Origin of the sequence: Methylotenera versatilis 7, from assembly GCF_000799165.1 — a bacterium.
GTDB classification, from domain to species: Bacteria; Pseudomonadota; Gammaproteobacteria; order Burkholderiales; family Methylophilaceae; genus Methylotenera_A; species Methylotenera_A versatilis_A.
In genome coordinates this window covers 1,153,432-1,268,774 of record NZ_JUGF01000002.1, presented here as the reverse complement: position 1 = coordinate 1,268,774, position 115,343 = coordinate 1,153,432, and the positions used below count along the sequence as shown (strand labels likewise).

Below are 115,343 nucleotides of genomic sequence, written 5' to 3'. Positions count from 1 at the left end.
CGGTGATAATGTTGATGCTGTGTGAGGGGAAATATGCCTTAGTCATATGCTTTAAAAACAATTAATAAAGTAATCAAAATCTAATTAAATTTAAGTGAACATAATAATGCATTCAAAATTAATCACTCTTTGTCTAAGCTGCGTACTCGCGCTATTGGTAAGCGGCTGTGCCACAACCAATAAAGACCCGTTAGAGGGCATTAATCGCGGTATTTATAAATTTAACGACGTTGCTGACCGGGCAGTCATCAAACCAGTTGCGACTGCTTATAAAACCATTACACCGTCTCCGATACGTAAAGGTTTCAACAACTTCTTCAACAATCTAGGTTCAATTACAACGGTTTTAAACGATTTACTGCAATTTAAATTTGCGAACGCATTTACAGATGCGGGCCGATTTGTCATCAACACCACCTTTGGTTTAGCGGGCTTTATCGATGTTGCCAGCATGGATAATATTCCTAACCATAAAGAAGATTTTGGTCAAACATTAGGTTACTGGGGTGTTGGCAATGGTGCGTATTTAGTTCTGCCAATTTTAGGCCCAAGTACCTTGCGCGATGCAACAGGGTTTGCGATTGACAGAGTGACAACTGATCCAATCACATACACCCACAATATAGGCGAAGTGCGTTTGCACAATCAGCTACGTACCGCACAGTTAATTGATGCGAGAGCACAGCTTTTAGACGCGGGCGACCTTGTAGATAACGCCTCGCTTGATCCATATTCATTTCTGCGTGATGCCTATTTACAAAGTAGAGCGAACTTGATTGCAGATGGCGCTGCTAACACAAAAGCAACGGATGATGGCTTTGAACCAGCGGATGAAGATGAAATTAAGTAAAGCTAATGAGTAAAATTGGTTAACTTTACCAACTGATAAAAAGCTAAGTAATAAAAAAGCCCTGCAAATGCAGGGCTTTTTTATTGCACAAATCACTTAAGCGAAATCACCCTGCTGCTACAGTCATTTGCTCAATCAGAATAGAACCAGTCAATTTTGAGCTATTCTTAATCACATCCGTGCCAATTGCCGTAATTTGATTCAACATGTCCTTCATATTTCCTGCAATCGTAATTTCCTCTACTGGATAAACAATCACGCCATTTTCCACCCAAAAGCCTGCCGCACCACGCGAGTAATCACCTGTCACCATATTGAGGCCATGCCCAAGCACTTCTGTTACCAATAAGCCGGTATTCATTAACTTTAATAATTCAGCAAAATCCTGCCCGGTGGACCGCACAATCAAATTGTGACTGCCACCGGCATTGCCTGTGGTTTGCATACCTAATTTTCGGGCAGAATAGCTGGATAAGACATAACCTTGCAGAACACCATTCTCAATTAATTGACGTGATTTAGTCGCGACACCTTCATTATCAAATGGACTGCTCGCAACACCTTTGCTCAAATGCGGATCCTCGAGGATATTTAGCAGTGGCGAGGCAATTTGTTTACCCAAACTATCTAATAGAAAAGAAGACTTTCGATACAAACTACCGCCAGAAATCGCACCGATCAATGAAGAGATCAATCCTGATGCAAGTGGTGCCTCAAATAAAACAGGGTATTGCCCTGTTTGAATCGCACGCGCACCTAAACGCCTGATACTGCGCTCGCCTGCCAGCTTTCCGACTGATTGCGCAGAGTCCATATCCAATTGATCACGCGCGCTGGTATACCAGTAATCGCGCTGCATATTATCGCCCTCGCCTGCAATAACAGAGCAGCTTATGCTGTGTCGCGAGCTTGCATAGCCACCTACAAAACCATGGCTATTGGCATAAGCAAAAACACTTTCGCTATTGGATACACCCGCACCTTCTGAATTTGTAATACGATTTTTGTCTACTTCTAAAGCGGCTGCCTCACAAGCTTTAGCAATTTCCACGGCCTCTTCTACACTTACATTCCATGGATGATATAAATTTAAATCCGGTATGTCTGTGGCCATTAGACTGGCATCAGCCAGCCCACAAAACGCATCTTTTGCGGTATATTTTGCAATATTACAAGCCGCTTCCACACTATCTTTTAATGCCTGTGGACTTAAATCCGAGCTGCTGGCATGACCTTTTTGTTGACCGAAATAAACGGTAATCGACATACCTTTGTCGCGATTGTATTCAATGTTTTCCGTCTCGCCTAAACGAACCGATACATTTTGACCCGTACCAAAACTTACATCAGTTTCTGCGGATGATGCGCCAGCTTGTTTGGCTATCTTGAGTACATCCTGGGTGATTTGTTTTAAATGCGCTAAGTCCATTGTCGGGTTTGATTAATTCAATTGGCTAAAACTGGTATCATACCGTAGCTAATACTAAAGCTGCTATATTAAAACAGTAGCAACTTACCCATACAAACAAGCCCACACAACCAAGTGAATACCGTGACTGAAAAAGAACCATTAATAGAGCCTATCAGCAAAACAAAACTTAAAGCTGAAGCGGATGCGCAACAAGCGATTGGCAAAAAATTAATTAATTTGTCCAAAGATAAATTAATTAAACTGGATCTGCCAGAAGCTTTGTTTGATGCCGTCATGGAAGCAAAACGCCTTACTGCCAACGGCGCAGTACGCCGCCAGCTACAATATATAGGCCGATTAATGCGTGATGTAGATAACGCACCAATTGTTGAGCAATTATCCGCGTGGGAAGGAAAGAACACGCAAGAAAATGCACGTTTCCACACAATGGAGCGTTGGCGCGCCCGTTTGATTGCAGAGCCCAACGCATTGAGCGAGTTCTTAACCAAATTTCCACAAGCAGATATTCAACAGATACGCACGTTAATACGCAATGCCCAGCGCGAAGCGACGGCAGAAAAGCCGCCAAAAAGTAGTCGCGAATTATTTAAGTTGATTCGTGAGATCAGTGAGGTGTCCGAAGCAAACAAATCCGACGAAAGTGATCAGACGACTTGAATGCACATGCACTAAACATGCTTGCAGCAGTTATTTTTGCATGTGCGCTGTTGCATACTTTCTCAACCAAACACTTTGAAACACTGGCAAATCGCCATCCAAACCATGCTGGATTATTTCACCTGTTAGGCGAAGTAGAAGTCGTTTTCGGCTTTTGGGCATTTATATTAATTGGCTTGCTGGCGACATTTGCAGGTAATAATTACGCTATTAACTACGTTGAATCACGCCATTACACCGAACCACTATTTGTGTTTGTTATTATGGTGGTCGCTGCCTCAAGGCCTTTGCTTGACGTGGTGCGCACGCTGGTGAAGTCTATCGCCAATTTAATTCCTATCAACAATCTACTCGCCCAAGTCTGGCTAAGCTTAGCGGTTGTGCCATTGCTAGGTTCATTCATTACAGAACCTGCGGCAATGACACTAGCTGCATTAATGCTGGCACCGCAAGTTTTTAAGCAAGGCATGCCAGAGTGGCTAAAATACGCCGCGCTTGGCGTATTATTCGTCAACATTTCAATTGGCGGTACATTAACCTCATACGCCGCACCACCCGTTTTAATGGTCGCCAGTGCGTGGCAATGGGATTCTGCTTTTATGGCAAGCACATTCGGCTGGCGCGCTGCGACTGCGGTTTTCATTAATGCCACTGCCATCAGTTATTTATTGCGCAAGCATTTAAGCGTCATATCAACTTCAAACGAAACGAGAAAAGAGCTCAAAACGCCCATTACAGTCAGCTTGATCCATGTAGCTTTTCTAGTCGCTGTAGTTATTTTCGCGCATCACCCAGTGATATTTTTTGGTTTATTTTTATTGTTTCTCGGCTTTACGCAAGCCTATGAACGTTATCAATCTCCCCTATTATTAAAAGAAGGTTTGCTGGTCGGCTTCTTTTTGGCAGGGCTTGTCGTATTGGGCGGCATGCAGCAATGGTGGCTGCAACCGATCATTTCAGGCCTAGAGCCCATACAATTATTCTTTGGCGCAACAGCACTCACTGCAATTACCGATAATGCAGCGCTGACCTATTTAGGCTCACTAATTACTGGCATGTCAGACGAAGCTAAATATATGTTGATGGCAGGCGCGGTGGCGGGTGGCGGACTGACCGTGATTGCGAATGCGCCCAATCCAGCCGGCGTTGCGCTTTTAAAACAAGGCTTCAATGACCAATCGATTGGTGCAGGACAATTATTGGCTGGCGCATTGGCACCAACTTGTGTTGCATTAATGATGTTTTTAATTTAGCTGCATGCTTCATTAATCAACATCTTTAGTCTGATTTTCAGCCTCTTTTTTAGGCGGTAGCAAAAACTCTTCAGGATGTTGATTCAATCTTGATAACACCTTTACAAACAGTAATCGCCATTGTGCAAAATTGACTTTTCGTGACTTCATCGCAACGTACAAGGCCAATCCAAAACTTACCGCCAGATTCGTGGTGGCTATCAGATAAATACCCAGCCCTGCCATTAAAAACATATTCAGGGTGAAGTTAAAGTCTAACGTAAACGCTGAAAACCCGACGAATGCCGAAGCAAATGTGACGTGTCGAATATCGATTGGCAGCCCCAGCAACACACCCAAGCCCGACATCCCGCCAAGCAAGCAACCAAAATAAAAATTGCCGGCAAGTGCGCCTAAATTGTTTTCAATGTAGTTTGCGAAACGGTTCAATCTAGCCGGCCCAAGTAATTTCTGTAACCATTTAAGCGCAGCCAAGCGTTGCGGTATTTTGTTATAGATAGCCAAATTATCATGGTAACCCGCAATTAGGCCCGATAAAAACAAACAAACGCCAGCCACCCCTGCATACAAAACTGCACCACTTTTGCTGGGATCGTTATCGGTTAATAATTGACGCGCCTTTTCAACATCGACAAAATAATGGCCAGTAAACTGAAAAATCAGCCAGGAAATCAAGATACTTAAAGGTAACACCACCATCACATTACCTAAAATCGCAATCGTCTGACTGCTCATGGTTTGCGAAATGGTTTTGACTAACTTATCCAGGTCTTTCGTTTTTCCATCACTGCTACCAATGCTGCCAGCAATAGCCGCCGCGGTCATTGCCGGCTGTTTAGTCGCAACCGTAAAATGCAGGGTATGAATCAACACAAAGCCCAGACCATAATTGAGACTGAATAAAATCGCTTCTGTCAGCGGCGCAAAATGCTGTTTACCGATGAGTATTTTTAGCACGGCCATAATCGCAATGATAAAGCCTGCGCCAGCCGCAGAACGCATTAACTTAAAATATTCGCTACGTGTGGTGGTGATGTAATGCTCGCCTGCTCTGCTGGCGTTCTCAGTGACTCTTAATGCAAGCAACTCTACATTTTCGCGCAGATGTTGCCTGATATCATTTTTATGGCATTCAGCATAAACCAAGTCTTTAAATAGACGCAGCGCTTCAATCTTCACGGTGGTTTTATTCTTAATACCCACAATAATGCTAAAAATTGTTTCCAACCGATCCAACTGTTGCGTCATTCTCTGTAACAAAAACGTCAATCGAATACTGGTACCGTTTTGTGAGCTATTCTTACGAGTCTTTGTAATCACCTGCCGACACTGATCCAACATGATTAATACGTGGCTGACATCTGTTTCAGTCGCATTCTCCGCATTTACAACGGCGGTAATTTCTTCATTCTGGATAATAAAAGGTGAAGTATGTTTTTCTAAATCCTCATGATTTTTAACTAGCTCGGGCTCTAAGCCTGAGGAAGACAGTCGATAAGAGAGTATCTGCGATGCCTTTAGCAACTCATGATAGATTGCCTCAACAATCACAGGCTCGGCATCTTCAAAATGCAAGACATCTATCAATTGCAGCCAAATTTCGTCTGGCAATGCCAAAACCCATTGCTCATCATTGGCTTGTGTAAAAATCAGTGCAAAAATATCCTTTAGATACCGTTTATCAATCGCTTCTGGCAAAACTCGATGACTGACACGTCGATTTAGCTCTGAGAAAAAACCGCTGCTTGGCTGAATCCCAGAGTCTGCGAAGATAGAAATTGGCCGATAAACCTGAATAAGCTTTAAAACAGCATATTGCAAGCAATCTGCATACGCTTTGTTGTCTCTTAAAATATCGCAAAGTTCTTGAAGAGAGTGCATCGCATTTTTGATTTTGTGCAAGCCGCTTGGGCGCACCGCAGCTACAATTTCTGCTAATAATTGGATTGGATCCAGCTTACCTTCAAGGCGAATCTTGACTAAATGAGTTTGTAGAGTCTTTTGAATAATACTGTAATGAGACATGCTGAAGTTGCTACGAAAGCAGCGTTAATAATGAGACAAGCCAATTTAATCACGTGACGCGCGATAGCGCCACATGAGATTGAACTCAAAGCTAAATTAAGGTTGATTTATCGCGACTTGCACTGTGGCTGTTTGGCCGGCACGCTCATACACTACCGGCACGGTTTGGCCTTGATATTTTTTCACAGCAAGCACCAGTTGTTCAGGTTTTTCTAAAACTGCATCACCTAACCTAATCAACACATCTCCACGTTGCAAATTCGCCTTGGCAGCGGCTGACTCTTTAATCACGGCGATTACTTTCAAGCCCTCCTCCTCCAGAGCTTTTTCATCTTCTTGCGATTGCTTTTTCGCAAGTTTAATCACATGTACCCCCAACAAAGGCGCTGGCAATTTCGCCCAGTAACTGGCGTAATAGTTATAGTTGGCTGGTTCTGTTTCTAAATCTTTTTCAGTCAGTTCCTTACCTACTTTGGCGGCCTCTTTAATTAATTGCAATTTAGAGCTAGCCTTTTTGGCAGATCCATACTTGCTGTAAACCAGCACAGTATCTGCCTTTAAAGTTTTAGCATGCTGCAAGGCTTGCTCTGCTGGCACATCGCCTGCCGTAAACCCGGATGTACCCATCAAGTCATAGCCATTTTCCAGCATGCTGATATCATCGTCTTCTTTGCGATTACCCGCATACATTTTGGTATCCGGATTAGCTTGCAGTGAAGCCAAGTTGCCACTATTCTGCGCTTGATAGTTTTTTGCATACCAGTTTTCTGCGGGGCTTACATTTTGCACATGAGTGTTGCTTTCAGCAGCGGTTAACTGTGTTGCAAGCAACAAGATTCCCAAACTTAACAAGCTAGCCAACATAAATTTTGGCGAAATACCTTTTTTTACCTGTGCACTTTTAATCTCTACACGGTTATTGGCAGAATTTTTAATCATGGATTGATGGCGAGCAGGCTGCATGTATTAATCCTTATACGTTGAAAATGTTATGATTAGCACGTTAAAACAACGACACATCAATACAGACACACTAATGATAGAACAATTCATTAAAATCGGCTTAATTTCCATTTCAGACCGCGCAAGCAGTGGTGTGTATGCGGATAAAGGTATCCCCAGTCTGCAGGAATGGTTAGAAAAAACCGTCATTACACCGATTAAATTTGAAACACGCTTAATCGCTGATGAGCAGGACGAAATTGAAGAAACGCTGATTGATTTGGTGGATTATCAATCCTGTCATCTGATTTTCACCACAGGCGGTACAGGGCCAGCCCTGCGTGATGTGACACCAGAAGCTACACTGAAAATCGCAGATAAAGTGATGCCTGGCTTTGGCGAGCAAATGCGCCAAATCAGCCTTAATTTTGTACCAACCGCGATTCTTTCCAGACAGGTCGCGGTCATCCGCAAACAATGTTTGATTGTTAACCTGCCAGGCCAACCTAAAGCTATCGCACAAACACTTGAAGGCCTGAAAAGTGAAGCAGGTGAAGTTAAAGTGCACGGCATTTTTGCAGCCATACCTTATTGCTTAGATCTACTGGACACAGATGACTCACCTATGCCTTATTTAGAAACCAATACATCTATCGTACAGGCGTTTCGACCAAAATCAGCCATTAAGCCATCCTGAAATTAAACTAGCATAGACATGTCAAAATTTAACTCTAGAATTAACCTCAATTTAATCACAATTTTTTTGTTTTGGGCTTGCATCATCGCCAGCTCTTTTGTCATGCTAATTGATTTGACACCTAAAACCGGCGGCTGGCCTTATTGGGACAAAGTACAGCACATTGTTGGATTTAGCATACTCACTACGTTAGGCTGTTTTGCCTATATGCAAAAAAAGACTTGGATTTGCGCAGGCTTAGTCACTTATGGCGCATTAATTGAATATTTTCAAAGCGCTTTAACGGTCAGCCGCACGGCAAGTTTTGGTGATTGGTTAGCCGATATTTTCGGTGTCGCTATGGGAATTGCCGTGTGTGTAATGATTAAAAATCTGCGTGCAAAAAACGCTGCCGTTTTAACCTCGAACGCTATTTAAATATGTCGTCAGAATTTAATTTAATCGCTCAGTACTTCACTCGACCTACAGCACAAACGGATTTGGGCATCGGCGACGACGCGGCTTTAATTTCTATTACACAGGGTATGCAACTCGCTATTTCAGCCGATACACTGGTAGCAGGCACTCACTTTTTTGCTGATTGCGACCCGTATCAATTAGGATGGAAGTCACTAGCCGTAAATATATCTGACATAGCAGCGATGGGTGCGCAACCCAAATGGGCGACCTTGGCAATTGCCTTGCCTGACATGGACGGCACTTGGTTAAAATCATTTAGTCAGGGCTTTTTTGCTTGTGCGGATCAATTTGATATCGATCTAATTGGCGGCGACACCACGCGTGGGCCTCTCAATATTAGCGTGCAAATCATGGGTGAAGTGCCTTTTGGTAAAGCCATCAAACGTAGTGGCGCGAAAATAGATGAAGATATTTGGGTCAGCGGCAACCTTGGCAGTGCGGCGATAGGTTTAGCGCATTTGCAGAATAAAACACACGTTTTAGGCGGTGCCCTACCTGCCTGCTTAAACGCATTGCATATGCCAATGCCGCGCTTGGCATTGGGACTGGTACTACGCGATATTGCCACAAGCTGTATCGATATTTCAGATGGGCTGTTGGCTGATTTAGGGCACATACTGCATGCTTCAATGCTTGGCGCAACCGTTGATTTGGCAAAAATCCCTTGTATTGATTATTTAAAACAAGATTTACAGAGCCCGCAAATTCAACAAGCTATTCTGGCAGGCGGTGATGATTACGAGCTTTGCTTTACTGCGCCCAAAAGCAAACGTGCTGAAATTCACATGCTCAGCAATCAGTTAAGCCTGATGTTGACTTTAATTGGCGAAACGCAAGCAAATCTAGGCATTAATGTGATGCATAACACACAGAAATTGAACATCGACTACAAAGGATTTGACCATTTTGGTTAAGAAAAATTTAAACCACCAGAGCTCAGCCAGCCCCAATCCAGCAACTTTCAAGTTGTTAATCGCGCATCCAGCGCACTTTCTAAGTTTAGGTTTTGGTAGTGGTTTAGCCAAAAAAGCACCTGGTACTTTTGGCACGCTTGCTGGCTTGCCAATATTCTGGCTCATTTCCAGCTACGCATTAACCACGCAACTCGTCATCATTAGCGGCTTGTTTTTAATCGGTATTTACGCTTGCACCAAAACAGGCAAAGCCTTAGGCGTGGCAGATCACGGTGCGATTGTTTGGGACGAAATCGTTGCCATCATGTTAGTGCTTGCCTTTACGCCATCGCATTGGTTTTGGTGGTTAATCGCATTTGCCCTATTCCGTTTATTTGATATTTGGAAACCATTTCCCATTCGCCAGTTTGATGCAAAACTCAAAAATGGCTTCGGTGTGATGTTTGACGACTTGCTGGCCAGCATTTATGCAATTGTGGCTTTAAAAAGTTTGCTATGGATAAAAGTCTATGCATAACAATGCGCTTTTATCTGAAAGCCAGTTTTTAACACAGGCGCATGAATTAGCTAAAGAGTTGGGAGCGCTGCTAACAACTCGCCATTTGATGCTCACCTTGGCAGAGTCTTGTACAGGCGGTATGGTTGCAGAAACGATTACCAGCGTGGCAGGCAGTTCTGCATGGTTCGATTGTGGTTTTGTTACCTACAGCAATCAATCTAAAATCAACCTGCTAGGTGTATTAAGTAAAACATTACAAGAGCATGGTGCCGTGAGCGAAGAAACGGCAAAAGTAATGGCTCTCGGTTGCTTAAACCGGGTTACGCTTAATAACCATAACAGCAAGCCGAACCACACCCATATTGCTGGCAGCATCACCGGCATTGCAGGCCCAGATGGCGGAACTGCAGAAAAACCCGTTGGCACTGTCTGCTTTGCATGGACAGACTTAGAGCTATCCGCAAAAAATCAAATTCAAATACAAGCCCAAACCAAAATTTTCAGCGGAAATCGCCAACAAGTTCGCCAACAGGCAACAATTTACCTGCTGGAAAGTCTCATTAAAAATTTACGTTAAGTGGAAAATGATCTGCCACTTAAGGTAAAACTGGATCAAATTTTAACAATGGTTTAGCGATGCCCGCGTCTATCCTGATCCCTATGTCCACGGTTATTCCAGCCTTTATTGCCGTAATGGCGATGCCCATTGTCATAATACTGATAACCAAACGATGCACGTGGCGTATAGTAATAAGGGCTAGGGTAAACAACTCTTGGTGCGGCGTAATATACATGTGGCGCATAAACAACGGGCGGTGCAGAATAATACCTAACAGGTGGTGGCGCATAATACCCATGATCATGACCATAGCCGCCAACATTAATGCCAATACTGAATGAATCACGCGCTGAAGCCGTTGATACGGCAGCGGCACTCATGGCTAATACAACCAATAATGAACGTAATATTTTCATATTTCCTCCAATTAAAACAACTCTCCCTTCATTAAAAACGCACTCCCGTTTAGAAAGTTGACAATATGTGCTGCCAATTATTATTTTTTGCCTATAAATACCTTGGCATAATCCCCAGTTAAGCTTACGTTTAAGCGCAAATTATGAAATAATTAGCAGTTAATTAAGTCCCTCAAAATAAAGGCAAAACCACATGGATGACAACAAAAGCAAAGCACTCGCCGCCGCACTTTCACAAATTGAAAAACAATTTGGCAAAGGCTCAATTATGCGTATGGGCGATGCCGATATTGGTGAAGACATTCAAGCTGTTTCCACTGGTTCGCTTGGCTTAGATATCGCATTAGGCATAGGCGGTTTGCCACGCGGCCGTGTAATTGAAATTTATGGCCCGGAATCTTCAGGCAAAACAACTTTAACATTATCGGTAATTGCAGAAATGCAAAAACTAGGTGGTGTCGCCGCATTTATTGATGCGGAACATGCGCTAGACCCGCAATATGCAGCTAAGTTAGGCGTTAATGTGCCTGATTTACTGATTTCACAACCAGATACCGGTGAACAAGCACTGGAAATCGTGGATATGTTAGTGCGTTCAGGTTCTGTAGATATTGTGGTGGTCGACTCGGTTGCGGCTTTAACACCACGCGCTGAAATTGAAGGCGAAATGGGTGACTCACACATGGGTTTACAAGCGCGACTAATGTCGCAAGCCTTGCGTAAACTTACGGGTAATATCAAACGCACCAACACGATGGTGATTTTTATTAACCAGATCCGTATGAAAATCGGCGTGATGTTTGGCAACCCGGAAACGACCACTGGCGGCAACGCACTTAAGTTCTACGCCTCTGTGCGCTTGGATATTCGCCGTACTGGCGCGATTAAAAAAGGTGATGAAGTCACCGGTAGTGAAACCCGCGTAAAAGTGATTAAAAACAAAGTCGCGCCGCCATTTAAACAAGCGGAATTCGACATTATGTACGGCGAAGGTATTTCGCGTTTAGGCGAAGTGATTGAGTTAGGTTCTAACCTGAAGTTTGTGGAAAAAGCCGGCGCTTGGTATAGCTACAATGGTGAAAAAATCGGCCAGGGTAAAGAAAATGCCAAAGAGTATCTGCGCGAACACCCGGAAATGGCTGCCGAAATTGAAGCAAAAATTCGTGCCAATGCTAAACAATTAGCAGACGGCATGACAGCACCTAGAACTGAAGACGACTAACTGTTTATTCAGCTCAAAAAGCATCATTTTTAGGCTGAATAATATGTTTAAAAAATCTAGTGCCCCTGAAAAACCATTGCGTCAACGCGCACTGGAATATTTAGGCAAGCGAGAATATTCATATAAAGAGTTAGGACAGAAACTTAAGTCCTACTTAGATGAAAACGAAGACGCGGATAGTATTACTGCCATTTTGGATGATTTTAAAACACGCGGCTGGTTAAGTGACGCGCGCTTTACCGAACAAATGGTGCATGCGCGCAGAGCGAAATTTGGCAGTAGTAAAATCGTGCATGAATTACGCGAAAAAGGCATTGAAAGCACGTTGATTGAAGGTGCGATTGAGCAATTAAAAGAAACGGAATTAGCAAGTGCCAAAGAAATTTGGCAAAAAAAATATAAAAATGCACCTGCCAATCGGGATGAATGGGCAAAACAAGCCCGTTTTTTACAAAGCCGCGGCTTTGGCTTTGACACTATTAAAAAAGTACTGAATTTACAAACAGATGACGATTAAATTAAGCAACCCTATCCCTGGCAAAGCGCCTAGCTCAAACGAAATCCGCCAAGCATTTTTAGATTTTTTTGCTTCCAAAGGCCACGAAATCGTTGCATCTAGCTCATTGGTGCCGCACGGCGACCCTACCCTGCTATTTACCAATGCTGGCATGAACCAGTTCAAAGATGTATTTTTAGGCTTTGATAAACGTAATTACACCCGCGCAACTTCATCTCAGAAATGTGTACGCGCAGGTGGCAAACATAATGACTTGGAAAACGTCGGTTACACCGCACGTCACCACACGTTTTTTGAAATGCTGGGCAACTTCAGTTTTGGCGACTATTTCAAAGTGGAAGCCATCAGCTACGCATGGGAGTTATTAACCGACGTTTTTAAGTTACCTAAAGACAAACTCACCGTCACTGTTTACGCTGACGATGATGAAGCTTACGACATCTGGCACAAAACAATTGGCGTTCCTGCAGAACGCATTATCCGCATTGGCGATAACAAAGGCTCACGTTACGCATCCGACAACTTCTGGATGATGGGCGACACTGGACCTTGCGGCCCGTGTACAGAGATTTTCTACGACCACGGTGAACACCATTTTGGCGGCCCACCTGGCAGTCCTGATGAAGACGGCGACCGCTTCATTGAAATCTGGAATAACGTATTTATGCAATTTAACCGCGATGAAGCGGGCGTGATGCATAAACTGCCTAAGCCAAGTGTCGATACCGGCATGGGTTTAGAGCGCATTTCAGCTGTATTGCAACATGTTCATGCCAATTATGAAATTGACCTTTTCACCACCTTAATCGCCGCCGCCGCACGCGAAACTAAAACGAATGACTTAACCAGTCCAAGCCTAAAAGTATTGGCTGACCATATTCGCGCCTGCTCATTCTTGATTGCAGATGGCGTTATTCCAGGCAATGAAGGCCGTGGCTATGTGTTGCGCCGCATTATCCGTCGCGCAATTCGTCATGGCTACAAACTTGGCGCCCGCAAATCGTTTTTCCATAAAATGGTTGTAGATTTGGTCGCTGAAATGGGCTTGGCTTATCCTGAGCTGATTGCAAATCAAGCACGTATTACTGACATGCTTAAGCTGGAGGAAGACCGCTTCTTTGAGACTATTGAAAATGGCATGACGATTTTAGAGACTGAGTTAGCGGCAACTAAAGGTATTTTCAATGGCGAAACCGCCTTTAAACTGCATGACACTTATGGTTTTCCATTAGATTTAACCGCCGATATTTGCCGCGAACGTAATGTTTCAGTAGATACCGAAGCATTTAATGCCGCCATGGCGCGTCAAAAAGAGCAAGCGCGCTCAGCTGGCAAATTCAGAATGGCAGCTAATCTTGAATATTCAGGCAATAGCACCGAATTTAAAGGCTATGATTCACTAGACTCAAGCGCCACAGTTTTGGCACTTTATAAAGACAGTATTGCGGTGCAGTCTTTAAACGAAGGTGAGCAAGGCGTTGTCGTATTAGATACCACACCGTTTTACGCTGAATCTGGCGGCCAAATTGGCGACAATGGTCTATTAAAAAGTGAAAATGGTATTTTTGCAGTAGAAGATACACAAAAAATCCAGGCCGCGGTTTTTGGACATCATGGCATCTTAAAAACTGGCACCTTGAATGTTGGTGATACACTAAAAGCCAGCGTGGATATGGCATCGCGTGCCGACACGATGCGCAACCACTCTGCCACACACTTAATGCACAAAGCTTTGCGCGAGGTGCTGGGCGAGCATGTACAACAAAAAGGTAGCTTGGTTGATGCTGATAAAACGCGTTTTGACTTTGTACACAATGCACCAATGACCGATGTTGAAATCGCCAAAGTGGAAGCCATTGTAAATGCTGAGATTTTAAGCAATGCCGCCACGCAAGCACGGGTGATGGATATTGAATCTGCACAAAAAACCGGTGCAATGATGCTGTTTGGCGAAAAATATGGCGATGAAGTCCGCGTATTAGATATTGGTTCAAGCCGTGAGTTATGTGGCGGTACACACGTGCAAAGAACGGGCGATATTGGATTATTTAAAATAATCGGCGAAAGCGGTGTTGCCTCTGGTGTACGCCGCGTTGAAGCGACTACTGGCAATGGCGCATTAAAATTAATTAACGCACAGCAAGCGTTAATTTTCCAACTGGCAAGTGAGTTAAAAGTACCAACGTCTGAAGTCGCCAATAAAGTAGCGCAATTATCTGATCATGCAAAATCATTAGAAAAAGAATTAGCACGCTTAAAATCAAAATTGGCCAGTAGTCAGGGTGATGATTTAAGTGCTCAAGCGCTGGATGTTGCAGGTATTAAAGTGTTGTCAGCTATGTTAGAAGGCGCAGACGCGAACGCCTTGCGTGAAACGATGGATAAACTAAAAGACAAGTTAAAATCTGCTGCGATTGTTTTGGCTAGCGTAAATGACGGCAAAGTGAGTGTGGCAGCGGGCATCACACCAGATATAATTGCCAGAATTAAAGCCGGTGATTTGGTGAATTTTGTTGCCAATCAAGTAGGCGGCAAAGGCGGCGGCAAACCGGACATGGCGATGGCGGGTGGTACAGATGCAAGCCAGTTACCAAAAGCGCTGGCAAGCGTAAAAGATTGGATTACTAGCAAGTTAATATAACTCAGTAAATGAATATAAAACTTTGATAAAACTTAAGAGTTAAAAATGGCATTAATTGTACAAAAATACGGCGGTACTTCTGTTGCGAATCCTGAGCGGATCCGCAATGTTGCAAGGCGTGTCGCGCGCTACAAATCCATGGGTCACCAAGTCGTTGTGGTCGTTTCAGCAATGTCTGGCGAAACCAACCGCTTAATTGGCCTGGCCAAAGAAATCATGGCAGACCCTAGCCCGCGAGAACTAGACATGATGGTTTCAACAGGCGAGCAAGTCACCATCAGCATGACTGCTTTAGCGTTGATAGACTTAGGCATTAAAGCCAAAAGCTACACCGGTGCGCAAGTAAAAATACTGACGGATAATGCGCACACCAAGGCACGTATTTTAAGCATCGATCAACACAACCTAAAAGCAGACCTGGATGCAGGTTATGTTTGTGTAGTAGCAGGATTTCAAGGTGTTGATGAAAAAGGCAATATCACAACACTTGGCCGTGGTGGGTCAGACACTACAGGCGTAGCACTTGCTGCCGCGCTTGGTGCTGATGAATGCCAGATATACACAGATGTAGATGGCGTTTATACAACCGATCCACGCGTTGTACCTGAAGCGCGCCGTTTAAAATCGATCACATTTGAAGAGATGCTTGAACTGGCATCCCAAGGCAGCAAAGTACTGCAAATACGCTCTGTAGAATTTGCAGGTAAATATAAAGTTAAGTTACGTGTGCTATCCAGTTTTGAAGATGAAGGCGATGGCACTCTTATAACGTTTGAAGAAGATAGCAAGGACGACAACATGGAAAACCCAATTATCTCAGGCATTGCGTTTAATCGCGACGAAGCCAAAATTACTGTGCTGGGTGTGCCAGACAAACCAGGCATTGCCTATCAAATTTTAGGCCCGATTGCTGACGCCAATATCGATGTTGACATGATTATTCAAAACACGGGCGCAGACGGTACAACTGACTTTACCTTTACCGTACATAAAAATGAGATGAATAAAGCTTTGGCTATTTTGCGCGACAAAGTACAAGGCCATATCAATGCTCGCGAAATCAGCGGCGATGACCGTATCGCCAAAGTATCGGTTGTCGGTGTGGGCATGCGCTCACACGTTGGTATCGCTAGCCAAATGTTCCGCACACTTGCTGAAGAAGGCATCAACATTCAAATGATTTCAACCAGCGAAATCAAAATTGCAGTGGTGATTGATGAAAAATATATGGAACTAGCTGTACGTGTATTACACAAAGCATTTGAATTAGAAAGCGCCTAAAAATAAACAATCGGCAATTAACCGTTATACAAGCCGACTTTTAATTGATTTTTAAGACATTTTCCAGTAATATCGCGGCCTTAATTCAGTAAGATGTAATTAGGTGGATTTTAATAAACGGAGAGCTGGCCGAGTGGTCGAAGGCACTTCCCTGCTAAGGAAGCATACGGGCTTAAATCTGTATCGAGGGTTCGAATCCCTCGCTCTCCGCCACTATTAAAATTTCCATAAAATTGCTCTTTCTCCTTTAAGAAACAAGCGCTATCGCGTATAATGCGTTTCTTGATAATTTGAATTAAATCAAATGCGCCCGTAGCTCAGCTGGATAGAGTACTTGGCTACGAACCAAGGGGTCAGGAGTTCGAATCTCTTCGGGCGCACCATAAAATGCAAAGGGCTGATTCCAAACGGAATTAGCCCTTTGTCCATTCAAGAACTGTCATTGATTTTCATAATATTTACTACATACTGTTCGATAGAAATAACTAACTATATTCGTTTAGCCATTTTCAAGGCGACCTTCTCGATAGTCGTCAATGGCCTGTAAAATCTGCTCCTGAGTATTCATCACGAATGGGCCATATTGCACAATCGACTCATTGAGCGGGCGGCCAGCTATTAGCAGTACGCGTGCTGGGGTATCTGCACTCAAAACAACGCCATCGCGGTCAGTGGCATTCTTCAGAATAGCCATGCGCTGCTGCGGCACCTGTCTATCGCCAATCCGTATTTCGCCACGGTAAACATAAATAAATGCGTTGAACACCGATGGCAGCCCCTGTGCGAAACTTGCACCTGCCGGCAGATGCAGATCGAGATACAACGGCTCAGTGGTTTCGCGCTGCATGGCTCCGGCAACACCGTGACTAGTGCCGGCAATCACACGTACAGTTACTCCCGCAGGCGTAGTGAATTCCGGAATACTCTCACTTTGAATGTCGCGGTACCACGGCATGTGCATCTTATCTTTCGCACTAAGATTCAACCATAGCTGAAATCCTTCCATGCGACCCTCTTCCTGCTCAGGCAACTCTGAATGTACCACACCCCGCCCGGCGGTCATCCACTGTACGCCGCCTTGCTGTAGCAAACCTTCGTGGCCTGCACTGTCTCGATGGCGCATGCGACCAGCCAGCATATAGCTTATGGTTTCAAATCCACGATGTGGATGGTCAGGGAAACCACCGATGTAATCTTCAGGCTTGTCTGTGCCGAACGCATCGAGCATCAGGAAAGGATCAAGGCGACGCTGCAGTGGATGCGTTAACACCCTTGTCAATTTGACACCAGCGCCGTCGGAAGTAACTTGTCCTGCTACCAACTGTTCTACTGAACGTGAGTTTGTGACATTTTCCTGCTGAAATATTGAAGTGATATTGTTACTTGCCATGATAAACCTCCTTATTCCTATCGAAGACCTAGGTGTTATGCCAGTACAGCTTCTTCAATCTGTTGCTGCGCTGATTCCAGCGCAGTCTGTTCTGCTTCCGGTCCCATTGCCAACCCTTCGGCATACATGAATTGCACGTCAGTCATACCGAGAAAGCCAAATAATGTTTTAAGGTATGGTGTTTGAGTATCGGTCGGTGTATTGCGATAGAGTCCACCTCTTGTCAAAACGACATATACTTTTTTGCCCTTGAGCAACCCTTCAGGCCCTTGTTCTGTATAACGGAATGTCACTTGGGCACGTGAGATGGCGTCAATCCAGCTTTTTAATTGGGCAGGCACGCCAAAGTTATACATTGGCACACCTAACACCACGACATCCGCTAACTGAATTTCCGCGATTAGTGCATCATCTAAAGCCACACGAGCTGCTTGCTCAGGAGTACGCTGTTCTGCAGGAGTAAACAAAGCCTGTAATGCTGTTTCATCCAGCATAGGATGAGGCGTACGACCAAGATCGCGCACAGTAACTTCAGCTTGCGATTGTGTTGCTCTCAAACGCTCGATTAACGCATTAGCCAACTTGGTGGAATGAGAGCCTTCAGTACGGGCACTTGAATTAATTTGTAGAATCTTCATGGTGATATCCTTTTCGGTTGTGATTACGATGTTCACACTGTATATGTTCCAAAATTAATGCATAAGTCATTAAAATGGATATAATTATTCCATTAATGGAACAGAGATATTTATGAAGCTAGAACCAAATGATCTACTACTTTTTGCTAGAGTAGTGGACGAAGGTAGTTTCAGCCGTGCGGCGGAGTACCTGAAAATGCCAAAATCGACACTGTCGCGCCGCATGGCTGCACTGGAATCTCAGTTAGGCGAGCGACTATTGTTACGCACCACACGCAAGCTTACCGTCACTGATTTTGGTAATGCAGTGCTATCACACGCCCACCAAGTTACAGCAGAAGTAGAGGCAGCACTTGCGCTTACCGAACACAGGCAAGCCGAGCCAAGTGGCCGCCTACGTATATCGATGCCAGGGGATTTTGCCAACAATGTTCTAGGTGCATTAATGGCAGAATTTATTGCTAAGTATCCGGCCATTTCGCTCGAAGTGGATATTTCTCCACGTCGGGTAGACTTGATTGGTGAAAATTTCGACTTGGCGATTCGCATGGGTGACTTATCCGATGATGTTTCGTTGGTAGCGCGACGCTTGGCTGCGCTTTCGGTAGGAATGTACGCTTCACCAGACTATCTGCAGCGCCGCGGCGCACCATCCGAGCCAGAGGCGTTGATGGAGCATGACGCATTGCATCTACTTACCCGCAACGGCGAACCCATGCCTTGGCTTATGAAACGTGCTGAAGAACGTTGGCAAGGCATACCGCCCGGACGCGCCACCGCAAATTCGCCAGCATTACTGATTAACCTAGCGCTATCAGGCATAGGCATCGCAATCATGACAGATTACTTTGCCGAACCGCATGTGAGAAGCGGTGAATTAGTCCAGGTGCTGGGAGACTGGGATTTACCCACCGTCACAGCTTGGGTTGTTTTCCCTAGCCGCCGATTGATGCCCGCCCGCACGCGCGTTTTTTTGGATGCGCTTGAAGCTAAATTCTCAGTTGCGAAGTGTTCACAGATTAAAACGCAAATCGAACAAGCCAAACGCGAGCAATTAAACAGTGACTCGAATCGATAACAATTATTGAATGGCAACAATCTCTTTGCCATTCCCAATCAGCACTTCCTGCCAAACGGTTAGCTACTTATCAGGACTGTTATCAAAAAAATCATTGCTTAGCTTGAAATGGGTGCACTGTTTCTTTGTACTCTTTCAGAACAGTGTCAACTCTTGGCTCCTGTGCAACAGCATTCTTGATTGCCTGCTTAGTAGCTTGATAATTCCACTCTTGCACGCGTTTGTCATCATCGGCTTTGCGGTCAATAAATACACCCACACAAATAAAGACATTCTCCGCTTCATCTTTGGGAATTGTGCCATCAGCCACACTGTCCATTACGGCCATGGATACACCGCGTTGTGCTGGACCAAACATCTGTAAAGCCTGCTTGCCATTTTTAATGGTCACTTTATTAAACATCACAGTAGCTGGCTTAGTCATCATATTAGGTGCTGTGATTGCCAGTAAGCCATTTGCACCATCTTTCTGATCAGTCAGTGCACGGCAGAAAGCCTGTTCAGCATAGCTTCCGCGCGGCCCCATGATAAGGTCTATGTGGGCGACATTCAGTAAATCCAAACCGTGGCCATCTGCTCTATCTTCGATAACGAGTGCTTCTCCTACTAGTACACGGTCAATAACTGCCATTTTTGTTCTCCTTTTTGAAAGTTAGATCCAAAATTGAATTATATTTTGCCGTATTAGTGAGACATTTTGCTTGCATAAAAGTGCAGATTTTTTGTGCTTGCTATTGAAGTAAATGAGGCCTCATCCCCAATGTAAGCAAGGCGCTATATAAGATTTTATTTCTTTTGAAAATGACTACAGAAGTCATACAAAACGCAAACTTTTTTTGTGGAAAATTGTCGTATTTATAACGTAGATAGTGTTTTATGTGACGCGCGTCTTCATTCTTTGCTAATAAAATATTCACGCTGGAAGTGCTGCAGAAGAGTGATGTTCCTGTGACGATGGAAGATGCTGGTCAACAGGCGGAAACCAAGGAATATCAGTTGAAAAACTCATACTTCTCGGTAAAAAATGCCTGAAAACACAATTAAGCAAGGAGACTGAAATGGCTAAAGTACTTTGTGTACTATACGATGATCCGGTCACTGGCTATCCGCAATCCTATGCACGTGACAGTGTACCGATAATTAAAACTTACCCCGGTGGCCAGACACTCCCCACCCCGAGGTCTATCGACTTCAAAGCAGGGCAGTTGCTAGGCAGTGTATCTGGCGAACTGGGGCTGCGCAAATTCCTTGAATCTCTTGGGCATCAATTGGTAGTGACATCTGACAAAGATGGGCCTAACTCTCGATTAGAAAAAGAACTAGCCGACACTGACATCATCATCTCACAGCCTTTCTGGCCAGCCTATTTAACAGAAGAGCGCTTTGCCAAGGCACCAAAGCTCAAACTGGCGATTACTGCAGGTATCGGCTCTGACCATATTGACCTGCAGGCCGCCATCAAGCACGGCGTCACAGTTGCTGAGGTGAGTTACAGTAATAGCATCAGCGTTTCTGAACACGTAGTGATGATGATTTTAAGTTTGGTGCGCAACTATATCCCTTCGTATCAATGGGTGATTAAAGGTGGTTGGAATATTGCCGATTGTGTGCAACGCTCTTATGACCTTGAAGGGATGGATGTTGGCACAGTGGCAGCTGGTCGCATTGGTTTAGCGGTGCTCAGAAGACTAAAAGCGTTTGATGTGAAATTACATTACACCGACAGATATCGCTTATCGCCAGAGATTGAAAAAGAACTTAATCTGACCTTCCACACGGATGTTGAATCTATGGTTAAGGTATGTGATGTAGTCACCATCAACTGCCCGCTACACCCAGAAACCGAGCATATGTTCGATGACAGGATGATCGCCAAAATGAAGCGTGGCGCCTATATCATTAACACTGCGCGTGGCAAAATTTGTGACCGTGATGCAATCGCACGAGCGCTGGAAAGTGGGCAGTTAGCGGGTTATGCTGGCGATGTGTGGTTCCCACAACCTGCACCACAGAATCATATCTGGCGTACTATGCCGCACCATGGCATGACTCCGCATGTTTCCGGCACTAGCTTAAGCGCACAAGCACGCTATGCAGCAGGTACGCGTGAGATTTTGGAATGCTGGTTTGAAGGTCGCCCGATACGTGAAGAATACCTGATTGTAGATAAAGGACACTTGGCTGGCGCTGGTGCGCATTCTTACAGCACAGGAAACGCGACTAGTGGCTGGGAAGAGGCAACAAAATTCAGAACAGGTACTAGATAACAAACAAGGCTGAGGTCATAAAACCTCAGCCTTGTTTAAATTACAAGCCTAGCAGTTTAGGTAAATCTGCTATTGAGTCAATAATTAAATCCGGCTTAACGGTAGATGCCTCCGTATAATTTTGTCGGTATTTACCAGTTTTAACCAAAATGCCTTTTAAACCAACCTGTTGCCCACCTCCAACGTCCACATCAATGTCATCGCCGATGATTGCAACTTCGGAAGACTTTAGCGCCATATCATTTAAAGCGATTTGAAAGAAATCTGGAGAAGGCTTACCGATAATCATCGCTTTAATGCCACTCGCGTATTCCAACGCATAGACAAAGCCACCTATATCCATTTGCAAACCATGTTCTGTTTGCCAGAGCCGATTTTTATGGATAGCGATAAGTTTTGCTCCTTGCATCAGGTCATTGAAAACTTCATTTAATAAAGTGTAAGTCCATTTATCTCCAATATCGCCTATCACGATGTGACTCACCTGCTTGTCAGGCCGTATAAACTCTTTAAAGTCCTGCATTACATTTTCTGCCAATAACAAACGGCAAACGGGATGCTGCTGACGTTTCAAATAAAGATAAGTGGCTTGAGGCGCGCTGATAATTTGATTAGCAGGAATTGAAAAACCTAATGCATTAATCTTTTGCGCTAACGATCGCAATGACAGCGTACTGGTGTTGGTGACAAACCTACATTGTATGCCGCTAGTCTGAATTTTTGCCACCGCTTCAATAGCGCCTTCGACAGCATGCGGTCCAATATACAGCACGCCATCTAAATCGAACAAAACACCTTTTGTAGAAGACAATGTGTTCATATCAGCTTACCTCCGAGCTAGGTTGGGCTTAGATACATGAAATCCTCATTTACCTTAATAAATACTAGCACTTCTTATGCTGGTATTGCATTATTACATCCCTGAATAAAATCAGAACTATGCAAAGCTATAGATATACGTCAATGCCCTACAAAAAATGTACTCTGTCTAGAAACTTAAAATTTAGTTTGTTGAGCCAATAAACTTCTTAAGGCATAATCCCTTGCATTAAAGCGCAGCCTAATAACTTTTTTGCCGTTTTGGCATTACGTAAATAGATAATAATGAATAACAATATAAGCGGTTTTGACAAACAATCCACCATACAATCAAAACTCACAAGTCAGCTATTTTCGGTAGGCAGAGCATCGCTGGTGACCAGCATACTTCTGGCTTTGCTGCTTGCTTATATACAGCGGAATGTAATCAGCTATACAATAATTTATCCATGGCTTTCTCTCATTATCTTTTTCTCGCTCGCGCGTGCAGCGCTCATTGCGACTTATTTACGTTCCAATGTAAATAAAGCAACTGACAGTCAAAGCTGGCTGAAAAGGTATCGTTTATTAATTTTCATTGTTGGCGCTTTGTGGGGCGCGTCTGGCGTCTTACTTTTTCCCGCTGACTCACCTCAACACCAATTATTTTTAATCTTTATGCTTGCTGGTTTAACCGCTGGTGGCATTATCGCGTTTTCGGCGGACTTAGTTTGCGCGGTTTCCTTTGCGGTATTGATTATAGTGCCAACGATGGTTCGACTATTTGTTGCCGGAGATAGCATCTCAATGGCAATGTCGGTTGCTGTCTTGTTATATTTTGGATTTATGCTAGCAAGCACGTGGCATATTAACCGCAATATGCGCGAAAATATTTCTTTGCATGTTGAAGCCGCTGCTCGCGAAGAGGTAGTGAGGGCAAGCGAAGAGCGATTTCGTTTGCTTCTGAACCATTCGCCAGTGGGCATCTTTCATTACGATACAAACTTCACCATCACATTTTGTAACAAGCGCTTCGCTGACCTTCTGCAAAATTCAGTCGACAATATTGCCGGAATTGATTTGAAATCTCTCAAGGATCAATCAGTTTTCTCCGCGCTAGAAAAAGCGCTGTTAGGTGAAGTTGGCCATTATGAAGGTCGTTATAGTGCAACTTATAGCGACGCCAATATATGGGTATCGCTGATTTGCGCACCTTCACTGGATAGCAACGAAAATGTCGTAGGTGGTATTGCCATCATTCAGGATATCAGTGAACGCAAGAAAGCAGAATATATCATTGAAAATCTGGCGTTCTATGACTCTCTTACACAGTTACCCAATAGGCAGCTTTTACTTGATCGGCTCAAACAGGCATTAGCGGCCAGCGCGCATAGCGATAGATATGGCGCATTGCTGTTTCTCGATCTTGATAACTTTAAAATACTGAATGATTCCCATGGTCATGACGCGGGTGACTCACTATTACGCCAAGCCGCAGCTCGCTTGACAACCTGTCTGCTTGAAGATGATACCGTTGCACGTTTAGGCGGTGATGAGTTCGTGGTATTAATTGAAGACTTGAGTAGCCAAGACACTATGGCCGCAACACAGGCAGAGATTATTGGCGAAAAGATTTTAGCTGCCCTACAACAACCTTACCAACTTGGTGAAAAAGAGTATCAAAATACCGCAAGTATTGGTGTAGTACTTTTTAACGGGCATAGTCAAGCTGTGGAAGAATTATTGAAACATGCGGATATTGCCATGTATCAAGCCAAAAAAGCTGGGCGCAACACGCTGCGTTTTTTTGATCCACAGATGCAAGATGCAGTAAATAACCGCGTTGACATAGAACACGAACTACGAAAAGCACTTGAAAATCAGCAATTTAAACTGTTTTATCAAATCCAAGTAGACCGCTCTCATCACATACTAGGCGCTGAAACGCTCATTCGCTGGGAGCATCCTGAGCGCGGCTTTATATCACCTGCTGAGTTTATCCCACTTGCCGAAGAGACAGGCTTAATTTTACCTATCGGTCAATGGGTTATAGAAACTGCTTGTAGTCAGCTGAAAACATGGCAACAAAACGCAAAAACACGTGATTTAACACTTTCAGTGAATGTAAGCGCTAAGCAGTTTCACCAGGCTGAATTTGTAACGCACTTGAAAGATGTGATTAAACGCCACGCTATTAATCCATTACAACTTAAAATCGAGCTCACAGAAAGCTTTTTGCTTGAAAACATTGACGAGACTATCGCAATCATGAGTGCTCTAAATAAGATCGGCATTCAGTTTTCGTTGGATGACTTTGGTACCGGCTATTCATGCTTGCAATACCTTAAACGACTACCTTTAGTTCAGTTAAAAATCGATCAATCGTTTGTACGCGATTTAGTCGCCGATAGTAGTGACAGAGCGATTGTACGTACCATTATTTGCATGGCAAAAAGCCTGGATTTGAATGTCATTGCTGAGGGTGTAGAAACAGAAGAACAACTACAACTGCTATTAAATAAGGGCTGTGAACACTTTCAGGGTTACTTGTTTAGCCAACCAATACCAATTTCACAACTGAATGAATTGTTAGAAAATGGCTTAGCCACTTCCATTTAGACTTTATAGAACCTACGAATATCGAACCCGTAAAACCGACTGTCACATTTTAAATTCTTCTAATAAAAAGTCGACGAAGGTAGTCAACTTTCGCACTGATTGTCCTTCCCTAGGATAAACAGCATGAATAGGCCTGGTCGGCGGGATATCACTCTTCAGTATTTCAATCAAACTACCCTGCTTCAAATCCTCTGCAAGCAAATCCTTAGGCATCATAATAATCCCCAGCCCTTTCAGTGCGGCAACACGCAAAGCTTGAACATTGTTAGATTCAAATCTTGGAGCTTGACCTTTTTTTGAACTAAGCTCTTTGGCAACATGCTTCCAGCCACTTGGGCTTCGCCAATTGGTGAAACCTAAACATTGATGATTAAGTAAATCAGATGGGGCTTTTGGTGTTCCGTATTGATTAAGATATTCAGGCGAAGCACAGATGGTGATATCAAAATCACTTATCTTTCTGGCTATCAACGATGAGTCCGCCAACTCACCGATACGAATGGCAACATCGTAGCCCTCATCGACTATATCGACAAATCTATCCGTCAGGGATAATTCAATCGTCACATTCTTATGTTTATTCAGATAATCGGCCACCACTGGAGCAAGGCTAATTGCGCCGAACCAAAGTGAAGCTGTAACCCGCAACTTGCCTCGGGCTGACAGACCCATCTCCTCGGCACCAGATTCAGCCAGCTTGATTGAGCCAAGAATCTCTTTGCAACTGTCATAATATTTTTGACCGGCTTCTGTCAAATGGTGCCTTCTTGTGGTTCGCGCAAGCAAGCTTATCCCTAACCGTAACTCAAGCTCCTGAATGTGCTTAGTCACCATGGGCGTAGACATTTTGAAGTGATTAGCCGCAGCGGTAAAACTTCCCAGATCAACAACCCCAACGAAGATTTCCATACCCAATAAACGATCAAGCATTATTAACTCTTAATTAATAGTTATTTAAATGATAGGTTATTTATCATCATAGATAAAGAGTAGACAATTACCATCGTTATTTCATATATCAATTACAGGAGATCATCATGAAAGTATTAGTCGTAGGCGCATCAGGTACTATCGGTAAATTAGTCGTAAAAGAGTTAGGCACAAATCACGAAATCATTGAAGTAGGTAAAACAAAAGGCCAATATCAAGTAGATATTACTGACGAAAACAGTGTTAAAGCATTATTTGAGAAAGTTGGTAAAGTCGACGCCATCGTATCTGTAGCGGGTAATGCACATTTTGGTTTATTAGGTGAGATGACAGCGGAGCAGTTCAAAATTGGCCTGCATGACAAGCTGCTTGGGCAAGTCAATCTTGCTTTAGTTGGTCAACATTATCTCAACGATGGCGGGTCTATTACACTCACAAGTGGCAGCTTAAGCCATGATCCGATTGTTTATGGTGCAAATGCATCAACAGTTAATGCAGCCATTGATGGCTTCATCCGCGGCGCAGCGATTGAGCTTAACAACGGCAAACGCATCAACTCTGTCAGTCCAACCATGCTTAAAGAATCACTAGATGTGTATGGCGCCTATTTCTCAGGCACTGACCCTGCACCAGGCGAAAAAGTCGCTTTGGCTTTCCGTAAAAGTATTGACGGACGTCAGACTGGTCAGACCTATCGCATCTGGTAATGTCTGAATCATCACAACCTTGCTAAACATAGTTATCTAACAGGGAAAACAGGGAGCTAACCCGTTATCGCGGCAAAAAAATTGAAGCGCTCAAGTTGAGTTATCTATACCCAGGTGAGGCCATGCAAAGGCCTCACCTGTATAAATTTAATTTAGGTATTCGTCAGCATTAATGCTCAGAAAAATGATTTTTCACCTGATAGTTGAATAAGCCTCAATGTATATAAATTGCCGATAAATAATTGCACCCATACGAATAATTCTGGTATAAAATGAAATTTATGAAATAAATGAAAAATTTGAAATATATTCATTTGTCAGATAAGGTTAATGTTTTTATCAAAAACTACTGAATACTTGCATAGCTTTGATGAGCCCAAGGATTTAGTTCGGGAGAGATAAATGTATGTTAATAACTGGTTAATTGTAGTGAGTATCGCAACTATATGGATTTCAGTCGGATACCTGCTCGGCAGCAGATTAGGCAGATTTATGAAGGATGATACATATTAAGGTGTTGGCATACGGCTATACACACAGCCACGCCAATCACAACGCCTTCCATCACTAAACTAGCAAGAGCTATGCTTTCAATAACGCTCACAAAATGAAAATGGGCACGTCTTGAGCTTTTTTTGCAAATGCTATCAACTCGGCGACTAGCACTGCTAGCATGTTTTATTCGATACTCTCTGCGCCTGATTTTCCGCAGAAAAGACACCTCATAGAATTACCCGTCAGCGAATAAAAACGATTAGCCTCATCTCCCGAAAAACCAAGATCCACCTATTTTTTACCAAGTATCTCTTCACAAAGTGATACTACTTTTTCTGGTAAAAAAGGTTTAACCAAGTAGTGACTAGCGCCAGATTGCAAGCCTGCTTTACGATCCTCATCAGAATCAGCGCCTGTTAAAAAGATAATTGGAATATTTTCAGACCAGCTTGTCGACTTGAGCATCTCGCATAGTATGAATCCATTTATCTCGCCCGGCATCATGACATCCAATAAAATCAAGTCAGGCTCAACCCTTTCAATTAAATGCAAACCCATTTGCGCATCGCCAGCTTCAAAAATTTCATAGTCGTTGATCTCAAGCGTCATTCTTAAGAGTAGCCTTATTTCTGGCTGGTCTTCTACAATCACGATTTTAGATCGCTGGCTAGATGGTTTCGTCTCAGTTGGTTTCATCGTTGAATCCTTTATTACTTTATGTCATTCATATAAAAAACAGCGTTTTAATAAAGTGCATTAAACTGCATCCCAGCAAGGCAAGTTGCACACCTTACGCTTTGGGCAGCAAGCAGGTGACCGTAGTACCGATGTTTAACTCCGATTCCACTTCAATTTTCCCATTATGCAGCTCAATAATCTCTTTCACGATACGCATGCCCAAACCTGTACCTGGAATTCCACTAGTACTTGCAGACCTGAAAAATGGCTCAAACAACTTGTTAAGGTCACTACGCGTCATGCCAATACCCGCATCTAATATACAAAACCCAACATAATCATGACCTTCAAGCGTACTTTCAAGAATGGTGATTTTGATGACTTTATCTGGAAAAGAGTATTTATGCGCATTGGTTAGTAAATTCAGAAGTACCTGTATGAGTTTGTCGAAGTTTCCAGTAATGGGCAGTGCCTTGTCAGGATGCTGGAATTCAACCACACGCTTATCCGTAATAATTTTAAATTCTTGCAGAGCTGTATCTATTAGGCTCGCAACATCTATCGTTTCAGTAATGAAAGATAGCTTTCCTATTGCCTCAATACGCGCCAAATCAAGTAGATCATTAATCAACTTTGTCATGCGTGTTGCCTGCCTGAAAATATTTTCAAGTATTTCTTTACTTTGTGCAGGGTTAAAATCTCTCTTAATCAGAAGGTTAGAAAAGCCAAATATACTGGCCATAGGCGTTCTTAATTCATGCGCTGCTGTAGATAAGAACTGACCTTTCATCCGACTTAACTCATATTCATGTGTGATATCTTGAAAGTAATTAATTACGCGTGGCGACAAGCTATCACTATCAAAAACTTGTTTTATCGTTCTTCTAATTGTAGTAATGGCTCCAGCATTGCTATCTGGCTGCACGATTTTTATAATCGAAACACTACTACTATCTTTCGTTGCAGAATCTTCGAACCGCTCAGAGATGTCGGCAATTAACACCTCGAACTGATCTATGGCAATGCACTCAAGCTGAGATTGTTTGAGGCCTGTCATGGTTAAAAATGCTGTATTAACCCGACTTACCTTACCACCTTCATCAAATGATACAAACCCATCGACGCTTAAATCAAAAATGCTATTTAACTCGACCGTTAATTGTGACGAACGAATCTGAGCTTGTTTTTGTACGGTAATATCTCGCCCAATAGCAATGAAATTCAAGATACTGTCTTCATCGCCAAAAAGCGGCCTGATATCCATATCAATCCATTTGGCTTCACCGCCGATATTAAGCAAAATTTCTTTTTGATAGCTACTCTGATTGAGCAATGTCTCTCTAATCACCTGAAATTGATCAGGTGACTCTGTGAGCAACTGGCTCAGATTACAACCGATTACAGCCTCTTGCGTTAACCCCGAATTTTCTAAAAAAGCTGTATTAACCCACTCGACATTTCCTTTAGTATCGGCAACAACGACCCAATAAGAGGAACGAGAAATAATATGCGCAAGTTTGCGAGATTCAGCCTCTTGTGTTTCAAGTAATTGGCGAATCTCCGTCAACTGAGCCTCTTGCGCAATAAGCGCATCATTTAGATTAATATCTTTTTTGCTGTTAGTTTTATTGACGTGCTGAAACAGGTCATTAATCAAATCATGATTGGAGAAATCAGCAGCATCAAAGCCAAACTGATCAAGATAGGCCTCGGTATTAATAAGCGGTTTAATTAAGAAAAGTAAGGTGTCTGGACTTGATGGCAGTATTTTTGCACTAAAGTCTATTTGCGTCTTTTTGTGTCTTAAAACACAAAACTCATTTTCTAAGGAATGTAGATAGCGCCAATTTAGCAAAGACGCTGGCGTTGTAAGTGAAAAAAAATCATCCATGTATGCATTTAAGCAAATATCACTATCAAATTTAGCACCAATATTTGGCCCAAGCTGAACGATTCTAAAACGTCGATCAATAACAAAATGAAAGGGAAAAAGTAAAGCTAGATGATGTGCAGTAAGCCCGTATGACTGAGTCATTACGCACCTATTTTTTTAGCTATGATTGGCAAAATGTATGCCTCAAAAGCATCAAAATCTATTGGCTTGAAGAACACTTTGATATTAGGTGTAATAACAGCATTATCAATAAAGTCTTCTGGTGCCAGAGCGGTAATCACAATCACATCCAGCTCACTAAACTGCGGCGATTTACCAAGATGTCGCAATAGCTCAAAGCCATTTATCCCCGGCATATTCAAATCCGTCACTAGCAAGTCCGGGACTTTACTACCCAAGCTGATTAATCCATCAAAACCATTATTAACAAGATCCAGCTCCACATCATATTTCCAATCAGTGAAATAGAAACGGAATAGCTGCCTTAAGCCTTCATCATCTTCTACCAACAGAATATTAAATTTTTCATCTGAATGATTTTTAACCTCGCTAGTTTTTAGCGCTTCCTGGCGAGACAGCAGAACTGCCTCTATGGATATTACCGATACTTTCCTATGACCACCGGCTGTTTTCCACGCATTTAAAATGCCCGATTCAACCCATAACTGAATTGTTCTTAACGAAACATTCAGCATTTTTGCAGCGACTCTGGTTGTCACGAAACTATCAGAGATTGGAGCGATATCTGTACTCATGGCTGGTTGATTCCTGCAAAGTTTTCGCTATACATCATTTGTTCAATACTCTCAAAAATTGAGTTAAAGTTAAAAGTCGTATTTATCCTATAATCCAATGGCACAATATAATTATTTAATATAAAGTAAGAGTTCAATCAAATTTAGTGTAAAAGTCCTTTTAAATTTATTGAGCTTTATCGTATGCTAACACTCGAGTATCATTTTTATCAATATCATTTAAAACTACTTAATAAGAAAAGAGAATAATTATGACTAGCTTTAAAAATTTCATTAAAAATCTATTGGTCGATGAAGAGGGTGCGACTGCGATTGAGTATGCGCTGATTGTTGCAATGGTATCGATTGTAGTTGTTGCATTAATGCCAGGGGTAAAAGATGCTTTAGTGAGTATTTTCGGAAAGATTACGGTCGCACTAAATGCTGCATAAACTCTAATGCAAGAGTCGTCCACATTTGTTTTAGCAGCATGGTCACTTATTGTCATTTGCTACGATATTTGTACTAGAACCATCCCTAACTTTCTTAGCCTAGGTGCGTTATTAATAGCTTTGCTGGTGCTTGCCGTCACGGGCTTATCGGTAACGCACCAGCCAGCTTCTTCCGCATTGATAGGCTTTGTACTGGCGATGGTTCTGACAGTGCCCGGCTACCTGTTTAAGGTGCTGGGAGCTGGGGACGTTAAATTACTATCTGCCATTGGTTTGTTATGCGGCGTGAATATGATGCTCACCACTTTTGCAGTGGCCTCAATAAGTGTAGTGCTGTTTTGGCTGTTGTGGGTTAAGGCACAGAGGTTGAGTCACATACTGCCGTTTAACATCAATATTGCAGTGGCTAGAACATCAAAAGAAAAAAACATTCCATTTGGTGCTGCATTAGGAGCTGGGTTAATACTGATATTGCTGTTACCGGGACTATTCAATTTGACATAGGTTCTAAGCTTAAAATAATTAATAATAAACATTGGAAAATTTAATGCAGATTCTGGATTTTAAAAAAAACAAAATTGCAGTTAAGTTTCAACTGGGTGCGGCAGCAATTGAGTTCTCACTCGTGTTTCTGATTTTTTTCACCTTGTTTTATGCAATTGTCAGTTATTCCATCATTTTCTTATTGAAAACTTCTTTTCATCATGCCGCTAACGAAGGCGCAAGATCAGCCATATCCGTCGACCATCAAGCATTTGCGAATGATTCTGCATATCAAGATGCCCTTAGACTTAGAGTGAGTGAAACCGTAGGCAACACACTTCAATGGCTGCCAAACAAAGCACGTGACCAAGTATTAGGCACGAATAACAGCAACGTTGTTGTCACTTATGCTAATAACACTTTAACTGTACGCGTGCTTTACCCCAATTATATTGGGAATCCCCTGATACCACTGCTCACCATCCCTGGGATAGGGGCAATATATTCCACTACAGGCGATCTTCAAGGGTCGGCGGTAATGAGACTGGTGTAATTAAGACCATCTATAAATTTATAGCTTTAGATAAATGTGGTTATTTAAATTTTTTTGGTAAGCATTATCAATCACTTAAATTGTTAATGCTTGTATTGTTAACGTAGGCGAAGAGACTGTACTGATGAATACGAATCTTTTAAGAGCAATTGCCATTCTGCTATTTATTGGCGCCCTGTTTGTTGGCTGGTTTGGCTATCAGATGAGTAAATCTGAAGCCGCTGCTGTCGCGGCACCACCAAAGATAGTCAATGTTCCGCAAGTCGTAGTGAATCGTGATGCGAAGGCAGGCGAGCGATTAAATGAGTTAGATCTGCGTATTGAGCAAGTACCGCAATTTAACTCTGCTGGTTTTGCCAGTACAACGCCAGTTGTTGGCAGAGTGCTTAATCAAAACATCGCTGCCAATACAGCGGTGCTAAGTAGCAGCTTGCAGCAATTAGGTCCTGCCGCACAATTACTCAAAAGCGGCGAACGCGCAGTTGCCGTTAAAATTGATGAAGTTGCTGGTGTAGGTGGCTACATTAAGCCCGGTGATTTTGTGGATGTACTATTGTTCGCTAATGATGACCGCGACATGAAGCGCAGAAGTATCTCGCAAGTGGTCTTAAGTAATTTACGCGTCATTAGTTTTGGTGAAACCATTCAGGAAGTTAACAAGACTGATGACTCTTCTACCCAAACACCAATCTCTACCAGTTTAAATCCAGCACAATCCAAACCACAGGATAAACCCAGCAGCGCGACACGCTCAGCAGTTTTGGCGGTAAAAGAAAGTGATGCCACAAGATTAATGTTAGCGGCCAGTATCGGGCAACTACGATTGGCATTAAGAGGAGAAGAACCGCTAGCTTCATCTGCATTAGCAGACGATTCAGCCCAACTTAATCCTGTGCCGCAAGCTAATCAATATGATAGCCATTTTATTCAAAATGATGAGCTACTCAAAGCACCAACAGAAAAAGTACAAAACGCAACATCGAGCAACACCACTACCGTTAAACATAAAAAAAGCACTCAAGCTGCGCAATCATCACGTATTACTGTCCACTCTGGCGATAAAACTGAATTGGTGACGGTAAAAAATATTGCTGCGAAGGGTACAAAATGATTAAAACTACTTTCAAACCAATATTATTGCTAAGTATGGGGATTTTGAGCTCATTCCTAACTTGTGGCACAAGTATGGCTGACGAGTTGAATATTTCGATTACAAAAGACAAACAAGAGGTTTATCAGCAAGAAAAATCGCTTGACCGGGTAGCCATCGCGGATCCAGCGGTCGCAAACGTCACCATACTCAGCCCAAAATCGCTGTTGATTACCGCAAAAGCCATAGGCGCTACTCAGATTAGTATATGGGGAAATAAGCAAACAGGCGAACCGGCAACCAAGATTAATTTAACGGTTAGCCAATCTGACGCATTGGAAAAACTGGCGTTAAAAGCCTCTGGAAACAGCACACTAGACATCCAACCTGCGGGCAATACTTTACGCATTGATGGTAAAGCGGATTCTTTGGAAGCGCATAGCCAAGCAATGACAGCGCTTAAGCAGGATCCCAAAACGCCCATCGATGCAATCGAATCGAATTTTGATAATCACGTACAGATAGATATAAAAGTGGTAGAAGTGAGCCGCAAGAACGTATTAAGGTTTGGCCTCTTTCTTGGAAGAAATAATGGTGATACCCGAGCATTAGCCGTATCTTCTCCCAATACACTTTCTGGCGTTACAAGAGATTCAGGTGAGCCATTTGCATTTAATAGTACTTCAGGCTTTTTACCTGTGCTAAACGCATTTAATGTTGCCATGGGAAACAGTAAATCTGGATTTCTCGGCACGTTAAGCATTCTTGAATCCAATGGTTTTGCTTACACGCTGGCAGAGCCATCGCTTTCTGCCATTTCTGGCCAAACAGCCAATTTTCTTGCGGGGGGTGAATTCCCTGTACCGATTAGATCAGGCGGCGGTGCTGACAGCTCGGTCAGTATCCAATATAAAGAATTTGGTGTGCGCTTAATGCTGACACCAACAGTGCTTGATAATAACCGCATATTCATGAAAATATCCCCGGAAGTCAGTGAGCTTGACTTTGCTAATGCAGTGCAAACAGGCGGCGTTGCGGTTCCGGGGCTTAGAGTAAGGCGAACCGACACCTCGGTTTCGATGGCTGACGGTGAAAGCTTTGTCATCAGCGGCATGGTAAGCAGTAACGCCCTGAATAATGTGGATCAATTTCCGGGTTTAGGTAAGCTACCAATCATCGGCGCATTTTTCCAATCGAAACGATTCGATAGAGAAGATAAAGAGCTATTGATGATCGTTACGCCTCACTTGGTAAGACCTATCGCGCGCGATGCAAAACTACCGCCATTGCCGGGTCAGGGATACGCTGATTACAAACCCTCTTTTAGTGAATTTTTATTCAATAATGATGGCAAGCAAAAGCCATCTACAGGGATGTCGCAATAATGATCAAGCTAAATAACTACATTGTTATCACAAACAAAAGCAATTGCTATCGCTGGCTAAATGGCCTAAATGATAGTTTAGCCAATTTGATATTTGTTGAGCCTGATGATAAAGAGCGCATCAATAGCCTACTTGATTCAGTTGAAGTAAGTGCGGTATTAATACATCTACTATCGCAAGTTTCTAGCACTGAATTAGTGCCTGATGCTGAAGCATCATCAGGTATCAGTGCAATATTCACTCTCCTTGAGACGCAAGAAGCATCAGGTGGAATAGTTTCAAATGATGAGACTTCACAAGGATTAAACGCCGATTTGGCCATGATAGAGTCACTATTAAATAGCCGACCACAACTAACAGTGATTGGCTTGGTTGATACTATTAACCATACTTTGTTACTGCCAATTATGCGGGCAGGTGCGCGTGATCTAATTAAGATAGGCACGCCGGCTTATGAGACTTCGGCAATTATTGCCAGACATAACAAGCACACACCAGTGCTTGAGCAAACAGAAAAGCCTGCGCTGGGACACGTAACGGCACTATTAAATGCGCGCGCAGAGGATGGCACTGCATTATTAGCGATGCATCTTGCACTTGAGATGCAGGAATCCGCTCCAACATTGTTAATCGACCTTGGTGTTCCACACGCAGATATCATGCTAATGATGGGCGTTCCAGTTAAGTTTAACTTTCTTGATGTAATCAAAAACAGTAGCAGATTAGACTCAACCTTAATTCAAACTGGTTTTGCAAAACACTCATCAGGATTGACTCTGCTGCCAATGCCAGAAAATAGTGAAGAAGCTGAGCTTACGCCAACCGAAATCTATTTAGTATTGCATGCGCTTAAAAGTCATTTTAAATACATACTCATTAATCATGGCGGACTTTGCAATACGGAGTTATTGAAAGTGGTATTTTCAACCGTTAATTCGACATTATTTTTGGTTGAACAAACAGTGCCTAGTTGCAAACGCAACTATGATCTTCTGCAATCAATTCGTGAGCAAAAGATTGCAATTCCCAATCCTCAACTCATTGTCGATCGTTACAAGAAAAATGCCATTCCAAACGCAGAAAGCATTGCAAAATCACTAGAGATACCACTGCTATACAAACTACCATCATTGGGCCATTTACGTTTACTCGCCATCAATACCGGTGAATCAATGTTTGAATTTTCGCCTAAAAGCACCTATGTGAGAGCCATTAAACAAATAGCCCATCAACTATTCGGCATTGGCGAAGTGAAGGTAGAAAAAAGCGTCAAAGGCTTTATCACCAAACTACAAAATATGTTAATTGCAAGAAACTAGCTGAAAGCTGAACCATGCGACTAACTGCAAATAAAATAGAGCTAAAAAGCTCAATAGAGTATCAGGACATCAAATACCTGCTGCATAACTATCTGATTGCTGAAATCGAGTTAGATAAGTTTGATATTGCATCAGCGAGCAATCAACAAATCAGCACTTACGTCAATGCTAAAGTGATGAAATATGTCGCGGATATTGAGTATGTGGTCAATCTAAATGATTTAAACAAACTCACTTCTGAAATGATTGACGAAATATCAGGCTGGGGACCACTAGAGCAACTCATCAAGAGCGAATACATTAATGATATTTTGGTAAATGGTGCAGACCGCATATTCGTTGAGAAAAATGGTAAGTTAGAGTTAACCAATCTAAGATTTATTGATGAAGATCATGTTTTGCGGGTGATTCGTCGTATCCTGGCACCACTTGGACGTAGAGTTGATGAGTCCAGCCCTCTCGTCGATGCCCGCTTACCCGATGGCAGTCGCGTTAATATCATTATCCCTCCCCTTGCTTTAAATGGCTCGTGCCTTTCGATCAGAAAATTTCGTAAAGAACCTTTCACAGAGCATGACCTTATCGCCTTTCAAACCCTTAACCGAGAAATGATGGATTTTTTACTCAGTGCGATTGAGAGTAAAGTCAATATTTTAGTGAGTGGCGGTACAGGGGCAGGTAAAACGACTTTGTTAAACCTGTTAAGTCGCTCCATTCCAGTCAATCAACGTATTGTTACCATTGAAGATGCAGCTGAATTACAGCTAAACCATGACCATGTGATAAGACTTGAGACGCGACCGAACAATCTTGAAGGCGCTGGTGAGGTGTCAGCCCGTGACTTGGTTAGAAATGCATTACGTATGCGTCCAGACCGCATTATTCTTGGCGAAATTCGTAGTAATGAAGTGATTGATGTATTGCAAGCCATGAATACTGGGCATGAAGGTTCCATGAGTACTATTCATGCGAACAATCCGCACGATGCATTATTACGTATGGAAATGTTAGCGGGTCTTGCGGGTTTTCAAGGCGCAGAGTTAACGCTCAGGAAAATGATTGCAGCCTCGGTTGAAGTCATCATCCAAATCAGTCGATTAACCAGTGGAGAAAGAAAAATCACATCCATCATTGAAGTGGTTTGTATCCGGGATCATGAATTCGTTATCAATGAGCTATATAGTTACTCAGTTGAGCAACAGCGATTTGTAACCCACCGAGTATCGGCGATGAATCCAAAACTTAAATCACTTTTTAAGAGTAATTGACAGATTAACTATGTGGCTACTGATGCTTCCATTATTACTTTGCGTGATTTTTGTTTATTTATTAGCAAATAAGCAATCTATTGCAGATAAAAAAGTAAAAAGTCGCTTTGATGCAGCCTTGCCCGTAGAAATCAAACCATCCGATAAACACTCAAAACTCTCAGAGCTTAGTGCCTGGATCGCGAATGTCTTATCCAATTATTTTGGATTTAATTTTCAGCGCGAATGGATTGGCAGATTTTTACTACTAATTACCTTAGTTTTCATCATCGCTTATATTTTCTTTAGCCTTAAAGTCACTGCATTGATCGTGCTTGCATTTGCTGTAATTTCGCTCATTTATTTTATTTATCGCCAAAATAAGCATAAAAAACTAATGATTGCACAAATACCGCTCTTTATTGATCAGCTTATCCGCAGCTTGGGTACAGGCCGAAGCCTTGAATCAGCAATCAGGCTAGTCGCTCAAGAAACACCCACTCCACTGAGGCTATTGCTAGACAGAGTAGTAAGAGCGACAGATTTAGGAGCAGGATTTACCGAGACATTGGTTAAGGAAGCGACATTGCATCGGATTAATGAGCTTCAAATAATTGCGCTCAGTATCAAAATGAGTAATAACTATGGCAGCTCACCCAAAGAGATGCTGACCAGCGTGATGCAAATGATTAACAATCAGGATCAGGCAAGGCGTGAACTGGCTGCCATGACGGGCGAAACAAAGGTATCAGCAATAATTCTAACCTTAACGCCTATTTCAATCCTGCTATTCATGATGTTAATGAACCCTGGGTATTTAAGCATGATGACGGCTAGCTCAAGTGGCGTTACCCTATTATGGATAACGGCTGGTATGCAAGTAACGGGTGTTTTTCTGTTCTGGCGCATGTTAAAAAGTATATGAAAGTCGCCAAATTATGAATTCTCTGACGCTTATATTTATTGTGTTAATGCTAGCCAGTGCGGTGTTTTTACTCATTGATATCATGAGCATGCGTAAAAATAACAAACTATCCGATCGATTTGAAGAGGCTCTTCAAAGTCAGCAACAGACATCGAACCAATCAGAATCATGGCTTCGTAAGCGGTTAAAACCTGGCTTTGAAAATGGTGGTGAAATAAGCCAACTACTAGTTAAAGCAGGTTGGGACACACCCCATGCACGCATGCTGTTTTGGGGATTTGGCAGGATTCTACCCATCGTAGCTTCAATAACGATATATTTCCTGCTGGTCACTTTGGGAAATGACAATCAGAACGCGTTGTTAATGGGCGTATTTTCTTTTGCATCACTATTTGTTTTGGCCAATATGATTTTGCGCAGGCGCGCAGCGTTTGTTGAAAAAGCGATTGTAAAAGAGCTTGTGCCATTTTTACATATGTTACGCATGCTGTTTAATTCTGGCTTATCGCTTGAACACGCATTAATTATATTGGTTGAGCAAACGGGCAACTTATTTCCACATTTTTCAAGGCAATTGCAACGCGTGTTGTTAAATTTAAATGCCGGTCAAGATCAATCTGATGCGTTAATGAATATGGCTAAAGCACTCAATATTCAAGAAGTGACCGATACTGTTGCCATACTTGCGCAGGTGACACGCTACGGCGGAAATGTACAAGCATCGCTAGGTCAATACATTGCTCTGATTGAAACGCGTCAGTTTTCCAGCCTGCGTGAATATGTAAGTAAGCTATCGGCCAAAATGAGTATTGTGATGATTGTTTTCATGTTCCCAGCATTGCTCATTTTTATTGCCGGGCCAGGTTTTATCGGTATCTCTGATGCACTAAAAGGACAGTTATAAATGCAAACAGTCCGGGTGAACAATATTTTAGCGGTAACAACTACTACGGTTTTATTCATGCGCTTGCTAACCAGCAGATTGCTTGCATTCGCCCTGCTGACGGCAATATCGAACATTTCAATTGCTGCAGCGAATACACAGCTTTCAAAATGCGCAGAACTCGCAGCTGAAGACAATACTAATTTGAACATGGTTAGTCAGTTATTAAACGAAAAAAAGCCCTTTGCTGCACTCGCTTTTATCGACTCTTTTAATATTGATTTACCCCAGCTTGAGTTACTAAAAGCGAATAGCTTGCGCCAAATGAACAGACAAGCCGAAGCAGCGACTATTTATAATAAATTAACAACAAGTTGTGTCAGCGCCTTTGCCTATCAAGGATTAGGCTTAATCTCCAATCAACGTGGTCAACACCAAGACTCTGTTAACTATTTAAAAGCAGCCGCCAAATTAGCGCCTATAAACAGCACAATAAGAAGTGACTATGGATTTTCCTTAATGTCGATAGGTGACTTTAAATCATCACTCAATGAATATTTAACTGCTATTGAGTTAGATGGTAGAAATCAGCTTGCTAAATATAATCTTTTGGCACTTCTGTATAAGAGCAATCAAATTGACCAAGCAAATCAATTTGCAAAACGTTACAACCTTTCTGAAGTAGAAGTTAATAAGGTCAAGCAAGATCTACAAATCAAACAAGACACATCACCCAATACAGAACAACCAGCCAAGTTGCAAGATGCCGATGCAAATAATAAAGCCGCGCAAACAAGCGATGTAGAAACGCATGCTGTTACATTTGAAGATGAGAAAAAAACCAATACAGCAGTCTGTTTAGGCACATCTGACGTATGCACGGGAATACTTTCAATGGAATTAGGGAGCAAAATTTATGAATAAGAAACTTGCAATAGCAATGTCTATTTTGCTGGCAATGGCTTTCCAGCAAGCCATACAGGCCGAAGAGCTTGAGAGTGGTAATCAGGTTGCCGCGGATTCATCATCAAATAATACAAAACTATTAGACGCAAACTCAGAGCCTGCAACCCAAACATGGCTTGAGTTACAACGCTCTGGTAATCAGGCATCTCCACATGCGCAAACACTTTCTGGGCCAGTCATGCAAAATGTATATGAGCGCTATAAGGAAAGCTTCAGTCGCCCGATTCCTCAGATGACAGAACAAGATGCGCGCAAAATCAAATAGGCATTTTCAGCGCGGTGCAATTGGTATTCTAGGTGCCCTCACCTTATTATTATTGGTTATATTTACCGCACTGGTAATTGATAGTACGCGGTTATGGATGGTTAAGCGACAACTACAAACCGTTGCCGATATGAGTGCCATTGAAGCAGCTAGAGGGCTCGGCGGCTGTAGCCCCAGCTTAGGCGATGTGTTTACCAGAGCCAACCAGGCCGCGTTGGCAAATGGTTATACTGAAAATCTCGCTAACGCACCGAATATTGTAGAAATGGGTAGCGTCAGTACCGTTGCAGGACGACGTCACTTTACTGCAGACGGTTCAGCACGGGCTGTGCATGTAAAAGTGACTAAAAAAGTACCCGCCAGTTTAATTGCAAAAGGTGTTTTTGGTAACGACGTGACACTTTTCGCAGAAGCAGTGTCTTTACCTAATGCTTCCATTGCAGCCTTTAATATTGGCACCACGGCTTTAACGCTTAATACAGAAGACTCTCTCCTACTTGACGGCTTATTGAGCGGATTGCTAGGCTCAACTATCAAGTTGGACTTGGTTTCTTACCAAGGATTGGCTAACACGAATATTACCCTAGCCGATTTGATTAAAGTGGAAGGATCTGTGCTGTCTGTAGATGAGTTACTGGATACGCAATTTAGTGCGGGTCAATTGCTGACATTAGTCTCTGAGGCAGTTAAGTTACCTGAGAACGCTGTGCCCGACTTGGTTAATGTGGCTTTATCGAAATTAGTTGTAGGAGCAGCTCACAATACGCAAATCAGTTTGGGTCAGCTTCTCAATGTCAATCAAAACTCACAGGCTGAGGCGTTGAATGCCAAGCTAAACGTGCTGAACTTGGTCAATATGATTGCTAGTGTGTCTAACGGTCAGAATGCCGTGACTATCCCATTGGCAGTCAACTTGCCAGGTTTGGTCAGTGTTAATGCCATTGTAAATGTGATTGAGCCCGCACAAATGGCCATTGGCCCACCGCCCGCAGTTGAAAATGCTGAGGCTTGCACATTCGCCAAAACGGCTCAAGTAAGGGTTGGCGTTGCTGTACTTGTAAACGTGCTTGGTCTTGCTAAAGTCGACTTGGCTCTAAATGTTCAAGCGGCTAATGGAAGCGCAGCATTACGTAGCATTAAGGGAAGCAACACTACCACTGATATTGCTTTTGAAACCAATACCAGCTTGCTTACTACTTCACTGACCAATACAGCAGGATCTGGGCCTGCCAGAATCTCATTGCTCGCTGGTTTAGTACCATTGGCCGATATCGGTTTAAATATACCTCAGCCTTCATCTACGGCAAGGACTTCGATCATGCAAATAGAAAGGCCCGTAAAAGATCACCTCCCACAAACATTGACTGTCAATGGCTCTCTAAGCAACACATTTGAGCAGTTATTTTCACAACCAGGCGCCTTAAAAGTTGAGCTACTTGGTGGCGCTCTTGATCTGCTTGGCGTTTTGACTGCATTAGTTAATGAAGTTGTTAGTACTGTTGTTGCACCTTTACTTACTTCAATTAGCAAACTGCTTTTAGACCCATTACTTAAAATACTCGGCATCAGTATCGCCAATATGGATGTCACCGTAGATGATGTGATTCTGACCAACTCTGGTTCACTGGTGATATAAATGAAATAAGGGCGATGTAGCCGCAGCTAAAAAGCCGTATATTTGGTTGATTAAAGTGTGCAACAGGGTCTAACCAAAATTAGGCCAGTTGCCATCAATATGACCAATCGAGCCATATTTAAACATTTCAATTAATCGTCGGGCTGGTATATCAGGTGAGTATGCTCACCCAGCATGCTAATAATCTTTTTATGCGCGTGATCGATAAATGCCTGTGTAGCCTTACGATTACCCTTTGACTCATCAATCTCTACGATGTAGTAGGCCAACGTATCCAAATCACTTAACTTCACAGGGATTATCATTTTTTCCATATCTGCTTCACTCATGTGACCACCCTTTCCTTACACATATTGATCTAATGACATCCTAAGCCACTAGAGCACCTAATCTTCAATTACAGATATTATTATATATCCATACTATCATTTTTATCATTTTAAAAGGAATATTTGCACGAAGGCGAATTTTCCCACTGAGTGATGATGTTAATATCGGTTGAAATTCAGCAGCGTAAGGACGGCATACTCTACAAATGGCTGAACATTATGCTTGTGAAAATCGGCAGGATTTTATGACGTTAACTTTAAAGTCTGGCATCAATCGGCCAGCAAGCTAAATCGCTTCTGGATTGTCTAAAGTCTCATGCACTAGTTATCGGTTGAATGGTGTATCAGCGTAAATAAACCTATCAAACTGCATGATAGGTTTTATACATCGATGAAAAATCATTATCAAACAAAAAGTTTGTAAACGACATGGTCATGCTGATATCAAGCCCGCGAACGTAATGCCAGCAACCGACGGGTAAAAACAATATCTCTCCGGCATTTAACTCACAATCGATGATATTGACATGGCGCATCAGCGGAAATCTATCGTAATCAATGTTATCAAGATCGACCTCGCTATAGCAATGCAGGTGGTTATATACATAAGGCAGCTCGTTAGACTGAATCAATCTGACCAGTTTTTTACCATAGACCTGCGCCATAAAGTTATTAGTCAAATCGTGATGTAACGGTGTAATTGTCCCTTTAGGGCCAAACCATAAAAAACCACGCTGTGCACTATTGCCATCAAGATACTCTGGAATCTGCACGACATCATCCCAAAGCTCGCGTAACGCAGTTGCGTTATGCCCACTATTGTTAGCGGTAAGATACAAATCATTCGTTTCACCGCCATTCACAATCGTATCAACAAAATCAGCCAGCGCGATTTTCTGCTTATGTTGCTGGCTTTCAATTTCATAGCGTTGATTCTCGTTACGCTTAGCCTGCACCTCTACAATGCGCTCGCCAAAATGCGTTTTGAAATAATCGGGCGTCCATTTTTTTAGTGCAGGCCAATCATCCATCATGCCTGTAATAATCACAGGCCGATTAGTAGAATAGAAATGATAAAAGAAATCCGTGCGACTAAGTTTGTGAATACGTTGTATTTGCCCCCAGTTGGGCAATAACTTATCTAGCTTGCGGTGAATCTGCAGCGCCCATTCGCGCTTTGCCAGCCTGTTACTAAGCTGGCTGGCTGCATGTAAATATGGGCTGGCTTGCGCTAACCCAATTTCTCTTATTGCGACCATTTTACTAAACCCGTTAGCAACAAGTATCTCTTGCAGACTTTCTACTGTCGCACCTAACATTAAGTTCTGCGCAATCCATACGCGCCAGCTGTCATCAAAAACTGGTTGAATGCCTGCCTGACTACTATTTTTTTGCGGTAGATTCATTAACAATCATCTTTCATGGATATTCAAATACACACGATCAATTCAATAGTAATCCATAGTTCATGCTAAACGTCACATCATTAGGCGCATTATTCAGGCTTTTACTACTGAGTGCTTTTGCTAGTGAAAGATCCACCGTGCCACCTACGTCTGCTTTAAGGCGCAAACCCAGTGCTATCGATGTCATGCGTTCAATATTCGTGCGATCAATTGCCTCGAAATTTTGAATCGTTCGGGCTGATTCGAATAAGGCATAAGGCTGAATCGCCACCAACTTGAAATATGAAAAATCATAAAACACTGGCAACTGTTTATTCAGCTCAAGCGCTAAACCCCAGCCGGAATCTCCAGATAAAAAGCCAGGTGCAAATGCGCGGCCATATTGATACCCACCAAACTGGATACGTTCAGACAATGGCAATTGATTATCGCTATACTGTGCATTAAGCGATATAGCCGTACCTAATCCGTATGAAAAAGCATTATTTTGTGAGAGAGAAAGATTTAACTTTGTGAAATCGATATTGTCAGGATTAACCAGTTTCTGATTAAAAGCAAAATTGGTTTTAGCACTTTTTGACGCCCCTAAAATATCAAGGCCTTTGGTTAAAGTAAGCTGCAAGCGCCGACTCTGCGATGCGCTTAACGTAGAGTACGCAGCGCCTACTGACAGTGCTCTTGAATTTGTTTTTTGGGTAATGCTGCGAAATGTATCCTGACTCTGTATTTTATCTTCGTAATTTGTTGTCGATAAAGCAACGGTGCCAATTAAACTTTCATTCCGATTAATCAATATAGGATAGCTTAACGATGAGCTTAACCTTAAGGAAAAGATATCCCGAGTTAGACCAGACGGCAATTGGCCATCAGAATTCCCCTGATACATGGAGCTATTAAGCCTTAACACTAAACCTTTGCTGCCAATCATTTGCGAATAGGAAGCAGCGTAATATTCCTCATCTTGTTGCGATGCTAATGTGGAAAATGAAAACTGCTCTGCGGCTGCAGTTTGGCCGCCACCCTGTACTGTTATAACCGCACGCGCTACAGGTTTTAAAGATTCAAGATTAAGGCCTGCTGATATTAATTTTCTGCTGGCTACAATCTTTAATTCCGATGCGCCATCGCGTCTTTCTGGTAACTGTAACGACGCCTGAATAGCCAAACCAGGTACCAATGACAGCAAACTATTGCTGCGCTCCATCGTCTTTTGGGTTAACGGTTTTTCCTGCAGCATAGGCTCAACAATAGAGCGAATTTTACTTTCTGTCGGCCCAAAATCTCCCTTGAGACTGACAGTGCCAACGTAGCCCTCGATCACTAAAACAGTCACTTTGTGATGACTAAAATCTTGAGCTGGAATATAGGCAAACGATAGTGGATAACCTTTATTTGCATAAATCTTTGTGACATTACTCGCTAAATCAATCACTTCCTTTAAAGTGAGTGATTGATTTAAATAAGGCTTAAAAACGGCGTTCACTTCTTCAAATGGAATTGATTTAACTCCTTGAATATCAAAGTTTTCAACAGTCAACTTGGTTGCCAATAGCTGTTGTAATTTAGGGTCAACCGACTCCGTTGGGCGTTTGATATCAACAGGACTACTTGCAGTTGGCTTTGCCCTTTCAACTTTAGGTAAAGTATCTTCGGGGTTAGCGTTTGCATATACCTGCTGAGCAAATACAAAGCTAGATACTAAGATAACAAATTGAAAAAAAGATGTGAGGCGTTTTATCATGCGATTAACTCTTAGACTTAATATAAAAAAACCTTAACGCTGTTAAGCAGCGCTAAGGTTCGATTAGTGGTTAAGATTAATTACAATCCACCCAATAAACCTGTCACCGGCGCTAATAATCCAGTGACTGGAGCAAGGACATTACCCGCACCATTGCCGCCTAATAAGCCAGTGACTGGTGCTAATAAGTTTGTAGCTGGTGAGCTAGTACCAGCACTGCCACTAGTAAGTGGCAGTAAGCCTGTAGGTCCAATAACTGGATCTAACAGTGCTGAAGATCCACCAGCTGGTGTAGTTAATGGCAACAAACCACCTTGACCGACGATTGGGTCTAACAATCCACCAGTAACCGGAGCTAGCGCGCCTGTCACTGGAGTTAATAAACCTGTTACTGGTGCCAGTACATTCCCTGCCCCACTACCAGCTAATAGACCAGTCACTGGTGCAAGCAAGTCGCCAGCACCACTACCGCCTAATAAACCGGTTACAGGGGCAAGTAAGTCACCCGTACCATTGCCACCCAACAATCCCGTCACCGGAGCTAGTAAATCTCCCGCGCCATTGCCGCCCAATAAGCCAGTGACTGGCGCAAGTAAATCACCCGTACCATTGCCACCCAACAATCCCGTCACCGGAGCTAGCAAATCCCCCGCGCCATTGCCGCCTAACAAACCAGTCACTGGAGCAAGCAAGTCGCCTGTGCCAGCACCACCTAGTAAATCTGTTACTGGTGCTAATAAGTTAGTAACTGGTGAACTGGTGCCCGCGCTTCCACTTGTGAGTGGTAGTAAACCTGTAGGCCCAATAACCGGATCTAACAGTGCTGAAGTTCCCCCAACTGGTGTGGTTAATGGTAATAAACCACCCTGACCGACGATTGGGTCCAATAATCCACCAGTAACCGGAGCTAGTGCGCCTGTCACTGGAGTTAGCAAGCCTGTTACGGGTGCTAGTAAGTCACCGGCACCGCTACCACCTAATAATCCAGTCACTGGAGCTAGTAAATCTCCTGCGCCATTGCCGCCTAACAAGCCAGTCACTGGAGCAAGCAAGTCGCCTGTGCCAGCACCGCCCAATAATCCAGTTATTGGGGCAAGGACGTTACCCGCACCATTACCACCTAGTAATCCTGTTACTGGCGCTAACAAGTCCGTGACCGGTGAGCTGGCACCAGCAGCACTGCCACTAGTAAGTGGTAGTAAGCCTGTAGGGCCAATAACAGGGTCTAACAGTGCCGAAGTTCCGCCAGCTGGCGTAGTTAATGGCAGTAAACCACCTTGACCGACGATTGGGTCAAGCAATCCACCAGTAACCGGAGTTAGTGCGCCCGTCACTGGAGTGAGCAAGCCTGTTACTGGCGCTAACAAATCCGTAACTGGAGAATTGGTACCTGCGCTTCCACTAGTAAGTGGCAGTAAGCCTGTAGGTCCAATAACTGGATCTAATAAGGCTGATGGCCCACCAGCTGGCGTGGTTAATGGTAATAAACCACCCTGACCGACGATTGGATCTAATAATCCACCAGTAACTGGAGCTAGTGCGCCTGTCACTGGAGTTAGCAAGCCAGTAACTGGTGCCAATAAACCTGTCGCCGGAGCAAGCAAACCATCTAATGGTGAGCTAGTTCCAGTGTTTCCGCTAGTCAGTGGTAACAAGCCGTCAGGACCAATGACTGGATCTAATAACGTTTGTGAACCCCCAGCTGGAGTAGTCAGTGGCAACAAGCCATCAGGGCCAATGACTGGATCTAATAGTGCGCCTGTCGTGCCAGTAGTATTACCTGAAGTCAATGGCAACAAACCACCAGGACCAACAAGTGGATCTAATACCGTTTGTGAGCCTCCTGTAGGCGATGTTAGCGGCAACAACCCACCGGCACCAATGATTGGATCCAACAATGTTAATGGCGTTGGCGTTGGCGTTGGCGTTGGCGTTGGCGTTGGCGTTGGTGTTGGTGTTGGTGTTGGTGTTGGTGTTGGTGTTGGTGTTGGTGTTGGTGTTGGTGTTGGTGTTGGTGTTGGTGTTGGTGTTGGTGTTGGTGTTGGTGTTGGTTTAACAATCGCACCCAAGCCATCACTGTTCACACTACTGCAACCGACCACCAATAATGATGATAGAAGCAATGGAATAACTTTGTACTTTAATTTTATCGCCATGATAAAGACTCCCTTAGTAAAAACTACAATCCGTTTTAATGTCCATTAACCCCAGACACCGTTATTATCATTTTTATCATTTAATAAGGAAAGGTCAAGTTTTTTTTGTAAAAACTATATATAAAACGGGGGAAATGTCTTAATTAGCGTATTAACTAGTAAAATTCATCATAATTGATGTATCATTTTTACTATTTAGTTGAATGCATAGTGCTATCATAGCTGTATGAATTATTAAGCCGCTGTTAACTAATCAGGCTTTAAGTAGAGGTGTGAATGTTTATCGGTAAACACTACTTAGATAGCCTCCAATAAAATACTTAAATAAGGGAAACTAAATATTATGCTTACTTTTAAAAAGCTAATGCTTGCTAACAAAAAAGCTTTCAATGTCGCGTTAACTGCAACCACACTAATGAGCTTTGGTCATGCTTATGCTGCTGACGCCACCCCATTTTCTACAGAGTCCTGGTATGCAATTGGTGGTTCTGGCCTGTTTTACCCAGATGCAGATTTAGATGCAAAGGATGACACGCCAGGTGTACATTTTAGACTGGGTAAAGAAGTAACTGACAATATCGACATACAGGCCGGCCTTTCCTACAATAAAACTAAAGAAGACTCTCCATCATTTAGCGGCGGTCATTACAAACAACTAAACTTTACTGTTGATGCTTTATATTTATTGAGCAGAGATAAATTCAGACCATTCTTATTAGCCGGTATTGGCGCGGCCAACAATAAAATCAATTACGATATCGCACCAGGATTTACACCAACAGGCAAAGTAACAGGCTCCAACACTTCTTTTGCCGGCAATGTTGGTATTGGCTTTCAATACTTACTAAATGATAAATTAGGTATACAAGCAGATTTCAGAAGAATCTTCAGTGATGTAGAAGTGGGTACCAGTGAGCTAAGTCATTCAAAAGGCTCATCAGCGAACAATCAATTAAACTTCGGACTGCTGTATCGGTTTGGCGGCAAGCCTGCAATAATTGCTGCGCCAGAACCTGTAGCAGCGCCTGTTGAGAAAATAGTGGAAGTAATAAAATACGAACCAGCACCTGTTGTGCCACCACCAGCACCACTTATTTTTGAGAAACAGACATTTAACGGTAGCGCATTATTTGCACTGAACAGCGACACGTTATCTGAAACGGGCAAATACGAATTAAAAACAAAAATCGCCAACAAAATGATCGAGCACCCAGAAGTGACTAGCGTCACAATTGAAGGTCATACAGATAGATTGGGGAGCAAGCAACTAAATGACAGGCTTTCTTTATCTAGAGCAAACGCTGTTAAAGAGTACCTAGTAAATCAAGGTGTCGCCGAGAGTCGATTACGCACTATCGGAAAAGGCTCGAGTGATCCGATCGTCAATTGCCCTGGCACACGAAGCAAAAAAGTAATTGATTGCCTGCAACCTAATCGCCGCGTAGTAATTGCGATTGAAACACAAAAGCTTTTGCAAGCCGACAATCCAACTCAGTAAAGGGAAAATGTACATTAGGACAGGCGCTTCCTAATGATTGGAATACTTAGAAGTCACTCTTGGGCTTGTCCAAGAGAGGCTAAAGGTTCTTAAAATAGCGTCACCGAGAAAAGAGCTAAATTCAAAATTAAGATAACTTTAAGCACTACAGAGATTCAAAAAGAGAAAAAGCCCCGTTAACAACGGGGCTTTTTGCGCTAAGCTGAATCAGCACTGATTCAACCCAGACTTGTTGGCGGAGTGGACGGGACTCGAACCCGCGACCCCCGGCGTGACAGGCCGGTATTCTAACCAACTGAACTACCACTCCAGTTTTTTACTACTTAATTTGTATTATCTAAATAATACAAAAACTTAAACCCCTTAAAATGAATCATAAGGCGATTATGTTAGTGATGGTGGGTGCTAACGGGGTCGAACCGCTGACATTCGCCTTGTAAGGGCGACGCTCTACCAACTGAGCTAAGCACCCTGCTTAACTAACAGGACGCGCATTCTACAATATATTATGAACGTTAGACAACTTAAATTAAGTGCTTTTAAATAATAATTTTAGATAATGACTCAGTTAATTTTTGAAGCTTATAATGACTAAACTAACCATTGCTAAATTTTTTGAAATAAATCGCCAAATATTAAGTCTTAAAGAAAATTAATGAGCAACATCACTCGAGTTTCAACATCCAAATTGCCAACAGCATTTGGAGATTATTTAATCTATTTATACCAAGACCTTACAACGGCTACGGAGCACGTAGCGCTGGTAATGGGCAATGTTCACCTGCAACAGAATGTTCTCGTCAGGGTACATTCAGAGTGCTTAACGGGGGATATATTCTCTTCAAAACGCTGCGATTGTGGTGAGCAACTTAAACTCGCCCAACAGTTAATTGCTGCAGAAGGCTTGGGAGTTATTGTTTATCTACGAGACCATGAGGGCAGGGGCATTGGTTTAGCCAATAAAATTCGTGCCTATGCGCTGCAGGATGAGGGTCTGGATACTGTTGAAGCCAATCTTGCACTTGGCCTGCCTATTGATAGCCGTACATTTGATATTGCCGCAGAAATACTACACGACTTGCAGGTTAAATCCATTCGGTTAATGAGCAATAATCCAGCCAAATGCGGTGCATTAAAAACACATGGCACGTTGGTGAATAGCCTTGTGCCACTAAAAATCATCTCAAACGAATCAAACAAACATTACCTGCAAACAAAAAAAGATAAATTAGGCCACCTATTGAACGAGTAGTAGCACCTTTAAAATCAATCGATGGACGAAACCAGCAAAAAACACTGTGTAGAAAAGTTAAGCAAACAATGTCATTAATGCGCTCTCACTACTAAAGTAACAAGCTTAACTACAATCGGCCTAACAACCAGCACACATACAAATGCGACAGGCATCGCCAATGTATAGGCGCGTATGACACGCGGTAAATAATCAGCACTTAACCCGCTATTGGCAGCAACAATCACCATGCACATCAAAAATGCCATGATGCCAGCCATAAAGAACGCAAATACGTAATGTGTATAGCGCTTGGGAATTTTTATTTCCATCCGAGCCCTTATTGATTAAAACTTAAACGATTAAAAGTTAAGTCATGAATCTTAATGGTAAAACCTACGAGCCGGTAGAGTGTTAACACTATATGCATTAACAAGATAAACTATCGAATAATCATATAACTTCGATAGTGAATATGGATACATTAAGAAGTATTGAAAGTTTTGTTAAAGCAATTGAAGGTGGAAGCATTGCCGCTGCCGCTCGCATGCAAGGCATCACCCCAGCGGCAGCGAGTCAGAACATTTTAAGGCTTGAATCGTCATTAAACGCGCGCTTACTCAAGCGTACAACACGTAGTCTAGCCTTAACCGAGGCTGGCGAAATTTATTATGCCAAGGTGCGTCACATCATCAGTGATATTGAAAGCGCAAAGTCACTAGTCACTGAATTTCACGGAGAACCTCAAGGGCGATTAAAAATAGCAGCATCTGCTGCATTTGGTCGCCATGTGCTGTCTTCGATTGTTCCAACATTCACTGCGCTGCACCCCAGATTATCCATTGAACTGGTTTTGACAGACCGCAATGTTGACCATGTTAAAGAGGATATCGACATCAGCATTCGATTCAAGCAACAATTGGAGCTTGGTCTGGTTGCTAGAAAGATTGCCACTGTTCCAGTTATATATTGTGCATCACCTGCTTATATTGCACGGAAAAGTCAGCCCAATGCGCCTGAAGAATTGCAACATCATGATTGCCTGATGTTCAGAATGCCGATGAATGGACGGCTAATGAACTGGGGATTTGTGCGAGATGCCTTGCGATTTGAACCTGAGATTAAACCATTTATCATCAGCAATGACATAAACTCACTAGCTGAACTCGCCATTGGTGGCGCCGGCATTACAAGACTTGCTGAATTTATTGCAAACCCTTTAATTAGAAATGGTCAATTGGTGGCTTTATTTCAACAATCGAAAGCCAATAGCTTGCCGACACATTCCGACAGCGAACCTCTGGAGTTTTATGCTTGTTTTCGCGACCAACACGCGATGACCCTAAAAGTAAAAACATTTGTGAGTCATTTGATTGCGTCAATGCCCGCAACATGGGAAATGGTTTGATTGTATTATTGTGGCAACGGCTTTGTGCTGCCACAATTGGTACCAACCCACTTACCACTCATATTGGCCTGTTCCTTAATCGGGTTGCCTTGCACCGTTCCATTAAATACGGTTTGCCCTGTAAAGTTTTCTGTATTGGTAAAAGTGCCTTCTGCCACCCCGCTGCCATCTAATTGCGGATTTTTGCAGACGAATTCCACACGATAGCTATTGCCGTTTTGCGTTGCTTTATTGACTGTACAACCCGCTTGCTCTTGAAAAGAGCTTGGCATAATTTTTTTATTCGCCATTTCTTGCGTAATACAGGCGTTCGACTTTGCTGCGCCATTTTGAATGGCTGGCATTTCAAAACCGTATTCTTTGGCTAATTGATTAATATTTTCCATTTGATCTGGTGGAATTTGTGCTGCAAGGCTCAATAGATTAGAAGTGGTCGTCATTTCCCACAAGCCAGGTTTCATCGGAGTTTCGGCAGAATTAGCACTGACTGCCAATGAGAGTGAAGTTAAAGTAAAAACAAGTAAATAGCGACGCATTCAGTATCCTGTGCAAAAATAATGGATAACTTTGAGAAAGCCAATTATCCACTAAGTTCAGATTGTTCATTGCATGACGCGTTAAACAGCGCCTACTAACAACACAAATCAGCGAGTCATATATGATGTCGCTTTAGCAAAAAATGCCCGCAGGAGATTTTAAATGTTACAAATAACGCCACATAATAAACAGTGGTTAACGCTTATTGTGCTTTGCCTTGGCGAATTAATGATCGTGCTGGATACAACAATCGTCAATGTAGCATTGCCGTCTATACGCATCGATTTAGGTTTCAGTGAAACGTCATTGGTATGGGTGGTGAATGCGTACATGCTCACTTTCGGCGGATTTTTGCTGTTAGGCGGACGGTTAGGCGATTTTTACGGGCATCGTAAAGTATTTCTCATTGGATTAACGCTTTTTGTCCTTGCATCGCTTGCCTGTGGAATTGCGAATTCTCAAAATGTGTTAATCGTCGCCAGAGCTATACAAGGGTTAGGTGGTGCCGTGGTTTCAGCCGTCGCGTTATCGCTGATTATGGATTTATTTACAGAGCCGAATGAGCGTGCAAAAGCGATGGGCGTTTATGGTTTTGTGTGTGCAGGCGGCGGTAGTATTGGTGTATTACTTGGCGGCTTATTAACAAGCGCATTCAGCTGGCATTGGATATTTTTGGTGAACTTACCAATCGGCATTGCGGTATACGTGCTTTGCATGCAATTATTGCCGCGCGATCAAACACAAACAGACGCAACAAGTCACGATGTGGGCGGAGCATTCACAATCACCGCATCACTCATGTTGGCTGTTTATGCTATCGTCAATGGTAACGAAGCTGGCTGGACCTCTATGCAAACGATTATGCTATTGTTGCTTTCTGCGGCCTTGTTGATTGCTTTTATCTTGATTGAGCAGCGCGTCAAAACACCTTTGATTCCACTTGGTATATTTCGATTGCATAATCTTGCCATAGCCAATGTGACTGCTGTTTTATGGGCAGCGTCAATGTTTGCCTGGTTCTTTATTTCGGCCCTGTATATGCAATCGGTGCTTGGTTACAGTGCATTACAAGTAGGCTTGGCTTTTTTACCTGCCAACTTAATTATGGCAGCTTTTTCGCTGGGCATTTCAGCCAGGTTAATCATGCGTTTTGGCTTAAAAATACCGCTCGCATCTGGTCTGTTATTTGCAGCGATTGGGCTTGCGCTGTTTGCTCGCTTGCCATTAGAAGGAAATTTTACAATCGATGTATTACCAGGCATGTTGTTGCTTGGCTTGGGCGCTGGCATCGCCTTTAACCCGATGTTGCTGGCGGCGATGAACGATGTAGAGCCGAGTGACTCTGGCTTGGCTTCTGGCGTGATTAATACTTCGTTCATGATGGGCGGCGCATTAGGTTTAGCGATACTGGCGAGCTTGGCGGCAATGCACACACGCCATTTAGCAGATAATGGGATAAGCGCGGTAACCGCGCTAAATGGCGGTTATCAATTGGCGTTTGCGATTGGTGCATTATTTGCATTGGCGGGTGCAATATTAAGCCTGTTTCTGACGTCAAAAAGATAATGCTTACTTGCTACTTAATGCCGTTTTACCCATTAATATCAGAGAATCTACAAGCGTTTTGGCGGTTAAATTAAAATTAGAAAGGTTATTGAGTGGGCGTTGAATTAATTGTCGCATTTGTGGTGCTGGGCGCTTTTGTCGGCGTGATGGCAGGTTTACTTGGCATTGGCGGTGGCGGTATTTTAGTGCCTGTTTTAACCTCCATTTTCATTTACCAAGGTGTTCCAAAAGACAGTGTTGTACATCTTGCACTCGGCACTTCAATGGCTTGCATCGCTTTAACTTCATTTTCCAGCATGCGCTCGCACCATAAAAATGGCGCGGTAGTTTGGTCGCTGGCAAAAATAATGTCTATCGGCATGATTGTTGGCACATTTTCAGCCACTTTTTTAACCGCTTACTTAAGCTCAAAAGCCTTAGCCATATTTTTTGCCGTTTTTATGGCTTATGTATCCATGCAAATGTTTAAAAAAAGCAAAGCGCCGTCAAGTACGGGGGAAATTAATAAAACTGAACTAAGATTGGTCACGCTAGGCATAGGTGCAGTTTCCGCATTGGTCTCCATTGGCGGAGGCTCACTCACTGTGCCGTATTTAACTTGGCGCGGTATTGATATTAGAAGCGCAATCGGTACATCCGCAGCATTGGGTTTTTACATTTCGGTTGCTGGTACGCTGGGTTATTTAATCAATGGCATGTTAAACAACACCACAGCAGAACACACCTGGGGCTATATTTATTTGCCAGCAGTATTGCTGGTGGCGATTCCAAGTTACTTTACTGCGCCGCTGGGCGCAAAGCTCACGCAACGCTTACCGATTCAAATATTGAAAAAAATATTCGGCGTACTGCTCATGATTTTAAGCTTGAAGATGGCTTTTTCATTTATTTAACACCAAGTATTTACGACACAGGGATGATGTTTTGTTAAGGACCTATTTATCAACCGCACTTGCCGCCATATTTTGGGGCGCCAATTTTAACTTGGCAAAACCAGTCGTTGCAGAAATGGGGCCTTATATTGCAGGCGCGACTCGTTATCTTTTGGCGGCAGCCATTATGTTGATGATTGTGAAATTTAAGGGTGAGCGCATTCCTGCGCGTTATTTCAAAACCTATCTCACGCTTGGCATAGTTGGCGTGTTTGGCTTTAATTTATTTTTCTTTATGGGCATGCAAACAACTTCAGCCGTCAATGGCGCGCTGATTATGGCACTTAACCCGCTATTAACAGCCGTTATCGCTTTTTTTGTCTTAAAGGATAAGCCCAATAATCGGCAAATGCTGGCATTTCCCATTGGCATTATTGGTGTGGCCATTGTCGTACTTGGCGCAGGCGCCACTTTGCGGGTATCAACTGGCGACATTTTTATCTTTATTGCTAATTTAAGCTGGGCTTTTTATAACGTGCTGGTGCGTAAAATTATGCCTAGCGATGTCAGTAGTATCGCCAGCACCGCAGGCATCATGTCGGTTGGCGCATTAGCATTAACGCTGGTTGCGGTTATTCATGGTGATGCGTTTATTTTACCTAGCATGCATGCTGGCTCGGCATTACTTATCATGAGCATTTGCGGCGGTGTGTTGTCTTATTTATTCTGGAATGCAGGCATCGCTAAACTGGGACCCGCTAAAGCAGCTATATTTATGAATCTCGTCCCTGTCACTTCAATTGTCATCGCCACTTTTGAAGGAATTCCGCCTAATTTGGCGCAATTAATGGGGGCGCTTATTGTCATTTGTGCGGTGACTTATAGCACATCTTCTGGCAGCGCCACCGCTAAGAAAGCGCCCACGATTACGCGTGAATAAAGGCAGCTTTTGAAATACGTGGTGATTTTGCAAACCATTACAACTTATAGCGTTAGTGAGAAAAATTTAGCGTTAAACTGTCTTTATAAAATGCTTAAATTAAACGCTTAAGATAACGCTTTCAAACCATGCTTAAAAAATACCTTAACGCTTCTAAACACCTTCAAAGACTTGTACTCACAAGCTTTGTCGTCACTTTTGCCAGCGCGCGCATTATTGTGCTATTAATTATGACGCGCGATATTCCAGATTTATTTCTGCATATTGGCGGCACACACGTTCATCATTTGAACTACGGCATTTTTCTACTTTCCGTGGTCGGTGCCGTGCTGCTATTTACTACACCTTCAAAAAAATGGTTAAGTGTCATTGCAGTTACCTATGGCGTAGGTTTGGCGTTAACTTTTGATGAGTTTGGCATGTGGTTGCATTTGGGCGGCAGTTATTGGCAACGTGCTAGCTTTGATGCGGTGACGATTATCGGCGGCATTCTACTACTCGCGACTTATACACCGCCCACGCATTGGACGTGGCGCAGATTCGCAGGAGCCGCGCTTATTGTTACAGTAATTAGTGTGTTTTGCTGGCGATTATCACTAACACTGCCATCCATTGAACAAATACTGATTCCAATATTGCACAACATTGAGAACCAAGGCCCGCATTAACAAAAAACCTAATTATTCAATTAAAAATCAATCACTTATCCATTAAATCTAAGCACCAGAAACTTAAAAAACACTCAGTTTCATTCTGTTCACTATAACAACTGCGTCATATTGAGATGATATATTTATAAAAAGGTAACGCCTTTACTAGATTATAATAAAAAAAATCAATCACTCTTAACGCAATTAATCATCTAAATATCACAATTTAATAAAAAATCTAACGATAAAAACCTATGGATCATAATTTAACACTTATCACCACTATCTCTGCAGGCTTTGGGCTGGCACTTATTTTGGGTTTCATTGCAGAGCGTTGCAAACTGCCCGCGTTGGTCGGCTATTTATTGGCAGGCATTCTCATTGGCCCAGCAACGCCAGGCTTTGTGGCAGATGTCGCGATTGCCTCTCAATTAGCTGAAATTGGCGTCATGCTACTGATGTTTGGTGTTGGTTTGCATTTTTCTATTAATGATTTAATGTCCGTTAGGCGCATTGCATTACCTGGCGCCCTTGTACAAATGACATTCGCCACGCTACTGGGCATGGCACTCGCACACTGGTGGGGCTGGACACTCGGTGAAGGACTGATATTCGGCTTGGCACTATCGTGCGCCAGTACTGTGGTGTTGTTAAAAGCGCTGGAATCTAGAGGCATTTTGGATAGTATGAATGGCAAAATAGCCATCGGCTGGCTGGTGGTTGAAGACCTGTTAACCGTGCTAGTGTTAGTTTTAATGCCGCCCTTAGCCGCTATTTTAGGTGGTGCCTCTACAGAAACCATTACCACCCCGTTATGGCAAACCATTGGCTTTACCCTTTTACAAGTAACCGCCTTTATTGTGCTGATGCTAGTAGTCGGCAAACGACTACTGCCATGGCTGTTGTGGCATGTGGCAAAAACTGGCTCGCGCGAACTATTCACTCTCGCCGTTATTTCTGCTGCCATTGGTATTGCTTTTGGCGCGGCCCATTTATTTAGCGTTTCATTTGCGCTAGGTGCGTTTTTTGCTGGCATGGTCATGCGCGAATCAGAATTCAGCCATCGAGCAGCAGAAGAGTCTTTGCCGTTGCGCGACGCATTTGCAGTGCTGTTTTTTGTATCGGTAGGCATGCTATTTGAGCCAGCGATTTTAGTAGAGCAACCATTTAACGTATTAGCCGTAGTCGCTGTCATTATTTTAGGCAAATCAATTGCTGCAATGGTCATTACTTTAGCATTCCGCTATCCACTAAATACTGCACTTACTGTGGCGGCAAGCTTGGCGCAAATTGGTGAGTTTTCTTTTATTCTAGCGGGTTTGGGCTTGTCATTAGGCATTCTGCCCACGCAAGGCATGAGCTTAATTTTGGCGGGCGCTTTAATTTCAATCGCCATGAATCCACTGATATTCTCCATGATCAAGCCGTTTAAAAAGTGGGCGCTCAGCTTTTCAGAGTTGGCTCGCCACCTTGAAAAGCGCACCGATCCATTCTCAGAACTACCCATGAGTACAGAACGAAAATACCTAGAAGGCCAAGTGGTGCTGGTAGGCTATGGCAGAGTGGGCAAACGCATCGCTGAAGCATTAACCAATAACAACATTCCTTTTGTTGTAGCCGAAGAAAATAGAGAGCTCGTCGAAAACTTGCGTAAGAAAGGATTGCCCGCTGTATCAGGCAATGCCTCTGAGCCAAGCGTGTTAATCCAAGCACATATTGCAAATGCGTCCATGTTGGTGATTGCCACACCAGATACAATTGATGTGCGAAAAATGGTGGAAACGGCAAAAACTCTTCAACCTGGAATTGAAATTGTCCTCAGAACGCATAATGAAGACGAATCAAAATTCTTAAGAGAAGACAAGATTGGCAAAGTGTTTTATGGTGAAGAGGAACTCGCAAAAGGTATGTGTGAATTTATTGTTAAGCAATACGCGCCAAAAAATATACATACTTAAGCGGTAATTTATTGACGCATCATCCGCGATAAAACCATGTTATTCAAAAGATAAGAGCCAACATGAAAAAAACCATTTCTACTATATGTACCGCCTTGTTGTTCAGCTTAAGTGTTCATCATGCTTACGCCGCATGCGAAACACCTGGTGCGCCAGATGCGCCTGGCGCAAAACCATCGCTGCCCATTTGCATGTCTGGCTACAAAAGTACAGGCAAGCACGATTGCTCAAGCACCGAAGCCGAGAACTACATTGATAAAATTAACGATTATATGAAAAAACTCAACACCTACGCCGCAGATGCGATTATCTACGCAAATGCAGCACAGCAGTTTGCAAAATGTAGCGCAGAAGAAGCCAAAGAAGGCTTGAAATAACTAAAATTTAAACCTTTTCATGTTTTTATATTTTTTATTAATACTGTAAACACTTCTGTTAATGAGCTTTATTGATATTGCTTTACTTCTTATTTGTCACTCCCAGCGGGAATCCAGTTAACTCACATCTTTCATACGGCACACTGTAAACGAGTGCGCCCTATGCTAACGGCTTTAACTCTTGAAATTTAGATGGGTTTTAGCGCGGGGATGCGCATGGGTAAAAATCGTCTTATAATCTGATTGAACATATCGGAGAATTAACCATGAAAAAACCATATTACATTGATTTTCCACAAGAACATTTTGAAAACCAGATGCATCGGTATCGCTGCGTTTTTTGCAAAGAAGAAACCACCGTGATTAACGGCAAACTGGAAGGACATTTGCCAACGTGTGAATATCGCATCCAATTAGAGAAAGCAGGATATGATGCATTCGGCTGTACAGTTAAAACGGCATTAACGGATGCGGATGATTTCGATTAAAACTTTAATTAAGTTTTAATAAGAAAATTTAATTCGGTATCCTTAAAATCTAGTGTTACATGCCGGTGTAAACAGGCCCACTGCCGCCTTCAGGCGGAACCCATACAATATTCTGTGTGGGGTCTTTAATATCACACGTTTTGCAATGAATGCAATTTTGCGCGTTAATTTGCAGCTGCGGCGCATTATCCTTTTGCACAATTTCGTACACACCAGCCGGGCAATAGCGCTGCTCCGGCGCATCAAATTTTGCCAGGTTAATGTTAATCGGCACGTTTGCATCTATTAATGTTAAATGACAAGGCTGATTTGCATCATGCGCAATATTGCTTAAATTAATGGAGTTCAGCTTATCAAAACTGAATACGCCATCTGGTTTTGGATAATGAATCACAGGCATTTCAGCCGCAGGCTTAAGGCTATCATGGTCAGCTTTTTTGTGCTGCAAAGTCCAAGGCATGGTGATTTTGAATGCAGACAACCACATTTCGATACCACCTAATAAGGTACCGGCCCAACTGCCAAATCTTGATAATAAAGGTTTTACATTACGCACAGCATGCAAATCTTGCCATATCCAAGATTGTTTCAGTGCTTCTGGATACGCGCTTAATAAGTTTGCTTTGCTACCATTAAAAGCTTCAAAAACAGCTTCAGCCGCCAGCATGCCAGATTTCATCGCGTTGTGGCTGCCTTTAATACGCGGCACATTGACCATGCCGGCGCTACAACCGATTAGCGCACCACCCGGAAAAATCAAATTGGGCAACGATTGCAGGCCGCCTTCACTAATTGCTCTGGCACCATAACTTAAGCGCTTTCCGCCTTGCAATAATGCTTTGATTTTAGGGTGTGTTTTAAAACGTTGAAACTCATCAAACAGCGATAAATGTGGATTGGCATAATCCAGATGCACCACAAACCCGATGGAAACCAACTGCTCACCATAATGATAGATAAAAGAACCGCCACCGGTATCTGCGCTCAGCGGCCAGCCAAGAGTATGTTGCACCAAGCCTAACTTGTGCTGTTCAGCAGGAACACGCCATACTTCTTTAAAACCCAAGCCGTATTTTTGTGGTGATGCGTTTTGACGCAGATTAAAGCGTGCTTCTAACTGACGCGTTAATGAGCCGCGCGTACCTTCTGCAATCAAGGTATAAGGCGCCCGAATTTCAATACCCTGCACAAACTGCGCGGTTGGCTCGCCATTGGTATCTCGCCCCATGTCACCCGTGATAATGCCCACCACTTGCTCATTTTCATACAGCACTTCTTGCGCAGAAAAGCCGGCATAGATTTCAACACCCAAACCTTCAGCTTGTTCGCCCAGCCAGCGGCAAACATCACCAAGGCTGGCAATAAAGTTACCTTTATTGCTCATTAACGGCGGCAATAAACGGTGTGGAATAGCCCAGGATTGACTTTGACCTAGTATTAAAAACTCATCATCGCTGACAGGTGTATTGAGCGGCGCACCTAATTCACGCCAATTTGGAATCAGCTCATTCAATGCGATTGGATCTATCACCGCGCCAGAAAGAATATGTGCGCCGACTTCCGCGCCCTTTTCTAAAACACAGACACTCAATTCCTGACCTGCGCTTTGCGCCAATTGTTTAAGCCGAATTGCCGCTGCTAAGCCTGCTGGGCCTGCGCCTACAATCAACACGTCATAATTCATCACATCACGTTGCATGATTCTTCCTTGTTCGAATCTTGTTTAATTATTATTTGTTATCACTATTGGTTAATTATATGAATCGTTACCGGGTTAGTTATAGCCAGATTTGCTTTATTTAGGCAACTTCTGGCAAATTAACCAAATCACTTCTTTTAACACCCGCAGTCAGGTCTTTGCATAAGGTTAGAAACTCGCGCATGGCAGTTGTCTGATATTTTTGCTTATGCCATAAAAAGCAAAAATATCGACTTAAATCGAGTTGTGGTGTGGCAAGCGGCACCAAACTACCGCGCTTGAATGCATCTTTGAGCGCCAAGCGGGAAATACAACCGATGCCCAGACCCGATTCTACCGCGAGCTTAATTGCTTCAGTGTGTTCAAGCTCAAGCCGGATATTCAATCTGGCATTATAATTGTGAAAAGCGCGATTAAACGTTTCGCGCGTGCCAGAACCTTTTTCGCGCAATATCCATGACTCAAGCAACAACTGCTCTGTTGTGACCTTACGCAAGCTTGCCAATGGATGATCGGGCGCACTAAAAACCACTAACTCATCCGCCAACCAAGGCTGCACTTCAATATCAGGATGGTCGCAATCGCCCTCAATCATGCCCAAATCCAATTCATGGTTGGCAATTTTCTGCACAATGGCACTGGTATTGTGCACCTGTAACTGAATGCGACTATTGGGATGCGATTGCAAAAAACGCGCAACCAATATCGTCACCAGATAATTGCCCACGGTTAAGGTTGCACCAATCTTCATGTGCCCAAAGCTAATATGGCCTTGCAATAATGCTTCAATCTCTTTGGCTCTATCCAGCAACTCTACCGCACGCGGCAACAATTGCTGGCCCACTTCATTAATGCGTAGCGACTTGCTCACACGGTCAAACAATTGCAAATCAAACTGTTTTTCAAACTCGCCCAATGCTGTACTGGTGGCCGATTGCGACAATGACAACTCTTCCGCCGCGCGCGATACACTTGCGGTGCGGCTGATAGCCACAAAAATCTCCAGTTGTCTTAAGCTATATTTCATTCACTAATTTATATATTCCAATTATATATATCTATATTACAGATATATATAATCACTATAATCCATTTAACATATAGTTGATTTTACTATAAAATACGCGCTAATTGTTAAGGAAGCCGTTATGAAAATACTGGTCGCAGTCAAACGAGTGGTTGATTACAACATTAAAGTACGTGTTAAACCAGATGGTTCTGATGTGGATATTGCCGGCGTAAAAATGGGCGTTAATCCGTTTGACGAAAACGCAATTGAAGAAGCGTTACGTTTAAAAGAACAAGGTAAAGCGACCGAAGTTATTGCGGTTTCATTTGGTTCTACCGCCAACCATGACGTGTTAAGACATGCGCTGGCAATGGGCGCTGACCGCGCGATTCTAGTTGAAAGCGCGGAAAAACTGCAATCTTTAGGCGTTGCCAAACTGTTAAAAGCGGTTGTGTTACGCGAACAAGCTAATCTCATTATTCTGGGCAAACAGTCAATTGATGATGACGCTGGTCAGATGGGCCAAATATTGGCAGCACTATTAGACTATCCTCAGGCGACCTTTGCCTCTACCATCAAACTAGACGGTAACGAAGCGATTGTAACGCGTGAAGTAGATGGTGGAACAGAAACAATCGCATTAGATTTACCTGCTGTTATTACTGCTGACTTGCGCCTTAACGAACCACGCTTTGTAAAACTGCCAAACTTGATGATGGCTAGAAAAAAACCTATTGAAAGCATTAACGCGTCTGAGTTAGGTTTAGATATTCAACCACGCTTAACACTATTAAAAGTTAACGAACCGCCGGTTAGAAAACCTGGCATCAAAGTCAATAGCGTGGAAGAACTTGTGAGTAAATTGCGCGCCCATGAAGGTATACAGCTATGAAAACTTTAATACTAGCCGAACATAACGGCAAAGAACTCAGCCCTGCAGTGCAGCAAGCCGTGACTGCGGCGCAGTTTTGGCAAGCGCCTATCGATTTATTGGTGGCTGGCGGCAATGATGCTATTTTGCAAACAGCGGCTTCAATTCAAGGCGTTACCCGGGTGATTCATGCAAATGCCGCGCACTTGGCACACCCGCTTGCGGAGGATATTGCCAATTTAGTCGTATCTCTTGCAGAAGATTACCAAGTCATTCTGGCATCGCATTCTTCTTATAGCCGCAATGTCTTGCCGCGTGTTAGTGCTTTATTGGATGTGGCGATGATTTCAAATGCATTAACGATTCAGGCGGACAATACCTATACACGCTCATGCTATGCTGGCAATGTGCATTATGTGGTTCAAAGTATTGATAAAACACAGGTTTTAACCATACACGGCAGTAATTTTGCGGCGGCAAGCCTTGGTGCGAACACTGAGATTATCAATATTGATGCGCCAGCAGCTTTTACTAAAACGCGCTGGGTCAGTGAAACACATAACCTATCGCACAGGCCAGCATTAAGTTCCGCTAAGATTGTCATATCCGGTGGCAGATCATTAGGCAGCGCTGAAAAATTTGAAGAAGTTCTATCACCACTAGCGGCTAAGCTTGGTGCAGCTTTAGGTGCTACCCGTGCCGCAGTGGATGCTGGATATGCGCCAAATGATATTCAAGTAGGCCAAACGGGCGTCGTGGTCGCGCCCGAACTTTATTTTGCAATTGGTGTTTCTGGTGCAGTTCAGCACACATATGGTATGAAAGATAGTAAAATCATAGTCGCAATTAACCAAGATCCCGATGCACCTATCTTTCAAGTAGCCGATTATGGCTTGGTAGCAGATCTTTTTGACGTCGTGCCCAAATTAACAGAAGAGGTTAATAGCCGCAATTAATGCAACAGCTGCCGACTATCACAATAAAATATTACCTATAGAAAACACTAACTTATGAGCAAATACTCTACCGAACGCGTTTTGAGCGTTCATCACTGGAATGACAGCCTGTTTAGTTTTAAAACCACGCGTGACCCAGGTTTGCGTTTTGAGAATGGCCAGTTTGTGATGATTGGCCTTGAGGTTGAAGGGCGCCCTTTAGCGCGCGCCTATAGCGTTGCCAGCCCAAACTATGAAGAACATCTAGAGTTTTTCAGCATTAAAGTACAGAATGGCCCACTCACTTCGCGCTTGCAACATTTAAAAATAGGTGACGACATTTTGATTGGCCGTAAACCAACTGGCACACTGGTTATTCATGATTTAAAACCAGCAAAAAATCTTTATTTCTTATCAACAGGTACTGGTCTGGCGCCTTTTATCAGCCTGATTCAAGATATTGACGTTTATGAGAGATTTGAAAAGGTTGTACTGATTCATGGCGTGCGCCATGTAAGCGAACTTGCTTATGCAGACTTTATTGAAAAAGAGTTACCAAATAACGAGTTTTTCGGTGAGTTGGTACGTGAGAAGTTAATCTACTACCCGACTGTTACACGTGAACCATTCCGCAACCAAGGCAGATTAACCGATTTAATTAACTCAGGTAAGTTATTTGAAGATATTGGTTTACCTCCGCTAGACCCTGCGAACGACCGTGCGATGATTTGTGGTAGCCCGCAAATGTTGGCGGATACGTCCGAGTTGCTGAACGCTAGAGGTTTTGTAGAATCCCCCAGAATCGGCGTGCCAGGTGATTACGTGATTGAACGCGCTTTTGTGGCGAAATAAGTCTAGCCACGTCTAGTTACTAGAATAAAGAAGGTTAACTGACCATTCACTTAGCCTTCTTCACGCAATAAAAAACTATCACCTAAAAATCAAAGGCTTAAATAAATCATAGGCCTTTGATTTTCAACTTCTCATTTCACCTAGTTTATTTTCATGCGTGAATAAGCCTCAAACTCTTCAGCATCTACTGGTTTAGAAAATAGATAACCTTGCGCATAGTCGCAGCCTGCCGCTGCCAACAAATCGTACTGCCCCTGCGTTTCCACGCCTTCGGCTATCACTTGCATATCCAGTTTATGCGCCATCAAAATAATCGCTTCACACAAACCTAAATCGCTTGAGTTATCCGTCATGTTTTTAACAAAAGACTGATCAATCTTAATGTAATCAATATCATATTTCTTTAAGTAAGATAGTGACGAATAACCTGTACCAAAATCATCAATCGCCACTTGAATGCCTGCATCTCTAAACTTAATCAGATTACTTGTAACATTGTCCGTTGCATCAAGCAGCGACCCTTCAGTAATCTCTATGACCAAACTATTACCGGGAAGCTCCATTTTTCCCATACTCTCCACCCAAGTTGAGTCAGGAGCTTTAAACTGTACAGGTGACTTATTGATACTGATTTGGAAATCGGGATGTAAGGACTCACGCCACTGCTTAACTTGCTGTACCGCCTCATGAAACACCCATTCGCCAATTTCATAAATGATCCCTGTATCTTCAGCAACAGGGATAAACTGCGCAGGATTAATTAAACCATGCGTAGGATGATGCCAACGAATCAACGCTTCGGCTTTATGTATTTCACCGTTACTTATCTTGATAATCGGCTGATAAACTAATTTAAGCTCATCTCGATTAATGGCGTGCCTTAAATCATTGGCTAAACGCATTCTGAATTGTGCAGCCGCCTGCATAGATGGCGTGAAGTAACTATAGCGATTACGTCCCTCAGCCTTTGCCGCATACATTGCTTGATCTGCATTTTTTAATAAAGTATCAAAATCAGCCGCATCAACCGGACAAATGGTAATACCTATACTTGCTGAAATATAAACCGGCTCTAAATCCAGTGTAAACGGCTGTTGTAATTGCTCCAGAATGTTTTGGGCGACACGCTCCAACCCACTTAAACCATCCATTTCACTTAAAAGTATCACGAACTCATCCCCACCTAAACGAGCGACTGTATCTGTATCGCGCACACAGCCTTTCAGCCTAAGCGTTGCCTCTTTTAATAGAGCGTCACCCTTATCATGCCCCATCGTGTCATTCACTTCTTTAAAGTGATCTAAATCTAAATACATGACCGCTAATGCCGAGCCGGTACGTTCTGACTTTTTAAGCTCCTGTTCTAAGCGGTCACGAAACATACGCCGATTAGGTAAACCAGTGAGTCCATCAAAATTGGCTTGCTGCCAGATCAAGTCTTCTGCTTCTTTCTGCTTAGTGATATCGTGCAGAATACCTAACACACTGCGCGCGCCGCGAAAGTCCACGCTAGAAGCATGTAATTCCATCCAAATAAACTCTAAACCTCCATTCTTAACGAAGCGCACTTGATAGCTTTTCTGAAACTCTGCATCGCCAGCAATACGCGCAGCAAATCGCTCATTCCATATATCCAAATATTCAGGTGCGATTACTTGCTCAAAAGGCATGCCAATAAACTCTTCATAGCTGTATCCCAACATCTTGGGCAAAATTGGGTTGCTAAAAATAAAACGATAATCCTGCGCTACAAATACACCATCTATCATGGCTTCTAATAAAGCGCGCTGGTTTGAATCACTTTCGCGCAGTGCGGCTTCAATGCACTTAACTTCATGAATATCAGTATATGTGCCAACAAGACGCTCCGCTTTCCCCGCAGCGGTAAAGCTCACAATCTTGCCGCGACTGAGTACCCATTTATAGCTTCCATCTTTACACAATATACGATGCTCAATCGCATATCGATCCACTTTCCCATGTACATATGCCTTTAGTGCAGCCAGCACCTTAGTGGAATCCTCTGGGTGCAACAACTTCCCCCACGCATCAATGCTGGCAATCGAATCGTCATTGCTATAACCCAACATTTCTTTCCACTGACTAGAAAATGTTACTTGTTTAGTCATCACATGCCAGTCCCAAACGCCGTCACGAGCACCATCCAGTGCAAACTTCCAGCGCTCCTCGTTAATTTGAATAGTTCTTAAAAGCGTAGCGTCTCTAAGCACCAGTCTTCGGGTGAGGTAAACACCCATTAGCATCAACACAAACGTGATTCCAATCATTAAGCTAACAATCAAAACCTGTGCTTTACGTGAAGCAGCCCCCAACGCATTAGAAAATGCATCCTCAAGCGGTGTCAGCTGCAAACTGATTTGGTTAATTTTATCAACCAGCTCATTCACTTTATCTTCATGAATATTTCCTGTCGCAATATGCTGATGCAATTGGTCGGCGAGCTTAACAGTTTGCTCGATCAACTGGTCGCCTTCGACCCAATACTTAATCGAAGGCGACATCAAGCTCGTATGCTGAAAATATAAAAACAGTTGCACCAAACCAGGCACATCATCAGGATTATTTTTTGCCTTTATAAGTGCCGCAGAAGCAGCCTGTGTGTCTGGATTCGACTGTTGCAACGCAAGGCGCGCCACTTTATCTTGCAAAGGGATTTCTATCTCACGTAGAAACTGCTGATAATCGGATTCTGAGTGTGTTACAGCGTACCGATTTAAATGATAGGTCGACTCTTTTTGTGATTTTGACCATAAGCTCTCGCCGCTGACATAGGCTCTAACTGACGATAAAACGTGCATGCTAACAATGCCTAAAAATAGCAACAAGGCCACGATAAAACAAAATGGCCAGATTGTTTTTAGCAACTGCTTATTGACTGAGAAAAGTGTTTGCATACCTATTTTTCTTATTTATATTAACTACGATTTTGACTTGCTGTAGTGAAGTGTATGACATTGCTTGATTATTAGTCGCGCATTAACTGCAATTGATTATTAACTGCATTTAACGCAATTGTAATTTGTAATCAGCCAGAACGCCCTGATCGTGAACCATCATTGAAAGGATGCGGCATACTAATTGGCAACAATCACTTGTAGAAAATCATCCCCATAGCGATCCAACTTAGCGCGCCCGACGCCCATAATTTGGCTCATTTCCAGCAAACTACCAGGGCGACGATTTAAAATCTCAATCAATGTGGCGTCATGGAAAATCACGTAAGGTGGCACGGCTTGCTCACGCGCCAATTCTAAACGCTTGGCTTTTAGTGCTAGCCAAAGCGGATCGTCAGCCAATCCGTCGTAAGCGGCTTTGGCATTTGCGCTACGCCCTGATTTGCTGATTTTACGATTTTCAGTTTCCGCATCACGCCTTAACCATACTTCTGCTAAACCTTTTAATACAGGACGCGCCGCTTCAGTGAGTTTTAATCCACCATGCGAATCAATATCCGCATGTAAAAAGCCACCAGCAACCAGTTGTCTGAATACGCTGCTCCATTGCGATTGGACGATATCTTTACCAACACCAAATACACTTAAGGTTTGATGGCTAAACTGCAATACTTTTGGATTGGATTTACCCATTAACACATCCATTAAATGCACCACTCCAAAGCACTGTCCAGTACGATACACCGCCGAAAGCGCCATTTGCGCGGCCTGTGTCGCATCCCAAGTATCGACGGGGTGTAAACAATTATCACATTGCTGGCAATTACCCGCGTGCTGCTCGCCAAAGTAACGCAATATTGTTTGATGACGACAATTGACCGATTCGCAGAAGCCCAACAATGCGTCTAACTTTTGCCGTTCAACTTGTTTACGCGCTGCTGGCGCATCGCTTGAATCCAGCATTTGCCGCATGCTGACCACATCGCCCACACCAAACGTCATCCATGCATTCGCTGGCAAACCATCGCGACCTGCGCGGCCGGTTTCCTGATAGTAACTTTCCATACTTTTGGGCAAATCTAGATGTGCAACAAAACGTACATTCGGTTTATCAATCCCCATGCCAAACGCAATCGTTGCTACCATAATCACGCCTTCTTCGCGCAAAAAGCGACGTTGATTCTGATTGCGCACGCTGGCATCCAAACCGGCATGATAAGGTAGCGCATCCCAGCCGCGCGCTTTTAACCAGGCTGCTGTTTCTTCCACTTTTCGACGCGATAAGCAGTACACAATACCCGCATCGTTAGCATGTTCGGTTTCTAAAAAAGTTTCTAATTGCTCGCGTGCTTTGTGTTTGGGCGTTACGCGATAACGTATATTGGGGCGGTCGAAACTGGAGACAAACTGCTGCGCGTTTTCTAAGGACAAACGCTCAACAATCTCTGCCCGAGTGGGCGCATCAGCGGTGGCTGTCAGGGCAATACGCGGCACATTGGGAAAGCGCGTATGCAGTGCCGTTAAATTGCGATATTCGGGACGAAAATCATGCCCCCATTCCGATACGCAGTGCGCCTCATCAATGGCAAAAAGCGCAATGCCAGTATGCATTTCGACTTGTTCCAGCTGTGCTAAAAAACCACTTAATAACAGTCGCTCTGGCGCGACATACAAAATATCTAAATCGCCTTGAATTAATTGTGAAGTCACTTGGCGCGCTTCATCAGCGTCCAGGCTGGAGTTTAAAAATGCGGCCTTAACGCCCAACTGTTGTAAGGCATCCACCTGGTCTTGCATCAAGGCAATCAGTGGTGATACCACAATGGCCACGCCGTCACGCAATAAAGCCGGCAATTGGTAACACAAGGATTTTCCGCCGCCAGTGGGCATTAACACCAGTGCATCGCCGCCTGCGACTACATGTTCAATAATGGCTTGCTGTTCACCTCTAAAACTGGAATAACCGAATACTTCGTGCAGGCGCTGTTGGGCTTGGGAAACTATCATGGTTGGCATTGTACACCGCGAACTAGCTTGCTTTAAGGCAAATGACTTTTATATTAACGATGTAAAGAATCTGTTTTTGCAGTCAATTCAACAATCTGGGTTTTGGGATGATTAAAGGCCTTTAATAACAATTTATAGGTATCCAAATCAAATCTGAACTCGGTCTTTTCCTGCAGTTTTTCGCTTAAATCCGATTCACTCTCGATTGCGCCCAAATAAGTCCAATGCTCAAAAATATGCAACTGTATTTTGTCATTTTCGGCATTCTGTTCACGTATGCCAATCTTGCCGGCGTATGGCCACGTTTTTAACTTATGAGCCGTTAATGCCTGTTGCAAACGCAGATAATGCAGCTCGGGTGATTCGCGGCCACAACATGCGCCCTTACAACGTTTAGTTTGGCTGGAAAAACACGCACCACTACCAGTTGGTTCTAAACCTAACAAACGCGGGCATAATTGATGCGCATCGGCTATTTTTCGCAGCGCTTCTACTGCTTGGCGTTTACTTTTAAATGTGCCGAATAACACATCCAATTCAATTGGATTGATATCATTTTCGCGCACTAGCGTTAACAGACTTTTTGCGTGCATATCCACATTTAATTTCCAGCTATACAGTTGCCGCTCATTGCGCAGCTGGCGGTTATAGATCGGCTGGCGCTCTTTAATCAACTTAGACTCGAGCAGCAAAGCACTAAAATCGCCCGCTGTAGTTAACCACTCAATATGCTTGATTTCTTGAAAAATCCGCATTTCCTTAGTCGACGCGTGATCTGAACTAAAATGCGACAACACCCGTGCGCGGATATTCGCACTTTTGCCGATATAAAGTGGTAAATCATTTTCGCCATAAAACAGATAAACACCTGGCGTTTCTGGCATATCTTCCAGCAATGTCGCATCCAGATGTGCTGGCAATGTTGGCTGGCTCATTAACTGTGCCGCGGCACGCAGAATTGGCGCTTCACCCAGTTCCAATCTAGCCGACTCCAAAAATGTCAGCATCACCTCCACATCGCCCATGGCGCGATGGCGGGCAATGGTTGTCAGATTATGCCGCTGCATAATCGCATCTAAACCGTGGCTTTTATGCTGCGGATAAAGCAAGCGCGAAAGCTTGACCGTACACAGCACTTTTTGCCGAAAAGTAATGCCGATGCGTTTAAATTCCGCTTTCATAAAGCCGTGATCAAAACGTACATTGTGCGCCGCCAGCACGGAACCCTCTAAAAAACCCAGCAGCTTATCCGCCACATCCGCAAACACAGGCGCGTTGGCGACCATTTCATTATTAATCGTGGTTAGTTGCTGAATAAATAGCGGAATCGGTTGTTCTGGATTAACCAAAGTCTGCCAGCGCGCGACTTCTACGCCATGCTCAAAACGCACTAGCGCAATTTCCGTAATGCGATCGCGCAATGGCGTAGCACCAGTGGTTTCAAGGTCTAAATAAGTAATGACTGGCAAAATATTCATGAATAGTTGATCATCTTTTTAATGCAATATTAGCTGTGCTAGTTTTTAGCTAAAGTTTCTGAATAAACCCAATTTTCCATCATCAAACTGACATATTCAACAGTGATAATGTTATTTTTAATAACTGAGATTATCCATGAAACTTTTAACCAGACTACGCAAATCACGTGAATCGCGCTATGACCAATTTGCGCCAGAACTTTCAGAAACAGACAATGAGCATTTAGAATCAATCGGCGTTGGCGCAGCCACTGTAGATGACATCATTCGTTTAAATTTAGAGCATATTAATTTGCAAGAGCAAAGATTATCCACGCGTTTTGTTTTTTAAGGCTTTTCTATTCGTTAAGTTTAAGCAATTAAAACTTAACGCCAATTAATCAAACTGAAATCTAGCCAGCCTTATTAAACCCGTTCGGGTTATTTGATTGCCAACGCCAAGTATCGGCGCACATTTCCTCTAAACTGCGGCTTGCCTGCCAGCCCAACAGTTCTTTTGCCACAGTTGCATCCGCATAATTAATCGCCACATCGCCTAAACGTCTTGGCAATATTTCATAAGGAATATTTTTAGCGCTGTTTTTTGCAAACGCGTTCACCACATCCAGCACGCTGTAACCAATGCCTGTGCCTAAGTTAACTGTAATCATGCTTTGATTTTTAGCCAAATAATCCAATGCCGCCACATGCCCATCGGCTAAATCCATCACGTGAATATAGTCGCGTACACCAGTGCCGTCGTGCGTGGCGTAATCATTGCCAAATACGCGCAGTTTTGCCAAACGCCCCACCGCCACTTGTGCTACATACGGTAATAAATTATTGGGTATGCCATTGGGATCCTCACCAATCAAGCCACTGCTATGCGCACCAATCGGATTAAAGTAGCGCAACAAAGCAATGCGCCATGTGTTATCGGCCTTGTGCAAATCGCGCAGGATATCTTCAATCATCAACTTAGAACGACCGTATGGATTGGTCGCGCTCAGTGGGAAATCTTCTTTAATCGGCACGCTGGCCGGGTCGCCATACACCGTTGCAGATGAACTGAATACGATATTTTTAACGTTAAATTCAGCCATCACTTCAAACAGGTTCAGGCTGCCGACCACGTTATTATCGTAATACAGCTGTGGTTTTTCAGTTGACTCACCCACCGCTTTAAGTCCGGCAAAATGTATCACGGCACTAATGGCATGCGCTTTAAAAATAGCGCGCATGGCTTGTTTATCGCGAATATCCGCTTCAATAAACGGAAATGTTTTGCCAGCAATTTTTGCCACGCGCTTGAGCGACTCTTGCGAACTGTTGGACAGATTGTCCACAATGACAATCTCATGTCCTGCCGCCAGCATTTGCACACTAGTGTGCGAACCGATATAACCTGCGCCGCCTGTAATTAATATAGCCATACTTTTTTGCGCCTAAAACTTAAGATTTAAATTGAATCATACTGCATAAATTGCGCATGCAGATGACATATAACCTATGAGCATTTAATACGGAAAATATCAAGACGATAAGCCCAATGTATGTGTATTAGCAATTCGGCCATGATAAAGCGCAGATACCAAGTCAGATTGGGTAACGATACCCACCAATCGGCGATTGTCATCCACTACAGGAATATGATGATGCACACGATGATGCGTCATTAATGGAATCAGTTCGATGATGTGCATATTAAGATTTGCTGTTACCGCAGGAGAAGTCATAATTTGCCCTGCCACTTCTGGTTTTTCTGAATGCAGCGAGGTGGTTGCTTTAATAAAGCGCTTGAGCTTAGTTTCAAATCCTTCATATATTTCTAAATCGGCATTTTTCATAAAATCGATTTGAGTGATGATACCAATCACGCGACGCGCCCTATCAATCACAGGTAATGCTTTGATTTTATGCTTTCTTAATAAGCCCCAAGCCTCTTCCAGTTCTGTGCCAAACTCCACGCTGACAACGTCTTTCGACATAATATCTGCGCAAGTGATTTCACCAAAACGGCGGCGATAAGCGTGCATCTCCGTTTGTTGCAACAAGGTTTGCAAATCATCACGACTCACATCCAGCACCTGGTTATATTGCCTCAGCACTTCGTTTACATCTTCCGGCGTAAACCCGAAGCGCATTTCTGGCGGAATATCTTTTGTTTGATGCGAATCCAAGACTTTTACCGCATGCGGATAAGGTCGGCGCGTGAGATTATTAAAAATAAGCGCAACACTCAGCAGTAAGAAGGAGTTAATTGCGACAGGAGAAAGTACAAATCCATAGCCCTGTTCGATAATGGCTGGCCCGCCTAATACAGCAGTCAGCGCGACTGCACCACTTGGCGGATGCAAACAGCGTAAAGCAAACATCACCGCGATGGTTATACCAACTGCAAACGCTGCCGCTACGGCGAAATTACTAATCCATAACGCACATGTCACACCTACCAGCGCAGCAGAAATATTGCCCCCGATAATAGACCAAGGCTGTGCCAATGGGCTGGAAGGCACCGCAAACAACAACACGGCAGAGGCACCTAAAGGAGCGATTAAATATGGCAGAGTTTCGGTGCTTCCCTCGATTAAATAGGTGACAGAACCAGTCAGCAATATGCCCACTAAAGCGCCAGTGCAGGCGCGCAAGCGTTCTTTATAGTTAATGGAAATAGGCTCTGGAGAAAAGCCCTTTATCCAATCTGCAAATTTATTCACACGCAATATCCAATGACAAAATTGGCCGCAATTCTACAACATGCACTGTTAGTAAGCACTATTTAAGTGCGCGACGTTAGTGCTACATTTTAGATGTGGAATCTAAAGGTACGATTTATATGCAGGGGTTATTTCCGTAAAATAAAAAGCAGGATAACTTTAAAAGTCATCCTGCTTTTATTAATACCTCTTATCAATAATAGTGTAAATATTATTTTGTCGCTGGTGCTGCGCCTTCTGGTTGGTTCGGTTGTACTTTATTACCTTTGGTTGTACCAGCGTTCTTTTCCTTCTCTTTCAGCAACCTGCTTTTTTTGGTGTACTCACCTTCAGTCACATTTTGAGCCGGCCCTTTGTCAGCACGCTTGTTTTGTTCAACAATCTGCGGAGATTCAGAATTACCTAAATTACTGGCTGGATCATTCACGCTACCTGTATTGGTTTCAATCGTGCCTTTATCAACACGTCTATCCTGTTGTTTAATTTGAGGCGTTTCAGAAGTACCAATATTACTTGCGTCATCTGCATTTTCAGTCGTTGTTGCAGAAATCGCCGAGAATGTGCTAAAGGCTACTGCTGCTGCAAAGATACTTGCAATAAATTGATTCATTTTGACTCCTTAATAAAATATAAAATCAAACCAGCCACTCACTAGCTGGTTTGATTTATTGAGTTTTAGTGTGCTTGAAACTCAAACGTGTCACGCAATTGTTTTACTTCGTCATGGTTGCGTTGCGCACCTTTAAGCTGGCGCAAAATAAGCTGATTCACAGCCACTGGCAATGTTTTCTTTGACGCGTCTATATAGGCGTTCAGCGCAACATCCTCACCGCGCTCCACTTCATTTAACACTGCCAGATTGTCATTGCTGGTAATAGCGGTTTTAATGTCTATCCAACGGCGATGCAAATAACCACCGATTGATGCAGAGTCTGCAGGTTTTCCACCCAATTCACGCACCAACGCCTGAAGCTCATAGACACTTTGTTTCACCTCATGCGAGCGATGTAAAAAGTAAGCTTTTAATTTGGGATCATCCACACTTTGTGATGATTGAAGAAAACCTTCTTCTCCATCTTTGGAAACCTCAATCAAACCGTTAAGCACTGAGATAGCTTCGTCATTGTTAATCATATAAATTCTCCTAAAAATTAGAGCAATCGAATTAGGGCTGTGTATTCAACTTAATAGTTGATTAGCCAGAAGCCACAGTTTCTCGTTTTTACAAGAGAACAAATATCAGATAAATCAGTAATTTATCGTCAGACTTGACTGTCGGACACTGACATAAAATACTCAAAACTAAGAATAGACAGCGGAAAAGCAATCGCAATGGGCCCCGGTAAAGCAGACCTGTTAGATGCTATTGATGCATACGGCTCCATTTCATCTGCGGCCAAGCAGATGAAAATGTCTTACCGCAGAGCGTGGGAATTAGTGGATGTGATGAATAAATGTTTCAAACAACCGCTGGTGATCAGTTCGCCCGGTGGCCATCACGGCGGCGGCGCGCACCTTTCTGATTTCGGGCGCACCACTCTCAAACCTTAAACATCCCTGAGTTGACCGATATTTTGAGCATAATTCTTTTAAACTCCTGCGCTACTCTGGTTGCGCAAAAAATCCAATAGATCCTGCGTTAATCTATCTTTCTCAGTCACGGTAATGCCATGCGCCGCACCGTCATATTCAATTAACGTCGCATGTGAAATGCCTTTTGCGGCTTTGCGTGCAGACGCATCGATAGGTACCGTTTTATCATCTGTACCGTGAATGATTAATGTCGGCACTTTAAATGCGCTTAGATCTGGACGGAAATCGGTTGATGCGAATGCTTGCGCGCAAGCGAGCGTACTTTTCAAATTCGCTTGCATCGCGACACTGCGTGACCACTCTAAAAGTTCTTGGCTGACCGGAGTTGAAAGCAGTCCCACGCCATAGAATGTTTTAAAGAAATCTGCAAAGAATGCGGCACGATCTTCTTTCATGCTTGCTGTCATTTCATCAAATACCTTTTGCGGAGTGCCGTTTGGATTATCTTCCGTTCTAAGCATGTAAGGCACAATCGATGCCACCAAAACAACTTTAGCAACTGATTTTCCTGCATGGCGCGACATATAGCGCGCAACTTCACCGCCACCCATTGAGAATCCAACGATTGTTGCGTCTTTTGCGCCCGTCTGTTCAATAACTGCGGCTAAATCATCAGCTAAAGTATTGTAATCGTAGCCATTAAACGGATGGGTAGAGCGACCGAAACCTCGTCTATCATACGAAATGCAGCGAAAGCCCGCATCAGCAATCGCCATTGCTTGATCATCCCAACTATCAGATGACAGCGGCCAGCCATGGAGAAAAATCACTGGCTTACCTGTGCCCCAGTCTTTGTAAAATAATTTAGTTTGGTCTTGTGTGGTGATATAGCTCATAAGTAACTCTTTTCTATCAAAATTAAATGTTAAAAAAGCTTAAAAAGAGTGATATTCAATCACATCACATACTTTCATCAATTAAGCGTATGTTTTAAGCATGCGTTAATGATCTCTTATCGTCTGTACGTTATTTAACAATTTGTGAGAACTGAGGCTTTTCTGTAAAAACGCAATATCGGACAAAAGCCTACTTTTTACGCGAACCATAGATGTTGGCATATACCCAAGTGAACTCGGCGCCCATCAAAAAAACTTGTGCCGAATAATAAACCCACATTAACAATACCAACAGTGAACCAGCCGCCCCATAGCCACTGGCAATAGCGCTGGTTCCTATGTATATGCCAATTAATGATTTACCTACTGTGAATAGAATAGAGGTAATCACAGCACCGATTAATACGTCTTTCCAGTGAATTCTTGCACGCGGCATCAATTTGTATATCAGCGCAAACATGGCAGTTGTAATTAGAAAGCTGAAAAGTGCATTAAGGCTACTCAACAACAATATCCATTCATTTTCTGTGTGATTTAATATTGGCGACCACCATTTGTTGATGGCAGAAAGCCCAGCACTTAACAATAAGGACACCATTGAAATAAAGCCGATACCTAATATCATGCCGAATGACAACAGACGCATATGGATTAAATTCCACCACCCGCTAGTTTTCACTCGCTCGGGCACGCGCCAAATACGGTCTAATGCATTTTGCAGTTCACCAAATACACTAGTAGCTCCTACTAACAACAGCACGATACCAACAATAGTGGCAAATATGCCCTCTGTTGGCTTATTAACGTTTTGCAGCAAAGCCTGCACCGCTCTCGCCCCTTGCTCACCCATCAAGCTTTGCAATTGCCCGACTATCTCACCACGCGCGGCCTCTTCACCAAAAATAAATCCGATAATAGACAGTACAATCAGCAATAGAGGCGCGATTGAGAACAGGGTGTAGAAAGCCAATGCGGCACCCATACTTGGCGCGTAATCGTCATTCCAAGACTGAATAGTGGTTTTAATGAGCAGCCATAATTTTTTCATACGGGTTTATATCAAGCGCTTTTATCTTGCCGCAATTAAACCTATTTTGAAAATAAGCTGTCTGTGCGATAACGCACACTTACCCAATGCTATTCATAGCGACTTTTTACTGGCATATAAAAATTAACCGGCAAAAATTAAGTTTGGTAATGAGCTACTCTCAGTTTTCAGTACTAAAGTCCTAACTGAAATTTAAACCCACATCAAAGCTGGCCATATAACCATCTGCCGTTTTTTTGGGTTTAAGCATCAATTGCTGGCCGCCATCTTCGTAAATACGGTCGTTGCTGTTATTGATTCTGCGCATACCTTTACCTGCATATGGCGCCAGCGCAAAAATTTCATCGTTCAATTTGTCATCGAAATACAGTTGAGAGGTGAACTCATGGTTTTTGCCACTCACATCTGTGACACGGATTTTAAAGTGGATATGCACCGCTCTGCCGTTATACCAGCCTGGGTAAACCGTGAAGAATTTCACCGCACCCTCCTCGTCTGTCAATCTGTAACCGCGCAAGAATTTTCTGCCACGAGTATCAAAACTTCTATCTCGAGCATCGGAATAAACGCCTTCGGCATTGCAGTGCCAAATATCAACAACCGCATCTTTAATCGGTGTGCAAGCACTATTACCCGTTTTGAAAACGTTAATCATTAACGTTAGGGGCACGCCTTCTTGTATCGAACCATCGGTGGGGTCAAAGCGGATATCCGAACGCATCAGTTTTTCATCCACAAAATATGGCCCTTCGGTTTGTTCAGGCGTCATAATGCAAGCCAGATTTGAGGTGCTTTTGTTCTGCGGTGTAATACCGCAGCTGGTTAGCAGGCTGAATCCACTAGCAATCATGATTTGCAGCATATTGCGGCGCGTAAACGAACGATTTGATGAACTAGGTGATATGTCGTTAAGCATATGATTGCATCCAGACTAAAGATTAAGATAAATTGAAACAGTTATTTTAATGCTGGCTTTTGTAAATTTTTTAGCATGAATTGTAAATCTACGTAAGTTTAAAGGCCGCACATTGATTGCACGTTCCTTTCTGCTATAATTGAGATTAGTTCTCATTTGTATTTGAATTGTGTCAACACAAACAGCTTTTCGTACTTTGACGATCAAATCAACATTTAAGCCCAAATATGTAAATTAGCCAGATATGCAAAATCAAGTAAATCAGAAAAGTCGAGCATTCTGGCTCAAACATTTATATCGCTGGCATTGGATCAGTTCCGCAGCCTGCCTTATCGGCATGCTGCTTTTTGCTTCAACCGGTATCACTTTGAATAACTCAACACATATTGAGTCATTGCCTGTAGTTAGCAAAAAATCAGCGACCATTCCCGAGAAACTTTTAGCTCAAATTAAAGCAGAACCTGCGAATGACAAGGCCGCGCTACCCAAAGCAACTGCTGATTGGGTGAGTGGCGCGATGGGTATCGAGTTAGCTGATGTGCCTGGAGAATGGTCCGATGCCGAAGTGTATTTATCATTACCACGACCGGGTGGTGATGCGTGGCTGGTAATAGATCGCGTTAGTGGTGAAGTAAGTTATGAGCGAACCGACCGTGGTTGGGTTTCATATTTTAATGACCTGCACAAAGGTCGAAATACAGGAACAGCTTGGAGCTGGTTCCTGGATATATTCTCTGTTACCACGCTAGTGTTCTGCATCACAGGGCTGTTCATGCTAAACATGCATGCGAATAATCGCCCTGCTACATGGCCATTGGTTGGTTTGGGTGTTGTAGTGCCATTAATTTTAGTTATTTTATTTATTCACTAATTTATTCAGTTTATTTTTTCATTAAGTTATAGGAGATATCGTCAATGCGTAAATGGGTTCCTGCACTTATTCCGGCTTTAGTCGCTGGTATGTTAGCCAATCAAGCTGTTTCTGGGGAGATTAATCTAAAAGTAACACTCCCTACTATCAATACAGCTGAATATCATCGCCCTTATGTGGCTATCTGGATTGAAAAACCAGACCAAACCGTTGAGAAGAACTTGGCTGTTTGGTATAGCCAAAAGAAAACTGACAAGGGCGAGCAAAGCGATAAATGGCTGAAAGATCTACGTCAATGGTGGCGTAAAAGTGGTCGCGATCAAGCAATGCCATTGGATGGTGTCACAGGCGCAACTCGCCCTGTCGGTGAACATAAGCTAAGCTTTGTTGAAGGCAAATCACCGTTGGACAATTTACCGGCGGGACAATATAACGTTGTAGTTGAATCTGCCCGTGAAAAAGGTGGTCGCGAACTGGTTCGCGTGCCATTCACATGGCCTGCACAAAAAGCTGTTAGCGCTAAAGTGACAGGACAAGAAGAACTAGGTGAAGTTGCTGTAGAGCTAAAACCCTAACTTTTAAACTCTTTTAAGGAATCACAATGAAACTCCAAATAAAACTCAAGTCCGCTTTACTATCTTTAGCAATCGGCATGTCAGCTTCTGTTGTGCATGCTCATGGGGTTTGGATTACCTCCTCAAGCACCGTATTATCCGCACCTCAATTCGTGACTTTTGACGCTGCGTCATCAAGCGTACCATTCCTGATTGATCATCGCCCACTTGCAATAGACTCACTTGTTATCGTTGCCCCTGATGGCAGCAACGTTGCGCCTGTTAACGTAATGAAAGGCGAGCTACGTACCGTTTTTGATGCAAAGCTTGAGCAAACTGGTACCTATCGTTTGGAAATGGTGCGTTCTGGTTTCCGTGCAAACTGGAAAGATGCTGAAGACAAACCAAAACGTTTTATGGGCACAGCTGATGCATTAGCAAAAGAAGTCCCTGCTGACGCAAAAGAATTGAAAGTGACTGAATCAATCAGCCGTATGGAAAACTTCATCACCGTTGGCAAACCTTCGGCATTAAAATCAACGGGCAAAGGCCTTGAATTGCTTGCGGGCACTCACCCCAATGACTTGGTAGCTGGTGAACCTGTTGAGCTTACATTCCTTGTGGATGGCAAACCAACTGAAGGCGTTGAAGTAGAAGTGATTCGCAACCAAACACGTTATAGAAATAAATTGGACGAAAAAAAATACAAAACGGATAAAAACGGCAAAGTAAAAGTAGCGTTACCAGATGCTGGTTTGTATTGGCTAGATGCTGATTTCAAAGATAACAATGTTTCAAACAAGCTCGCTAAAGAGCGCGCTTTGGCTTACGTGCTGACGCTGGAAGTATTGCCGCAGTAAGCTGATGCGTCGCGTATTAATTCCGCAAAACCTGCAAACACTCCCCCCGCAATTACCTAAGGGGGAGCAGCATACGATAACCGGACAATCCATGGGAACAACCTGGGCTGTTCGGTATATCAATACACATCAACAATCCAATGATGCTGTACATGCCTTGATTCAGCATGAACTGGATTTGGTTGTGGCACAAATGAGCACATGGCAGGAAGACTCAAATCTCAGCGTTTTCAATCGCGCCGATGCCAATACATGGCATGTCTTACCTGCTTCTTTCTTTGCAGTGCTGGATTGTGCGTTAAAAGTAGCCGCAGAAACCAACGGCGCATTCGACCCAACGATTGGCCCACTGGTGAATCTATGGGGGTTTGGTCCTGAAGGTCAACGCACGTCCCCACCAGATACTACTGAAGTAAAAGCTTTACACACTTATTGTGGCTGGCAAAAAATAAAACTGGATAGCGAAGGCATGCGTGCCTTGCAAGCTGGTAATGTTTATGTCGACTTTTCAGGCATCGCAAAAGGCTATAGCGTAGACAGGATTGCACGCGCACTACAAAATGCAAGTATAGAAAACTACCTGATAGAAGTCGGCGGTGAGTTATATGGCGCTGGCATCAAACCAGACGGACAGCCTTGGTGGATTGCGCTTGAAACATCGCCCGACGCCACCTCTGTCACGGAATCAGTAGTTGCGTTGCATGGTCTGGCAGTTGCAACTTCTGGGGATTATCGACGTTATTTCGAGCACCACGGTCAGCATTATGCACATACCATTGACCCGCGCACAGGTTTCCCAATCGATCGCGCATCCAATGCATTGGTTTCCGTCACAGTGCTGCATGCAGAATGCATGGTAGCGGATGCGCTAGCGACGGCTTTTACCGTGATGGGCGTTGACGCTGCATTAGCCTATGCAAAACAGAAAGACATCGCGGCGTTACTGATTGAACACAAAGCAGACGGTTTTAAAGAGCATTTTTCTCCCCAATTAATGGCGATGATGGAATGAAAACGCTATTTGCAGGTTTAAGCCTGTTAATCGCCAGCCCCTCTTATGCAGCCAGCACTGGCATGTCGCATACCATCAACGCGCTTATTGTCGTTATAGTCTATCTATGCTTTTGTGGCTGGATTATCTGGCGTTATAAAAAAAGAACGGCGCAAACGCTACGCGAAAAAAATCAAGTTAACGCAGACGCAGATCTGCGCGATGAAAATAGCATCCTAGTCACTTATGCCAGCCAAACTGGCAATGCTGAACAGCTTGCAAAGAAAACAGCAGAATCGCTAAAAGCAGCGGGGTTAATGGTCGAAATACACCAGCTTTCTGCAATCGATACTGCTTTACTACAGCATTTCACCCGTGTTCTATTTGTCGTCAGCACAACCGGGGAAGGCGATGCACCTGACAATGCCAGAGATTTTCTGGCTAAGGTAATGCTCAATGATGCAAATTTCCCTAACCTTAAATATGGCATCTTAGCTTTAGGGGATGCAAGTTACACGCATTACTGTGGATTCGGACACACGCTTGATACATGGCTACAACATACGCATGCCATGCCACTATTCGATATAGTTGAAGTCGACCGCAATGATGATGGCGCATTGAGGCATTGGCAATATCAGTTAGGTGTTTTAGCAAAAGACACCGAAATGGCCGATTGGAAAACACCGGAATATCAACAGTGGAAACTAAAAAGCCGCACTCAGGTTAATGACGGCAGCGTAGGTGCACCTGTTTATCATTTGAGTCTATCAACACAAAAGAAAAGCATGCGCTGGCAAGCAGGGGATATCGCAGAAATCGGCCCACGCAACTCACCTAAGTCAGTGAGTATATTTCTCAACCATCTCGAATTAGACGGTTCAGTCAAAGTTAATTCCGAAAGTATGACTTTTGCACAAGCATTATTGGATAAATTATTGCCGCATGATGAAGCCGGCTTTCAAGCTTTAACCGGCATGGATGCCGAAGTGATTTTGTTAACATTAAAAACACTGCCACATCGCGAATATTCCATTGCCTCTATCCCGCAAGACAGCGGCCTTGAACTACTTATTCGCCAGACACATTATGCAGACGGCAGGCTAGGCATTGGTTCAGGCTGGCTAACGCAATATGCCGCAATCAATAGCGATATCGCCTTACGTATACGCGAGAACAGTGCATTTCATCCACCACCAGCCGAAACACCACTGATTTTAATCGGTAACGGCACAGGAATCGCAGGCCTTAGAGCGCACCTGAAAGCACGCGTAGCATCAGGTCAAAATAATAACTGGCTTATTTTTGGTGAGCGTAATGCTGAATATGACTTTTACTTTAAAGATGAATTACAAGGCTGGCACAATCAAGGCTTGTTAAACAAGCTACAAACCGCGTTCTCTAGAGATCAAGCCGAGCGTATATACGTGCAGGATATTGTAAAGTCATCAGCCACAGATATAGCAAAATGGATTAACAACGGCGCGGCGATTTACGTTTGTGGCAGCGCAACCGGCATGGCCCCTGCCGTGCATAGCGAGCTGCTTGAAATTCTTGGTGAAACCACATTATCAATATTAACTACGTCTGGCAGATACCGCCGCGATGTATATTGAGCAAATCCTGCTTATAGCGAATATAAATGCTGATATAAACCAATGACGGCTGTTAACAACCACTTCACCCTATCTATATAGCAGTTATTATCACTGAGATATGCGAATGAAAAAGGCCCCAGATTTCTCCGAGTCCTTTATTTTTGCCGCCCCTCTGTGAGTGAAATACAGTACCAACGGATTGAAGTCTCAAGTTCAAACTAGGTGAAGTTGAATGTACAAAACTCACAAGCAATAAAAAAACCAGCACTTAGGCTGGTTTTTTTGTATGTTCTAGGATTGCCTAAAACATGGAATTGGTAGGGCGTGCGGGGATCGAACCCACGACAAACGGATTAAAAGTCCGCTGCTCTACCAGCTGAGCTAACGCCCCATTGTGAAACGGGTAATACTGGATACCTACTGACTTCGTAAGCGATTTAAGTTGCTAATTGCTTTACCTACGAAAGGGCGCAATTATGCAAGAAACTCGGGCTTTGGTCAATGATAACCTGCGAAATAAATTAACTTTTTATATTTTTATTTTTTAGCAGAAATTATGTTGTTAAAACTGTGGCGATTTGTATAGGAATTTAACTGTTAAAGATATTAATCCGAAATATTCTAAATAATAGAAATCGCCTTGCTTAAAACGTTCTAATTTATTTAATTTTAAAACGCTTTATACAACTTTCGATTTTGCAAACCAGCTTAACGCAGACCCGGCAATTTACCGCCCATCATGCCGCCCATGCCACGCATCATTTTTGCCATGCCGCCTTTGCTGAACATTTTCATCATCTTTTGCGTTTCTTCAAACTGTTTTAGCAAGCGATTCACTTCTTGCACTTGCACACCGCTACCGGCGGCGATACGTTTCTTACGTGTGGCTTTGATTAATTCCGGCTTACGACGCTCAAGCGGCGTCATGCTATTGATAATGCCTTCAATACGGCGCAATGATTTATCGGCATCTTCATTGTTCACCTTGGCTGCCATACTGGCCATTTGTGCCGGCATTTTGTCCATTAACGCACCCATGCCGCCCATTTTGCGCATTTGGCTCATTTGGCTTTTAAAGTCTTCCAGATCAAATTTACTGCCTGATTTAATTTTGTCAGCGACTTTTTGCGCCTCGGCCATATCGACATTTTTATGCGCTTGCTCAATCAAGCCCAGCACATCGCCCATGCCCAATATGCGGCCGGCCATACGGTCAGGATGGAAAGGTTCTAAACCATCGACCTTCTCGCTCACACCGATAAACTTAATCGGCTGACCTGTCACATGTCGCACAGACAAAGCCGCGCCGCCACGTGCATCGCCGTCTAACTTCGTTAACACCACGCCGGTTAATGGCAACGTTTCGCCAAAAGCCTTGGCGGTATTTACCGCATCCTGACCCTGCATCGCATCTACGACAAACAAGGTTTCAATCGGGTTTAGTTGCGTGTGCAGCGCTTTGATTTCTGCCATCATCGCTTCATCAATACCCAAGCGACCTGCGGTATCAAAAATCACAACATCGTAATAGTTCTTTTTGGCATGTTCTAAAGTTAATGCTGCAATTTCACTCGGCTTTTGATTTGCATTACTATCAAAGCAATCTATATCCAGCTGCTTAGCCAAAGTTTGCAATTGTGCAATCGCAGCAGGGCGATAAATATCCGCACTAGCCAACAGCACTTTTTTCTTTTGTTCCTTGAGTAACTTTGCCAGCTTGGCCGATGTAGTCGTTTTACCGGAGCCCTGCAAACCAGCCATTAAAATAATTGCCGGCGGCTGCGTGGCTAGATTCAAACCTACATTGGCTTTGCCCATTAACTCTGTCAATTCATCATTGACCACTTCAATGACGGCTTGGCCTGGTGTTAAGCTCAGCAATACCTCTTTACCTTGCGCACGCGCCTTAACGCGGCTGATAAAGTCTTTTACTACAGGCAAGGCCACATCGGCTTCTAGCAATGCCATACGTACTTCACGCATCGCGTCGCTGATATTGTCTTCAGTTAATCGTGCTTGACCACGTAGATTTTTGATGACGCCCTGTAAGCGGCCGGTTAAATTTTCTAACATTTTCGGGGTTACCTTCAAAGGTGATACTGAAAGATATTGCTAATTGAATTTGCAGTAATTTTACATCAAGCTATGCTAATTAGACGAGTTTTGCCATAATTGTCATATGCAAAATTCAGTGCACTATTTCATTCCGTATTCGGTTGTGGCTTTTATTTATCTGGCAGTAGCAGCAGATTTCTGGCGCACCGCCAAATCAGCCACTAATGCGCAATCACTTAAATTGCATTCTGCCATGATCGCTTTGGGCTTAATGTTGCATGGCTGGCTTTTATACCGCGATGTCTTTAGTGCCGGCAGTGTCAATTTAGGCTTTTACTATGCATTGTCAGCTATTTTCTGGCTAACGGTATTGGTATATTGGTTAACGGATCTAAAACACGAATTACATAGCCTGCAAGCTTTTGTATTGCCGCCTGCAGCGATTTTTGTCTTACTGCCGGCTTTTGCCATCAAAAATCATTATCTACCCACTGCGCACGAAGGTTTGTTTATGGCGCATATCGGCATTGCGATTCTGGCATATAGCTTGTTTACATTTGCCGCTTTACACGCCCTATTAATGACAATCGCTGAACGCAGTCTGCACAACAAACCTACATTAATTAAACTGCCCAGTTTCCCTCCATTAATGGTGATGGAAAGCCTGTTGTTTCGCGTGATTACCATTGGCTTTGTGCTACTCACATTGACATTAATAAGCGGCGTGTTCTTTAGCGAGAAGATTTTTGGAAAACCGCTGCAACTCAATCATAAAACCCTTTTTTCGATTGCGTCCTGGATGATTTATGGCTGGTTATTATTTGGGCGTTACCAATATGGCTGGCGCGGCAGAAAAGCGATCAACCTGACCTTGATCGGCTTTTTGCTCTTATTGTTAGCTTATATCGGCAGTCGTTTTGTGCTGCAGGTACTACTCAACAAATAGTTTAGTAATTTGTTGGATTATATCGGCTGGCGGGCGCGCCTAAATATTGACTAAAAGCTTTTAGAGCTTTTCTATCCAACACCGATTGATGCACACTTACCGTACCATTCTGCACCAACTGCTTAAATTGCCTGGCGCCCATTTTTCCTGCGATTCCGACCAAATGTGCCCACTCTGTATGTGCGATTGCCGCATAGTCGCCAATGACTTTAAATACATCATCCATAAATTTTACGCCAACGCTTTTATCGCCAAGCTCGTCTATCATCCATTTTAGGGCACAATCGGACAAACCTGCTTCTTTGTATCCGCCGCCAACATCTGAATGTGACCCAGCAAATAAAACCTGCTTAATACCACCGCGCTTTGCCCATAATGTCGGGGTGAACAACAAACGCATTTCATCTAATGCCACCGCATGCAATCCAAACTTAACCTTGGCATTCAGCACATTATCCGCAAATGCAAAGCCATCTCTAATTTCAGCGCGATTATCATCGAACTCAAAATCCGGAATGCCTAACGCGCCAACGGTATCCCAAACTGCAACTGCTTCTATCGGAATATCTTTAATGAAATCTGCATCTGTGATGGTATTTTTTAATACAAAATTTTTAATGCTGGTAAAAGCAATAAATAAATTTTGCAGCCTGTTTTGATAGGATGTCTGATTAATACCGTCTCGATAGCTATACCAGGCTCGGATAGCCATATCATACGATGCCGCTTCACCTTGATTAAATTTTTTGGCTAATAAACCTTTAGCCGTAATCAGTCCAGCTAACGCTCGGGCCGTATAGGCGCCGCGACTAAAACCGACAATGTAAATCTTGTCGCCTGCAACATAGTTTCTGGAAATGAACGTATATCCTCTGGCGATGCGTTCGATTAAACCAAAACCGAATGCACCACCTAAAATACGATTTAACTTGACACTGGAGTCGCCTACTCCATTGATATATTTGGCTATTTGTAGCGTGTTGGTATCCACAATCAAGCTTTTTTCATATTCCGTTACACGGCCGGTAATTTCGGAATGATGTATCTTTGAAATGTGTTTGCCAGCAAGGTGTGTGAATAATTTAAAGACATTGGACGGCGCATCGGAATCACTATCGATTTCATCGCCCGCCCTGTTCCAGGTACCATCTGCGCAAAATACAATGTTTTTAGCCATTTAACTTAACCTTAAATTCAAGTTAAAAAATTTAAACCAAAGCTAGATTAATTGACCTTAAAATACCTTGCAACTCCCTAAATTAGGGAGCTTTTAAATTTTAACGCAAGCTGATTGCAGGCCAATCATGCTCTTTCGCATACGCTGTAAGCGTTGCATCTGCATCCACCGCCACCGGATTCGTCACTAATTTCATCAATGGCAAATCGTTGTGTGAATCACTGTAAAAATAACTTTTCTCAAAATCACCCAGCGCTTGGCCTTGATCTGCCAACCACTGATTGATGCGCGTAACCTTACCTGCCTGAAAACTTGGCACACCACTTACGCCACCGGTAAATTGACCATTCACCATTTCCGGGTCTGATCCAATCAAGTGCTCAATGCCATAAGCAGCGGCAATTGGTTTAGTGACGAAACTGTTGGTGGCAGTAATCACAACACACAAATCACCTGCCGCTTTATGCTGACTCACTAAAGCCTGCGCTTTATCCGTCATCATCGGCTTGATGACTTTTTCCATATATTTGACATGCAATTCATCCAGAAATTTTTTAGGATGCTGGCTTAATGGCTGCAACTGAAACTTCAAAAAAGCAAAAATATCCAAATTGCCATTTTTGTAATCCAGGTAAAACTGCTCATTGCGGTCATGATGTGTTTTGGCATCCAATAAGCCTTCATCAATTAGAAACAAACTCCAGTTATAGTCTGAATCACCTGCTAATAAAGTGTTATCAAGATCAAATAAAGCTAAATTCAAAATTTACTCCGTTACGAATTAACCCATAAATAAACATCACGACAATCAGAATACAGAGGTAAGAACAAAGCAGCTTGCTGCATCTATTGCTCTATATTTTCATTGCCCGCAGAAAGTACTAAAAATACACCAACTAAAATCACCGCCAGCGCAATATATTCAGTTGAGGTGACATGCTCACTTGCCAACCAGATGCCTAGCCCAAATGCCACAATGGGATTAACAAAGGTATTGCTACTGGCAACCAATGGTCGCACAGTTTTAAGCAAATACTGGTAGGCGCTGTAAGCAACTAGCGAACCTAATACAATTAAAAACAACATCGCCGCCCAAGATTTCAAGCTAATCACAGCTGGATACTGCTCACCTTGCAATGCACTGAAAATCAATAAAGCAACACCACCTGTTAACATTTGACAGGCAGGCGCCATTAACCCGGTCGGCATACTTAAATACTTACTCCATACAGAACCAAATGACCAAGTCGCTGCAGCGAAGATCAATAAAAAGGCACTGAATATTTCGCCATGCAAACTACCACCCACGTTTAGCAGCACAATACCAACCAAACCAACAGCAATACCCAGCCATTCTCGGCGCGTGATTTTATGGCCCCAGATGGATGCAAAAATCGCCATCCAAATCGGCGCAGTAGCAATAGAAAGCGCCGCGACGCTAGAGGAAACCGTCTGCTGTACATAACAGACCGTGCCGTTTCCTAGTGCTGGCAACAAAATACCTACTGCTGTTGCGCCCAGCCATTGCTGTTTTGTTGGATTCGGCGAACCAAGAAAACGCATCACCATATACAACAAAGCACCAGCGACCGTAAAACGTATGCCGCCCATTAAAAAAGGCGGAAAACTCTCAATGCCAAACTTAATCGCTAAGTAAGTTGAACCCCAGATAAAGTAGGTGCAAAACAGTGCTAAAAAGATGAATAAAGTTTGATTTTTACGATGCATAGCATATATTTTTTGTTATATCGGCCAAAGACGAGACACTTGAGCGCAGACAGTACAATAAGTACGGCAAGCGAAAAGTAACGAAGTATTTGGTCGATTTTACAAAAAATTAAAGTTGCGGATTCATCTTTTCGTCTTTTGAATGCAATTTATTCAATGCATTCAAGTATGCCTTGGCTGACGCCACCACAATATCGGTATCGGCGCCCTGTCCGTTCACGATACGCCCGCCTTTGGCTAAGCGCACGGTCACTTCACCCTGCGCATCGGTGCCGCTGGTAATGTTATTCACCGAATATAATTGCAATTCAGCACCACTATTGACCATGCTTTCGATCGCTTTAAACGTCGCATCTACAGGGCCACCGCCATCTGCTTCTGCACGTTTTTCTACACTGTTGTCAGATAAAGTAATAATGGCATGTGGTACTTCGCCTGTTTGCGATGCAACTTGCAAATACACCAATTTGTAATTTTCACTGGCCTCATGCACAAATTCATCACTAACTAAAGCGTGCAAATCCTCATCAAAAATCTCTGATTTTTTATCTGCTAAATCTTTAAAGCGAGCAAAAGCAGCATTCATTGCGTCTTCGGATTCCAATTCTATGCCCAACTCTTTCAAGCGCGTTCTAAAGGCGTTACGTCCGGACAATTTACCCAAAGTTAATTTATTCGCATTCCAGCCCACATCTTCTGCACGCATAATTTCATAGGTTTCGCGATGTTTTAACACGCCATCCTGATGAATGCCACTTTCGTGCGCAAATGCGTTCGCACCAACGATTGCCTTATTCGGCTGCACCGGGTAACCAGTAATCGTAGAAACCAATTTAGAAGTCGGCACGATTTGCGTAGTATCAATACGCGTGGTCAAATTAAAAATATCGCTGCGGGTTTTGATCGCCATCACCACCTCTTCCAAGCTGGCGTTACCTGCACGTTCACCCAAGCCATTGATGGTACATTCCACTTGGCGAGCACCGCCCATCACTGCTGCCAATGAGTTGGCAACCGCCATACCTAAATCGTTATGGCAATGCGTACTCCAAATTACCTTATCTGAATTTTTAACACGTTTAATTAAAGTCGCCATCGTTTCGCCCCATGGCGCCGGGATTGAATAGCCTACCGTATCTGGCACATTGATGGTTTTAGCGCCCGCTTCGATTACCGCATCAAATACACGCACTAAAAAGTCGATATCGGAACGCACAGCGTCTTCGGCAGAAAACTCCACATCAGGCGTATATTCCAATGCCCATTTGACGGCCTGTACTGCGCGCTCTACCACTTGGTCTTCCGTCATGCGCAACTTGTTTTCCATATGGATTTTGCTGGTGGCGATAAACGTATGTATACGACCAGATGCAGCGTGTTTAATCGCTTCGCCTGCACGTCGCACATCATTTTCGCTGGCGCGGGCAAGCGAGCAAACAGTGGAGTTTTTCACTATCTTAGCGATTTCAGAAATCGCCTCAAAATCACCTGGGCTGGCAGCTGCAAAACCTGCTTCAATCACGTTGACACCCAATTTTTCAAGTTGGCGGGCGATACGGATTTTTTCTTCTTTAGTCATCGATGCGCCAGGGCTTTGTTCACCATCGCGCAAAGTGGTATCAAAAATAACAATTTGGTTATTCGTTTGGTTTGCTGTGTTCATGTTTTTTATTCCTAATGCTGTAGCTTGCTTTGATTATGAGTGAATCAATTGCGCATAAAGCTACAAATACAATCATTTTACTCACTGTACTGTTAACTAGCCAGAGTAACTATTGATTAATCACAGCTACTCTGAACACTGTAAAAAAACAGTGAGCATAAAATTACTTAATGGGGTGGGGGATTATTGTGCGCTGACGCGCAGCAGCATGGCTGGACGTAGCGCAGCCAATGCTAAAGCAAGGCTTAAAAATAAGCCTGCGTAAAAAGAGATTGCTTGAAATGTGAAATGATTCAACATGTAATTAGTATAAGTATTTAATACTGGCTTTTCAAGTAGTTAATCGTGCATTTATGCCAAACGATTTTTTCAATTTAGCAATACCTGAATATAACAGCGCCTTATATCAATCTAATTTGTAGGCTTTTTTGCAGCGCGCGACTTTGCCCACAAAAAGTAACCAGATAACGCGTACACCAAAACAACAGTAAACAAAACTTCTGGCGGGCTATATGAGATCAGTACAAATGCCAGAACAATCGCCAGAATAGCCACGAAAGGTACGCTTTGTTTTAAATTAATATCTTTTCCGCTGTAAAACTTAAGATCACTGACCATACTAAGCGCCGCAAAAACCGTTAAGCCCCAAGCCATCCATTTCATCTGCAATGCGCCAAAAAATATTTCGCGGCCATCCACGTCATACTCATACGCCACCCAGACAAAACCCGCTAATAACGCTGCCGCCGCTGGACTTGGTAAGCCTTGGAAATAACGTTTGTCTTGAAACTCATCATCTAACTTGGTATTAAAACGCGCCAATCTTAACGCCGCGCAGGCACAATAAATAAAAGCGGCTATCCAGCCCAATTTACCCATCGGCTTAAGCGCCCACACATACATTATTAATGCCGGCGCCACACCAAAGGACACCATATCAGACAAGCTGTCATATTCTGCACCAAACGCGCTGGTCGTATTGGTCATTCGCGCCACACGCCCGTCCAATCCATCCATCACCATAGCAATAAAAATGGCAATCGCAGATTGCTCAAAATTGAAATTCATCGCCTGCACGATGGCATAAAAGCCAGCAAATAAAGCGGCTGAGGTGAACAAATTCGGTAGCAAATAAATGCCGCGCGATTTTAAGGTATCGACTTGTTTGCGTGGTGCACGTGGTTTAACGACAGCCATTGTATTTAGCCTGCTAATAAAATTGTGTTAAGTATATCAAAGCAAGCTTATTTTGCTTGTTCTAATTAAAAAGTTAACCAATAAATAGGGTTAAGTTTTTCGATGATGCAACAATACACTAGGTTTACTGCGCCGTAATTTTAATGTAAGTGCTCGCTTATGATAGTATCGCGGCTTAAAATTAACGCCTCAATTTAGGTTCAAATATGCAATTCACCCTTCACAAAACCGACGGTCTCGCGCGTCGTGGTACAGTCAGTTTGGCGCACGGCGATGTGCAAACACCTGCGTTTATGCCCGTTGGCACTTATGGCACGGTTAAAGCCATGTCACCTTTAGAACTAGCCGAAATCGATGCACATATCGTGCTCGGCAATACTTTTCACCTGTGGCTACGCCCTGGCCTAGAAGTGATTGCCGCGCATGGCGGCTTGCATAAATTTATGGGTTGGGATAAGCCGATTCTCACCGACTCTGGCGGTTTTCAAGTGTGGAGTTTGGGCGCAATGCGCAAAATCTCAGAAGAAGGCGTTAAATTTAAATCGCCCATCAACGGCGATACGTGTTTTTTAACACCCGAAGAATCCATGCGCATTCAAAAGGTACTTAACTCAGATATTGTCATGATTTTTGACGAATGTACGCCCTACCCCGCCACGCATAAAGAAGCGAGTGACTCCATGCAGTTAAGTTTGCGCTGGGCAAAACGTAGTAAGGATGCTTTTGATAAATTACAAGGAATCACGATAGACGAAGCGATGCGCATGCAAGGCGGCAAGGATGAAACAGCGCAGGCAGTACATAAAGCACGACCAGCTGTTGAAGACGCAGCCAACGCCGCAAGCGTGAGCAATCACACAAATGCGCTATTTGGCATTATTCAGGGCGGAATGTTTGAAGATTTACGTGACGTTTCATTAAACGGTTTAGTCGATATTGATTTTGACGGCTTTGCGATTGGCGGACTTTCTGTTGGCGAACCAAAAGAGGATATGTTGCGCATCTTGGCGCACACTGCCCCAAAAATGCCGCAAAATAAACCACGCTATTTAATGGGCGTCGGCACGCCAGAAGATTTAGTTGCTGCTGTTTCACAAGGTGTCGATATGTTCGATTGCGTAATGCCTACCCGCAACGCACGCAATGGCTGGTTATTTACGCAATATGGCGATATTAAAATCAAGAATGCGTTTTATAAACAGGACACGCAGCCGCTAGATGCCGATTGTGCATGCTATACCTGTCGCAACTTTACGCGTGCTTATTTGCATCACCTGCATAAAGTGGGCGAAATCTTAGGCGCACGCTTAAACACCATCCACAATTTGCACTATTACCAAGTATTAATGCAAGGCATGCGTGGCGCGATTGAAACAGGAAAATTTGAAGCATTTAAGTCAGAATTTGCAGCAAACCGCGCACGCCTCTCAAGCTGAACAGTCTGTGCTAAAATCGCACAGTTAAAAAATTATTTGAAAGTTATTTCGTATGTTAAACAACCTATTTATCAGTAACGCACACGCAGCTCCTGCCGCACCAGGTGGTGATTTAGTGAGCTTCTTGCCTATTTTAATTATTTTTGTCTTGTTTTACTTTATGCTGATTCGCCCGCAAATGAAACAGGCTAAACAGCAAAAAGCTATGATTGAAGCACTTAAAGCGGGCGACGAAGTGGCGACTACTGGCGGCGTGATTGGCAAAATCACCAAAGTGGGCGATAGCTTTTTGAGCATTGAAATTGCTGCGAATACTACGATTAATGTACAAAAACATGCGGTGCAAACTTTGTTGCCGCCGGGTACGATTAAAGGTATTTAAGAAACATTTGAGCGCTAGCTGGATTTTCAGCTAGCAAGTTTGCTTAAAATTTACCCCTTAAAAAAACCATTAACTTTTTAAACTAACATCTTTATTTAAACTAAAATTTGCTTCTGAATTAAATCAGCAATTTAGTATTTTTGAGCCGCACTTATGAACCGCTACCCTACCTGGAAATACATTCTAATTGCCGTTGTCATTCTGATTGGCTTGCTATATACCATACCTAACTTTTTTGGTGAATCGCCTGCTGTACAGGTTAGTCCGGCGAAAACATCGCTTAAGGCCGACGCAGCTTTATTAAGCAAAGTAGAAGCGACGCTGAAATTAGCGAATGTGCCGTTTAATGGTATTTACCTGGATGCAAGCGGTGTGAAAGTGCGTTTTGCGGATCCTGAGGCGCAAATTAAAGCAAAAGATAAATTAATCGCTAGCCTAGGTAAAGATTACACAGTTGCGTTGAATTTACTATCCCAAACACCAAACTGGTTATTAGGCATTGGCGCAAAACCCATGTATCTGGGTTTGGATTTACGTGGCGGTGTGCATTTTCTGCTGCAAGTGGATATGAAAGCGGCATTGGATAAATCAGCCGAAAGCAGCGTGGGCGATTTCCGCACAGCGCTACGCCGCGAAAAAGTAAATTACTTCGGTATCGCGCGCGAAGGCCAAAAAGTCCAGGTGCGCTTTAGCGATAAAAAAGATTTAGATGCCGCACGTAAAGTACTAAGCAAAGACTTCCCCGACTTAACGCTGAATGATTCAACTGATGGCAAAGAACAAGTATTAACAGCCACCATTGGTGAAGCCGCGAAAAAGAAAATTCAGGAATTCGCACTCAAACAAAACCTGCAAACATTGCATAACCGTATCAATGAGTTAGGCGTAGCTGAGCCAATTGTGCAACAGCAAGGTCTTGACCGCATTGTTGTGCAACTACCAGGCGTTCAGGATACTGCAAAAGCCAAGGAAATTTTAGGCCGTACTGCAACGCTTGAAATTCGCATGGTGGATGAAGATAAAAAAGACATGGCAACGCTTGAAGCTGCTCTCAAAGGCCAAGTGCCTTTTGGTGACGAAGTGTATAAAGACCGTGAAGGTAATCCAATTCTAGTTAAAAAGAATGTGGTGTTAACCGGCGATCGTATTACTGATGCTGGCCCGGGTGTTAACAATCAAACTGGCGGCGCAATTGTGAATGTCACGTTAGATGGTCGCGGTGCTGGTATATTTAAAAATGTCACTCGCGACAACGTGGGCAAGCGCATGGCGATTTTGCTGATTGAAAAAGGCAATACTGAAGTGATTACTGCGCCAGTGATTAACGAAGAAATCGGCGGCGGCCGTGTGCAGATTTCCGGCATGAGTAATACGCAGGAAGCCACCGATGTTGCACTGTTGCTACGTGCTGGCGCGCTTGCCGCACCAATGGAAATCATTGAAGAACGTACCGTTGGCCCAAGCATGGGTGAAGAAAACATCAAACGTGGCGTACATTCTACACTGTGGGGTTTTGCTGCAATCGCGGTGATGATGATGATTTACTACATGGTTTTTGGTGGCGTTTCTGTATTAGCGCTGGGTATTAACCTGCTGTTACTGGTCGCTCTGCTTTCGATGTTACAAGCGACACTCACCCTGCCAGGTTTAGCGGCGATTGCGTTGGCTCTGGGTATGGCGATTGACGCGAACGTACTGATTAACGAACGGGTTCGTGAAGAGTTACGCAATGGCAACACGCCACAAGCCAGTATTCATGCAGGCTACGACAGAGCATTTGACACGATTCTAGACTCCAACGTGACAACACTGATTGCTGGTTTTGCCTTGTTTATGTTTGGTACAGGCCCAATTAAAGGATTCGCCGTAGTACACGTGTTGGGCATATTAACGTCTATGTTTACCGCAGTTCTAGTGTCGCGTGCGATTGTGAATCTGATTTATGGCTACCGCCGTAAAGTGACCAACCTTTCAATCGGCCAGATTTATAAAGGTTAAACTTCGATTAAATTTCAATTTGCTAAGAATTTAACCTTAGCAATTTAGCAGCTAATTTTATATAGAGTATGGATTATGGAATTTTTCAGAATTAAAAAAGACATCCCATTCATGAGTTATGGCCGTTTAACCACGGCTGTCTCGCTCATCACTTTTTTTGTGGCGATATTTTTTCTTTGGTCTAAAGGCCTGCATTACGGCGTTGACTTCACTGGCGGCACGGTGATGGAAGTGAATTATCCGCAATCTGCAAATATCGATAGCATCCGTAAAGCAGTCGACTCAATCGGCTTAAAGGATGTCACTGTCCAAAATTTTGGTACCAGCCACGATGTGTTGATTCGCCTACCACTTAAAAAAGACATGTCGATTGCACAATTATCTGAAACGGTCACAAAAGCTTTACAAACAGCAGATTCATCTGCCGAAGTGCGTCGCGTGGAATCAGTTGGCTCGCAAGTCGGCGACGAACTATATGCAAGCGGCGGATTAGCACTATTACTGGTTTGCGCAGGCATTATGGCTTACTTGGCGATACGCTTTGAATGGCGTTTCGCGGTAGCGGCAATTATCGCCAATATGCATGACGTGGTGATTATTTTAGGCTTCTTTGCCTTTTTCCAGTGGGAATTTAACTTAACCGTGCTCGCTGCGATTCTGGCAGTTTTAGGTTATTCAGTGAATGAATCAGTTGTAGTATTTGACCGCGTGCGCGAGAATTTCCGCAAAATGCGTAAAGCCAGCGTGGTGCAAGTGATTGATAACGCAATCACACGTACGATGTCACGCACAGTGATTACTCACTTGATGACACAAACCATGGTCGGTTCAATGTTGTTATTCGGTGGCGAAGTGCTGCATAACTTTGCACTAGCACTCACTATTGGTATCCTATTCGGTATCTATTCTTCTGTATTGGTTGCTTGCCCGGTTGCGATGTATTTAGGGGTAAGTCGCGCTAACTTAATTGGTGACACTGAGAAAAAAGATGCTAATAAAAAGGATTCTGATAACACCGCAGAAGCACTATCTTAATTAAATACATTCATCAAAACATCTATTCAAACCGGAACCAACTCACAAAAAAATCTTAACCTCTTGATTTTTAAATAAATAAACAGGTAAACTGACTACCTGTTTATTTTTTGATCTAACGCTACTTGGATAATATTCCGATTCCCTATCAGCTTGGCGTTCTAGCCTTGCTTCTGCTTATTTCTGGCTTTTTCTCTGTTGCTGAAACCAGCTTAATGTCGCTCAACCGTTATCGGCTGCGGCATTTGGTTAAAGAAGGTAACCGTGGTGCACGATTAGCTAGCAGCTTACTCGCCAAAACTGACAAACTACTTGGTGTGATTCTGTTGTGCAACAACTTTGCGAATGCCGCATCGGCAACACTTGTCGCCATTATCACTGTGGAACTGTTTGGTGAAGGCGAATGGATATTGATGACAGGCACGCTATCCGTGACTTTCGCCATACTAGTCTTCAGCGAAATATCTCCAAAAGTAATCGCGGCCGCATACCCGGAAAAGCTCGGCATTTTATGCAGCTATGTTCTGTATCCACTTTTAAAACTGTTGTACCCCGCCGTTTGGTTTATCAATCTATTTGTTGAAGGTTTGCTTAAGCTATTAAGAGTGAATATCAACTTTAGTGAGCGCTCGCAATCGCTCACCATGGATGAATTACGCAGCATTGTGACGGATGCCGGACATTTTATGCCTAAAAAGCACCGAACCATTTTACTTAACTTGTTTGATCTGGAAAAAATCACGGTAGATGACGTGATGACCGCGCATACAATGGTTGAAGTAATTGATTTTGACGCGCCGATTGATGATATTCTGCAGCGCATTTCAAACAGCCACCACACGCGCCTCCCTGCGCGCGAAGGTGACAACGAGGAAATTATTGGCATTATTCATATACGCAAAGTAATTAATCTGCGCAGTTATCAGCAGGATGCAGAGATTAGCAAAGAAACCTTACGTGAAATTATCAGCGAACCTTACTTCATTCCTTCTGGTACGCCGCTTTATACGCAAATTCAGCAATTTCAAGAAAATCAGGAACGCATTGCTTTAGTGGTAGATGAATACGGTGAGTTTAAAGGTTTAGTTACGCTGGAAGATATTTTAGAAGAGGTGATTGGCGACTTTACTACCCAGTCACCCAGTCGTGTTGGCAGCTATCGCCAAGAAACTGATGGTAGCTGGCTGGTTGACGGCAGCAGTGCATTACGTAATTTAAATAAAAAACTCAATATTAATTTACCGCTAGATGGGCCACGCACACTTAACGGCTTGATACTGGAACATTTTGAAGATATTCCTGAACCTGGCACCAGTTTTAGAATTAATGGTCACACGCTTGAAATCATGCAGACGCAAGATAGGATCGTTAAAAGCGTCAAAATCTTCCCTTAATTGGATTTAATCTCTATATCCCTACTCATATTGGGCTTGAAATTTTCTGTAGTCGGCTCAAAATAGTATTAAGTAATTAACAAAGTAGCACATGGCTAACACAAACCCAAACCAAGACCTTGCAATTAAACCCAGTGCAGTTAAGCCAAAACTGCCTGCGATGTACAAAGTGTTGCTGTTAAATGACGACTACACGCCAATGGAGTTTGTTGTAGAAACGATTGAACGTTTTTTTAACAAAAGCCGTGAACAAGCGACGCAAATTATGCTCAAAGTACATACGGAAGGCATTGGAGTCTGTGGTGTTTATCCGCAAGATATCGCGGAAACCAAAATGAAACAGGTTTTAACGCATGCTCAAGAATCGCAACATCCCTTGCAGTGTGTAACAGAGCCAGCCTAGGTAGTGAGAAATGTAAAAGCACCAGCGGATGCTGGCAGAGAATGTAAAAGTAAATGAAAGTTGGTACAAAATGATCGCGCAAGAACTTGAAGTAAGTTTGCACATGGCATTCATGGACGCAAGACAAAAGCGTCATGAACTCATTACGGTTGAGCATTTACTGCTAGCAATGATTGATAATCCTACTGCAGCAGAAGTGCTGCGTGCGTGTGGCGCAAAGTTTGATGTACTGCGTACCGAGCTGAATCATTACATTGAAGAACACACGCCGACTGTTAATGGCACAGAAGAAGTCGATACACAGCCAACGCTCGGCTTTCAACGCGTCATCCAACGCGCCATGCTGCATGTGCAATCATCAGGCAAAAAAGAAGTCACTGGCGCTAACGTGCTGGTAGCGATCTTTGGTGAAAAAGATTCACATGCGGTATTTTTCCTGCACCAACAAGGTATTACCCGTTTAGATGTGGTTAACTTTATTTCGCATGGCGTGGCTAAAGTGCCAGAAGGTGATGCGAAACCTGAAGGAACCGAAACCGATGCCGATGCCGAAGCTGCACCTAATGGCGCGCTTGAAAGCTTCACCCTTAATTTAAACTCTCAAGTATTGGCTGGCAAAATTGACCCGCTTATCGGTCGTGGTCCAGAAATTGAACGCGTGATTCAAACACTATGCCGTCGCCGTAAAAACAACCCCCTACTTGTTGGTGAAGCCGGTGTAGGTAAAACTGCGATTGCAGAGGGTTTGGCACGTCGCATCGTTGAAAAAGAAATCCCGGATGTATTGGCGAATGCAACGGTGTACTCATTGGATATGGGTGCGCTATTGGCTGGCACCAAATACCGTGGTGATTTCGAGCAACGCTTAAAAGCCGTCATGAAACAACTGGCTGAAAAACCGGATGCAATTCTATTTATTGACGAAATTCATACCTTAATCGGCGCAGGAGCAGCCAGCGGCGGCACGTTAGACGCTTCTAATTTGCTTAAACCAGCACTTTCAAACGGCACACTCAAATGCATCGGCGCGACCACTTATCAGGAGTATCGTGGCATCTTTGAAAAAGATCATGCTTTATCACGCCGTTTCCAGAAAGTAGATGTGGTTGAACCAAGTATCGCTGAAACGATTGAAATCTTAAAAGGCTTGAAATCTCGTTTTGAAGAACATCATAGCGTGAAATACAGTGCTGGTGCGTTAACTACAGCGGCTGAGCTAGCTGCCAAATACATTAATGACCGCCATTTGCCAGACAAAGCAATCGATGTGATTGATGAGGCAGGTGCCGCGCAACGCATCTTGCCTAAGAACAAGCAGAAAAAAGTCATTGGCAATAAAGAGATTGAGGACATCGTGGCTAAAATTGCACGCATTCCGCCCAAAAATATCTCCAGCGATGACCGCAATGCACTTAAAACATTGGAACGCGATTTAAAAGCAGTAGTTTTTGGCCAGGATAAAGCGATTGAAGCGCTGACATCAGCAGTCAAAATGGCACGTAGCGGCTTGGGTCAAAGCAACAAACCGATCGGTAGCTTCTTATTCAGCGGTCCAACTGGTGTGGGTAAAACCGAAGTTGCCAAACAGTTGGCTTATATCATGGGCGTTGAATTGATTCGCTTCGATATGAGTGAATACATGGAACGCCATGCGGTGAGTCGCTTGATTGGTGCGCCTCCTGGCTACGTTGGCTTTGAGCAAGGCGGCTTGATGACCGAAGCAATCACCAAACAGCCTTACAGCGTTCTATTGTTAGATGAGATTGAAAAAGCGCATCCAGATATTTTCAATATTCTGTTGCAGGTGATGGATCACGGTACTTTGACTGACAATAATGGTCGAAAAGCGGACTTTAGAAATGTCACGATTATCATGACGACGAATGCAGGCGCTGAGAATCTGGCTAAATCAAGTATTGGATTTACCAATTCCAAAGAAGCTGGTGATGAGCAAGTGGATATTAAACGCCTATTCTCACCAGAGTTCCGCAATCGTTTAGATGCAACCGTGTCATTTGGCAGCCTGACGCAAGATATTATCATCCGTGTGGTGGATAAATTCTTGATGCAATTAGAAGACCAATTGCATGAGAAAAAAGTGGATGTCACATTTAGCGATGCGCTTAAAACCTATCTAGGTAAAAAAGGTTTTGACCCGCAAATGGGCGCACGCCCGATGGCGCGTTTGATTCAGGATACGATTCGTAAAGCCTTGGCAGACGAATTACTATTTGGGAAATTGGCAAATGGCGGAGTCGTGCATGTCGATATCGATGACAAAGACCAAGTAAAACTGGTTTTTAGCAAAGATAACCAATCACGTGATGAATTGCTGGCAACGGCGGATTAAAATTTAATAGGCATTATCAACAGCCAACTTATGCAAGATAGGTTGGCTGTTTTTCCATCACGCGTTCAAATAACACTGAGTGCGTTAAAGCATTAAGCCAATTTTGCAATTTCGGGTATTTTGACGATTCAAACCAAGTTAAATCGACCGCCGCAAACTGGCGTACGAATGGAAAAATCGCCATATCAGCCAGACTGGCAGTATCTTTAAGCAAATAAATATGTTGATTAAGTAACACCTCTAGCCGCTGTAAAAATATCTCGCCCTGCTGGCGATAATGCGTCTGTGTCAATTGCGGATGGCGTTCAGGATATTTATAGCGGTCCAGCACTTGTTTAAAATGCGTGTCGTTCTCAGTGATTAATGTCTGCATTTTGCCAAAATCGGCATCCAGCCAATCTTGCGGATCGTATTGCTGTAAAGCCCAAAACATAATGTCTAAGCTTTGTTCAATCACGATATCATTTTGCAATATCAACACGGGCACGGTGCCTTTTGGCGATACCTGTAATAAATGAGCTGGCTTGTCACGCAATGATATTTCGCGTATTTCAACTGTAATGTCGACCACGTTAATCGCCAGTCTGGCGCGCATGGCGTAAGGACAACGACGATAGGAATATAAAATTGGAAGCATACAAACTCTAATAACTTAACCCTATTTATGCCTAAAAAATAGGGTTAAGTCTACGATTGAATTAACCTAATGCTGTGCAAATATCACGCACCAGCTTAGGCCCTTGATAAATCAGCCCGCTATATACTTGTACCAAATCCGCACCTGCAGCAATTTTTTCAACGGCATCTGCGCCGCTTAATATACCGCCCACGCCAATAATCGGTAGCGCATTTTGCAATTGTTTTGAAAGTTGCTGAATCACAATCGTTGATTGATTACGCACTGGTGCGCCCGACAATCCACCTGTTTCATCGCCATTTTTCATACCTTTTACTACATCACGCGCCAGCGTCGTATTTGTGGCAATCACGCCATCAATCTGGTGTTGCATTAGTAAATCGGCAATTTCAACCACTTGTTCCTGGGTTAAATCCGGCGCGATTTTTAAAGTGATTGGCACATATTTACCGTGTTGCTGTGCTAATTTATTTTGCTCCGATTTCAAACTGGCAAGCAAACTGGATAACGCCTCTTTCTCTTGCAGGGCACGTAAGTTTTTAGTGTTGGGTGACGATATATTTACTGTGATGTAACTGGCATGTTCGTACACTTTTTTCATGCAAATTAAATAATCATCTACTGCGTTTTCCATGGGTGTATCAAAGTTTTTACCGATATTAATGCCCAGCACACCTTTATATTGAGCCGATTTTACATTCTCGATTAAATTATCGACACCCAGATTGTTAAAGCCAAAGCGATTAATCACACCCTGCGCTTCTTTCACTCGGAATAAACGCGGCTTAAGATTGCCTGGTTGTGCACGTGGTGTAACAGTGCCCACCTCAACAAAGCCGAAGCCCAATGCAGCCATGCCATCGATAACCGCACCATTCTTATCCAAACCCGCTGCAAGGCCAACTGGATTAGGGAAGCTTAATCCCATTACTTGTCTTGACTGACAAACAGGCGGCTTTGGATAAAGTGCCAACAATCCGGATTTTTCAGCGTACTTAAGGCTTTTTAAAGTGATATCGTGAGCGATTTCCGCATCAAACTGAAACAGTAAAGGTTTTGCAAGTTGGTAGTAATTCATAATCGCTATTTTACGTGAGTTAAATCGATTCTAGACAGCGCTAAACACCAATCACATGCACTGTATATTTAAAGCCGCACGAACGGCATTTAAATAAACGATCATCGCGCGTCTTTGACAGTGGCTGAGTGCCACACTGCGGGCATCTGACGATATCGCCTTCTTTTTCGATTTCAACATAATCACGTACTGAAATCGTGTCGGCAAGCAACAAGCCACTTGGTTTCTTATTGAAATATGTCCCAACGATAATCAGCAGAATCGCACCAATTTCCATAAGCACGTTTATGCTCAATCCTAAAATCTCAGAATGGATAAGCAAATCAACATGATGAAATGATGCGGCACGTATTAAAATATATGTGCAAAGCAAAATAATTCCCACCCAAGTGAGTTTATAGTTGCGCCATGTATTTGCTAAAAATAATCTAAAAGAGATTAGCGCAATCAGCATGCCGAAACCTAGCGCCACTATAAAAGCCACTTGCACAGGCCTTCTATGCTCATACCAACCATGTGCCTGCGCGCTATCTTTAAGCGTTTCAGTAAACCAACTTTGCAAATCCAGTTGTTTATTGAGCCCTAAAAATAGCAAGAAAACAGCCAAATACAACCAAAACTGATAATTACCGCCAAACTTTTTAGAAGCCTTTGCCTTTACTACACAACGCGCAACAGCCAGTAAATAAAACGCAACGGTTATCCATCCAAAGATAGTCGCATCCCCAATACCAGCATGCCAGCGACCATTTTCAGTTGCCGCTAATGTTAAAGAGCTTTGAAATAATAAGAGTAAAGAGAGGATTAACTTATTCATGTCACGCACTTTTGATTAACGTCGATTAGTGCATCCCTCACGCTTAAAGTTAGTTAACTCTGAAATAAGAACAAAAAGTAATGGCCATAATGATGATAATTTCCGTCATCAAGCCATTTCAATCTGCTCTCAGTATTACAACAACACCTTCTCAATCCCACCATTGTTCACTCTTTCCACATATTCTTCCATCCAGTTTTCACCCAGAATATGCTTCGCCATTTCAACAACGATGTAATCCGCTTCAATACCCGTGTCGTCGCCATAACGCGCTAAACCTTGCAGACAACTTGGACAACTGGTGAGTATTTTTACCTGCTCTTCAGGTTTACCAACCGTTAAGCCCATTTTATTCATGCCTTTTTCCAGCTCCTCTTGCTTGCGGAATTTAACTTGCGTGGCAATGTCAGGTCGAGCAGCAGCGAAAGTACCACTTTCACCACAACAACGGTCGCTCAGCTGCACGTCTTGCCCCATCAACTTATTAGTGACTTCTAATGGCTTATAGGTTTTCATGGGCGTATGGCATGGGTCGTGATACATATAGCGTGTACCTGTCACCGTTTGCAAACGCATGTCTTTTTCCATTAGGTACTCGTGAATATCTAACAGCCTACAACCTGGGAATATTTTCTCAAATTCGTATTTTTGCAGTTGATCCATACACGTACCGCAAGACACGATTACCGTTTTAATATCCAAATAATTCAAGGTATTAGCAACACGGTGGAACAATACGCGATTATCCGCAGTGATTTCCTGACCTTTATCATGGTTGCCTGCTGATGTTTGCGGGTAGCCACAGCACAAGTACCCAGGCGGCAATACGGTGATTGCGCCGACTTCATACAGCATCGCTTGTGTCGCTAGCCCCACGTTTGAAAACAAGCGTTCAGAGCCGCAGCCAGGGAAATAAAATACCGCTTCAGAGTCTTCAGTGACTTTTTTCGGATTACGAATGACTGGAATCATGCTGTCATCTTCCACACCTAGCATGGCGCGTGAGGTTTTAGACTGCATTTTTCTAGGCATAGGTCGATTGATAAAATGAATCACCTGCGCCTTGATTTCCGGCTTACCGACTGTGGCAGGAGGACGAATCTTATCTTTAAGCAGGCCCAGTTTTTTCGCAAAAGCATGTGCAATATTTTGTGCCTTATAACCCCAACCAATCATGGTGGTGCGTAAAAACTTAATGGTGGCAGGATCTTTAGCATTTAAAAACAACATCCCAGCTGCGGTGCCAGGGTTAAATTGTTTTTTGCCTTGCTCGCGCAAAAAGTTACGCATTTTGATTGATACATCACCAAAATCAATGTCTACAGGGCATGGATTTAAACACTTATGACAAACCGTGCAATGGTCGGCTACATCGTTAAACTCATCAAAATGCTTTAACGAAATGCCCCGACGTGTTTGCTCTTCATACAAAAACGCCTCAATTAACAGTGATGTACCCAAGATTTTATTACGCGGGCTGTATAAAAGGTTCGCCCTCGGCACATGCGTTGTGCAGACCGGCTTACATTTCCCGCAACGCAAACAGTCACTGATGTCATCTGCAATTTCGCCAATGGCAGACTGTTCCATGATGATAGACTCTTGCTCCAGCAAACCAAAGCTAGGCGTATAAGCATTCTCAAGCCCAGAACCCATCAACAATTTACCTTTATTAAAGTGGCCGTTTGGGTCTACTTTATTTTTGTATGCGGTAAAAGTATCAATGGTGGCCTGGTCTAAGTATTCCATTTTGGTGATACCGATACCATGCTCACCTGAAATCACGCCATCTAAACCTTTAGCCAGCGCCATCACACGATCAACCGCCGCATGTGCTTGCTGCATCATGCCGTAATCATCAGAGTTAACGGGAATATTAGTATGCACGTTGCCATCGCCTGCATGCATGTGCAAGGCAATAAATACGCGGCTTTTAAGCACGGCTTTATGAATTTCATCAAAACGCGCCAAGATTTTTTGATACTCTCGCCCAGCAAAAATATCCGCCATTGGGCGTTTTAGTTCACGCTTCCAAGAGATACGCAAATCGTATGATTGCACAGCGCGGAATACATTCTCATACTGGCTATACGGCGCACCAAGTTTGCCTAATACGCTGACAGGTTCATCTAGCGTGTTTAAAATTAAACGCCATTTCTCCCGTAAATCACGCAGCAATTGCAATGCCATGACTTGTTTAGAATGCACCATTTGCGCATCAGCATTGCCATCCTCATCCGCTTGCAGCGGCAAATCCGTCTGCATAAACTCTTCTAAGGCATCCACTAATTTAAGCTTATTATGAATGGAAAGCTCAATATTAATGCGCTCGATACCATCAGAATATTCGCCCAATTTAGGCAACGGAATCACGACGTCTTCGTTGATTTTAAAGGCGTTGGTATGTTTGGCAATAGCGGCTGTTCGCGCGCGATCTAGCCAGAACTTTTTACGCGCCTCGCCTGAAACAGCAATGAAACCTTCGCCATTTTTGGCATTACACATACGCACCATGGCTGAGGCAACTTCGCCGACCGCGTTTTCATCGTCAGAAGCGATATCTGCAATTAACACCATTTTCGGGCGTTGCTGTCTTGCCGCTTTAGTGGCATAACCAACCGCTTTAATATAGCGCTCATCCATGTGCTCCAGGCCAGCCATAATGACCAATGGCTTATTAGGAGCCGCTGGATCTGGTTTGGCAGTCGCATCAAGATAGTCTTTAATCTCAACAATTGCCGGTACGGCATGTGACACATTGCCAAAGAACTCTAAAGCAATAGTACGCACATATTTTGGCATGCGGTGCAGAATAAAAGTGGCGCTGGTAATTAATCCATCGCAACCTTCTTTTTGAATACCGGGTAAGCCGCTTAAAAACTTATCGGTAACGTCTTTACCCAAACCTACTTTTCTAAAGCTTGGCCCAGGTATCGCAATAATCTCAGGCTCACCTAATTGCGTTTTTAGATCAATATCAAAGCGCGTGATTTTGAATCTCGCCATCTCGATATCGTGGATTTTGCCAAGGTTATGATCTAAACGCTCTACCTCAATCCAAGTCGCATCTGGCGTAACCATGCGATATGACGCTAAGTTATCCAGCGCAGTACCCCATAGCACAGCCTTCTTGCCGCCGGCGTTCATGGCCACATTACCGCCGATACAACTCGCGTCTGCACTGGTCGGATCGCAAGCAAACTCTAGCCCCGCCTCAGTTGCCGCCTCCATCGCGCGCCGCGTGACTACGCCTGCGCCACATTCAATAGTTGCAACTTGGCGCGCTACGCCAGGTAAAGTGCGCATTTGCACGCCCGTATGACGATCCAGTTTTTCCGTATTAATTACCACAGATAACGGTGTCAGTGGGATTGCACCACCCGTATAACCCGTGCCGCCTCCGCGTGGGATAACCGTTAAACCCAATTCAATACTGGCTTTAACTAACGCGGCAATTTCAATCTCAATATCCGGATTAAGCACCACGAATGGATATTCAACACGCCAGTCGGTAGCATCCGTCACGTGTGAAACACGCGCAAGTCCATCAAACTGAATATTATCCTTGCGTGTGATTTTGCTATATTTGGCTAATGCTTTTTTGCGCAAGTCATATGTTTGGCGAAAGTCTTCAGCAAATTTTTCAACGGCTTTTGTAACAGCGCTGACCAGTTTCTGTACTTTTTCGTTGCCACTGCTATTGCCATTAACATTACGCTCATCAATAGCCTTAATGCGATGATAAAGTGCATCAATCAACGCTTTTCGACGCTTAGGGTTATCCAGCAAATCATCTTGCAAATAGGGATTACGGCTCACCACCCACAAATCACCCAGCACTTCGAACAGCATGCGCGCACTGCGACCTGTTTTGCGTTCGCCTCTCAGCGCATTTAAAACATCCCAAATCTCTTCGCCCAAGAACCGAATAACGATTTCGCGGTCGGAGAATGAGGTGTAGTTATAGGGAATTTCGCGCAGACGCACCGCAGGAGCAGGCTCTGATTGTAAAATTTCAGCGGGAATAGGTGCATTCATCTATGTTTGTGTTTATCTTTTGGATAAAAATGGGCTAAATTTAATAGTTAATTATAACATGCTGTAGACCGCCAAATAACTACAAGCGTTCTATGGTTATTGATAACAAATTATGCATAAAAAGCGTTAAAATTATACGATGCCAATCATTAAAAAATTAATCATTCCCGCTGCCATTCTGGCTTTATTATTATTTTTGGGCTTAAACCTCAGCAATAAATCACAAGCGCCTGCAGTCACATTTACCACTATTGAAGGCAAGAAAATCAGCATGGCTGATTTAAAAGGCAAAGTCGTGCTGGTTAACTTCTGGGCCACCGACTGTCCTGGCTGCATTAAAGAAATGCCCGACTTAATAAAAACTTATAACAACTACAAAACCAAAGGCCTTGAAATTATTTCTGTTGCAATGCCTTACGATCCACCGGCTCAGGTGCTTAACTACACGCGTCAAAAATCACTGCCCTTCCCCGTGATGCATGATGGCTTGTCTGAAATTACTCAAGCGTTTGGCGGCGTTAACCTAACGCCCACCGCGTTCATTTTTGATAAACAAGGTAATCGCTTACAGCGCACAATTGGCGAGCTGGATTTTGTTAAACTACACCACTTATTGAATATCGAACTGGCGAAATAATGCTTTGGATTAAAGCATTGCATATTATTTTCGTCATAAGCTGGTTTGCCGGCTTATTTTATTTGCCGCGATTATTTGTCAATCACGCCATGACTCAAGACGCTGCCACGCAAGAACGACTCAGCTTAATGGAGCATAAGCTATATCGTTTCACGTTGCCATTGGCGGTACTGGCAATTGTCTTTGGCCTGTGGCTTTGGCTGGGTTATGGCATTAAAGGTGGCTGGCTGCATGCCAAACTACTATTGGTTGCTGGCTTAATCGCTTATCATATGTATTGCGGAAAATTGATGCGCGCTTTCGCCGCCGGGAAAAATACGCATAGCCACGTGTGGTATCGCTGGTTTAATGAAATGCCTGTATTGGTATTATTTGCCATTGTCATTCTGGCAGTAGTAAAACCTTTTTAAAATAAGCGACTCAAGGTTAAGTAAGCTTAAATATGGACAATCTAGACTTAATCAATTCAGACTGGTTCATTCGCATGCTCAAAAAATCGAGCAACAAACCACAAGCAAGACTGTTAAGTCTTTTTGATATCCTGGAAGACTGGCTTGATGCGCCTTATGCCCAGCAGCCTGTAGCATCAACCTCTCACTCCACATTGCCGACCAATCATCATTTACAAGATTTTTTAGCCATAGAAGCTACTAAAGCAGGTGCGGCGCTACCGGAAATGCTGGCAAGCCAACTGTATTTTATGGCTGTTGCAGCCGCGCAAGAAAAACTTCAGACCAACAACCAACTGAGCTTGAGCCATGCCAAAAATGCAGCCAGCGCACTTATTGCAGCGCAAACTGAAAAGGAATTTCGTATCGCAAAAACCTCTGCCTATGCAATTGCGGCCAGCTTTTTAGGCGCATTAATCGTTACAGGCAGCTTGTTTATACATAACAAAACTGATTTACCTTCCAGCCAACAAGTCGCGCAAACAACCCCATACACTGCAGTTAATGCAAGCCAAATAGCCAGCCCGCAACAAACCGCCGCATTGCTTGCGCAGCTTGATCAAATGCGCAAAGGGAACTGCCAACTGATTGAGGCAATACAATTGCCCGACTCCTCTAAAAAAGTATATTTTGAGAATGTTGTCTTAGGGCAGATTTCAACCAATATCGAAGACCAAAAATTGGTGCAGCACTTATTAGATATGGTTCGCTGCAACTACACACCCATGTTAATGGCCAACTCCAAAGGCTGACAATCCACACTTCACTTCCCCCTCTAGATTTCAGGTCCTGAAATCTTTAGCGCATACCAAATGTACAACTTCGAACTGTAACCCAATCATCTTTTTTCACACACACCTCACAACAGCCACCTTCAAATCAGCCCTATGTATAAGATATACCACTAAGTATAATTAAACACATCAAATAAATAGTTAATTTATTTTTACTTTTAATATTAGTTACTTAAATTAACACTTAAATATATTTATCGAAAAAACATTACTCAAAGGTATATTTGACAAAGCCAATTAATCTCATGCTATACTCATTTTATGAGTGTTTTAAAAGACAAGATTTTATTAGTCGCGACTGATTTATTCCATACTAGAGGAATCAACTCTACTGGTGTAGATACGATTGTTGCCGTTGCTGGCACCACAAAAATGACGCTTTACAAATACTTCCATACAAAAGAACAATTAATCATTGAAGTACTGCAAAAAAGCCAGCAAGACTTTCAAAGCTGGTTAAATGAAAAATTGAATGCTGGCACTAAAAAGCCTGCTGAAAAAATTCAACTGTTGTTTGACTATATTGAAGAATGGGTCAACTCCTCTGCATTTATCGGTGTGGGCTTTATTAAGGCTTCTGCAGAGTTCCCCAACGAAGAAAATGCCATTCATAAACTATCTTCATTGCAATCGCGTGAATTTAGACAATTTATCAGCAAATTAGCCGCTGATGCCAATATTAAAGATGCCGATGGTTTAGCGTTACAGCTATCACTGCTGTTTGAAGGCGCAGCGCAAGCTGAACAAATGAAGCGTGGTTCTGGCGCCATAAAATACGCAAAGAAAGCGGCTAAAATTTTAATTGACGGCGCAATTAAACAGCCATAGAGTTAAGTTCAAACATTCAAAGCATCATAAGTAATTAATCGTAACAATCAATGGTTAATTTTCACTTTTGACTTTCATTCTGCCTGCGCTTTACCTTACCGCATTCACTGCAGTCAAAACTTCCCTTGCCACTCTATACTTGCTCTAAGATAATACCGTTTTCAAAAAACGGTATTACTATGCATACGCTCATTTGTGGCTCTCTCGCTTTCGACACTATCATGGTGTTTCAGGATCAATTTAAAAACCATATCCTGCCTGACAAAATTCACTCTTTAAGCGTGTCTTTTTATGTGCCAGAGATGCGACGCGAATTTGGCGGCACTGCAGGCAATATTGCCTACAATCTACAACTGCTCGAAGGCAAACCATTAATTATGGGGACAGTAGGTGAGGATTTTAGCAGCTATACCAGTTGGCTAAATCAAAACAACATCAACACCCAGCACATTAAAAAAATTGAGGCGAGCTTTACCGCACAGGCCTTTATCACAACAGATATTGATGACAACCAAATCACGGCATTTCACCCAGGTGCAATGGTGGAGTCACACCAAAACAGCGTAAAAAATGCCCAAGAAGTCAGTTTAGCGATTATTGCACCGGATGGTCGCGACGGCATGTTCCAACATGCTAAAGAGTGTTTTGAGGCTGGCATTCCTTTCATGTTTGATCCTGGCCAAGGCCTACCTATGTTTAATGGTGAAGAGTTGCTCCACTTCATTGAAATGGCAACTTATTTGGCAGTAAATGATTACGAAGCACAAGTGCTTCAAGACAAAACCGGCTTAAGCCTTGAGCAATTAGCCAGCAAAGTGAAAGCATTGGTCGTAACTTTGGGCGCCAATGGCTCACATATTTATGCAGATGGTCAACGTTATGACGTGCCGTGCGTTAAGGCTGAAAAGATTGTCGATCCGACTGGTTGTGGTGATGCGTATCGCGCTGGTTTATTATATGGCATTGCTAACGGCTGGGATTGGCTCACTTGTGGACGATTAGCCTCGACCATGGGCGCAATTAAAATCGCAAGCCGTGGTGGACAAAATCATAAACCAACGCGTATTGAAATTGAGAATATTTATACACAAGCATTATTAGCAGAAGTAAGTACTGAGCAAGCCGCTTCAAATAAGTAAAAAGTAGTCGCTAGTAAAACCAAATACTGGTTAAATGGACTAAGAAGATAGTATCTAAATAACGAATAAAATCTTAATAATTAAAAGGAACCCATTATGCAATTCTCAAAACTATTGATTGTGGCAATCTTATCTATTTTAACAGTCGCTTGCGCGAGCTCTAATTCCGGCAGCGTATACAAACGTGACGATGCCCGTAAAGTACAAACAGTTAAAACCGGCGTGGTAGAAAGTGTACGCACGGTTAAATTAGAAGGTACAAAAAGCCCGGTGGGTACGATTGGCGGTGGCGCGGTCGGCGGTATAGCAGGCAGTTCGATTGGTGGTGGCCGTGGCAGTGCAATTGCTGCTGTCATTGGCGCTATTGCAGGTGGACTTGCTGGCTCAGCTCTTGAAGAAGGCGTTACCCGCAAAGACGGCCTTGAAATCACGGTTAAATTAGATGGCGGCTCTATGGTGGCTATTGTGCAAGAAGCTGACGAAGAGTTTAAACCTGGTGATAGAGTACGTATTGTTGAAAATTCAGACACTTCGCGCGTAACGCATTAACTATCAATTCACCTTTAATAGTGACACCATTTATACTGGTGTCACCATTTAGTCATCTTATTTTCATGATTCATTCATATTAAGCACATAACATCTCTCAAAAATAAAGGAGAGATGTTATGTCTGACAGCAAGTTAGCAAAACCACTATTAGTACAACCTAAAGTACTACAATCCAATCATCAACAAAAAGGCCTAAGCATCAGCCTGGCGCGCAATCCGGCAGAGGTTGCAGAAGCGCAACGCTTGCGCTACAAAGTATTTGCAGAAGAAATGGGCGCGCAACTTTCTGGTACTGGCGGCTTAGACATCGACGGCTTTGACGCATATTGTGAACACTTACTGGTGCGCGAAAGTGTGACACATCAAGTCATCGGCACTTATCGCATCCTGAACCCAGAAAAAGCCAACGAAGCCGGTGGTTATTACTCGGCCGGCGAATTTGATCTAACCCGCTTATCACACTTATTCAAAAGCACAGTTGAAGTAGGCCGCGCATGTGTGCATCAAAATTATCGCAATGGCGGCACCATTACCATGCTGTGGGCAGGGTTAGCTAAATATATGCAAATGCACAATTATGAGTACATGATTGGTTGCGGCAGCGTCCCTATTAATGACGGCGGGCACATGGCAGCGAGCTTGTATCACAAGCTGAAAGACGAATATTTATCGCCTGCGGAATACCGTGTGTTTCCACATACGCCCTTGCCAATTCACGCCTTAAACCCACATATGCAAGTTGCTTGCCCACCGCTCATTAAAGGCTATTTAAGACTGGGCGCCTACATTTGTGGTGAACCTGCATGGGATGCCTATTTCAATACAGCGGATATGCTGGTAATGTTACCTTTATCTAAAATCAACAGTCGATATGCCTCGCATTTCTTAAAATAATTTGCATCACAACAGTCACTTAATTGTTCGAACTTATCGAATACTACGCGTTTTCTTTCATATACTGACTGGGCTGATTATAGCTGCATTTATTTTGCCCATGTTAAGCAAGGCGTCTAAGCAATCGCTCATTAAATGGTGGTGTGGTGGCTTAGTGCGCGCCTTTCATATCAAAGTTATCATCTCAGGCAATCTGCCACCCACCTCAACTCGCGGTGCAATGTTTGTCGCCAATCATATTTCTTGGGCGGATATTCATGCATTAAATAGTCAAATTGCACTACGTTTTATTGCCAAAGCAGAAATTAAAAATTGGCCAATATTTGGATATTTGGCACAAAAAGCCGATGCTTTGTTTATCGATAGAGGTAAAAGACAAGTTGCAGGGGAAATCGTAGGCATCACTTCAGCAAGCCTGGCAGAAGGCGATAATCTTTGCTTTTTTCCTGAAGGAACGACTACAGATGGTAAACAGGTTTTAGCTTTTAAGAGCAGCGTATTACAAGCGGCCATTAATGCAAACACAACTGTTTGGCCAGTTGCTATCCGTTATGTTAATTTAGATGGCAGTATCAATACCGAGATGGCTTACGCAGGTGAAACTGGCCTAATGGAGTCTATGCTGCAAATCATCAAACAAAAAAATGCTCTCGTTGAATTGCATTTTTTACCACCGATTCATGCAAGCACCCAGAACAGGCGCGACTTAACCCAACAAGCTTATGATGCAATTGTCGCTAAACTGGCTTTGCAACAAAATCCCTAGCATCGTGCTGTACTTGAGTAATTACAGCAGTTTCAAGGCAAATAGCCGTTAATTGCCCACCCCATAAACAACCAGTGTCTAATGAAATCACATTATTGTGCTGACTTAAACCAAGCGCAGACCAATGGCCACAAAGGATTTTTGTGGCTTGCGATTGTCGATTAGCCACCTTAAACCAAGGCATGTAGCCTGCAGGCACATTTTGCAGTTCGCCTTTAAATGCAAACTCCATTTCACCGCCTGCCCTACAAATACGCATGCGAGTCATTGCATTGGTAATGACTCTTAACCTATCCATGCCAATCAAGTCATCCTGCCAAATATTGGGTGTATTGCCATACATCTGTGTTAGAAAATCACGATAATCATCTGCCTGCAATGCAGCTTCCACCTCATGCGCATAGGCCAACGCATTTTGAATACTCCATTGAGGTAGCAAACCTGCATGTATGACTGCATAATCGTTTTGATGCTCATCGCGATCAACCAGCATTAAAGGCTGGTTACGCAACCAAGTCAGCAACTCAGTACCATCATGGGCATCTATTATGGCGTGCAAAGTGTCACTTTTATGCGCTTTTTTTAACTCATGTGCCACTGCCAAAGCATGTAAATCATGATTGCCTAACACCACTTTAACGCAGGACTGATGCTGATAACACCAACGTAACACTTCTAGCGAGCCGCCACCCCGATTAATTAAATCACCGACCAACCTGAGCTGATCCGCTTTGGGATTAAATTGCAGCTGATTGAGTAACGCTATAAAAGCGTTATAACAGCCTTGTATATCACCGATTGCATAAGTTGCCATAATGGTTTGATTATAGGTGGTTAATGGTCAGTTTAATTGCGCAAACAAAAAAGCCGCCTAAATAATTTAAGCGGCTTTTCCTTAATACTGGAGCTAACTTAAATTAGCTGGCTGGTGCTGGTTCAGCTGCTTCTTCAGTAGCAGGCGCTTCTTCCGCAGCAGGTTTTGGTTCTGCAAATTTTGCACCGGATGCATTAGCCATGTGGACAACAGCATTCTCCACTTCAATATCCGTTAACTCAGCATTGCCGCCACGTGCTGGCATGTTACGAACACCTTCAATCGCATGTTTAACCAATGTTTCATAACCCTGTGCAATGCGTGGCGCCCATTGTTCTTTATTACCGATTGTTGGCGCCTGCATCAACCCTGCAGCGTGGCACATTGAACAGACCGCTTTAACCACTTCCTCGCCACTTTTATTAACGTGTGGGCCAGTACTTGCCGCTGCAACTTCCACTTCAGCAACAGGTTTAAGAGCCTCGTCAACTTTAGAAACCTCTGCGGTGGCAGCAACAGCTGTCGCTGGCTTTTCGGCAGGTTTACCGAAAAAATAAGCTAATAATGAGATTACCAAGGTAAATGCTAAAATAGTGCCTGGGATAGCAATGATTAATTGCCAAAAACTAGATCTTGAATATCCTTCATCATGCTTACTCATCGCGGTTAGTCCCTAAATTATTTAAAAATAAACTAGCACTATTATACCCACACGATTACAAGGTTAAAAGTCAAACTTAATACCAATTGCCATTATTACAAAGAATCTAAACAAGTTATCTTAATGCCTGCCGCTTTGTTATAATGCGCCATCATTAGCGCCCGTAGCTCAGCTGGATAGAGTGTTGGTTTCCGAAGCCAAAGGTCGTGGGTTCGACTCCCGCCGGGCGCGCCAATAAATCGTCACAAATCAATTTTTGACTATCAGTCAAATGAAAGATCCGAGCTTTAGAATTGTAAAGAGATTATGTCGTAATTTTACGTGAGATTTGTGTGATGATATTCACTTGCTCTGCAATCGGTTTGGGTACGTCACGTCGTCCTGCAAGTACATCCTGTATGTAATCCGCGGTGGCTCGAACATCCAGCCCACTAGGTAAATCGACAGAAGCATTTACAGTACCTTTTTCTGCTTCTGCCACTAAGTATTGCTGTCCATTTTCTATTCGTAACACATTCACCATGCGCCTCGCATCCACTACGGCTTCACCTTCAGTGCCCCGGGCAATTAATACATTTGCGGGATATTTGCTGAAATATTCGGTTAAGGTGTGCAAATATTCAGGATGGGTAAAGTTAACCAGCCGAATTGCTTCATGTTCGATATAATTTCCAATCGGCTGCAACATTTTGACAATCGTATGAGCGGAGTTACGCAAGCTCAACATATTCCGCTTATCCAGCATTGAAGCGAGATTAGGTGATAATACTTCTATAGGAAGAAAGGCTAATTGC

At 43.3% G+C, this 115,343-nt stretch carries 107 protein-coding genes and 6 tRNA genes (1 of these 113 running past the window's edge); 67 read left to right on the top strand and 46 right to left on the bottom strand.

Annotation, left to right across the window (positions count from 1 at the left end; translation table 11 throughout):
* The first annotated feature begins 106 nt into the window (after nt 1-106).
* Nucleotides 107-850, top strand: coding sequence for a VacJ family lipoprotein (locus K370_RS10175; protein ID WP_047541312.1), 744 nt, complete (start codon nt 107-109; stop codon nt 848-850).
* Nucleotides 851-956: 106 nt separating this feature from the next.
* Here K370_RS10175 and pmbA read toward each other — a convergent pair whose 3' ends face one another.
* Nucleotides 957-2,279, bottom strand: a complete 1,323-nt coding sequence (gene pmbA, locus K370_RS10170) for a metalloprotease PmbA (RefSeq protein ID WP_047541311.1) — start codon at nt 2,277-2,279, stop codon at nt 957-959.
* Between the two features lie 114 nt (nt 2,280-2,393).
* Between pmbA and yjgA the strand changes: the two genes are divergently transcribed.
* Both yjgA and K370_RS10160 read left to right on the top strand, forming a co-directional pair.
* Nucleotides 2,394-2,939 (top strand): ribosome biogenesis factor YjgA, encoded by a 546-nt coding sequence (gene yjgA / locus K370_RS10165; RefSeq protein ID WP_047541309.1) that lies wholly within the window; start codon nt 2,394-2,396, stop codon nt 2,937-2,939.
* A gap of 17 nt (nt 2,940-2,956) precedes the next feature.
* Complete coding sequence (locus tag K370_RS10160) at nt 2,957-4,192, top strand: putative Na+/H+ antiporter (RefSeq protein WP_047541945.1); 1,236 nt, start codon at nt 2,957-2,959, stop codon at nt 4,190-4,192.
* Nucleotides 4,193-4,204: 12 nt separating this feature from the next.
* Here K370_RS10160 and K370_RS10155 read toward each other — a convergent pair whose 3' ends face one another.
* Together K370_RS10155 and K370_RS10150 are read right to left on the bottom strand one after the other, a co-directional pair.
* A complete protein-coding gene (locus tag K370_RS10155; protein ID WP_052185230.1) occupies nt 4,205-6,217 on the bottom strand; it encodes a site-specific recombinase in 2,013 nt (670 codons plus the stop codon).
* 96 nt (nt 6,218-6,313) lie between these two features.
* Nucleotides 6,314-7,180, bottom strand: a complete 867-nt coding sequence (locus K370_RS10150; RefSeq protein WP_047541308.1) for a PDZ domain-containing protein — start codon at nt 7,178-7,180, stop codon at nt 6,314-6,316.
* A 73-nt stretch (nt 7,181-7,253) separates the two neighbouring features.
* Between K370_RS10150 and mog the strand changes: the two genes are divergently transcribed.
* Genes mog through K370_RS10125 form a run of 5 tightly spaced genes read left to right on the top strand, consistent with a single transcriptional unit; the run spans nt 7,254 to nt 10,305 of the window.
* A complete protein-coding gene (mog, locus tag K370_RS10145; RefSeq protein ID WP_047541941.1) occupies nt 7,254-7,856 on the top strand; it encodes a molybdopterin adenylyltransferase in 603 nt (200 codons plus the stop codon).
* Between the two features lie 18 nt (nt 7,857-7,874).
* Entirely contained in the window at nt 7,875-8,273 is a 399-nt protein-coding gene (locus tag K370_RS10140; RefSeq protein WP_047541307.1) for a VanZ family protein, read from the top strand.
* Nucleotides 8,274-8,275: 2 nt separating this feature from the next.
* On the top strand, nt 8,276-9,229 hold the full coding sequence (thiL, locus tag K370_RS10135; protein ID WP_047541305.1) for a thiamine-phosphate kinase: 954 nt from the start codon (nt 8,276-8,278) through the stop codon (nt 9,227-9,229).
* Nucleotides 9,213-9,746, top strand: a complete 534-nt coding sequence (locus tag K370_RS10130; RefSeq protein ID WP_047541304.1) for a phosphatidylglycerophosphatase A — start codon at nt 9,213-9,215, stop codon at nt 9,744-9,746. The genes thiL and K370_RS10130 overlap by 17 nt, the downstream gene beginning before the upstream one ends.
* Nucleotides 9,739-10,305, top strand: a complete 567-nt coding sequence (locus K370_RS10125) for a CinA family protein (protein ID WP_047541303.1) — start codon at nt 9,739-9,741, stop codon at nt 10,303-10,305. Before K370_RS10130 ends, K370_RS10125 begins: the two co-directional genes overlap by 8 nt.
* A 53-nt stretch (nt 10,306-10,358) precedes the next feature.
* On the opposite strand, the gene K370_RS10120 is transcribed toward K370_RS10125, so the two are convergent.
* On the bottom strand, nt 10,359-10,703 hold the full coding sequence (locus tag K370_RS10120; RefSeq protein WP_052185228.1) for a hypothetical protein: 345 nt from the start codon (nt 10,701-10,703) through the stop codon (nt 10,359-10,361).
* A 193-nt stretch (nt 10,704-10,896) separates the two neighbouring features.
* Here K370_RS10120 and recA point away from each other — a divergent pair, with 193 nt between their 5' ends.
* The 6 genes from recA to K370_RS10090 all read left to right on the top strand — a co-directional run bounded on the left by recA (nt 10,897) and on the right by K370_RS10090 (nt 16,747).
* A complete protein-coding gene (recA, locus tag K370_RS10115) occupies nt 10,897-11,925 on the top strand; it encodes a recombinase RecA (RefSeq protein ID WP_047541300.1) in 1,029 nt (342 codons plus the stop codon).
* Between the two features lie 43 nt (nt 11,926-11,968).
* Nucleotides 11,969-12,442, top strand: coding sequence for a recombination regulator RecX (gene recX, locus K370_RS10110; RefSeq protein WP_047541299.1), 474 nt, complete (start codon nt 11,969-11,971; stop codon nt 12,440-12,442).
* Entirely contained in the window at nt 12,432-15,083 is a 2,652-nt protein-coding gene (gene alaS / locus K370_RS10105; protein ID WP_047541296.1) for an alanine--tRNA ligase, read from the top strand. The genes recX and alaS overlap by 11 nt, the downstream gene beginning before the upstream one ends.
* A gap of 45 nt (nt 15,084-15,128) precedes the next feature.
* Nucleotides 15,129-16,364 (top strand): aspartate kinase, encoded by a 1,236-nt coding sequence (locus K370_RS10100; RefSeq protein WP_047541294.1) that lies wholly within the window; start codon nt 15,129-15,131, stop codon nt 16,362-16,364.
* Between the two features lie 119 nt (nt 16,365-16,483).
* Nucleotides 16,484-16,577: transfer RNA gene (locus K370_RS10095), tRNA-Ser, on the top strand.
* A gap of 93 nt (nt 16,578-16,670) precedes the next feature.
* Nucleotides 16,671-16,747 (top strand) — tRNA-Arg (locus K370_RS10090).
* Nucleotides 16,748-16,863: 116 nt separating this feature from the next.
* Here K370_RS10090 and K370_RS10085 read toward each other — a convergent pair.
* Together K370_RS10085 and K370_RS10080 are read right to left on the bottom strand one after the other, a co-directional pair.
* Nucleotides 16,864-17,754, bottom strand: coding sequence for a pirin family protein (locus K370_RS10085; protein WP_047541292.1), 891 nt, complete (start codon nt 17,752-17,754; stop codon nt 16,864-16,866).
* A gap of 35 nt (nt 17,755-17,789) precedes the next feature.
* Nucleotides 17,790-18,392 (bottom strand): FMN-dependent NADH-azoreductase, encoded by a 603-nt coding sequence (locus K370_RS10080; protein ID WP_047541939.1) that lies wholly within the window; start codon nt 18,390-18,392, stop codon nt 17,790-17,792.
* Nucleotides 18,393-18,504: 112 nt separating this feature from the next.
* Here K370_RS10080 and K370_RS10075 point away from each other — a divergent pair, with 112 nt between their 5' ends.
* Entirely contained in the window at nt 18,505-19,470 is a 966-nt protein-coding gene (locus K370_RS10075; RefSeq protein ID WP_047541291.1) for a LysR family transcriptional regulator, read from the top strand.
* A 91-nt stretch (nt 19,471-19,561) separates the two neighbouring features.
* Here K370_RS10075 and fae read toward each other — a convergent pair whose 3' ends face one another.
* Complete coding sequence (gene fae, locus K370_RS10070) at nt 19,562-20,101, bottom strand: formaldehyde-activating enzyme (protein ID WP_047541290.1); 540 nt, start codon at nt 20,099-20,101, stop codon at nt 19,562-19,564.
* Nucleotides 20,102-20,528: 427 nt separating this feature from the next.
* Here fae and K370_RS10065 point away from each other — a divergent pair, with 427 nt between their 5' ends.
* A complete protein-coding gene (locus K370_RS10065; protein ID WP_047541289.1) occupies nt 20,529-21,737 on the top strand; it encodes an NAD-dependent formate dehydrogenase in 1,209 nt (402 codons plus the stop codon).
* 40 nt (nt 21,738-21,777) lie between these two features.
* On the opposite strand, the gene K370_RS10060 is transcribed toward K370_RS10065, so the two are convergent.
* Nucleotides 21,778-22,557, bottom strand: a complete 780-nt coding sequence (locus tag K370_RS10060) for a TIGR01458 family HAD-type hydrolase (protein WP_047541287.1) — start codon at nt 22,555-22,557, stop codon at nt 21,778-21,780.
* 284 nt (nt 22,558-22,841) lie between these two features.
* On the opposite strand from K370_RS10060, the gene K370_RS10055 reads away from it, so the two are divergent.
* Nucleotides 22,842-25,154, top strand: coding sequence for a putative bifunctional diguanylate cyclase/phosphodiesterase (locus tag K370_RS10055; protein WP_047541285.1), 2,313 nt, complete (start codon nt 22,842-22,844; stop codon nt 25,152-25,154).
* Between the two features lie 42 nt (nt 25,155-25,196).
* Here K370_RS10055 and K370_RS10050 read toward each other — a convergent pair whose 3' ends face one another.
* On the bottom strand, nt 25,197-26,084 hold the full coding sequence (locus K370_RS10050; RefSeq protein WP_047541283.1) for a LysR family transcriptional regulator: 888 nt from the start codon (nt 26,082-26,084) through the stop codon (nt 25,197-25,199).
* A gap of 107 nt (nt 26,085-26,191) precedes the next feature.
* On the opposite strand from K370_RS10050, the gene K370_RS10045 reads away from it, so the two are divergent.
* Nucleotides 26,192-26,791 (top strand): short chain dehydrogenase, encoded by a 600-nt coding sequence (locus K370_RS10045; protein WP_047541282.1) that lies wholly within the window; start codon nt 26,192-26,194, stop codon nt 26,789-26,791.
* Between the two features lie 786 nt (nt 26,792-27,577).
* Here the strand turns inward: K370_RS10045 and K370_RS10040 are convergent.
* The 3 genes from K370_RS10040 to K370_RS10030 all read right to left on the bottom strand — a co-directional run bounded on the left by K370_RS10040 (nt 27,578) and on the right by K370_RS10030 (nt 30,613).
* Nucleotides 27,578-27,982, bottom strand: coding sequence for a response regulator (locus K370_RS10040; RefSeq protein WP_052185227.1), 405 nt, complete (start codon nt 27,980-27,982; stop codon nt 27,578-27,580).
* Between the two features lie 94 nt (nt 27,983-28,076).
* Nucleotides 28,077-29,999, bottom strand: coding sequence for an ATP-binding protein (locus K370_RS10035; RefSeq protein ID WP_047541281.1), 1,923 nt, complete (start codon nt 29,997-29,999; stop codon nt 28,077-28,079).
* Nucleotides 29,999-30,613, bottom strand: coding sequence for a response regulator (locus K370_RS10030; RefSeq protein WP_052185226.1), 615 nt, complete (start codon nt 30,611-30,613; stop codon nt 29,999-30,001). The genes K370_RS10035 and K370_RS10030 overlap by 1 nt, the downstream gene beginning before the upstream one ends.
* 251 nt (nt 30,614-30,864) lie before the next feature.
* Between K370_RS10030 and K370_RS10025 the strand changes: the two genes are divergently transcribed.
* The 12 genes from K370_RS10025 to K370_RS09970 all read left to right on the top strand — a co-directional run bounded on the left by K370_RS10025 (nt 30,865) and on the right by K370_RS09970 (nt 41,796).
* Nucleotides 30,865-31,044, top strand: coding sequence for a Flp family type IVb pilin (locus K370_RS10025; protein ID WP_047541280.1), 180 nt, complete (start codon nt 30,865-30,867; stop codon nt 31,042-31,044).
* 6 nt (nt 31,045-31,050) lie between these two features.
* Nucleotides 31,051-31,548 (top strand): prepilin peptidase, encoded by a 498-nt coding sequence (locus K370_RS11880; protein ID WP_052185225.1) that lies wholly within the window; start codon nt 31,051-31,053, stop codon nt 31,546-31,548.
* A gap of 43 nt (nt 31,549-31,591) precedes the next feature.
* Nucleotides 31,592-32,080 (top strand): TadE/TadG family type IV pilus assembly protein, encoded by a 489-nt coding sequence (locus K370_RS10015; protein ID WP_052185224.1) that lies wholly within the window; start codon nt 31,592-31,594, stop codon nt 32,078-32,080.
* Between the two features lie 124 nt (nt 32,081-32,204).
* On the top strand, nt 32,205-33,191 hold the full coding sequence (cpaB, locus tag K370_RS10010; RefSeq protein ID WP_047541278.1) for a Flp pilus assembly protein CpaB: 987 nt from the start codon (nt 32,205-32,207) through the stop codon (nt 33,189-33,191).
* Nucleotides 33,188-34,555 (top strand): type II and III secretion system protein family protein, encoded by a 1,368-nt coding sequence (locus tag K370_RS10005; RefSeq protein WP_047541277.1) that lies wholly within the window; start codon nt 33,188-33,190, stop codon nt 34,553-34,555. Before cpaB ends, K370_RS10005 begins: the two co-directional genes overlap by 4 nt.
* Complete coding sequence (locus K370_RS10000; protein WP_052185222.1) at nt 34,555-35,874, top strand: hypothetical protein; 1,320 nt, start codon at nt 34,555-34,557, stop codon at nt 35,872-35,874. Before K370_RS10005 ends, K370_RS10000 begins: the two co-directional genes overlap by 1 nt.
* Before the next feature lie 14 nt (nt 35,875-35,888).
* Nucleotides 35,889-37,142, top strand: coding sequence for a CpaF family protein (locus K370_RS09995; protein ID WP_047541276.1), 1,254 nt, complete (start codon nt 35,889-35,891; stop codon nt 37,140-37,142).
* A gap of 22 nt (nt 37,143-37,164) precedes the next feature.
* Complete coding sequence (locus K370_RS09990) at nt 37,165-38,046, top strand: type II secretion system F family protein (RefSeq protein WP_160255840.1); 882 nt, start codon at nt 37,165-37,167, stop codon at nt 38,044-38,046.
* A 13-nt stretch (nt 38,047-38,059) separates the two neighbouring features.
* Nucleotides 38,060-38,950: a type II secretion system F family protein gene (locus K370_RS09985; RefSeq protein WP_047541275.1), complete on the top strand. Its 891-nt coding sequence runs from the start codon at nt 38,060-38,062 to the stop codon at nt 38,948-38,950.
* Complete coding sequence (locus tag K370_RS11875; RefSeq protein ID WP_052185220.1) at nt 38,951-39,853, top strand: hypothetical protein; 903 nt, start codon at nt 38,951-38,953, stop codon at nt 39,851-39,853.
* Nucleotides 39,846-40,160, top strand: a complete 315-nt coding sequence (locus K370_RS09975) for a DUF3613 domain-containing protein (RefSeq protein WP_052185219.1) — start codon at nt 39,846-39,848, stop codon at nt 40,158-40,160. The genes K370_RS11875 and K370_RS09975 overlap by 8 nt, the downstream gene beginning before the upstream one ends.
* On the top strand, nt 40,141-41,796 hold the full coding sequence (locus K370_RS09970; RefSeq protein WP_047541274.1) for a pilus assembly protein TadG-related protein: 1,656 nt from the start codon (nt 40,141-40,143) through the stop codon (nt 41,794-41,796). The genes K370_RS09975 and K370_RS09970 overlap by 20 nt, the downstream gene beginning before the upstream one ends.
* Nucleotides 41,797-41,927: 131 nt before the next feature.
* Here the strand turns inward: K370_RS09970 and K370_RS09965 are convergent, their stop codons facing one another.
* From K370_RS09965 to K370_RS12300, 4 genes are all read right to left on the bottom strand, one after another.
* Complete coding sequence (locus K370_RS09965) at nt 41,928-42,110, bottom strand: hypothetical protein (RefSeq protein WP_152603145.1); 183 nt, start codon at nt 42,108-42,110, stop codon at nt 41,928-41,930.
* 377 nt (nt 42,111-42,487) lie between these two features.
* Entirely contained in the window at nt 42,488-43,531 is a 1,044-nt protein-coding gene (locus tag K370_RS09960; RefSeq protein ID WP_052185218.1) for a cupin-like domain-containing protein, read from the bottom strand.
* Nucleotides 43,532-43,568: 37 nt separating this feature from the next.
* Nucleotides 43,569-45,272 (bottom strand): ShlB/FhaC/HecB family hemolysin secretion/activation protein, encoded by a 1,704-nt coding sequence (locus K370_RS09955; RefSeq protein ID WP_047541271.1) that lies wholly within the window; start codon nt 45,270-45,272, stop codon nt 43,569-43,571.
* Nucleotides 45,273-45,352: 80 nt separating this feature from the next.
* A complete protein-coding gene (locus tag K370_RS12300) occupies nt 45,353-47,428 on the bottom strand; it encodes a hypothetical protein (RefSeq protein WP_047541270.1) in 2,076 nt (691 codons plus the stop codon).
* Nucleotides 47,429-47,771: 343 nt separating this feature from the next.
* On the opposite strand from K370_RS12300, the gene K370_RS09945 reads away from it, so the two are divergent.
* Nucleotides 47,772-48,926 (top strand): OmpA family protein, encoded by a 1,155-nt coding sequence (locus K370_RS09945; protein WP_052185217.1) that lies wholly within the window; start codon nt 47,772-47,774, stop codon nt 48,924-48,926.
* 233 nt (nt 48,927-49,159) lie between these two features.
* Here K370_RS09945 and K370_RS09940 read toward each other — a convergent pair.
* Together K370_RS09940 and K370_RS09935 are read right to left on the bottom strand one after the other, a co-directional pair.
* Nucleotides 49,160-49,236: transfer RNA gene (locus K370_RS09940), tRNA-Asp, on the bottom strand.
* Nucleotides 49,237-49,322: 86 nt separating this feature from the next.
* A tRNA-Val gene (locus K370_RS09935) sits at nt 49,323-49,398 on the bottom strand.
* A 183-nt stretch (nt 49,399-49,581) separates the two neighbouring features.
* Here K370_RS09935 and ribA point away from each other — a divergent pair.
* Complete coding sequence (gene ribA / locus K370_RS09930) at nt 49,582-50,178, top strand: GTP cyclohydrolase II (protein WP_047541268.1); 597 nt, start codon at nt 49,582-49,584, stop codon at nt 50,176-50,178.
* 74 nt (nt 50,179-50,252) lie between these two features.
* Here the strand turns inward: ribA and K370_RS09925 are convergent, their stop codons facing one another.
* On the bottom strand, nt 50,253-50,489 hold the full coding sequence (locus tag K370_RS09925) for a DUF2798 domain-containing protein (protein WP_047541266.1): 237 nt from the start codon (nt 50,487-50,489) through the stop codon (nt 50,253-50,255).
* A gap of 143 nt (nt 50,490-50,632) precedes the next feature.
* On the opposite strand from K370_RS09925, the gene K370_RS09920 reads away from it, so the two are divergent.
* On the top strand, nt 50,633-51,565 hold the full coding sequence (locus K370_RS09920) for a LysR family transcriptional regulator (protein WP_047541265.1): 933 nt from the start codon (nt 50,633-50,635) through the stop codon (nt 51,563-51,565).
* 5 nt (nt 51,566-51,570) lie between these two features.
* Here the strand turns inward: K370_RS09920 and K370_RS09915 are convergent, their stop codons facing one another.
* On the bottom strand, nt 51,571-52,101 hold the full coding sequence (locus K370_RS09915; protein WP_047541263.1) for a DUF3617 domain-containing protein: 531 nt from the start codon (nt 52,099-52,101) through the stop codon (nt 51,571-51,573).
* 163 nt (nt 52,102-52,264) lie between these two features.
* Between K370_RS09915 and K370_RS09910 the strand changes: the two genes are divergently transcribed.
* The 7 genes from K370_RS09910 (at nt 52,265) to K370_RS09880 (ending at nt 58,953) form a co-directional block, all read left to right on the top strand.
* A complete protein-coding gene (locus K370_RS09910) occupies nt 52,265-53,668 on the top strand; it encodes an MFS transporter (RefSeq protein ID WP_047541262.1) in 1,404 nt (467 codons plus the stop codon).
* 92 nt (nt 53,669-53,760) lie between these two features.
* A complete protein-coding gene (locus tag K370_RS09905; RefSeq protein WP_047541260.1) occupies nt 53,761-54,561 on the top strand; it encodes a sulfite exporter TauE/SafE family protein in 801 nt (266 codons plus the stop codon).
* A gap of 31 nt (nt 54,562-54,592) precedes the next feature.
* On the top strand, nt 54,593-55,480 hold the full coding sequence (locus K370_RS09900; RefSeq protein WP_047541259.1) for a DMT family transporter: 888 nt from the start codon (nt 54,593-54,595) through the stop codon (nt 55,478-55,480).
* Between the two features lie 128 nt (nt 55,481-55,608).
* Nucleotides 55,609-56,148 (top strand): hypothetical protein, encoded by a 540-nt coding sequence (locus K370_RS09895; protein ID WP_047541257.1) that lies wholly within the window; start codon nt 55,609-55,611, stop codon nt 56,146-56,148.
* A gap of 236 nt (nt 56,149-56,384) precedes the next feature.
* A complete protein-coding gene (gene ybaL, locus K370_RS09890) occupies nt 56,385-58,088 on the top strand; it encodes a YbaL family putative K(+) efflux transporter (protein WP_047541255.1) in 1,704 nt (567 codons plus the stop codon).
* Between the two features lie 62 nt (nt 58,089-58,150).
* Nucleotides 58,151-58,465, top strand: coding sequence for a hypothetical protein (locus tag K370_RS09885; protein ID WP_047541254.1), 315 nt, complete (start codon nt 58,151-58,153; stop codon nt 58,463-58,465).
* 266 nt (nt 58,466-58,731) lie between these two features.
* Nucleotides 58,732-58,953, top strand: a complete 222-nt coding sequence (locus tag K370_RS09880; protein ID WP_047541252.1) for a hypothetical protein — start codon at nt 58,732-58,734, stop codon at nt 58,951-58,953.
* A 55-nt stretch (nt 58,954-59,008) separates the two neighbouring features.
* Here K370_RS09880 and K370_RS09875 read toward each other — a convergent pair whose 3' ends face one another.
* Nucleotides 59,009-60,652 (bottom strand): electron transfer flavoprotein-ubiquinone oxidoreductase, encoded by a 1,644-nt coding sequence (locus tag K370_RS09875; RefSeq protein ID WP_047541250.1) that lies wholly within the window; start codon nt 60,650-60,652, stop codon nt 59,009-59,011.
* A gap of 100 nt (nt 60,653-60,752) precedes the next feature.
* Nucleotides 60,753-61,679 carry a LysR family transcriptional regulator gene (locus tag K370_RS09870; protein ID WP_047541248.1) on the bottom strand — a complete coding sequence of 309 codons (927 nt, stop codon included), beginning with the start codon at nt 61,677-61,679 and terminating at the stop codon, nt 60,753-60,755.
* 121 nt (nt 61,680-61,800) lie between these two features.
* Between K370_RS09870 and K370_RS09865 the strand changes: the two genes are divergently transcribed.
* Genes K370_RS09865 through K370_RS09855 form a run of 3 tightly spaced genes read left to right on the top strand, consistent with a single transcriptional unit; the run spans nt 61,801 to nt 64,319 of the window.
* Nucleotides 61,801-62,553, top strand: coding sequence for an electron transfer flavoprotein subunit beta/FixA family protein (locus K370_RS09865; RefSeq protein ID WP_047541246.1), 753 nt, complete (start codon nt 61,801-61,803; stop codon nt 62,551-62,553).
* A complete protein-coding gene (locus K370_RS09860) occupies nt 62,550-63,488 on the top strand; it encodes an FAD-binding protein (RefSeq protein ID WP_047541244.1) in 939 nt (312 codons plus the stop codon). The genes K370_RS09865 and K370_RS09860 overlap by 4 nt, the downstream gene beginning before the upstream one ends.
* A gap of 54 nt (nt 63,489-63,542) precedes the next feature.
* A complete protein-coding gene (locus K370_RS09855; RefSeq protein ID WP_047541242.1) occupies nt 63,543-64,319 on the top strand; it encodes a ferredoxin--NADP reductase in 777 nt (258 codons plus the stop codon).
* A 140-nt stretch (nt 64,320-64,459) separates the two neighbouring features.
* On the opposite strand, the gene K370_RS09850 is transcribed toward K370_RS09855, so the two are convergent.
* From K370_RS09850 to K370_RS09840, 3 genes are all read right to left on the bottom strand, one after another.
* Nucleotides 64,460-67,234: a GGDEF and EAL domain-containing protein gene (locus K370_RS09850; protein WP_052185216.1), complete on the bottom strand. Its 2,775-nt coding sequence runs from the start codon at nt 67,232-67,234 to the stop codon at nt 64,460-64,462.
* A 180-nt stretch (nt 67,235-67,414) separates the two neighbouring features.
* A complete protein-coding gene (gene recQ / locus K370_RS09845; RefSeq protein WP_047541912.1) occupies nt 67,415-69,241 on the bottom strand; it encodes a DNA helicase RecQ in 1,827 nt (608 codons plus the stop codon).
* Nucleotides 69,242-69,294: 53 nt separating this feature from the next.
* Nucleotides 69,295-70,713: a 3'-5' exonuclease family protein gene (locus K370_RS09840; protein WP_047541909.1), complete on the bottom strand. Its 1,419-nt coding sequence runs from the start codon at nt 70,711-70,713 to the stop codon at nt 69,295-69,297.
* 142 nt (nt 70,714-70,855) lie between these two features.
* On the opposite strand from K370_RS09840, the gene K370_RS09835 reads away from it, so the two are divergent.
* Nucleotides 70,856-71,050: a hypothetical protein gene (locus tag K370_RS09835; protein ID WP_047541240.1), complete on the top strand. Its 195-nt coding sequence runs from the start codon at nt 70,856-70,858 to the stop codon at nt 71,048-71,050.
* A gap of 61 nt (nt 71,051-71,111) precedes the next feature.
* Here the strand turns inward: K370_RS09835 and galE are convergent, their stop codons facing one another.
* The 4 genes from galE to K370_RS09815 all read right to left on the bottom strand — a co-directional run bounded on the left by galE (nt 71,112) and on the right by K370_RS09815 (nt 74,546).
* Entirely contained in the window at nt 71,112-72,131 is a 1,020-nt protein-coding gene (gene galE / locus K370_RS09830) for a UDP-glucose 4-epimerase GalE (RefSeq protein WP_047541238.1), read from the bottom strand.
* A 99-nt stretch (nt 72,132-72,230) separates the two neighbouring features.
* Complete coding sequence (locus K370_RS09825) at nt 72,231-73,415, bottom strand: HPP family protein (protein ID WP_047541906.1); 1,185 nt, start codon at nt 73,413-73,415, stop codon at nt 72,231-72,233.
* A gap of 211 nt (nt 73,416-73,626) precedes the next feature.
* On the bottom strand, nt 73,627-74,025 hold the full coding sequence (locus K370_RS09820) for a hypothetical protein (RefSeq protein WP_047541237.1): 399 nt from the start codon (nt 74,023-74,025) through the stop codon (nt 73,627-73,629).
* A 65-nt stretch (nt 74,026-74,090) separates the two neighbouring features.
* Nucleotides 74,091-74,546 (bottom strand): PA2169 family four-helix-bundle protein, encoded by a 456-nt coding sequence (locus K370_RS09815; RefSeq protein ID WP_047541903.1) that lies wholly within the window; start codon nt 74,544-74,546, stop codon nt 74,091-74,093.
* Nucleotides 74,547-74,825: 279 nt separating this feature from the next.
* Here K370_RS09815 and K370_RS12375 point away from each other — a divergent pair, with 279 nt between their 5' ends.
* Nucleotides 74,826-74,966, top strand: coding sequence for a hypothetical protein (locus K370_RS12375; RefSeq protein ID WP_327036984.1), 141 nt, complete (start codon nt 74,826-74,828; stop codon nt 74,964-74,966).
* Between the two features lie 38 nt (nt 74,967-75,004).
* Here K370_RS12375 and K370_RS09805 read toward each other — a convergent pair whose 3' ends face one another.
* The 3 genes from K370_RS09805 to K370_RS09795 form a co-directional block, all read right to left on the bottom strand.
* Nucleotides 75,005-75,844, bottom strand: a complete 840-nt coding sequence (locus K370_RS09805) for an alpha/beta fold hydrolase (protein WP_047541236.1) — start codon at nt 75,842-75,844, stop codon at nt 75,005-75,007.
* Between the two features lie 190 nt (nt 75,845-76,034).
* On the bottom strand, nt 76,035-76,892 hold the full coding sequence (locus K370_RS09800; protein ID WP_047541234.1) for a YihY/virulence factor BrkB family protein: 858 nt from the start codon (nt 76,890-76,892) through the stop codon (nt 76,035-76,037).
* Between the two features lie 181 nt (nt 76,893-77,073).
* A complete protein-coding gene (locus tag K370_RS09795) occupies nt 77,074-77,808 on the bottom strand; it encodes an intradiol ring-cleavage dioxygenase (RefSeq protein WP_047541233.1) in 735 nt (244 codons plus the stop codon).
* 244 nt (nt 77,809-78,052) lie between these two features.
* On the opposite strand from K370_RS09795, the gene K370_RS09790 reads away from it, so the two are divergent.
* From K370_RS09790 to K370_RS09770, 5 genes are read left to right on the top strand one after another with little or no spacing between them, the layout of a single operon-like run.
* Nucleotides 78,053-78,679: a PepSY-associated TM helix domain-containing protein gene (locus K370_RS09790; protein WP_047541232.1), complete on the top strand. Its 627-nt coding sequence runs from the start codon at nt 78,053-78,055 to the stop codon at nt 78,677-78,679.
* Nucleotides 78,680-78,723: 44 nt separating this feature from the next.
* Entirely contained in the window at nt 78,724-79,254 is a 531-nt protein-coding gene (locus tag K370_RS09785; RefSeq protein ID WP_047541230.1) for a DUF2271 domain-containing protein, read from the top strand.
* A 26-nt stretch (nt 79,255-79,280) separates the two neighbouring features.
* Nucleotides 79,281-80,093 (top strand): DUF4198 domain-containing protein, encoded by an 813-nt coding sequence (locus K370_RS09780; protein WP_047541228.1) that lies wholly within the window; start codon nt 79,281-79,283, stop codon nt 80,091-80,093.
* Nucleotides 80,094-80,097: 4 nt separating this feature from the next.
* A complete protein-coding gene (locus K370_RS09775; protein ID WP_047541226.1) occupies nt 80,098-81,105 on the top strand; it encodes an FAD:protein FMN transferase in 1,008 nt (335 codons plus the stop codon).
* Nucleotides 81,102-82,700 carry a sulfite reductase subunit alpha gene (locus tag K370_RS09770; protein ID WP_047541224.1) on the top strand — a complete coding sequence of 533 codons (1,599 nt, stop codon included), beginning with the start codon at nt 81,102-81,104 and terminating at the stop codon, nt 82,698-82,700. The genes K370_RS09775 and K370_RS09770 overlap by 4 nt, the downstream gene beginning before the upstream one ends.
* 297 nt (nt 82,701-82,997) lie before the next feature.
* On the opposite strand, the gene K370_RS09765 is transcribed toward K370_RS09770, so the two are convergent.
* Both K370_RS09765 and ffh read right to left on the bottom strand, forming a co-directional pair.
* Nucleotides 82,998-83,073, bottom strand: a tRNA-Lys gene (locus K370_RS09765).
* A 317-nt stretch (nt 83,074-83,390) separates the two neighbouring features.
* Nucleotides 83,391-84,755: a signal recognition particle protein gene (gene ffh, locus K370_RS09760; RefSeq protein WP_047541223.1), complete on the bottom strand. Its 1,365-nt coding sequence runs from the start codon at nt 84,753-84,755 to the stop codon at nt 83,391-83,393.
* 106 nt (nt 84,756-84,861) lie between these two features.
* Between ffh and K370_RS09755 the strand changes: the two genes are divergently transcribed.
* The gene (locus K370_RS09755; RefSeq protein ID WP_047541221.1) at nt 84,862-85,683 is read left to right on the top strand and encodes a cytochrome C assembly family protein; all 822 of its coding nucleotides are present in this window, start codon (nt 84,862-84,864) and stop codon (nt 85,681-85,683) included.
* A gap of 1 nt (nt 85,684) precedes the next feature.
* Here K370_RS09755 and K370_RS09750 read toward each other — a convergent pair whose 3' ends face one another.
* From K370_RS09750 to pssA, 5 genes are all read right to left on the bottom strand, one after another.
* On the bottom strand, nt 85,685-86,860 hold the full coding sequence (locus tag K370_RS09750; RefSeq protein WP_052185215.1) for a DUF2235 domain-containing protein: 1,176 nt from the start codon (nt 86,858-86,860) through the stop codon (nt 85,685-85,687).
* Between the two features lie 100 nt (nt 86,861-86,960).
* Nucleotides 86,961-87,623 carry an HAD family hydrolase gene (locus K370_RS09745; protein WP_047541219.1) on the bottom strand — a complete coding sequence of 221 codons (663 nt, stop codon included), beginning with the start codon at nt 87,621-87,623 and terminating at the stop codon, nt 86,961-86,963.
* Nucleotides 87,624-87,706: 83 nt separating this feature from the next.
* Complete coding sequence (gene yedA, locus K370_RS09740) at nt 87,707-88,588, bottom strand: drug/metabolite exporter YedA (RefSeq protein WP_047541217.1); 882 nt, start codon at nt 88,586-88,588, stop codon at nt 87,707-87,709.
* Nucleotides 88,589-88,697: 109 nt separating this feature from the next.
* On the bottom strand, nt 88,698-90,251 hold the full coding sequence (locus K370_RS09735) for a 2-isopropylmalate synthase (RefSeq protein WP_047541216.1): 1,554 nt from the start codon (nt 90,249-90,251) through the stop codon (nt 88,698-88,700).
* Nucleotides 90,252-90,662: 411 nt separating this feature from the next.
* On the bottom strand, nt 90,663-91,448 hold the full coding sequence (gene pssA / locus K370_RS09730) for a CDP-diacylglycerol--serine O-phosphatidyltransferase (RefSeq protein ID WP_047541215.1): 786 nt from the start codon (nt 91,446-91,448) through the stop codon (nt 90,663-90,665).
* 206 nt (nt 91,449-91,654) lie between these two features.
* Between pssA and K370_RS09725 the strand changes: the two genes are divergently transcribed.
* The 7 genes from K370_RS09725 (at nt 91,655) to clpA (ending at nt 100,446) form a co-directional block, all read left to right on the top strand.
* Complete coding sequence (locus K370_RS09725; protein WP_047541213.1) at nt 91,655-92,884, top strand: tRNA guanosine(34) transglycosylase Tgt; 1,230 nt, start codon at nt 91,655-91,657, stop codon at nt 92,882-92,884.
* Nucleotides 92,885-92,936: 52 nt separating this feature from the next.
* Entirely contained in the window at nt 92,937-93,266 is a 330-nt protein-coding gene (yajC, locus tag K370_RS09720) for a preprotein translocase subunit YajC (RefSeq protein ID WP_047541212.1), read from the top strand.
* Nucleotides 93,267-93,419: 153 nt separating this feature from the next.
* Nucleotides 93,420-95,264, top strand: coding sequence for a protein translocase subunit SecD (secD, locus tag K370_RS09715; protein WP_047541211.1), 1,845 nt, complete (start codon nt 93,420-93,422; stop codon nt 95,262-95,264).
* Between the two features lie 75 nt (nt 95,265-95,339).
* Nucleotides 95,340-96,299: a protein translocase subunit SecF gene (gene secF, locus K370_RS09710; RefSeq protein WP_047541210.1), complete on the top strand. Its 960-nt coding sequence runs from the start codon at nt 95,340-95,342 to the stop codon at nt 96,297-96,299.
* Nucleotides 96,300-96,424: 125 nt separating this feature from the next.
* On the top strand, nt 96,425-97,693 hold the full coding sequence (locus K370_RS09705) for an HlyC/CorC family transporter (protein ID WP_047541209.1): 1,269 nt from the start codon (nt 96,425-96,427) through the stop codon (nt 97,691-97,693).
* A 91-nt stretch (nt 97,694-97,784) separates the two neighbouring features.
* The gene (clpS, locus tag K370_RS09700; protein ID WP_047541208.1) at nt 97,785-98,096 is read left to right on the top strand and encodes an ATP-dependent Clp protease adapter ClpS; all 312 of its coding nucleotides are present in this window, start codon (nt 97,785-97,787) and stop codon (nt 98,094-98,096) included.
* A 70-nt stretch (nt 98,097-98,166) separates the two neighbouring features.
* Nucleotides 98,167-100,446 carry an ATP-dependent Clp protease ATP-binding subunit ClpA gene (gene clpA, locus K370_RS09695; RefSeq protein ID WP_047541894.1) on the top strand — a complete coding sequence of 760 codons (2,280 nt, stop codon included), beginning with the start codon at nt 98,167-98,169 and terminating at the stop codon, nt 100,444-100,446.
* 28 nt (nt 100,447-100,474) lie between these two features.
* On the opposite strand, the gene K370_RS09690 is transcribed toward clpA, so the two are convergent.
* The 4 genes from K370_RS09690 to K370_RS09675 all read right to left on the bottom strand — a co-directional run bounded on the left by K370_RS09690 (nt 100,475) and on the right by K370_RS09675 (nt 107,016).
* Nucleotides 100,475-101,083 (bottom strand): glutathione S-transferase, encoded by a 609-nt coding sequence (locus tag K370_RS09690; RefSeq protein WP_047541207.1) that lies wholly within the window; start codon nt 101,081-101,083, stop codon nt 100,475-100,477.
* A 61-nt stretch (nt 101,084-101,144) separates the two neighbouring features.
* The gene (locus tag K370_RS09685) at nt 101,145-102,161 is read right to left on the bottom strand and encodes a quinone-dependent dihydroorotate dehydrogenase (RefSeq protein ID WP_047541206.1); all 1,017 of its coding nucleotides are present in this window, start codon (nt 102,159-102,161) and stop codon (nt 101,145-101,147) included.
* Between the two features lie 40 nt (nt 102,162-102,201).
* Entirely contained in the window at nt 102,202-102,978 is a 777-nt protein-coding gene (locus tag K370_RS09680; protein WP_047541204.1) for a hypothetical protein, read from the bottom strand.
* Nucleotides 102,979-103,113: 135 nt separating this feature from the next.
* Nucleotides 103,114-107,016: a DUF3683 domain-containing protein gene (locus K370_RS09675; RefSeq protein ID WP_047541202.1), complete on the bottom strand. Its 3,903-nt coding sequence runs from the start codon at nt 107,014-107,016 to the stop codon at nt 103,114-103,116.
* Between the two features lie 139 nt (nt 107,017-107,155).
* On the opposite strand from K370_RS09675, the gene K370_RS09670 reads away from it, so the two are divergent.
* The 8 genes from K370_RS09670 (at nt 107,156) to K370_RS09635 (ending at nt 113,074) form a co-directional block, all read left to right on the top strand.
* Nucleotides 107,156-107,653, top strand: a complete 498-nt coding sequence (locus K370_RS09670) for a TlpA disulfide reductase family protein (protein WP_047541201.1) — start codon at nt 107,156-107,158, stop codon at nt 107,651-107,653.
* The gene (locus tag K370_RS09665; protein WP_047541199.1) at nt 107,653-108,063 is read left to right on the top strand and encodes a CopD family protein; all 411 of its coding nucleotides are present in this window, start codon (nt 107,653-107,655) and stop codon (nt 108,061-108,063) included. The genes K370_RS09670 and K370_RS09665 overlap by 1 nt, the downstream gene beginning before the upstream one ends.
* Nucleotides 108,064-108,095: 32 nt before the next feature.
* Nucleotides 108,096-108,854: a hypothetical protein gene (locus K370_RS09660; RefSeq protein ID WP_047541197.1), complete on the top strand. Its 759-nt coding sequence runs from the start codon at nt 108,096-108,098 to the stop codon at nt 108,852-108,854.
* A gap of 303 nt (nt 108,855-109,157) precedes the next feature.
* Nucleotides 109,158-109,724 (top strand): TetR/AcrR family transcriptional regulator, encoded by a 567-nt coding sequence (locus K370_RS09655; protein ID WP_047541195.1) that lies wholly within the window; start codon nt 109,158-109,160, stop codon nt 109,722-109,724.
* A 179-nt stretch (nt 109,725-109,903) separates the two neighbouring features.
* Entirely contained in the window at nt 109,904-110,863 is a 960-nt protein-coding gene (locus K370_RS09650) for a carbohydrate kinase family protein (RefSeq protein WP_047541194.1), read from the top strand.
* 96 nt (nt 110,864-110,959) lie between these two features.
* Nucleotides 110,960-111,412, top strand: a complete 453-nt coding sequence (locus tag K370_RS09645) for a glycine zipper 2TM domain-containing protein (RefSeq protein ID WP_047541193.1) — start codon at nt 110,960-110,962, stop codon at nt 111,410-111,412.
* A gap of 119 nt (nt 111,413-111,531) precedes the next feature.
* A complete protein-coding gene (locus K370_RS09640) occupies nt 111,532-112,308 on the top strand; it encodes a GNAT family N-acetyltransferase (RefSeq protein WP_047541192.1) in 777 nt (258 codons plus the stop codon).
* Nucleotides 112,309-112,408: 100 nt separating this feature from the next.
* Nucleotides 112,409-113,074, top strand: coding sequence for a lysophospholipid acyltransferase family protein (locus tag K370_RS09635; protein ID WP_081977190.1), 666 nt, complete (start codon nt 112,409-112,411; stop codon nt 113,072-113,074).
* Here K370_RS09635 and K370_RS09630 read toward each other — a convergent pair.
* Entirely contained in the window at nt 113,046-113,888 is an 843-nt protein-coding gene (locus K370_RS09630; RefSeq protein WP_047541190.1) for a symmetrical bis(5'-nucleosyl)-tetraphosphatase, read from the bottom strand. The genes K370_RS09635 and K370_RS09630 overlap by 29 nt on opposite strands.
* Before the next feature lie 103 nt (nt 113,889-113,991).
* Nucleotides 113,992-114,549: a c-type cytochrome gene (locus tag K370_RS09625; RefSeq protein WP_047541189.1), complete on the bottom strand. Its 558-nt coding sequence runs from the start codon at nt 114,547-114,549 to the stop codon at nt 113,992-113,994.
* 157 nt (nt 114,550-114,706) lie between these two features.
* Here K370_RS09625 and K370_RS09620 point away from each other — a divergent pair.
* Nucleotides 114,707-114,783, top strand: a tRNA-Arg gene (locus tag K370_RS09620).
* Nucleotides 114,784-114,853: 70 nt separating this feature from the next.
* Here K370_RS09620 and ybiB read toward each other — a convergent pair.
* A protein-coding gene (ybiB, locus tag K370_RS09615; protein ID WP_047541188.1) for a DNA-binding protein YbiB crosses the window boundary here: on the bottom strand, nt 114,854-115,343 show its 3' portion. Its footprint extends 488 nt past the window's final position; 490 of the gene's 978 nt are visible here — the last part of the coding sequence; the start codon falls outside the window, past its right edge; it ends in the stop codon at nt 114,854-114,856.

Bases quoted from the DNA above. Each gene is read 5' to 3' on its own strand.
- K370_RS10175 (WP_047541312.1), top strand. From the start codon at position 107: ATGCATTCAAAATTAATCACTCTTTGTCTAAGCTGCGTACTCGCGCTA.
- pmbA (WP_047541311.1), bottom strand. From the start codon at position 2,279: ATGGACTTAGCGCATTTAAAACAAATCACCCAGGATGTACTCAAGATA.
- K370_RS10160 (WP_047541945.1), top strand. From the start codon at position 2,957: ATGCTTGCAGCAGTTATTTTTGCATGTGCGCTGTTGCATACTTTCTCA.
- K370_RS10155 (WP_052185230.1), bottom strand. From the start codon at position 6,217: ATGTCTCATTACAGTATTATTCAAAAGACTCTACAAACTCATTTAGTC.
- K370_RS10150 (WP_047541308.1), bottom strand. From the start codon at position 7,180: ATGCAGCCTGCTCGCCATCAATCCATGATTAAAAATTCTGCCAATAAC.
- mog (WP_047541941.1), top strand. From the start codon at position 7,254: ATGATAGAACAATTCATTAAAATCGGCTTAATTTCCATTTCAGACCGC.
- K370_RS10140 (WP_047541307.1), top strand. From the start codon at position 7,875: ATGTCAAAATTTAACTCTAGAATTAACCTCAATTTAATCACAATTTTT.
- thiL (WP_047541305.1), top strand. From the start codon at position 8,276: ATGTCGTCAGAATTTAATTTAATCGCTCAGTACTTCACTCGACCTACA.
- K370_RS10125 (WP_047541303.1), top strand. From the start codon at position 9,739: ATGCATAACAATGCGCTTTTATCTGAAAGCCAGTTTTTAACACAGGCG.
- K370_RS10120 (WP_052185228.1), bottom strand. From the start codon at position 10,703: ATGAAAATATTACGTTCATTATTGGTTGTATTAGCCATGAGTGCCGCT.
- recA (WP_047541300.1), top strand. From the start codon at position 10,897: ATGGATGACAACAAAAGCAAAGCACTCGCCGCCGCACTTTCACAAATT.
- recX (WP_047541299.1), top strand. From the start codon at position 11,969: ATGTTTAAAAAATCTAGTGCCCCTGAAAAACCATTGCGTCAACGCGCA.
- alaS (WP_047541296.1), top strand. From the start codon at position 12,432: ATGACGATTAAATTAAGCAACCCTATCCCTGGCAAAGCGCCTAGCTCA.
- K370_RS10100 (WP_047541294.1), top strand. From the start codon at position 15,129: ATGGCATTAATTGTACAAAAATACGGCGGTACTTCTGTTGCGAATCCT.
- K370_RS10085 (WP_047541292.1), bottom strand. From the start codon at position 17,754: ATGGCAAGTAACAATATCACTTCAATATTTCAGCAGGAAAATGTCACA.
- K370_RS10080 (WP_047541939.1), bottom strand. From the start codon at position 18,392: ATGAAGATTCTACAAATTAATTCAAGTGCCCGTACTGAAGGCTCTCAT.
- K370_RS10075 (WP_047541291.1), top strand. From the start codon at position 18,505: ATGAAGCTAGAACCAAATGATCTACTACTTTTTGCTAGAGTAGTGGAC.
- fae (WP_047541290.1), bottom strand. From the start codon at position 20,101: ATGGCAGTTATTGACCGTGTACTAGTAGGAGAAGCACTCGTTATCGAA.
- K370_RS10065 (WP_047541289.1), top strand. From the start codon at position 20,529: ATGGCTAAAGTACTTTGTGTACTATACGATGATCCGGTCACTGGCTAT.
- K370_RS10060 (WP_047541287.1), bottom strand. From the start codon at position 22,557: ATGAACACATTGTCTTCTACAAAAGGTGTTTTGTTCGATTTAGATGGC.
- K370_RS10055 (WP_047541285.1), top strand. From the start codon at position 22,842: ATGAATAACAATATAAGCGGTTTTGACAAACAATCCACCATACAATCA.
- K370_RS10050 (WP_047541283.1), bottom strand. From the start codon at position 26,084: ATGCTTGATCGTTTATTGGGTATGGAAATCTTCGTTGGGGTTGTTGAT.
- K370_RS10045 (WP_047541282.1), top strand. From the start codon at position 26,192: ATGAAAGTATTAGTCGTAGGCGCATCAGGTACTATCGGTAAATTAGTC.
- K370_RS10040 (WP_052185227.1), bottom strand. From the start codon at position 27,982: ATGAAACCAACTGAGACGAAACCATCTAGCCAGCGATCTAAAATCGTG.
- K370_RS10035 (WP_047541281.1), bottom strand. From the start codon at position 29,999: ATGACTCAGTCATACGGGCTTACTGCACATCATCTAGCTTTACTTTTT.
- K370_RS10030 (WP_052185226.1), bottom strand. From the start codon at position 30,613: ATGAGTACAGATATCGCTCCAATCTCTGATAGTTTCGTGACAACCAGA.
- K370_RS10025 (WP_047541280.1), top strand. From the start codon at position 30,865: ATGACTAGCTTTAAAAATTTCATTAAAAATCTATTGGTCGATGAAGAG.
- K370_RS11880 (WP_052185225.1), top strand. From the start codon at position 31,051: ATGCAAGAGTCGTCCACATTTGTTTTAGCAGCATGGTCACTTATTGTC.
- K370_RS10015 (WP_052185224.1), top strand. From the start codon at position 31,592: ATGCAGATTCTGGATTTTAAAAAAAACAAAATTGCAGTTAAGTTTCAA.
- cpaB (WP_047541278.1), top strand. From the start codon at position 32,205: ATGAATACGAATCTTTTAAGAGCAATTGCCATTCTGCTATTTATTGGC.
- K370_RS10005 (WP_047541277.1), top strand. From the start codon at position 33,188: ATGATTAAAACTACTTTCAAACCAATATTATTGCTAAGTATGGGGATT.
- K370_RS10000 (WP_052185222.1), top strand. From the start codon at position 34,555: ATGATCAAGCTAAATAACTACATTGTTATCACAAACAAAAGCAATTGC.
- K370_RS09995 (WP_047541276.1), top strand. From the start codon at position 35,889: ATGCGACTAACTGCAAATAAAATAGAGCTAAAAAGCTCAATAGAGTAT.
- K370_RS09990 (WP_160255840.1), top strand. From the start codon at position 37,165: ATGCTTCCATTATTACTTTGCGTGATTTTTGTTTATTTATTAGCAAAT.
- K370_RS09985 (WP_047541275.1), top strand. From the start codon at position 38,060: ATGAATTCTCTGACGCTTATATTTATTGTGTTAATGCTAGCCAGTGCG.
- K370_RS11875 (WP_052185220.1), top strand. From the start codon at position 38,951: ATGCAAACAGTCCGGGTGAACAATATTTTAGCGGTAACAACTACTACG.
- K370_RS09975 (WP_052185219.1), top strand. From the start codon at position 39,846: ATGAATAAGAAACTTGCAATAGCAATGTCTATTTTGCTGGCAATGGCT.
- K370_RS09970 (WP_047541274.1), top strand. From the start codon at position 40,141: ATGCGCGCAAAATCAAATAGGCATTTTCAGCGCGGTGCAATTGGTATT.
- K370_RS09965 (WP_152603145.1), bottom strand. From the start codon at position 42,110: ATGGAAAAAATGATAATCCCTGTGAAGTTAAGTGATTTGGATACGTTG.
- K370_RS09960 (WP_052185218.1), bottom strand. From the start codon at position 43,531: ATGAATCTACCGCAAAAAAATAGTAGTCAGGCAGGCATTCAACCAGTT.
- K370_RS09955 (WP_047541271.1), bottom strand. From the start codon at position 45,272: ATGATAAAACGCCTCACATCTTTTTTTCAATTTGTTATCTTAGTATCT.
- K370_RS12300 (WP_047541270.1), bottom strand. From the start codon at position 47,428: ATGGCGATAAAATTAAAGTACAAAGTTATTCCATTGCTTCTATCATCA.
- K370_RS09945 (WP_052185217.1), top strand. From the start codon at position 47,772: ATGCTTACTTTTAAAAAGCTAATGCTTGCTAACAAAAAAGCTTTCAAT.
- ribA (WP_047541268.1), top strand. From the start codon at position 49,582: ATGAGCAACATCACTCGAGTTTCAACATCCAAATTGCCAACAGCATTT.
- K370_RS09925 (WP_047541266.1), bottom strand. From the start codon at position 50,489: ATGGAAATAAAAATTCCCAAGCGCTATACACATTACGTATTTGCGTTC.
- K370_RS09920 (WP_047541265.1), top strand. From the start codon at position 50,633: ATGGATACATTAAGAAGTATTGAAAGTTTTGTTAAAGCAATTGAAGGT.
- K370_RS09915 (WP_047541263.1), bottom strand. From the start codon at position 52,101: ATGCGTCGCTATTTACTTGTTTTTACTTTAACTTCACTCTCATTGGCA.
- K370_RS09910 (WP_047541262.1), top strand. From the start codon at position 52,265: ATGTTACAAATAACGCCACATAATAAACAGTGGTTAACGCTTATTGTG.
- K370_RS09895 (WP_047541257.1), top strand. From the start codon at position 55,609: ATGCTTAAAAAATACCTTAACGCTTCTAAACACCTTCAAAGACTTGTA.
- ybaL (WP_047541255.1), top strand. From the start codon at position 56,385: ATGGATCATAATTTAACACTTATCACCACTATCTCTGCAGGCTTTGGG.
- K370_RS09885 (WP_047541254.1), top strand. From the start codon at position 58,151: ATGAAAAAAACCATTTCTACTATATGTACCGCCTTGTTGTTCAGCTTA.
- K370_RS09880 (WP_047541252.1), top strand. From the start codon at position 58,732: ATGAAAAAACCATATTACATTGATTTTCCACAAGAACATTTTGAAAAC.
- K370_RS09875 (WP_047541250.1), bottom strand. From the start codon at position 60,652: ATGCAACGTGATGTGATGAATTATGACGTGTTGATTGTAGGCGCAGGC.
- K370_RS09870 (WP_047541248.1), bottom strand. From the start codon at position 61,679: ATGAAATATAGCTTAAGACAACTGGAGATTTTTGTGGCTATCAGCCGC.
- K370_RS09865 (WP_047541246.1), top strand. From the start codon at position 61,801: ATGAAAATACTGGTCGCAGTCAAACGAGTGGTTGATTACAACATTAAA.
- K370_RS09860 (WP_047541244.1), top strand. From the start codon at position 62,550: ATGAAAACTTTAATACTAGCCGAACATAACGGCAAAGAACTCAGCCCT.
- K370_RS09855 (WP_047541242.1), top strand. From the start codon at position 63,543: ATGAGCAAATACTCTACCGAACGCGTTTTGAGCGTTCATCACTGGAAT.
- K370_RS09850 (WP_052185216.1), bottom strand. From the start codon at position 67,234: ATGCAAACACTTTTCTCAGTCAATAAGCAGTTGCTAAAAACAATCTGG.
- recQ (WP_047541912.1), bottom strand. From the start codon at position 69,241: ATGATAGTTTCCCAAGCCCAACAGCGCCTGCACGAAGTATTCGGTTAT.
- K370_RS09835 (WP_047541240.1), top strand. From the start codon at position 70,856: ATGAAACTTTTAACCAGACTACGCAAATCACGTGAATCGCGCTATGAC.
- galE (WP_047541238.1), bottom strand. From the start codon at position 72,131: ATGGCTATATTAATTACAGGCGGCGCAGGTTATATCGGTTCGCACACT.
- K370_RS09820 (WP_047541237.1), bottom strand. From the start codon at position 74,025: ATGAATCAATTTATTGCAAGTATCTTTGCAGCAGCAGTAGCCTTTAGC.
- K370_RS12375 (WP_327036984.1), top strand. From the start codon at position 74,826: ATGTCTTACCGCAGAGCGTGGGAATTAGTGGATGTGATGAATAAATGT.
- K370_RS09805 (WP_047541236.1), bottom strand. From the start codon at position 75,844: ATGAGCTATATCACCACACAAGACCAAACTAAATTATTTTACAAAGAC.
- K370_RS09800 (WP_047541234.1), bottom strand. From the start codon at position 76,892: ATGAAAAAATTATGGCTGCTCATTAAAACCACTATTCAGTCTTGGAAT.
- K370_RS09795 (WP_047541233.1), bottom strand. From the start codon at position 77,808: ATGCTTAACGACATATCACCTAGTTCATCAAATCGTTCGTTTACGCGC.
- K370_RS09790 (WP_047541232.1), top strand. From the start codon at position 78,053: ATGCAAAATCAAGTAAATCAGAAAAGTCGAGCATTCTGGCTCAAACAT.
- K370_RS09785 (WP_047541230.1), top strand. From the start codon at position 78,724: ATGCGTAAATGGGTTCCTGCACTTATTCCGGCTTTAGTCGCTGGTATG.
- K370_RS09780 (WP_047541228.1), top strand. From the start codon at position 79,281: ATGAAACTCCAAATAAAACTCAAGTCCGCTTTACTATCTTTAGCAATC.
- K370_RS09775 (WP_047541226.1), top strand. From the start codon at position 80,098: ATGCGTCGCGTATTAATTCCGCAAAACCTGCAAACACTCCCCCCGCAA.
- K370_RS09770 (WP_047541224.1), top strand. From the start codon at position 81,102: ATGAAAACGCTATTTGCAGGTTTAAGCCTGTTAATCGCCAGCCCCTCT.
- ffh (WP_047541223.1), bottom strand. From the start codon at position 84,755: ATGTTAGAAAATTTAACCGGCCGCTTACAGGGCGTCATCAAAAATCTA.
- K370_RS09755 (WP_047541221.1), top strand. From the start codon at position 84,862: ATGCAAAATTCAGTGCACTATTTCATTCCGTATTCGGTTGTGGCTTTT.
- K370_RS09750 (WP_052185215.1), bottom strand. From the start codon at position 86,860: ATGGCTAAAAACATTGTATTTTGCGCAGATGGTACCTGGAACAGGGCG.
- yedA (WP_047541217.1), bottom strand. From the start codon at position 88,588: ATGCATCGTAAAAATCAAACTTTATTCATCTTTTTAGCACTGTTTTGC.
- K370_RS09735 (WP_047541216.1), bottom strand. From the start codon at position 90,251: ATGAACACAGCAAACCAAACGAATAACCAAATTGTTATTTTTGATACC.
- pssA (WP_047541215.1), bottom strand. From the start codon at position 91,448: ATGGCTGTCGTTAAACCACGTGCACCACGCAAACAAGTCGATACCTTA.
- K370_RS09725 (WP_047541213.1), top strand. From the start codon at position 91,655: ATGCAATTCACCCTTCACAAAACCGACGGTCTCGCGCGTCGTGGTACA.
- yajC (WP_047541212.1), top strand. From the start codon at position 92,937: ATGTTAAACAACCTATTTATCAGTAACGCACACGCAGCTCCTGCCGCA.
- secD (WP_047541211.1), top strand. From the start codon at position 93,420: ATGAACCGCTACCCTACCTGGAAATACATTCTAATTGCCGTTGTCATT.
- secF (WP_047541210.1), top strand. From the start codon at position 95,340: ATGGAATTTTTCAGAATTAAAAAAGACATCCCATTCATGAGTTATGGC.
- clpS (WP_047541208.1), top strand. From the start codon at position 97,785: ATGGCTAACACAAACCCAAACCAAGACCTTGCAATTAAACCCAGTGCA.
- clpA (WP_047541894.1), top strand. From the start codon at position 98,167: ATGATCGCGCAAGAACTTGAAGTAAGTTTGCACATGGCATTCATGGAC.
- K370_RS09690 (WP_047541207.1), bottom strand. From the start codon at position 101,083: ATGCTTCCAATTTTATATTCCTATCGTCGTTGTCCTTACGCCATGCGC.
- K370_RS09685 (WP_047541206.1), bottom strand. From the start codon at position 102,161: ATGAATTACTACCAACTTGCAAAACCTTTACTGTTTCAGTTTGATGCG.
- K370_RS09680 (WP_047541204.1), bottom strand. From the start codon at position 102,978: ATGAATAAGTTAATCCTCTCTTTACTCTTATTATTTCAAAGCTCTTTA.
- K370_RS09675 (WP_047541202.1), bottom strand. From the start codon at position 107,016: ATGAATGCACCTATTCCCGCTGAAATTTTACAATCAGAGCCTGCTCCT.
- K370_RS09670 (WP_047541201.1), top strand. From the start codon at position 107,156: ATGCCAATCATTAAAAAATTAATCATTCCCGCTGCCATTCTGGCTTTA.
- K370_RS09665 (WP_047541199.1), top strand. From the start codon at position 107,653: ATGCTTTGGATTAAAGCATTGCATATTATTTTCGTCATAAGCTGGTTT.
- K370_RS09660 (WP_047541197.1), top strand. From the start codon at position 108,096: ATGGACAATCTAGACTTAATCAATTCAGACTGGTTCATTCGCATGCTC.
- K370_RS09655 (WP_047541195.1), top strand. From the start codon at position 109,158: ATGAGTGTTTTAAAAGACAAGATTTTATTAGTCGCGACTGATTTATTC.
- K370_RS09650 (WP_047541194.1), top strand. From the start codon at position 109,904: ATGCATACGCTCATTTGTGGCTCTCTCGCTTTCGACACTATCATGGTG.
- K370_RS09645 (WP_047541193.1), top strand. From the start codon at position 110,960: ATGCAATTCTCAAAACTATTGATTGTGGCAATCTTATCTATTTTAACA.
- K370_RS09640 (WP_047541192.1), top strand. From the start codon at position 111,532: ATGTCTGACAGCAAGTTAGCAAAACCACTATTAGTACAACCTAAAGTA.
- K370_RS09635 (WP_081977190.1), top strand. From the start codon at position 112,409: ATGTTAAGCAAGGCGTCTAAGCAATCGCTCATTAAATGGTGGTGTGGT.
- K370_RS09630 (WP_047541190.1), bottom strand. From the start codon at position 113,888: ATGGCAACTTATGCAATCGGTGATATACAAGGCTGTTATAACGCTTTT.
- K370_RS09625 (WP_047541189.1), bottom strand. From the start codon at position 114,549: ATGAGTAAGCATGATGAAGGATATTCAAGATCTAGTTTTTGGCAATTA.